We start from the raw sequence: 115,343 nt of genomic DNA on the forward strand, positions 1-115,343 counted from the left end.
ATGAGATTTCCCATAGCATAAGCTAGTAAGACCCCTTGAAGAACACAAGGTTGATAGGTCAGAGGTGTAAGTGTGGTAACATATTTAGCTGACTGATACTAATAGGTCGAGGGCTTGACCAATAAAAATTTGGAAATGTTAAAATTATTCATATGCAATTTTCAGAGAACACTCTGAAAAAACAGATTAGAGATTTTAAATCTCAGGCATCTGGTGATGATGGCGTAGAGGAAACACTCCTTTCCATTCCGAACAGGAAAGTTAAGCTCTACAGCGTCGATGGTACTGCACGGGCGACTGTGTGGGAGAGTAGAACGTTGCCAGGTTTGTGGCTCGATAGCTCAGTCGGTAGAGCAGAGGACTGAAAATCCTCGTGTCCCTGGTTCGATTCCTGGTCGAGCCACCAGGTATGGCGCTATAGCCAAGTGGTAAGGCAGAGGTCTGCAAAACCTTTATTCCCCGGTTCAAATCCGGGTGGCGCCTCCAAAGAAATCCTACAAGATAACTTGTAGGATTTTTTATTTTTCAATTAATATTTTATCTTTAGATAAATATTTAAATACACTACCTATAGGAATAGATATATTAGGGTAATCATGTCCTAATTTAAATCCATATATAATTGGTTGTTTTAAGATAGATAATCTTTCATTAATAACTTCATTAATTGATGGGCTAGACTTTGAACCTACACAATTAGTAAAATCACCCACTATAATAGCTGAAGATTTCTGAAGTTTTCCACAGGATAAAAGTTGAGAAAGCATTCTATCCACAACATAAGGGCTTTCATTCACATCTTCTATAAGAATAATATTATTTTCTAATTTAATTTCATAAGGAGTTCCAATACTAGAGCAAATTATTGAAAGGTTACCACCTACTATTTTCCCAGAGAAGTCTTTATTATTTTTAATTATATAATCGTAAGCACATACATCATTTAAATCGTATGTTAATTTGTTTTTATTTGATAAGAGGACCTTAAGAAAATATTCTCTTGTGTAAATATCTGTAAAATCAGAATTGATCATGGGTCCATGAAAGGTAGGAAAATTACATTTGCTACTAATATAATTTAGAAGTAATGTTATATCGCTATATCCAAAAAACATCTTTGGATTCTTTTTTATTGTCTTTAAATCTAGATAAGGCATTATCCTTATTGATCCATACCCCCCTCTAAAAGACACGATAGCATCAACATCAGTATCAGCAAACATAAAGTTTAGATCTGTAGCTCTGTTTCTATCATCTCCTGCTAAGTATCCAGTATTATCATATAAATATTTACCTTTTTTTATTTTGAAGCCTAGTTTAGAAAATAAATCTATTTTTTCATCTATGAATTCAGGGCTCTCAGGTGAAGCTGGTGCTATGATTCCTATAGTAGACTTATTAGTGATTGGTTTTAATTTATTTTTAGACAAAGATAAATACACCTACTTTTAAATGTTTATATAAATATATTATAAAATTAATATATTTATACTATAGGATAATCTTCTTTAATAAGATAAAATAAAAAACTCACCATATTAAATGATGAGTTATTACAATGAAAGAATTATATTAAATGAAAATGCATAATTATTATGAAAACATATCCTTTTTATATAGTAGATATGCAGCTCCAAAAGTTAGAACTAGAGTTATTACCATAGTAATCTCAAATCCAAACTCATTATTAATAAGAGGCATTCTTATAAAGTTCATACCAAAAATACCACCAATAACTGTTGGGATAGCCATTAGTATAGTAACTGATGCAAGAACCTTCATCACTATATTTAAGTTATTAGAAATAACAGAAGCAAAGAAATCCATTGTACTAGCTAATATATTACTATATATTTCAGTCATCTCAATAGCTTGCTTATTTTCGATAATAACGTCTTCTAATACGTCTTGATCTTCTTCATATTTTTGCATTATATCAAGTTTTAACATTTTTTCTAAGGTTATTTCATTAGCCTTAAGAGATGTAGAGAAGTAAACTAATGATTTCTCTAAAGAGTGTAATTGAATTAATTCACGGTTCTTCATTGATTTATGTAGTCTTTTTTCTATCATTAAGCTTTTCTTATCTATTTGTCTTAAATATACTAAATACGCATTAGAAATCCTACTTAATATTTGAAGAATAAATCTAGACTTCTTAAAAGAATAAAAAGATTTAACTTTTCCGTTTATGAAGTCTGTAGTATTCTGCTATTTTTTAAACATACAGTTATTAATTGTTTTTCAGTATGAATAATAGCAAGTGGATATGTATCATAAGTTAATGAATTATCTTCCATCTCTGTGAAAGGTATATCAACTACAACTAATAAGCAATTGTCTTCAATATCTATACGAGAGGTTTCTTCATCATCTAGTGGTGCCTTTAAAAATGGTAGCGGTACACCTGTCTTTTTTGATATTAATATTAATTCTTCATCAGATGGAGCAACTATGTTTATCCAGCATCCAGGTTCTAAATTATCTAATGTTTTTAGTGAAGGATTACTTTCACTAATACTTTTATATATTTGAATCATTATTAAACCTCCATAAATAGATTATAAAGTTAATTATACTATTTAAATTTGTATTTGTAACATATTTATAGTATTTTCTTTTTCGTATTTTTAAAAATAATTAGCCATAATTTTATTATAAATCTTAAGTAAACTTATACATTGTTATAAATTTTTTTATTTATAAGATAATTGAAGATATTCATAGAAAGAGTGAAAGTGCATGGATTAATTCATGGTAATATGAAATAACACTAAAAATAAAGTTATAATCATCAAAAAACCAATATGGCTAAATATATAAATACTTAGTATAATCTCAATATTGATTATTACAATTCAGTAGTATCATGATGGGGGAAAGTAAAAATGATGCATAGAGAAGTTGTTGCTAAAAAGAGGATACCTGTAATTGCTACAATTTTATTTACAATAACAGTTATTCTATATTTAGCAGAGGCTGTAGAGAGATCTAAATTTAATGAACATATAATAGGATATGCTTTTAATGGGGTACTTGTAATAATTGCTTTACTATTAATAGCTAAAGAGATAAGAAGCTGCTTTGTTTCATATAAATATGCAGTTATAGCAGATAAGATTATAATAAATTCAATAAGTAGTAAAGAAGAGAAGAATTTAGAAAGCATTAAGATGTCTGATGTTCTTTATATAGGCGGTAAGTCTTCACTTCCAAAAAAATATTTATATAGTGTTAAAACTAAAAAATATTTATGTAATAGAATTGGAGCAAAATCATATTATTGCATTTGTAAAAATGGTAATGAGATTGAGAAAATAAAATTTCAACCAAGCGAAAAGTTTATTAATAAGATAATCAGATGTGGCGGATTAAAATGCAATTTAAAATAGTTTCATAAAAAAATAGGCTCTTAAATAGAGCCTATTTTTTATAAAATTCACTTTTGACTTCAGAGAGTAAGTTCTCATTGGAAATAATATCATATCCAGTAAAGGCTAAAGCTAAAGCAGCTTTCATTGCTTCTTTAAAGCCATGTTCAGTAATGGTTGCCTTAGCAAAATCTTTAGTTCCATATTTAGTAGTATCATCTTCTATTATTGAATAGAAGGGCTGAATACTTGGAATAGCTTTACTTACGACACCAAGGCTTAATCCAGAATTTATATCTCTTGGAGCTCCAATATTTATAATTCCTGTTTCTTTTAAATTATGACTAAATAATCTGTTTAAAGCTCTATTACTATGTAATTCTTCATTTTCAGGTTCATATAAAGAGAAAATACTTTGAATTCTTATAAGCTTAGATACATATATACCGATCTCTCTAATTTTTCCTTCAACTATTCGTGCTATATCCATTTCCTTGGCTCTTATATAAAATTTAGCCTCAGCTTCTATAGGTAGTAATAGAGGGGTAGAGCCTCCATTTGATAATATTGAAGTTACTTCAACATCATCAGGAAATCCTTTAGAAACAATATTTAATATATTAAGAGTTAATAGAATTCCATCTAATGAAGTGTAACTATTTTTATTTAAAAAGCTAAGGCCCTTATTACCTATAAATTTTAGACTTAAAGGGACTATAGCAGATGAACTACCACTCTCACATGTTACTACATCAGGATGAGCGAGCATAACTACATCAATGTCTTTAAAGACATCTTGTCTAACCATCACAGATTTAGTTCCTCCTAGATACTCACCTGGGCATCCAATAATAGCTACTGAACCACCTGTCTTGCTAACTATAGCTCCTAATGCTAATGCAGCAGCGATAGAAGTAGAAGTAAGTAAATTATGCCCTGTTATATGTCCTTCATTTTCGATAGCATCATACTCGCATAAAAAACATATCTTTGGATTGGATGTGCCTTTTGAAGCATAGAAGGATGTTTTTAAATCTAAAAAGTCTTTTTTTACTTCAAAGTCATGCTTTTCTAATAAATCAGAAATATATTTATAAGATTTATGTTCTTCATAACTTTTTTCAGGATTTTCGTATAAAAATTTATTTAAATTAATTAAATCTTCTTTATGTTTTTCAATATAGCTAATCATTTCTTGTTTCATAATATTATTCCTCCCAAATTATCTTATCTTTAACTTTCCCTTAAATAGAGATAATTATTTATTAAATATATATGTTTCAATTAATAATTTACATTTTCATAGTTTTGTAAAATCTTTATTACAACTTATATATGATTTTTTAAATAAGTATAAAAAAAATTCACTTAGGCGAGAATTAAAATAAAAAGTGGAGGGTTAGCATGAGTTTTAAAAAGAAAAAAATGAACTTTAAAATAAAAGATATAGATAAAAATACATGTATAGTTTGTAGTAAGGAATTAGTTGATGATATAATTAATGATGGATGCTTATTATGTCAGAAATGTACTAAGGAAACAGTAAGCTTAAATGCAAGTGATAAAAAGTATGAATATTATAAAGAAAAGATAAAAAGATGGCTTATAAGCAATTTTAAAATATAGCATGAGGTAGTAGAAATGAACAAAGGTAAATTTATTGTATTTGAAGGTGGAGACGGTTCAGGAAAAAGCACCGTTTTAGAAATGGTGTATGATTATTTAATTGAAAATGGTATTGATTGTTTAAAGACAAGAGAACCAGGTGGTATAAAAATATCTGAGGACATAAGAGAAGTAATTCTAGACACTAAAAATACATCTATGGACTCTAAAACTGAAGCATTATTATATGCTGCTGCAAGAAGGCAACATTTAGTTGAAAAAGTTATGCCAGAATTAGATAAGGGAAGAATTGTTCTATGTGATAGGTTTATATTTTCATCATTAGCATATCAAGGGTATGCTAGAAATATAGGGGTAGATGAAGTATATAAAATTAATAAATTTGCAGTTGGAGATTATATGCCAGACTTAAATGTTTTCTTTGATGTTTCTCCAGAAGTAGGATTAGATAGAATTAATAGTAATGAAAATAGAGAAGTTAATAGATTGGATTTAGAAAAAGTTAACTTCCATCATAAAGTCAGAGAAGGATATTATACATTAATTGAAAAAAATAAAGATAAATTTGTAGTTATTGATGCAGAAAAGCCATTAAATGAAGTTTTTGAGTCAGTTAAGGCTGTAATAACTAATTTTATTAAATAAATTATAATAGTATATAAACTTTTTAATTAAATTATAAGATTTTTATGATAAAATATTAATAGGGAGAACTAAATTTAAGGGAGGGGTCACTATGAAATTAGTAATAGCTATGGTACAAGATGATGATGCTATGGATTTGGTGGATGCTATAACAGAAGCTGGATTTAGAGTAACTAAACTTGCAACTACTGGAGGGTTCTTAAAATCAGGTAATACAACTTTAATGATAGGAGTAGAAGCTGATAAGGTGCAAAGGGTTATAGATGTTGTAGAAGATATTTGTAAGACTAGAAAGCAAATTATTACTACTCCGACTCCTATAACAGGAAATGTAGATATGTATATGTCATATCCAATTGAAATTGAAGTTGGGGGAGCAACAATTTTTGTAATAGATGTGGATCAATTCATTAAGATATAATTGGAGGAAAAAATGGGAGATTTCATTGGACATAAAATTATAATAGACAACTTTATAAAAAGAGTGGATTCAGGTGAGATTTCCCATGCTCATATTATTGTTGGTGAAGATGGTATTGGTAAGAGTAATTTAGCTAATAAATTAGGTATTAAAATATTAGGTAAATTAGAAGAGAGAGATTATATTGACATTATAAAATATAGATGTAAAAAATCTTCTTTTGGTGTAGATGATGTAAGAGATATAGTAGAAGAAGTATATAAAAAGCCCTATGAAGGCGATAAGAAAGTAATTATAATTTATGATGGCAATAAGTTGACAGTGCAAGCGCAAAATGCTCTTTTAAAAACTATAGAAGAGCCTCCAAAAGGAGTTTATATAATTTTATTATGTGAAAGCTTAGAGCTTATATTAGATACAATTAAGTCTAGGTGTCAAATATATAAATTAACTCCTTTAGGCAAAGAAGAAGTAATGCTTTATTTAGATAAGATTAATAATAATGAGTTTAGTGAAGAAGAAATTAATGCAGCTATTGCTTATAGTGAAGGAGTCCCAGGAAAAGCAGAAGCTTTTTTAAGAGATTCATCATTAAAAGACTTAAGAGATACTGTAATTGATTTATTATTTATATTGACTAAAAATAATCTAAAGGAACTATTAGATTTTGAGTCTAAGATATTAAGTTTTAAGGACAAAAAGGACGAATTATTAAACATTGTAGCCTCATTTATAAGAGATATAATAATCTATAAAGAAGTAAGTGATGGTAAGGGAATAATAAACGGGGATGAAATAGAAAATATAAAAAATTTGGCAGTAGAAATGTCCTATAAGAGGCTTAGCAATATTGTTGATAAAATAGGAGATGCAAGAAAAGCATTACTTAGCAATTCTAATTTTCAATTAACTATTAGAGTTATGCTTATAGGTTTTATGGAGGTTTAATAATGATAAAAGTAATAGGCGTTAGATTTAAAAAGGCTGGTAAAATATATTATTTTGATCCAAATGGTCTTGATATAAACAAGGGTAATTTTGTTGTTGTAGAAACAGCAAGAGGTATAGAATTCGGGGAATGTGTTATCGGAATTAAGGAAATTCCTGAAACTGATATAGTATCTCCATTAAAAAGCGTAATTAGAGTTGCAGAAGAAGAAGATATAGAGAAACATAATTCAAATAAAGTAAAAGAAAAAGATGCTTTAGATATTTGTTTAAAGAAAATTGAAGAGCATAAGTTAAATATGAAGCTTATAGATGTAGAATATACTTTTGATAATAATAAAGTGATATTTTACTTTACAGCAGATGGTAGAGTTGACTTTAGAGAATTAGTTAAAGACCTTGCTACTATTTTTAAAACTAGAATAGAGTTAAGACAAATAGGGGTTAGAGATGAGGCTAAAATGCTTGGAGGTTTAGGACCATGTGGTAGACCTTTATGTTGTTCAACATTCCTTGGAGATTTTGCATCTGTATCTATTAAGATGGCAAAAGAACAAAATCTTTCACTAAATCCAACAAAGATTTCAGGTATATGCGGAAGATTAATGTGCTGTTTAAATTATGAACAAAGCACATATGAGGATATTAGAAAGAGATTACCTAAAGCAGGATCTATAGTTAATATTGGAGATACAAATGCTGAAGTTATTAGCAATAATACTGTTAAAGAAAGCGTTAAGGTTAAATATAGAAGAGGCGATGAAGAAATCGTAGAAGAATTTAAAATAGATGATATCGAATTAGTTGAAGGTGGATATGAAGATTCTGTGGATGAATCAGATATAAAACTAGAAATTGAATCACCAGAAGATAAGAAGCTAATAAAAGATTTAATAAAAGATAATTAAGGAGGGTATTAAATGAAAGCAGTATTAAAGATTTCAAATCTTAATACAAACGAAGATGTTATAAATGTTAGAGAAGTTGTAGGTAATAATGAAGGTGTTATAGCTTGTGAAATTAGCTTAAGTAAAAAAGAAGTTAATATAGTTTATGATGACAAAGTATTAAATATAGATAACATTATTGCTGAAGTTGAAGAGTTAGGATATAGCATTAATTAGAACCTTTAAAAATTTAATTTTTTAGAACACTTTAAAATTTTTTACCCATGTGATAAAATAGATTTTGAAATAAATTCATAATATTAGGAGGTGCTAATTATGGCATTTAAAATTGAAGATAGTTGTATAAACTGTGGTGCATGCGCTGCAGAATGTCCTGTTAATGCTATAAGCCAAGGAGATACTCAATTCGTTATAGATGAGGATACTTGCATAGATTGTGGAAACTGTGCAAATGTTTGTCCAGTAGGAGCTCCAGTACAAGCATAATTTACATAAAGAACCGCTTACTTAGCGGTTCTTTATTATTTCTTCAAGGAAAATTACTGTGGATTTATTATGAAAAGAAAGTTCATTAGTATTAATAGAGGTAGAATTATGTGCTACTACATTTTTTATTGATGATAAGAAACTTAATGGTCCATTTAAATAAAAGTAACTTGAAGAACTTTTAAAACACATAGGAATTATATATTTAGGTTTTAAAGTTAAAGCAAGTTTTGCTGCTGAATAACCATCTAAACAGAAATGACCACCTATAGGTATAAATAAAAAATCTAAATCTGATAATGTTTTTATAGACTCATCTTTCAGAACATGCCCAAGAGAGCCTAAGTGCGCCAGTCTAAATCCATCTATTTCTAAAAGATAAATAATATTTTCACCTCTTTTATAACCATGAAAATTATCTCTATAACTTGGAATACCTTGAATTTTACTAAAGGAGTTTTCAAATTTAGATACAGAATTAATAATTTTACAATTAGAACAAATATAATCATTTATAAATTCTTCATTATGAGTATGACTAAATGTAATTATATCTGGATTCAAATCATATTTTTGTATATAGGGATATAGTTGAATTGGATCTAAAAGAATTTTTTTCCCGAGACAATTCTTAATTAAAAAGCTCGTATTACCAATCCATGTTATTTCCATATCTATCACCTCTTATATAGTTTAAACAAAAGGTTAGGTATAATTCCTCATTGAGAAAATAAAATAGGAAAATGGACATATTAAATTTAATGAGATATAATTAAAGTCAAAGAAGGTCAATTTTAAAAGTAAGTTTAAGAAGGTGAAGATATGGCAAGAATTTCAGATACAATAGAAAATTTTATAAAAGAAATGTTAAATGAAGAAAGAGAAAGACAAGTTTTAATTCAAAGAAATGAATTAGCAGATAAATTTTCCTGTGCTCCTTCTCAAATTAATTATGTATTAACTACTAGGTTTACTTATGAAAAGGGATATATAATTGAGAGTAAAAGAGGTGGCGGAGGTTGTATAGTTATTAGAAAAATAACATACGATGATAAAGATGAGAGACTATCTTTAATATTAAGTTCTATAGGTGAAAGTGTGACTTATGGTAATGCCTTATCTATTTTAGATCATTTGAAGGATACTAAAACTATTACTAATAGTGAATATGAAATAATAAAAATTACTTTGAATGATAGAACTTTAACATCAGTTGAAGATAAAAATAAATTAAGGTCAGATATGCTTAAAGGAATTTTAACAGTAGTATTATCATAAAGTATGTTATATATCTAGAGTTTATCTGTAAGTGTAATTAGCAATAGGGTATGGAGGTATGTATGGTTTTTGGGAAATTTACAGAAAGGGCTCAATTAATGCTTGTTGAAGCACAAAAAGAATCACAATATTTTAAGCACGGATATATAGGAACAGAGCACGTTCTTTTAGGAATATTAAAAGAAGGAGGCTTTGCAAATAGGGTATTATATATTAATGGAGTTACTATTGATAAGGCTAGAAAATTTGTAGAAGAGTATCTTGGCTATGGAGATTTAGAAATTTCAATTGGTGAAATGCTAATAAATCCAAGAACTAAAAGAATATTTGATGATAGCTTTGCTAAAGCAATGATGTATAATCATAGTTTTATTAATCCAGAGCATATTTTGCTTGCATTACTTGATGATGTAGAAGGCGTTGCGTATTCTATAATATCAAGTTTAAAGATAGATACTAAGCTTTTAAGAAATGAGTTAGTAAGTTATCTTAATAAAAGTGATCTAAATGAAAACAGGTATGTTGAAAAGAGGAAAAGTAACAATGTTAAAACTCCTATGCTAAATCAGTATGGAAGAAATTTAACTTTATTAGCTAAAGAAGGAAAGCTTGATCCTGTTATAGGTAGAGAAAATGAAAATAGAAGAATGCTTGAGATTCTGTGTAGAAGAAGCAAAAACAATCCTTGTTTAATAGGGGAACCTGGTGTAGGGAAAACTGCAGTAGTTGAGGGGTTAGCTCAAATGATAGCAGATGATAATGTACCAGAAATATTGAGAGATAAATCAATTATTTCAATAGACTTAACCTCAATGGTAGCAGGAGCTAAATATAGAGGTGAATTTGAAGATAGATTAAAGAAAGTTATGGAAGAGATAATAAATTCTAAGGATATAATAATCTTTATAGATGAAATTCATACTATAGTTGGAGCTGGTGGTGCCGAAGGGGCAATTGATGCGTCTAATATTTTAAAGCCTGCCTTAGCTAGAGGAGAAATTAAGTGTATTGGAGCAACAACGATAGATGAGTATAGAAAATATATAGAGAAAGATTCAGCTCTTGAAAGAAGATTCCAACCAGTTATGGTAGAAGAGCCTTCTAGAGAAGAAACATTTAGAATTCTTAAAGGACTGCGAGAAAAATATGAATTGCATCATATGGTAAAGATAGAAGATGAAGCATTAGAGGCAGCTGTTGAATTATCTGATAGATATATTACTGATAGGTTTATGCCAGATAAGGCTATAGATTTAATTGATGAAGCATCTGCAAAGATTAGAATTGAGAACTTAACTACTCCACCTGAAGTTATTAGACTTAAGGAGGATATTGAGAGACTATCTAATGAAAAAGAAATAGCTATAAAAGGCAAAAGCTTTGAAGAGGCATCTGTTTTAAGAGATAAGGAAGTAATTTTGAAAGATAAATTAAGTTCTATTGAAATAGAAATAAACAATAGTGATTTTAGTAATATAGTAAATAGAGAAGAAGTTGCTAAAGTAGTATCAGTTTGGTCTAAGATACCATTGGAAAAAATCACTGAGTTAGAATCAGATAAGCTATTAAAGTTAGAAGAGACTTTAGAAGAAAGAGTAATAGGACAAAAGGAAGCTGTTATTGCAGTATCTAAAGCAATTAGAAGGGCAAGGGTTGGTCTTAAAGATCCAAATAGACCAATAGGTACTTTTATATTCTGTGGCCCTACAGGAGTAGGTAAGACTGAGTTATCGAATATATTAGCTGAAACATTATTTGGAAATAAAAAAAATTTAATTAGAATAGATATGTCAGAGTATATGGAAAAACATTCTGTAGCAAGACTTATTGGTGCCCCCCCTGGGTATATTGGATATGAAGAAGGAGGGCAATTAACAGAAGCAGTTAGAAGGAATCCTTATTCAGTTATTCTGCTAGATGAAATAGAAAAGGCTCATCCAGATGTTTTTAATATATTACTACAAGTGATGGAAGATGGAAAGCTAACAGATAGTAAAGGAAGAGGAATTAACTTTAAAAATACTATAATAATTATGACATCAAACTTAGGAGCTCATAATATAAAGAAAAAGAATACTATGGGATTTTTAAATGATGAAACCTTAGACCAAGGCGAATATGATAATATGAAAAATAGTATATTAGAAGAGGTTAAAAAAGGATTTAAACCTGAGTTCATAAATAGAGTTGATGAAATAATAGTATTTAGAAAGCTTATAGATAGTGATATATTAAAGATTATTAACTTATTACTTAATAATACTATTAATAAACTTAAAGATAGAAAAATAAGTATTAGTTTAAATGAGGAAAGCAAGAAATTCTTAATTAATAAAGGTGTAGATATTAATTATGGTGCTAGACCTTTAAAAAGAATTATTACTAAGGAGTTAGAAGATAAACTTAGTGAGGAAATGTTAAAAGGATGTATTAAAGGCGGAGATAATTTAGAGGTATATTGTGATGGAAAAGAGCTTTGCTTTAAGCATATATCATAAAAATTAGGGCTTTTTAACATGGATATAAAAAATTAAAATAGCAAATAATATAATAGAAATCATGCATATATTAAAATAATGTGCATGATTTTTTTACAAATGATAAAATATTAATAAAATTTTAGATAATTATTATATGGAAATTATAATCAAAATGTGAAAAATATATATAAAGCTCAAAAAATATGAAAATAATAAAAATTATTAACTAAAAGTGGTTGCATTTTAGATATGAGAAGTATATAATTAAAATAAATAATATACCCCTAGGGGGTAGGAGGATAAAGATGAGCAAGGAAATAAAAGAAAAAGAACTTATAATAATTGGTGGTGGCCCAGCTGGACTAACTGCAGCAATATATGCATCAAGAGCAAAGCTTAATATGCTTTTGTTAGAAGATCAAATTTTAGGTGGCCAAGTTAGAAATAGCTATACAATTGAGAATTATCCTGGCTTCAAAAAAGTATCAGGAACTGAATTAGCAGATTTAATGCAACAACAAGCAGAAGAGCTTGGTGCAGAAATAGATGAATTTGATATGGTAGAAAGAGTTGACTTTAGTGGAGATGTTAAAATAGTCGAAACTAATAACTATATATATAAAACAGACACTGTAATTATTTCAACAGGAGCGACTCCTAGAAAATTACCTATTCCAAATGAGGCAGAATTCTCAGGAAAGGGAATACACTATTGTGCAGTATGTGATGGAGCAATGTACGATGGAAAAATAATTGGGGTAGTAGGTGGAGGAAACTCTGCTCTAGAAGAAGCTTTATTCTTAACTAAGTTTGCAACTAAGGTTTATATGATAAGAAGATATGACTACTTTAAGGGTGAGAAAACAACAATAGAAGAAGTAATGAACCATCCTAAAATAGAAGTATTATTCAATAAAGACTTAGTTAATGTTGAAGGAAGTAACTTCATGGAAAAGGCTATTATTAAAAATACTATAGATGGAACAGTAGAAGAAATGCCTATGGATGCAATATTTGGATTTATAGGAACAGAACCAAAGACAGACCACTTTAAGGGTCAAATTGATTTAACTGATGGAAAGTATATAAAAACAGATGAAAGCATGAGAACTAATGTTAAGGGTGTTTTTGCAGCTGGAGACGTTAGAGAAAAAGAGTTTAGACAAATTACTACAGCAGTAGCTGATGGTACTATTGCAGCTCTACAAGCAGAGAAGGTTATAGTTGAAAGAAAGAAGAACCAAAAGTAATAAACTTTTTAAAATAATAACAAAAAAATAGTAAGGAGAGATAGTATGATTAAAATTTACTCAACATCTTGGTGCCCATCATGCGTTAAGGCAAAGAGATTCTTTGATATGAAAGGTTGGGAATACCAAGAAATAAACGTAGCAGATAAACATGAAGATAGAGAAGAAGTATTTAAGGTATCAGGACAAAGAACTGTACCTGTTATTGATATAGAAGGCGAAATTATTGTTGGTTTTGATAAAAATAAAATAGAATTAGCGAAAAGTAAGTAGGTGTATTGTATGTTTAGTTGTATAAAAGGAAAAGAATTAACGTTTAAAAATTTAGTAAACGGTGAGTGGACATCAAGTGAAAGTGACCAATTTGTAGAAATATACTCTCCAATAGGAAATTGTTTAGTAGGAAAAGTTCCTGCTATGACTAAGGAAGAAGTAGACTTTGCAATAAAGAGTGCAGATGAGGCGCAAAAGTCTTGGAGAAATGTGGCAGTAAACAAAAGAGCGGAAATATTATATAAGGCAGCAGATCTATTAATTGAAAAGGCTGATGAAATGTCTAGTATAATGATGAGAGAAATAGGAAAAGATAAAAAATCATGCGAATCAGAAATATTAAGATCAGCAGATTATATTAGATTTACAGCAGATACAGCAAAGAATTTATCAGGAGAAAGTATCCCAGGAGATAGCTTCCCAGGATTTAAGAAAAATAAGATATCTGTAGTTACTAGAGAACCATTAGGAGTAGTTTTAGCTATTTCACCATTTAACTATCCTGTAAACTTGGCAGCATCAAAGATAGCACCAGCTTTAATTGCAGGTAACTCTGTAGTATTAAAGCCAGCAACTCAAGGAAGTCTTTGTGGTTTATACTTAGCAAAAGTATTTGAGCAAGCAGGAGTTCCAGCAGGAGTATTAAATACTATAACTGGTAGAGGTAGCGTAATCGGTGATTATATAGTTAAGCATCCAGATGTAGACTTTATAAACTTTACTGGAAGTACAGAAATAGGTTCAAGAATTTCTAGCATTACTAGTATGGTACCATTATTAATGGAACTTGGTGGTAAGGATGCTGCAATAGTATTAGAGGATGCAGATTTAGATGTAGCTGCTTCAAATATTGTAGCAGGAGCATATTCATACTCAGGTCAAAGATGTACAGCTGTTAAGAGAATCTTAGTTGTAGATAAGGTTGCAGACAAGCTACTTGAAAAAGTTAAGACTAAGGTTGAAGCATTAAAGGTTGGTAACCCAGTAGATGGAGCAGATGTAGTTCCACTAATAGATATGAAGTCAGCTGACTTTGTTTGGGAACTAATAGAAGATGCAAAGGCTAAAGGAGCTAAATTAATACTAGGTGGAAAGAGAGAAGAAAATCTAATCTACCCAACTTTATTTGATAATGTAACTACTGATATGAGATTAGCATGGGAAGAACCATTCGGACCAGTACTTCCTATAATCAGGGTAAAAGATAAGGATGAAGCAATTGAAATTGCTAATAAGTCTGAATATGGATTACAATCTTCAGTATTTACTGAAAATATTAATGAAGCATTTTATGTTGCTGATAGATTAGAAGTTGGTACTGTTCAAGTTAATAATAAGACTGAAAGAGGACCAGACCACTTCCCATTCTTAGGAGTTAAAGCATCAGGAATAGGTACTCAAGGTATCAGATATTCTATAGAAGCTATGTCTAGACCTAAGGCTACAGTAATTAATCTAAATAGATAGTAAATTAAATAAATTTAATTAAGGAACTTAGTAGAAATACTAGGTTCTTTATTTTTAGCCTAATAATTTAAGTCAAAATTCTAAGATAATGAATCTTGAATAAGTTATATGGAGTAGAAGAGGTATATAAACTATAAATTACATATTAAAAAAGGAGTAGCCTACTAAGCTACTCCTCCATGCCTATGCTCATAAGTTATAAATAAGTTTTATCTATAATTTGTGAGCTTTTTATTATCTTATTAGATATTTAATGCTTTATCTATAGCATTCTTATCAAAACCAACAATTACTGTTCCGTTTATATCTAAAACAGGAACTCCCATTTGTTTTGATTTATTTATCATTTCATCTCTAGCAGCCATGTCTTCTTGTACGTTGAATTCTTCGAATTCTACATTAGATGATTTTAAATAATTTTTTGCTTTAACGCACCATGGGCAAGAATTTGTACTATATACTTTAACCATTGTTAAATCCTCCTTCAAAATTATCAATAGATAATTAATATTACTTAATATAAAGTTTACACTATTTTACTACTTAATTCAACACAATTATTATATTTTATTCAAAATGATAATGTGATATTATATCATTAGAAAATAATAGAATTAGTTATTTTATTAAATTTTGATTTTCTAAATTTGAGTTAAGAACCATATTATCTAAAGAATTAATATTTGTTTCATTAATTTTTTCAGATAAATTATTTTTTTCATTATCTTTAAGAATATTTTTTGATGGAATATTTGAATAATAGTCCTTACTAACCATAAGTTCATCTCCTTTGTTATATATAGGATTATTATTTGCAATTTCCTAATTTATAATACAGAATAAAATAGAAGAAAATTTACAACTGGTCTAGACATCTATAACTACTTTGAATATAATAATTATAGGAGGATTAATTGATGATAGATAAGAATAGTCCGATTCCAATATATTATCAACTAAAGAATGATTTAGTAGCAAAAATTTCTGAGGGAGTATGGAAACCTGGTGAATGTATAGCTAGTGAAAGAGAGCTTTGTGAAGTATATGGTGTTAGTAGAATGACCATAAGACAAGCAATTGGTGAGCTAGTTCAAGAAGGTATATTACTGAGGATTAAAGGGAAAGGCACATTTGTATGCGAACAAACCTTTAAACAAAAGGATATGATGAGTTTTACTGAAATAGTAAGACAAATGGGTGGAAAATTAAAATCAGAAATAATAGACTTTTCTAAGATACAAACTCCAGAGGATTTAGCGGATATATTTTCTTTAGAAGAGTTATATGTGATTACTAGAAAGCGTATAGTTGATGATGAATGTGTAGCCTTAGAAAAGGTATATATTCCAGTAGATTATTGCGGGTATATTGACGAAGAGATGTTAAAAGGATCTTTGTTTACAATATTAGAGGACTTTGGCTATAAAGTAGATTATTCTCAATCCTCAATAGCAGCAGTCATTATGAATGACGAATTGAAAAATACCTTTAATGTAGATACAGAAGTACCTATGTTGAAAATTATAAGTAAAACATATGATCTTAGTAATAAGATGATATTTTTAGAAGAAGCTATATATAGATCTGATAAATTTATTTTAGAAGTAAATATATCAAGAAGAGAGGGGAAATTAAGATGAAAATAATAATTACTAAAAACTATGAAGAATTAAGTAAAGTTGCAGCTAATGAAATGGCAGAAACAATAAAGAGTAATCCAAAGGCTATATTAGGGTTAGCTACAGGTGGATCACCAATAGGTATGTACAAGGAATTAATCAGAATGAATAAAGGAGGAGAAATAGATTTCTCTACTATTACAACTGTTAACCTTGATGAATATGTAGGATTAAGTGGAGAACATACTCAAAGCTATAGATATTTCATGAATGACAATCTATTTAATCACATAAATATAGATAAGAAAAACACATATGTACCAAATGGTTTAGCAGAAAATATAGAAGCAGAATGCAAAAACTATGATGCTAAAATAGCAGAATTAGGTGGTACTGATGTTCAATTACTAGGAATCGGAAATAATGGACATATAGCATTTAATGAGCCAGATCAAGAATTAGTAGCAGGAACTCACTTAACTGGATTAACAGAAGATACTATAAAAGCTAATGCTAGATTCTTCGATTCAATCGATGAAGTTCCAAAGACAGCTTTAACTATGGGACTTGGTGGAATAATGAAGTCTAAGAAGATAATTGTAATAGCAAGTGGTGAAGGAAAAGCTGAAGCAGTAAAAGCTATGGTTAATGGAAAAATTAGCACAAATATGCCTGCTTCAATGTTACAAATGCACAGAGATGTAGTTGTAATAGTAGATGAAGCTGCTGCTAAATTATTATAGAATAAATATTTCAGATATAGAAGGGTGTCAGTTAGACACCCTTTTATTTTTCGTGTAAAATAAGTAAATATGTATAGAGTAGAAAATTTATGTAGAAGAATAATAATTAGAGTATAATGTTTTATGATAATAAAACTATATACACATTTGTTATATTATAGTATTATAGTAATTTAATAGAGATTATATTCATAAAATAAAAAGATTGGTGGTAAAGCTATGGCAAAGATTAAATCCATATTTGTTTGTCAAGAATGTGGATATGAGTCTCCTAAGTGGTTAGGCAAGTGTCCAGATTGCAATAGATGGAATACCTTAGTTGAGGAAGTTAAGGATAATTCCAAGGTTATTAATTCAAAAATTAATAGTATTAAAGTTTTAGATAATATGCCAAAGAGCATAAGAGATATTAAGTCTGGGGAAAAGGAAAGATATGATACAGGATTAAAAGAGCTTAATAGAGTATTAGGGGGAGGCCTTGTAAGAGGGTCATTAACTTTAATATCTGGAGATCCTGGGATTGGAAAATCTACATTACTCCTTCAAACAGCAAATGAGATTTCTAAAAAGTATGGAAAAGTTCTATATGTATCAGGAGAGGAATCTGAAGAACAAATAAAAATTAGAGGCGATAGATTAGGTGTTGATGCAGATGGATTATATATAATATCTGAAACTAACTTAGATCTAGTAGAAGCATATATAAATGAACTAAAGCCGGTGTTTGTAATTATAGATTCTATCCAAACTATATATAAGGAATCTATAACATCAGCACCAGGAAGTGTATCGCAAGTTAAGGAATGTTCCAATGCAATTATGAGAATAGGTAAGAATCAAAATATTCCTTTATTTATAGTAGCACATGTAACTAAGCAAGGTGAGTTAGCTGGACCTAGAGTCTTAGAACATATGGTAGATACTGTTTTATATTTTGAAGGTGAAAGAACAGAAGAGTTTAGAGTTCTTAGAACTATGAAAAATCGTTTTGGAACTACTAGTGAAATTGGTGTTTTTGAAATGGCTGAGGAGGGACTAAAAGAAATTTATGATCCATCGAGAATATTCTTAGAAGATACTAGTTTCAACCAAGAAGGTTCAGCTGTTATAGGAATAATGGAAGGTACTAGGCCTATATTAGTAGAAATGCAAGCTTTAGTTAGTGAAAGTAATACACATTTAGCAAGTAGAACAGCTGTTGGTATAGATAATCAAAGGCTTAGACTTATACTTGCAGTTTTAGAAAAAAAATTAAGAGTACCTTTTTATAAATATGATGTTTACGTCAATGTAGTTGGTGGTCTTACTTTAGATGGAACTACTGGTGATCTAGGTCTAGCATTAGCGTTATTATCTAGTGTAAAAAATGTTGGAATTAAGCTAGAAAGAACTGTTATAATAGGAGAAGTTGGACTTACAGGAGAGATAAGGCCTGTAGCTTCTTGTGAAAGATTGATTAAGGAAGCTGAAAAGATGGGATTTAAATATGCAATTATACCAGAGAGAAACAAAGATAAAGCCAATAGTGATTTAATTAATGTAATAGGAGTTAGTAATTTAAGAGAAGCAATAAATAAGATATTCTAGTAGGTTGGGTGAGTGTATGAGGATAAAGTATGATGAAGAAATAAAAAGTATATTAAAACTTATGAGTCCAGGAACTGCTTTAAGAGAAGGATTAGAAAATATTTTAAGAGCTAAAACAGGTGGACTAATAGTAATAGGCGATGGAGAAGAAGTTATGAAGATAGTTGATGGTGGATTTAACATTAACTCGGAATATTCTCCAGCTTATGTTTATGAATTAGCTAAAATGGATGGCGCTATTGTTTTAAGTAGCGACTTAAAGAGAATAATCTATGCGAATACACAGTTAGTACCAGATCATGCACTTACTACATATGAGACAGGTACTAGGCATAGAACAGCTAATAGAGTTGCAAAACAAACTGGTAATATAGTTATAGCTATTTCTCAAAGAAGAAATATAATTACCATATATAAGGATGATTTAAAGTATGTACTACAAGAGAGTAGTGTGATTTTAGCAAGAGCAAATCAGGCAATTCAAACATTAGAGAAATATGTTAATGTTTTAGATAGAGTGATTAACAATTTAAATTTACTAGAATTTCAAGACTTAACTACTATTTTTGATGTAGTTACAGCGATACAAAGAACTGAAATGGTTATGAGAATAGTAGAAGAAATTAAGAGATACATAGTGGAGCTTGGTAATGAGGGAAGGCTTATTTCTATGCAACTTAGTGAACTTATAAGATATATAGAAAGAGATGGAATACTTTTAATTAGAGATTATTGCAAGGATGATATGGATTATAATGATATCTATAGCGATATTCAAAAACTTACATCAGAAGAATTAGTTGATTTAGACTTAATAGCTAAGTTGCTTGGATATTCAGGACAGCCATTAACAGATACTTTAATCTCTCCAAAAGGATTTAGAATCTTATTTAAAGTTCCTAGAATACCAACAGCAGTAATAGAAAATTTAGTTAAGCATTTTAATGAATTAAAAAATGTGATTAAAGCAGATACTGAAGCTTTAGATAAAGTTGATGGTATAGGAGAGGCTAGAGCTAGAGCTATAAGAAGCGGATTAAAGAGAATAAAAGAACAGATATATTTAAAAAGCGAAATTTAGTAAATTTATGTATAAAACTAAAAAAAGTAGATAATAATAGAAAAGCAGGGATTAACCTGCTTTGACTTTACCTAAGGGTATATTTACCTAAGATATTAATTTTATTTTCTTCTTTTAATAATATATCATATAAATTCAAATCTAAGCTATTACATAAAGAAGTGAGATAAAATATATTATTACCTATTTCATTTTCTATTATTTCACGGCAATTATTACAAAGAGTTCCTTCTAATTGATGTGTTATATGATGTGTTAATTGTTGGCTTAAATTTTCACTGTAAGAATCCTGATTATCTAGGCCAAATTCATCATTACTTTTTTGTGATTTTTTAAGATAACTCAATTCATTAATTTTAGAAGGAATATCTTGTTTTTTTGCATAGATATTTATGCAACCACAATCTGTAACAGCCTTTGCTAGGGCTCTATTTACTCTTGAATTAGATTCAGTTAATTTAGTCATTATATCTAAAATACTTCTATGACGTAGAAGAGATTCATTTACATCGTTTTGAAAATTATCAAATATTATATCCTTCATAGTTCAACTCCTTACAAAATTATGATTGTTTAGAAATAATATATAATAGCAAGGTAATTAATAGATGATAAAATTATAATAAATGAAATGATTAAGTTTTTATAGGGGGTATTTTAAATTAATAAGAATTTAATAATTCAGCATTTTAGTTAATACCTTTATATGGTATAATGAAGTGAATTAAAAATAAGTATTATTTTAAGGAGGTGAAAATATGTTAAAAAAGATTATAAGAGTTATATTTACTGTAATTGGACTAATAAGCGGATATATATTAAGTGGAGTATTGCTTAATATTAAAGCTTTAAGTGGAAGTGATTTTTTATCTAAATCAATTGGAATTATATCTTTTCGTATCTTTATAACTATTATTTTAGGACTTATATTTTATATTATATCGCCACGTATATATGACTCTGTGCTAAGAATTATTGAGTATATAGAAAAAAGTATTCAAAGATTTACAGCAACTGAACTTATTTATGGAGGAATTGGAGCTTTAAGTTCCCTTGTTCTTACATCTTTAGTAGGATTGCCACTTAATAGTATAGATTTATATGGACTTGGACCTATACTTTTTGTTTTACTAAATCTAATATTTGCAATTATATTTGCAAATATATTTATTGAAAAAAAGGATGACATATCAAATGTTTTAGTAAACCTTAAGAAAAACAATCTAAAGGAAAAGAAGTCTAAAGGGAATGTTAAAAATAACCCAAAGGTCCTAGATACATCTGTTATAATAGATGGAAGAATTTTTGATATATGTCAAACTGGTTTTGTAGAAGGTCCTTTAGTAATACCTAATTTCGTATTAGATGAGTTAAGACATATCTCTGATTCAGCTGATTCTTTAAAGAGAAATAGAGGCAGAAGAGGGCTAGATATATTAAATAAAATTCAAAAAGAATTAGATATAGAGACTCAAATTTGGGAAGGGGATTTCCCGGAAATCCAAGAAGTAGATAGTAAATTATTGAAGCTTGCGCAAACTCTTAAAGGAAAAGTTGTTACTAATGACTTTAACTTAAATAAAGTAGCTGAATTCCAAGGAGTACCAGTTTTAAATATAAATGAACTTGCTAATTCTATTAAGCCAGTAGTTCTTCCAGGAGAAGAAATGAAGGTTATAGTAGTTAAGGATGGTAAGGAAGCAACTCAAGGTATTGGTTACTTAGATGATGGGACTATGATAGTTGTTGAAGGTGGAAGAAGATTCATGGGAGAACAAATTGTAGTTATAGTTACATCAGTTTTACAAACAGCAGCAGGAAGAATGATATTTGCTAAACCTAAAGAAGATTAAGTAGGTGTTTTTATGGTTAGTGCTATAATTTTAGCAGGTGGAAAAGGAAAAAGAATGGGTGCTAAAATTAGCAAACAATATATAGAGCTTAATGGAAAGCCTTTATTATATTATACTTTAAAACAGTTTCTATCTTGTGATGAAATTGATAAGATTCTTCTAGTTTTACCTAAGGAAGAAATAGAATATTGCACAAAGGAAGTTTTAGAAAAGTATTCATTAAAGGTAGATTTAATAGTTGAAGGTGGTAAAGAAAGACAAGACTCAGTTTTTAATGCTTTAAGTTCACTAGAAGAAGAAGGAATAGTCTTAATTCATGATGGAGCAAGACCTTTTGTTTCTAAACGAATAATAAGTGATGGAATTAAATATGCTAGTCTGTATGGGGCGGCAGCTCCAGGTGTTACACCAAAAGATACTATTAAAATTAAAAATGAACAAAATTTTTCAAAAGAAACTCCTAAGAGGGAAACATTAGTAGCTATTCAAACTCCACAAGTTTTTGAAACAAGTCTTATTAAAGATTGTCATAGAAGACTTAAAGAAGATAATTTAATAGTTACTGATGATACCATGGTAGTTGAAGCCTATAATAATAACGTTTATTTATATGAAGGTGATTATACTAATATAAAAGTTACTACTCCAGAGGATTTAATATTGGCTGAAAAGCTAATAAATGTAGTATCATAATATATTGACAGAAGATTTACAAGAATATATAATTAATTAAGCTAAAATTAAATAGATTTTAAATCAGTGAAGAAGAATAGTAAAATCCGCTTTTTCAGAGAGAAAATTCATCGGCTGTAAGATTTTCAATAGGGTTTGAACCAGCTTTGGAGTTGTAGGTAAAAACTATCGGTTTAATATCGTTAAAATTATTAGAGTACAAATTTAGGTGGTACCGCGATTAATATTCGCCCTAATTATTTAGGGCGGATTTTTTATTATCTAATAAAATAATATCGTTAGATCATCCATAGATATAGGAGGAAAAGATTATGAAAATGTCTAATATGTTAATATCAACACTTAGAGAAGTTCCAGCAGAAGCTGAAATAGATAGCCATAAACTTATGTTAAGAGCTGGAATGATAAGAAAGATGGCTTCAGGAATATATAATTATATGCCATTAGGATTAAAAGCTTTAAAAAAGGTAGAAGATATAATTAGAGAAGAAATGAATGAGGCAGGAGCACAAGAATTTTTAGCTTCAGCAGTATTACCAGCAGAGCTTTGGCAAGAATCTGGTAGATGGGATGTATATGGTGAAGAAATGTTTAGACTTAAAGATAGAAATAATAGAGATTTCTGTCTAGGACCTACTCACGAGGAAGTATTTACTGATATAGCAAGAAATGAAATTAAGTCATATAAGCAATTACCAGTTAATCTATATCAAATACAAACTAAATATAGAGATGAAAGAAGACCAAGATTTGGAGTTATGAGATCTAGAGAATTTATAATGAAGGATGCTTATAGCTTTGATAAGGATCAAGCTGGATTAGATTTATCATATAACAAGATGAGAGAAGCTTATATTAGAATATTTAATAGATGTGATATAGATGCAAAACCTGTTGAAGCGGATTCAGGAGCAATTGGAGGTTCTGGTTCAGCAGAATTTATGGTTAAATCAGAAGTAGGAGAAGATGATGTAGTATTCTGCAGTGCATGTGATTATGCAGCAAATATAGAAAAGGCTCCTTCTACACCAGAAGTTTCAGAAAAGGAAGAATTAAAAGATTTAGTTAAAACTGAAACTCCAAATATCAGAACTATTGAAGAACTAGTTAAGTTCTTTAATACAACTGAAAAGAAATTTGCAAAGACTCTAATATTTAACGCTGATGGTAAAATAGTTGCTGTTATGGTTAGAGGAGATAGAGAAGTTAATGAAATTAAGATTTCTAATGCTTTAGGTGGAGTAGTTAACTTAAATATGGCTACTGCAGAAGAAGTTTTTGCAGCAACTAATGCACAAGTTGGTTTTGTAGGACCTATAAATATAAAAGTAGATGCTTTATTAGTAGATGAAGAAGTAAGAAATATGTATAATTTCATAGTTGGTGCTAATGAAACTGGATATCATATTGAAAATGTAAACTATGGTAGAGATTTCGAAGGTACAGTAGGAGATTATAGAAATATAACAGAAGGAGAAAAGTGTCCTTCTTGTGGAGCTAAGGTTAATATTTCTAGAGGAACTGAAGTAGGGCATATATTTAAGCTTGGAACTAAGTATTCTGAAGCTATGAAAGCTACTTTTATAGATGAAAATGGTAAAGAAAAGCCATTTATTATGGGTTGCTATGGTATAGGAGTAACTAGAACATTAGCGTCTATAATAGAACAACATAATGATGAGAATGGAATAGTTTGGCCTTTAGCAGTTGCACCATATCATATTAATGTAATTCCTGTTAATATAAAAGATGAAGCACAAATGGAAGTTGCGAGTAAGATATATGAAGAATTAAAATCTATCGGTGTAGAAGTAGTGTTAGATGATAGAAATGAAAGAGCTGGAGTTAAATTTAAGGACTCTGAACTTATGGGTATTCCAATGAGAGTAACTGTAGGTAAGAAAATTTCAGATGGTGAAGTTGAATTTAAACTTAGAACTGCTGAAATGGAAACTATAAAAATTGAAGATGTAGTAAATAGAGTAAAAGAAGAATTTAATAAAAATAAATTATCTATTAGATAGGAGGTAAATCAATGATACTTTATAATAGCTTAACGAGAAAGAAGGAGGAGTTTGTACCACTTACTCCTGGTGAAGTTAAGATGTATGTATGTGGACCAACTGTATATAATTATTTTCATATTGGAAATGGGAGAACTTTTATAGTTTTCGACACAATAAGAAGATACTTTGAGTATAGAGGCTACAAAGTAAATTTTGTTCAAAATTTTACTGATATAGATGATAAAATGATAAAAAAAGCCAATGAAGAAGGGACTACAGTAGCTTGCGTTGGTGATAAGTATATAGATGAATATTATAAAGATGCAGATGGCCTTAATATAAAAAGAGCATCTACTAATCCTAGAGCAACTGAATTTGTTCAGGACATAATTGAATTTGTTTCTGGACTAATAGAAAAGGGTTATGCTTATGAAGTAGATGGAGATGTTTATTTTAGAACTAAAAAGTTTAATGGTTATGGAAAACTTATAAAACAAAGTATAGAAGATCTTCAATCTGGAGCAAGAATTAATATTGATGAAAGAAAAGAAGATCCAATAGACTTTGCTTTATGGAAGGCTCAAAAACCAGGAGAACCTGCTTGGGAAAGCCCATGGGGACTTGGTAGACCTGGTTGGCATATTGAATGTTCATGCATGGCGAAGAAATTACTGGGTGAAACTATAGATATACATGCTGGTGGAATGGACTTAGCTTTCCCTCATCATGAAAATGAAATAGCACAAAGTGAAGCTTTAACAGGGAAGACATTTGCTAACTACTGGATGCATGCAGCATATTTAAATGTTAATAATGAAAAAATGTCTAAGTCATTAAATAACTTCTTAACTGCTAGAGATGCTCTTAAAAATTATGATGCTGATGTAATAAGATTTTTAATGTTATCAGCTCACTATAGAGCACAATTAAACTTTAGTAATGATTTATTAGACTCAGCTAAAGCTTCTGTTGAAAGACTTTATAATGCAGTAGCTAATCTGGAAAGTTTAATTGATGAAGTTAATAAAGATAAAATGGATGATAAAGAAGTAGAATATCTAAAATCATTAGATGTATATAGACAAAAATATATTGATAAGATGGATGACGATTTTAACACAGCAGATGCTATAACAGCAATATTCGATCTTATAAGAGATATTAATTCAAACATCAATATAGAATCATCTAAAGAATTATGTGAAAAAGCTCTAGAGTTAATAAGAGAGCTTGGAGGACCTTTAGGAATGTTACAAAAGTCAACTAAAGGTAGTTTAGAAGAAGAAATAGAAAGATTAATAGAAGAAAGACAGCAAGCGAGAAAAGATAGAAATTTTGCTCTAGCTGATAAGATAAGAGATGATTTAAAAGCTAGAAATATAATTTTAGAAGATACACCACAGGGTGTTAGATGGAAAAAAATAAATTAATGTAAAGGCTGCAACTTTGCAGCCTTTATTTAAAGGAGATAAGAATGTTAGAGGATTTAAGAAGTAGGGAGTTTAGCTGTGATGAAGCCAGAAGACTAAATCCATTGCAATTAGCTTTAGTTGGTGATGCTGTGTTCGAAATATATATAAGAAGCTATATTTTGTCAAACAACACTGAGTTATCTGCTCATAAGATGCATGTAGAAGCTATTAAGTATGTTAAGGCAAAAAGTCAGTCTGCAATTATAAAGGAAATAGAAGAACAATTAGAAGAAGATGAACTTTATATTTATAAAAGAGGAAGAAATACTAAGTCTGCTACTACTCCTAAAAATGCAAATGTGATAGACTATAGGAATGCAACAGGTTTTGAAGCCTTGTTAGGATATTTATATTTGATCGGAAATAAAGAGAGATTGTTTTATATATTAGAAAAATCAACGAAAGCTAAGTTAACATAAGTTAGAAAAAGTTATTGAGGAGTGAATAAAGTGACAAAAGGAAATAGAGAAACTAGAATGAGGGCTAGAGCTGAAAGACAACTGATTGAAAAGTCTACGAATCAAGAAAAGTTTAATAAACAAGGATATAGAGAAGAAAGAAGATCTTTTAATAATAAAAAGAAAATAAATGAAAGTCCTGAAGTTGAAGAAAGAGAAGATATAATAGTAGGTAGAAATGCTGTTATGGAAGTATTAAAAAGCGATAGGACTATAGAAGCATTATATATTGCTAATGGAAATATGGAAGGTTCTATAAAAGCAATAATTAATATAGCTAGAGAAAAGGGATTAGTTATAAAAGAAGTTGACAGAAAAAAACTAGATATTATGAGCAATGGTAATAATCATCAAGGGGTAATAGCTCAGGTTACAGCTTACAAGTATTATGAAATAGCAGATATGATAAATTATGCTAAAAAGAAAAATCAAGATCCATTTATAGTAGTTTTAGATGAAATAGAAGATCCTCATAATTTAGGTTCTATTATAAGAACTGCAGAGTTATGCGGAGTTCATGGAATAGTAATACCAAAGAGAAGAAATGTAGGGGTAACATCTACTGTATATAAATGTTCAGTTGGAGCTATAGAGCATATGAGAATAGCTAAAGTTACAAATATAAATGCTGCTATAGATGAACTTAAAAAAGAAGGACTTTGGATATATGGGGCAGATATAGCTGGTACAGAATATAGTTATGAAGTTGACTTTGGAGGTCCTTGTGCAATAGTAATTGGAAGTGAAGGTAGAGGTATATCTAAGCTTACTTTAAAGAAATGCGACAAACTAGTAAAAATTCCTATGGTAGGAAGAATTAATTCTTTAAATGCTTCAGTTGCAGGTGGTATAATGATGTATGAAATATTAAAAGGAAGGCTATCAAAATAGCTTTTTAGAAGAGGTATGATTTGAAGATAATATTTGTTGATGGGTATAATGTTATAAACAGTTGGCCTAACTTAAAACTTCAAAAAGATTATAGTTTTGATGGAGCTAGGCAGAGCCTTATTGATAGCTTACATAACTATTCAGTTTATGAGGGGTGTAAATTAATAATAGTTTTTGATGCCCATAAAGTAAGTAGAAGCATTGAAAAGAAAGAAGATATTAATAAAAATATTAGTGTTGTATTTACTAAAGATGGTGAAACAGCAGATTCCTATATAGAGAGGGAAGTTCACAACATAGGAAGAAGGTTTGAAGTTTATGTAGTAACATCAGACTGGCTTGAACAGCAAACCATATTTCAAAGAGGTGCGGTAAGGGTATCTTCTATTGAGTTCTATAACGAAGTGCTTGAAACTGAAAATAGAATAAAGAAAAAAACGTTAAAAAATTCTAATTTATCTAAAAATAACTTATTAGATAATGTAGATGAAGAAATATTTAATAAATTAGAGGCTATAAGACGTAGCAAATAAAAAACAAATAGTTTATATATAGCTATTATGATAGGGCTTGAAGGGGTGATATATAGTGGAAGGTAGTAGCAATGGTAATATACATTATAGTGAATTTGAAAATAAGACAGATGAAGAGGTAGTTGATGAGGCTAAGAATGGTAGCACAAGAGCTCAAGAATTCTTAATATCAAAGTATGAGAACTTTGTTAAAGCTAAATCTAAATCATATTTTCTTATTGGTGCAGATAAGGAAGATATTTACCAAGAGGGAATGATAGGATTATATAAAGCTATAAGAGATTTTAAATCTGATAAGCTAACGAGCTTTAAAGCTTTTGCTGAGCTTTGTATTACAAGACAGATAATAACTGCTATTAAGACTGCTACTAGGCAAAAGCATATCCCTTTAAACACATATATATCTTTAAACAAACCAATATATGAAGAGGAATCTGATAGAACTCTAATAGATGTTCTGTCGGAACTTAAGATAACTGATCCAGAAGAATTAATTATAGGAAAAGAGCAATTAAAACATATAGAGGGAGAAATGGCTAAGGTACTTTCTGACTTAGAAATGGAAGTGTTACAATCCTATTTAGATGGGAAGTCATATCAAGAAATAGCATGTGATTTAGATAGGCAAGCTAAGTCTATAGATAACGCTCTTCAAAGGGTTAAGAGAAAGCTTGAAAAATGTCTATATAATGATAAATAAGTCATTAAATTTTTATTGACAAATTTTTTGAACAATAGTAAACTTTATAATTGGTATATTAAACTATAGGCCAATTTAACAAGGAAATGCTCACGTAGCTCAGTAGGCAGAGCGTCGCCTTGGTAAGGCGGAGGTCGTCGGTTCAATCCCGATCGTGAGCTCCAATATAGTTGAGCGCTCACTAGTTGTGATTATCGTAATTATACATTGCTTTGATCTTTGTAGTGTGCTCAATATATTAACCAAAAAAATAGAAAACGCTAGGCAAAGTTTATTACAAAGATTAAAGGAGGATTTTACAATGGCAAAGCAAAAATTCGAAAGAAGCAAACCACACGTAAACATTGGAACAATTGGTCACGTTGACCACGGTAAGACAACTTTAACAGCTGCAATCACAACAGTATTAGCAAACAGAGGTTATGCAGAAGCATTCAACTATGCTGATATAGATAAGGCTCCTGAAGAAAAAGAAAGAGGAATCACAATCAATACATCACACGTTGAATACGAAACTGAAAACAGACACTATGCTCACGTTGACTGTCCAGGACATGCTGACTACGTTAAGAACATGATCACTGGAGCAGCACAAATGGATGGAGCAATCCTAGTTTGTTCAGCAGCAGATGGTCCAATGCCACAAACAAGAGAACACATCCTACTAGCATCAAGAGTTGGAGTTGACTACATAGTAGTATTCTTAAACAAAGCTGATATGGTAGATGATGAAGAATTATTAGAATTAGTTGAAATGGAAGTTAGAGAATTATTATCTGAATACAACTTCCCAGGAGATGATATTCCAGTAATCAAGGGTTCAGCTTTAGTAGCATTAGAAAACCCAACAGATGAAAAATCAATCGCTCCAATCTTAGAGTTAATGGAAGCAGTAGATAGCTACATCCCAACTCCAGAAAGAGCAACAGATAAGCCATTCTTAATGCCAGTAGAAGATGTATTCACAATCACTGGTAGAGGAACAGTTGCAACAGGAAGAGTTGAAAGAGGAGTTCTTCACGTAGGAGACGAAGTAGAAATCGTTGGATTACAAGAAGAAAGCAGAAAAGTAGTAGTAACAGGAATAGAAATGTTCAGAAAGTTACTAGACGAAGCACAAGCTGGAGATAATGTTGGAGTTCTTTTAAGAGGAGTTCAAAGAACTGACATCGAAAGAGGTCAAGTATTATCAAAAGTTGGATCTGTTAAGCCACACCACAAGTTCGTAGGTCAAGTATACGTACTTAAGAAAGAAGAAGGTGGAAGACATACTCCATTCTTCGATGGATACAGACCACAATTCTACTTCAGAACAACAGACGTTACTGGATCAATCAAGTTACCAGAAGGAATGGAAATGGTTATGCCAGGAGACCACATCGACATGAATGTTGAATTAATCACTAGAGTTGCTATGGACGAAGGATTAAGATTCGCGATTAGAGAAGGTGGAAGAACTGTAGGTTCAGGAGTTGTTACTAGTATAATAGAATAGTAACTACAAATATAATAAAAACTTCATAGGACTGGGTGTGATTACCTAGTCCTGTGAAGGTCATATATATTGACATAATACATGTTTTATGATAATGTGTTTAGGTAATTAACGAAAATAAATTAACATAAAGTATAAGGTTTTATATTATTTACGGTAAACTGGAGGTGCAGACTGTGAGAGTAAAGATAACTTTAGCATGCACAGAGTGTAAGCAAAGAAATTACAATTCAATGAAAAATAAGAAGAACAACCCAGACAGATTAGAAATGCATAAATATTGCAAATTCTGTAAGAAACATACACTTCATAAAGAAACTAAGTAGTTAGCTGTATAGTGATGACATATACTCACAATAATTAAGGATGTGAAGTAATGGCTGTTAAAGAAAATTTAAAAGTAGCGAAAAGTCCATCTGAAAAAGGTGGTATATTAAAGTTTTTTAGAGAGGTTAAGGCAGAAGTTAAAAGAATAACTTGGCCATCTAAAAATGAAACTAAAAAAGCGTTAATTGCAGTTGGCGTAGTTGTACTAATATATGTTGTATTAGTAGGTGGGTTTGACTATATTTTTCAAAACCTCTTTGAATTCATTTTAAAATTTAAATAAGGAGGTTTAGGCAACAATTGCCTATAAGAAAATATGAGCGAAAAAGCAAGATGGTATGTAGTACACACATACTCAGGCTACGAAAACAAAGTTAAAGCAAATCTTGAAAAAACCATTGAAAATAGAAATCTTCAAAGCTTACTTCAGGACATACAAGTTCCTATGGAAGAAGTTGTAGAAGAGAAAGATGGGAAACAAAAGATTTCTCTAAAGAAAAAGTTTCCTGGATATGTGTTAGTAAAAATGCTAATGACTGATGAGTCATGGTATGTGGTTAGAAACACTAGGGGTGTAACAGGATTTGTTGGCCCAGCTTCTAAACCAGTTCCCTTAACTGATGAGGAAGTCGAATCTATGGGAGTTCAAGAAGCACCTGTAGAAATAGACTTAGAGGTTGGGGAAAGCGTAAGTGTTATCTCTGGACCACTAAAAGGATTTGTGGCTATAATACAAGAGATAAACTTAGAAAAGCGTAAGCTTAAAGGTTCAATAGACATGTTTGGCAGAGAAACTCTTGCCGAACTAGAATTTACACAAGTTGAAAAATTAGTTTAATATAAGCTAATGTTTTAATAAAGTGGGAGGACTTAAGTCCGTTTACCACAGTATAGGAGGAATAATAACATGGCTAAGAAAGTAACAGGAATGATTAAACTTCAACTTCCTGCAGGTAAGGCAACACCAGCACCACCAGTAGGACCAGCATTAGGTCAACACGGTGTTAATATTATGGGATTCTGTAAGGAGTTTAATGCAAAGACTGCTAACCAAGCTGGATTAATAATCCCAGTTGTAATAACAGTTTACCAAGATAGATCTTTTAGTTTCATACTAAAAACTCCACCAGCAGCAGTTCTTATAAAGAAGGAATTAGGAATCGAAAGTGGTTCAGGAGTTCCAAACAGAACTAAAATTGGTAAGTTAACAAAGGATCAAGTAAGAAAAATTGCTGAGTTAAAGATGCCTGACTTAAATGCAGCTACTATCGAAACTGCTATGAGCATGATCGAAGGTACTGCAAGAAGTATGGGAGTAACTGTTGAAGAGTAATTCGTAAAAAAGTGGGAGGTAAAAACCGCTAATACCACAAAGGAGGCAAATCATGGGAAAGAATTATATTGAAAGTGCAAAATTAATAGATAAGAGTGCATTATACACTCCATCTGAAGCTTTAGATTTAGCTGTTAAAACTGCTAAAGCTAAGTTTGATGAAACTATAGAACTACATGTTAGATTAGGGGTTGACCCAAGACATGCAGATCAACAAGTAAGAGGAGCTGTTGTTCTTCCAAACGGAACAGGTAGAACTGTAAGAGTTTTAGTATTCGCTAAGGGAGAAAAAGCTAAGGAAGCTCAAGAAGCTGGAGCAGATTTCGTTGGAGCTGAAGAATTAGTTCAAAAGATCCAAAGTGAAAACTGGTTCGACTACGATGTAGTTGTAGCTACACCAGATATGATGGGTGTTGTTGGTAGAATCGGTAGAGTTTTAGGACCTAAGGGATTAATGCCAAACCCAAAATCAGGTACAGTAACATTTGATGTTGCTAAAGCAATAGCTGAAATTAAAGCTGGTAAGGTTGAATATAGAGTTGATAAGACTGCTATCGTTCACTGCCCAATCGGAAAGAAGTCATTTGGAGTAGAAAAACTTCAAGCTAACTTCCACACTTTAATGGAAGCATTAATCAAAGCTAAACCAGCTGCTGCTAAGGGACAATACGTTAAATCAGTATCTGTTTCAAGCACAATGGGACCAGGAGCTAAGATTAACCCAACAAAAGTTTTAGATTAGTATTGACAAACAAAAGATTATGTAATAAAATCTTAGATGTTGTTAAAAAGAATACTGATTCCAAAGACAGTAGGTGCCGAAAGGTTTAAATAATTGCCTACCGAGGAATACCAAGGTAAGTAATTATTTGGTCTTCCTATGTCTTATGGGAAGGCCTTTCTTAATATAAATTTGCAGTTAAAAACTGTGAGGAGGTGGACACACAGTAATGAACAAGAATAGACAAATAAAAGAAGCTAAAGTAGCTGAAATTAAAGAAAAGTTAGAAAAAGCTCAAGGCGTTGTTCTAGCTAACTATCAAGGTTTAACAGTTGAAGAAGATACAGCTTTAAGAAAGAATCTAAGAGAAGCAGGCGTTGAATACAAAGTTTACAAAAACAACTTAGTAGTTTTAGCTGCTAATGAATTAGGAATTCAAGGTTTAGATGCTTACTTAGAAGGACCAGTTTCTATAGCATTCGGTTACGAAGATGCTACTGCTCCTGCAAGAGTGTTACACACATTTGCTAAGGATCATAAGAAATTAGAATTAAAAGCTGGACTTGTAGATGGTACTATCTATGACAAGAGTCAAGTTGAAAAACTTGCTACAATACCATCAAAGGAAGTTCTTATCGCAAAACTTCTTGGAAGCTTCAAGGCTCCATTATCAAACCTTGCATACTTATTAAATGCAATTAAAGAGAAAAAAGAATCAGAATCAGCTGAATAATAACTGATAAAAATTTTGGAGGTGCAATTAAAATGACAAGAGAAGATATAATTCAAGCAATAAAAGAAATGACTGTTTTAGAATTAAACGAGCTAGTTACAGCTTGTGAAGAAGAATTTGGTGTTAGCGCTGCTGCTCCAGTAGCTGTTGCAGGAGCTGTTGCAGGTGGTGCTGCAGCTGCAGAAGAAAAGACTGAGTTCGACGTAGTATTAGCAAACGCTGGTGGACAAAAGATCAAGGTTATCAAAGTAGTTAGAGAATTAACTGGATTAGGATTAAAGGAAGCTAAGGAAATAGTTGACGGAGCTCCTAAGACAATTAAAGAAGGCGTTTCTAAAGAAGAAGCTGAAGACATGAAAGCTAAATTAGCTGAAGTTGGAGCTGAAGTAGAAGTTAAGTAATTAACTTTAAATAAAAAAGGTGCTGTAATGGCACCTTTTTAATTGTCTAAATGAAACTATATAAAATATGAGGTGCTGGAATACTTTATATAGTTTTATGAATTGTTAAAAAGAAAAAAATATGAATTAACATAATTTATGCATGAAAAATAATTGACATTGAATGTGTAATATGATAGTATCATTAAATGTACTATTCATTATGGATAGGTATATATTCATATGAAAAATTTGTATAATCACATAAAACATGGTTATACTAATAAGTGATGTTGTCCGAAAGCTAAAGTCCTTAGGGAAGCTATGCTTTTGGTTATTTTAGTTTTATACAAGGGGTGAAAATTCATGGTACATCCTGTCCAAGTCGGAAAAAGAACTAGAATGAGTTTTGGTAAAGTTAAAGATGTAACAGAAATGCCAAATCTTATTGAGGTACAGTTGGATTCATATCAATGGTTTTTAAAGGAAGGTCTTCACGAAGTATTTGATGACATTAATCCTATTACAAATTTCACAGGTAATCTTGTTTTAGAATTTGTAGATTACAAACTAGATATGGATAATATTAAGTATTCAGTGGAAGAGTGTAAGGAAAGAGATTCTACTTATGCTGCACCACTAAAAGTTTCAGTTAGATTACAAAATAATGAAACTGGAGAAATCAAAGAACAAGAAGTATTTATGGGTGACTTCCCATTAATGACAGAGCAAGGAACTTTCATCATCAATGGTGCAGAAAGAGTTATTGTAAGTCAGCTTGTTAGGTCACCAGGAGTATATTACAGTTTTAACGTTGATAAAACTGGTAAGAAATTATACTCATCAACAGTAATTCCAAATAGAGGAGCATGGTTAGAATATGAAACTGATTCTAACGATATTATCTATGTAAGAATAGATAAAACAAGAAAGCTTCCTATATCTATACTAGCTAGAGCTATGGGCTTTGGAAGTGATGCAGAGCTTTTAGAGTATTTTGGAGAAGATGAAAGATTCAAGGCTACTATAGAAAAAGATAATACTAAGACTAAAGAAGAAGCATTATTGGAAATATACAAGAGATTAAGACCAGGTGAACCACCAACAGTGGATAGCGCTGTATCTCTTATAGATTCCCTATTTTTTGATGCGAAAAGATATGATTTATCAAGAGTTGGTAGATATAAGTTTAATAAGAAGTTAGCATTAAATTTAAGATTAGTCAACCAAATTGCTGCTACTGACATAATTAATCCTGAAACTGGAGAAATTATAGTAGAGCAAGGTAAGAAGATTGGCAGAACTACTGCAGAAGAAATTCAAAACTTAGGTATCAATTCAGTTGATATTTTAGTGGAAGATAAAGTAGTTAGGGTAATTGGTAACCATTTTGTTGACATAAAGAAATTCGTATCATTTGATATTGAAGATTTAAATATCAAAGAATATGTTCATTATCCAACATTAAAAGAAATACTAGATAATTACGATGATGAAGAAACAATAAAAGAAGAAATTAAGAAAAATATAACTAGGCTTATACCTAAGCACATAATAAAAGACGATATCTTTGCTACTATAAGCTATGAGTTAGGTTTAGCTTATTCTATCGGTTATGTAGATGATATAGACCATCTAGGTAATAGAAGATTAAGATCAGTTGGAGAGTTATTACAAAATCAATTTAGAATTGGTTTATCAAGAATGGAAAGAGTAGTTAAGGAAAGAATGACTATTCAAGACCAAGAAGCTATAACTCCTCAAATGTTAATAAACATTAGACCAGTTGCAGCTGCTATTAAAGAATTCTTTGGTAGCTCTCAATTATCACAATTCATGGATCAAACAAATCCACTATCAGAATTAACTCATAAGAGAAGATTATCTGCTTTAGGACCAGGAGGTCTTTCAAGAGAAAGAGCTGGTTTCGAAGTTAGAGACGTTCACCATTCACATTATGGTAGAATGTGTCCAATTGAAACACCAGAAGGACCAAACATAGGTCTTATTAACTCTTTAGCTACTTATGCTAAGGTTAATGAGTATGGATTTATTGAGACTCCTTATAGAGTTATTGATAAAGAAAATGGAATAATAACAGATGAAATAAGATATTTTACAGCAGATGAAGAAGACCAATATCTTGTAGCTCAAGCTAAAGAGCCTATTGGTGAAGATAGAAAGTTTGTTGATAGCAGAGTTACTGTTAGAAGTAAACATGATGTCTTAGTAGTTAATGCTGAAGAAGTTGATTTAATAGACGTTTCACCAAGACAAATAGTATCTGTAGCAACAGCTATGATACCTTTCCTTGAAAATGATGATGCTTCAAGAGCTCTTATGGGATCTAACATGCAACGTCAAGCAGTGCCGTTATTAAAGCCACAAGCTCCAGTAGTAGGTACAGGAATAGAGTTCAAAGCTGCTGTAGATTCAGGAGTTTTACCAAAGGCTAAGAATGCAGGGAAGGTAACATATGTTAGTGCTAGTGAAATCAGAGTTAAGAGAGATTCTGATGGAGGAACTGACGTATATAAACTTCTTAAGTTCAAGAGAAGTAACCAAGGTACATGTATAAACCAAAGACCTTTAGTAGATAAGGGTGAAATAGTGTTTAAGAACCAAGTGTTAGCTGATGGACCATCAACTGATTTAGGTGAAATAGCATTAGGTAAGAACATAAGAATGGGCTTCATTACTTGGGAAGGTTATAACTATGAGGATGCTATGCTTATTTCTGAAGAATTAGTTAGAGAAGATGTCTTTACTTCAATTCACATTGAAGAATATGAATGCGAAGCTAGAGATACTAAGCTAGGACCTGAAGAAATAACTAGAGACATTCCTAACGTAAGTGAAGATGCATTAAAAGATATAGATGATAGAGGTATCATCAGAATAGGTGCTGAAGTTAGATCAGGGGATATCCTTGTTGGTAAAGTAACACCTAAGGGAGAAACTGAATTAACAGCTGAAGAAAGACTTTTAAGAGCTATCTTCGGTGAAAAGGCAAGAGAAGTAAGAGATACTTCATTAAGAGTTCCTCACGGGGAAGCAGGTATAATTGTAGATGTAAAAGTCTTTACTAGAGAAAACGGGGATGAATTAAATCCTGGTGTTAATGAATTAGTAAGATGTTATATAGCTCAAAAGAGAAAGATTTCTGTTGGAGATAAGATGGCTGGACGTCACGGTAACAAAGGGGTTATATCAAGAGTTCTTCCAGAAGAAGATATGCCATTCCTACCAGACGGAAGACCACTACAAATCTGTTTAAATCCTCTAGGGGTTCCATCTCGTATGAACATCGGTCAGGTACTAGAAGTTCACTTAGGATGGGCAGCAAGTCAATTAGGATGGCACATAGCTACTCCTGTATTTGATGGAGCAACAGAAGAAGATATAGAAGAATGCTTAGAAAAAGCAGGATACAACGCAAATGGAAAAACTGTACTATATGATGGTAGAACAGGAGAAGCATTTGATAATGAAGTTACTGTTGGAATAATGTATATCTTAAAGCTAGCTCACTTAGTTGACGATAAGATTCACGCAAGATCAACAGGACCTTACTCATTAGTAACTCAACAACCGCTAGGTGGTAAAGCACAATTCGGTGGTCAAAGATTTGGAGAAATGGAAGTTTGGGCATTAGAAGCTTATGGTGCAGCTCACACACTACAAGAAATATTAACTGTTAAGTCAGATGATGTTGTAGGTAGAGTTAAGACATATGAAGCTATAGTTAAGGGAGAAAATATCCCAGAACCAGGAGTTCCAGAATCATTTAAAGTACTTATAAAAGAACTTCAAGCATTATGCTTAGATGTTAAAGTATTAAATGATGAAAACCAAGAAGTAAGACTTAAAGAGTTTACAGATGAAGATATGGAAGATTTAGAAGTTAACATCGAAGGTACAGAAGATGTTGTTGTTGAAGAAGTAAATGTAGATGATAGTTATACATTGTCAGAAGATGAAGTAGAAGAAGAAGTTGAATTTGAAAACTTTTCTTTAGAAGGCTTCCACGAAGAAGACTTAGAACTTGATGACTTTGTAAATGATGAACACTAAATTTGAAGGGAGGATGTACCCTTGTTTGAATTGAATAATTTTGACGCTATACAAATAGGTTTAGCTTCACCAGATCAAATAAGAGAATGGTCAAGAGGTGAAGTAAAGAAACCTGAAACTATAAACTATAGAACCCTAAAACCAGAAAGAGATGGTTTATTCTGTGAAAGAATATTTGGACCTATTAAAGACTGGGAATGTCATTGCGGTAAGTATAAGAGAGTAAGATATAAGGGAATAGTTTGTGATAGATGTGGAGTTGAAGTAACAAAGGCTAAGGTAAGAAGAGAAAGAATGGGGCATATTGAACTTGCTGCCCCAGTCTCTCACATATGGTACTTCAAAGGAATTCCATCAAGAATGGGATTACTTTTAGATATGTCACCAAGAGCTTTAGAAAAGATATTATACTTTGCTTCATATGTAGTAATAGATCCTAAAGAAACACCATTATTAAAGAAGCAACTTCTAAATGAAAAAGAATATAGAGAAGCTGTAGATAAATATGGTGATGAAAGCTTTGAAGCTGGAATGGGAGCTGAAGCTGTTCAACAGTTACTTGGAGAGATTGACTTAGAATCTCAAACAAAGGAACTTAAGGAAGAATTAAAAGTAAGCACTGGTCAAAAGAAAGTTAGAATCATAAGAAGACTAGAAGTAGTTGAATCTTTCAGAAAATCAGGTAACGATCCAAGATGGATGGTAATAAACGTTATTCCTGTAATTCCACCAGATATTAGACCGATGGTACAATTAGATGGAGGAAGATTTGCAACTTCTGATTTAAATGATTTATATAGAAGAGTTATTAATAGAAATAACAGATTAAAGAAGCTTTTAGACCTAGGAGCACCTGATATCATTGTAAGAAATGAAAAGAGAATGCTTCAAGAAGCAGTTGATGCACTTATTGATAATGGTAGAAGAGGAAGACCAGTTACTGGTCCTGGAAACAGACCTCTTAAATCTTTATCAGATATGTTAAAAGGTAAGCAAGGAAGATTCAGACAAAACTTACTTGGAAAAAGAGTTGACTACTCTGGTAGATCAGTTATCGTTGTTGGACCAGAACTTAAGATGTATCAATGTGGTCTTCCAAAAGAAATGGCTTTAGAATTATTTAAACCATTTGTAATGAAGAAGTTAGTTGAAGACGGAGTTGCTCACAATATAAAGAGTGCTAAGAGAATGGTTGAAAGAGTAAATAATCAAGTATGGGATGTACTTGAAGAAGTTATTACTGATCATCCAGTTCTATTAAACCGTGCACCTACTCTACATAGACTTGGAATTCAAGCATTCCAACCAGTTTTAGTAGAAGGTAGAGCTATTAAATTACATCCACTTGTATGTACTGCATATAATGCTGACTTCGATGGAGACCAAATGGCGGTTCACGTACCATTATCAGTTGAGGCTCAAGCAGAAGCAAGATTCTTAATGCTTGCAGCAGGAAATATAATGAAACCATCAGATGGTAAACCAGTTTGTGTACCTACTCAAGATATGGTTCTTGGCTCATACTATTTAACAATGGATAAATCAGGAGCTAAAGGAGAAGGTAAGGCATTTTACTCTAAAGATGAGGCTATAATGGCTTATCAAGTTGGAGAAATTGCAATACATGCTCAAATCAAAGTTAAAATGACTAAAGAGATAAATGGAGAAATTAAATCAGGTATAATTACTACTACAGTAGGTAAATTAATATTTAATGAATCTATTCCTCAAGATTTAGGCTTTGTTAACAGAGATAACAAAGATGAAGAGTTTAACTTAGAAGTTGACTTCTTAATAACTAAGAAGACATTAGGAAAGTTAATTGATAAATGCTATGCTGTTCACGGACCAACTAATACATCAATAATGCTAGATAAGATTAAAGCTCTAGGATATCACTATTCATCTATTGGAGCAGTAACTGTTGCAGCATCTGATATGATAGTACCAGAAGCTAAATACAGACTACTTAAAGAAGCAGATGATACAGTAGAGAAAATCGAAAAGATGTATAAGAGAGGTTTCATTTCTGAAGAAGAAAGATATGAAAGAGTTATAGAAAAATGGACTAAAACAACTGAAGATGTTGCGGATGCACTTATGGATAGCTTGGATAAATTCAATCCAATATTCATGATGGCTGACTCAGGAGCCAGAGGTTCTAAGTCTCAGATCAAGCAATTAGCTGGTATGAGAGGACTTATGGCGAGTCCGACTGGTAAGATCATAGAATTACCAATCAGAGCATCATTTAGAGAAGGTCTTGAAGTTCTAGAATACTTCATATCTACACACGGAGCTAGAAAAGGTAATGCCGATACAGCTCTTAAAACAGCTGACTCAGGATACTTAACAAGAAGACTTGTTGACGTATCACAAGATGTTATCGTAAGAGAAGTAGATTGTGGTACTACAGAAGGTATCTTTGTTTCAGAAATTAAAGAAGGAAATGAAGCTATTGAAGGCTTAGCAGAAAGATTATATGGTAGATATACAGCTGAACCAATAATCCACCCTGAAACTGGTGAAGTAATGGTAGAAGCTGATCAATATATGGAACTAGATGTTGCAGAAAAAGTTGCAGCAGCTGGAGTTAAAAAAGTTAAAATTAGATCTGTATTTACATGTAAATGTAAAGTTGGAGTATGTTCTAAGTGTTATGGAATGAACATGGCAACAGCTCAAAAGATCAATATAGGTGAAGCAGTAGGTATTATTGCAGCTCAATCAATCGGAGAACCAGGAACTCAGCTTACAATGAGAACCTTCCATACAGGGGGAGTAGTTGGAGCCGATATTACACAAGGTCTTCCAAGAGTTGAAGAGTTATTTGAAGCAAGAAAACCTAAAGGTTTAGCTATAGTAAGTGAAATTACAGGTAATGTAAAAGTTGAAGAAACTAAGAAGAAGAGAACTGTAATAGTAATGGCTGAAGATGGAGAAGAACGTAGTTACGAAATTCCATTTGGCTCAAGATTAAAGGTATCAGATGGTGACTTTATCGAAGCTGGGGATGAAATAACTGAAGGTTCAGTAAACCCACATGATATAGCAGCTATAAAAGGTATTGATGGAGCAAGAAAATACTTATTATCTGAAGTACAAAAAGTTTATAGACTTCAAGGTGTTGATATCAATGATAAGCACTTAGAAGTAGTTGTTAGACAAATGACTAGAAAGGTAAAAGTATTAGATTCTGGAGATACTGAATTACTACCAGGAACAATGATCGACGTATTCGACTTTGAAGAAGAAAATGCAAGAGTAAGAGAATTTGGTGGGGAAGAAGCTAAGGGAGAGCAAGCATTATTAGGTATAACTAAAGCAGCTCTTGCAACTGATAGTTTCTTATCAGCAGCATCCTTCCAAGAAACTACTAGAGTTCTTACAGAAGCAGCAATCAAAGGTAAGATAGATCCATTGGTAGGATTAAAAGAAAATGTTATTATTGGTAAGTTAATACCAGCAGGTACTGGAATGATGAGATACAGAAACGTAAAGCTAGATGTAGAGGAACTTCCAGTAGAAAATGAAGTAGTAGAATCTATTGAATAATAGATAGCAATTTTATTGACATGTGTATGCTTAAATGATAAAATACCAATTGTATGATTTTTAAGATACACGCTAATAGAATTGCCTACATGAAGTCATGGAGGCAAAGTCATGAACTGAGCCTCTATGAATTTTTATAAAAGGTTTCTACTTCATGAAAAAATTTTTAATTAAGCTTTTATCTTAAATATTAGATATATAGATAAAAAATTTCAGGAGGTGAAAAAATGCCAACTATTAGCCAATTAGTAAGAAAAGGCAGAAAAACTGTTATCAACAAGTCAACAGCACCAGCACTTAACGAGTGTCCACAAAGAAGAGGGGTTTGTACAGTTGTTAAAACAACTACTCCAAAGAAGCCTAACTCAGCTTTAAGAAAAATCGCGAGAGTAAGACTTACAAATGGATTCGAAGTAACTGCATACATTGGTGGTGTAGGACACAACTTACAAGAACACAGCGTTGTTCTAATAAGAGGTGGTAGAGTTAAAGACCTTCCTGGTGTTAGATACCATATCGTAAGAGGAGCACTTGACTGTGCTGGAGTAGCTAACAGAATGCAAGGAAGATCAAAGTACGGTGCTAAAAAGCCGAAGGCAAAAAAATAGTTTAGTAAATAAACTATAACAGTGCTTGTCTTCAGCATTTACATAGATTTATAAATTAAGTTTATATAGATGAAGAAGTGAGCGCTTTACGGCAATGTATAATTGCAGAGTACCAATGAACTTAAATTTATCATGTTAAGGAGGGAAGAAAAGTGCCAAGAAAAGGACATATCGCAAAAAGAGATGTATTACCAGATCCAATATATAACTCAAAGGTTGTTACTAAGTTAGTAAACAACGTTATGGAAGACGGTAAAAAAGGAGTAGCACAAAGAATATGCTACGAAGCGTTTGAAATAATGGCGCAAAAAACAGGCAAAGATGCTTTAGAAGTATTTGAAGAAGCTATGAACAATGTAATGCCTTTATTAGAAGTTAAAGCTAGAAGAATAGGTGGTGCTAACTACCAAGTTCCTATCGAAGTAAGACCAGAAAGAAGACAGACTTTAGGTCTTAGATGGATTTTAGCAGCAGCTAGAAAAAGAGGCGAAAAGGTAATGGCTCAAAGATTAGCTGGAGAATTAATGGATGCAGCTAACAATACTGGAGCAGCTGTTAAGAAGAGAGAAGATACTCATAAAATGGCTGAAGCAAATAAGGCATTTGCTCATTACAGATACTAATATACAAACTGTTTTGGTGTAGAACCAAAACAGTTTTGTCGAATTTAAAATTACTCGTTGAGAGGAGGACTACAGATGGCAAGAAATTTTCCGTTAGATAAATTCCGTAACTTTGGAATAATGGCTCATATAGATGCTGGTAAGACAACAACTACTGAGCGTATATTATTTTATGCTGGAAAAACTCATAAAATAGGTGAAACACATGAAGGTGCTTCACAAATGGACTGGATGGAACAAGAAAAAGAAAGAGGTATCACAATTACTTCTGCTGCAACTATGTGTTTCTGGAAAGACCATGAATTAAATATAATAGATACTCCAGGTCACGTAGACTTCACAGTTGAAGTTGAAAGATCATTAAGAGTACTTGATGGAGCTGTTACAGTTCTAGATGCAAAGAGTGGGGTTGAACCACAAACTGAAACTGTTTGGAGACAGGCAGATAAATATGGTGTTCCAAGAATGATATATGTTAATAAGATGGATGCTACTGGAGCAGACTTCTTCAGATGTATCAACACTGTAAGAGATAGATTAAAGGCTAATGCTGTTCCAATACAAATTCCAATTGGAGCAGAAGATCAATTCAAGGGAATGGTAGACTTAATAATTAATAAAGCTATTATGTTCTATGATGACCTAGGAAAAGATGTAAGGGAAGAAGAAATCCCTGCAGATTTAGTAGATCAAGCTGAAGAATATAGAATGGCTTTAATCGAAGCTATAGCTGAAACTGATGAAGAGTTAATGGAAAAATACCTAGAAGGTGAAGAATTAACTCAAGAAGAAATAATGGTTGCTTTAAGAAAAGCTACTATAGCTAATGAAATAGTTCCATGTATTTGTGGATCATCATACAAAAACAAAGGTGTTCAACAAATGATTGATGGAGTTGTTGCGTTCTTACCATCACCATTAGATATTCCTGCTGTTAAAGGAACTAACTTAGATGGTGAAGAAGATTCAAGAGAAGCTTCAGATACAGAACCAATGTCAGCTTTAGCATTTAAGATAGCTACTGACCCATTCGTAGGAAAGCTTGCTTTCACAAGAGTTTACTCAGGTGTTATGCAAAGTGGTACTTACGTATTAAACTCAACTAAGGGTAAGAAAGAAAGAATCGGTAGACTTGTTAAAATGCATGCTAACCATAGAGAAGAAGTTGAAGCATTAGAAGCAGGTGAATTAGGAGCAATAATTGGATTAAAGAACACTACAACAGGGGATACTCTTTGTGCAGAAAATAATCCAATAATATTAGAATCAATGGAATTCCCAGAACCAGTTATATCTGTAGCTATAGAGCCAAAGACAAAAGCTGGTCAAGAAAAGATGGGATTAGCGTTAGCTAAATTAGCAGAAGAAGATCCAACATTCAGAACTCATACTGACCAAGAAACAGGTCAAACAATTATCGCAGGTATGGGAGAACTTCACTTAGAAATCATAGTTGATAGATTAACTAGAGAATTCAAGGTTGAATGTAACGTTGGTGCTCCTCAAGTTGCTTACAAAGAAACAATCAGAAAAGCTGTTAAAGCTGAAGCTAAGTATGCTAAGCAATCAGGTGGTAAAGGACAATACGGTCATGCTGTTATTGAAATGGAACCAACTGAAGGAGAATACGTATTTGAAAATGCTATCGTTGGTGGAGCTATTCCAAAGGAATATATACCAGCTATAGACAATGGTATTCAAGAAGCAGCTAAAAACGGGGTTATAGCAGGATATGAAACAATTAACTTCAAAGTTAAGTTAGTTCATGGATCATACCACGAAGTTGACTCATCTGAAATGGCCTTCAAGATCGCAGGATCTATGGCATTTAAGAATGCTATGGCAAAAGCAGACCCAGTATTACTTGAGCCAGTAGAAAAGGTTGAAGTTACAGTTCCAGAAGAATACATGGGAGATGTAATGGGAGATCTTAACTCAAGAAGAGGAAGAATCGAAGGTATGGAAGCTATAAACGGAGCTCAAATAATCAGAGCATTCGTTCCACTTTCAGAAATGTTTGGATATGCAACTACTTTAAGATCAAGAACTCAAGGTAGAGGAACTTACTCAATGGTATTCGATCACTTCGAAGAAGTTCCAAAGAGCATTCAAGAAAAGATTAAAAGCGAAAGAACTAATTAGTTTTAGTTATAAATTTAAGTAATGTTGCTAATAATTATAATATTAGTAACATTACAAATAAATTTAGTATGTAATACTAAATGAAAATTCATATAAGTGTAGAAAAAAAGAACTAAATTAGATATAATATCTAAGAAGGTTCATATTATTTAATTTCCATAAAGGAGGATTTTACAATGGCAAAGCAAAAATTCGAAAGAAGCAAACCACACGTAAACATTGGAACAATTGGTCACGTTGACCACGGTAAGACAACTTTAACAGCTGCAATCACAACAGTATTAGCAAACAGAGGTTATGCAGAAGCATTCAACTATGCTGATATAGATAAGGCTCCTGAAGAAAAAGAAAGAGGAATCACAATCAATACATCACACGTTGAATACGAGACTGAAAACAGACACTATGCTCACGTTGACTGTCCAGGACATGCTGACTACGTTAAGAACATGATCACTGGAGCAGCACAAATGGATGGAGCAATCCTAGTTTGTTCAGCAGCTGATGGTCCAATGCCACAAACAAGAGAACACATCCTACTAGCATCAAGAGTTGGAGTTGACTACATAGTAGTATTCTTAAACAAAGCTGATATGGTGGATGATGAAGAATTATTAGAATTAGTTGAAATGGAAGTTAGAGAATTATTATCTGAATACAACTTCCCAGGAGATGATATTCCAGTAATCAAGGGTTCAGCTTTAGTAGCATTAGAAAACCCAACAGATGAAAAATCAATCGCTCCAATCTTAGAGTTAATGGAAGCAGTAGATAGCTACATCCCAACTCCAGAAAGAGCAACAGATAAGCCATTCTTAATGCCAGTAGAAGATGTATTCACAATCACTGGTAGAGGAACAGTTGCAACAGGAAGAGTTGAAAGAGGAGTTCTTCACGTAGGAGACGAAGTAGAAATCGTTGGATTACAAGAAGAAAGCAGAAAAGTAGTAGTAACAGGAATAGAAATGTTCAGAAAGTTACTAGACGAAGCACAAGCTGGAGATAATGTTGGAGTTCTTTTAAGAGGAGTTCAAAGAACTGACATCGAAAGAGGTCAAGTATTATCAAAAGTTGGATCTGTTAAGCCACACCACAAGTTCGTAGGTCAAGTATACGTACTTAAGAAAGAAGAAGGTGGAAGACATACTCCATTCTTCGATGGATACAGACCACAATTCTACTTCAGAACAACAGACGTTACTGGATCAATCAAGTTACCAGAAGGAATGGAAATGGTTATGCCAGGAGACCACATCGACATGAACGTTGAATTAATCACTAGAGTTGCTATGGACGAAGGATTAAGATTCGCGATCAGAGAAGGTGGAAGAACTGTAGGTTCAGGAGTTGTTACTAGCATAATAGAATAGTAATAAAAACATTTTGTAAAAATATAATGTGATCACATGCGGAGAGTAGAGGGACGCCTTTACTCTCTTTTTTATTTTTTCTAAAAAAATATGTAATTAATGTAAATGATTAATATGTTGAAAATCAGGGATACTATATAATAGACAAATATATTAGGTAGAAATTACATAAAAAAATATATTGATAAAAGATTATAAGCGATATAGAATATATTTGCCGAAGAAATTATATAGTAAAATTTATATAGTGAAGTAAGTCTTAAAATTTATGAAAAAACGATAAAAAAACTCTTGAAAAGGCTATGTAAACATAGTATAATGTAGGAGTTGTATAGCAAACAGTAAGTAATTAAGAGGTTGCCGGACTTCCGGGTTAATTCTTAATGAAGAAGTTAGGATCTAGAATCCAACGCCAGGGGTTCTGTAGTGTCATGTGTTAAAGTATGAAACACGTGGAACAGTTTATAGAACATCCGCTGTTGTGCGTTAGAAGTAAAGCGTACATGAAAAGGAGGGAAACCAAGATGTCAAAACAAAAAATAAGAATCAGATTAAAGGCTTTTGATCACAATATTTTAGATCAATCTGCTGAAAAAATTGTTGAAACAGCTAAATCAACAGGAGCTAAGGTTGCAGGTCCAGTACCACTACCAACTGAAAAAGATGTTGTTACAATATTAAGAGCTGTTCACAAATACAAAGATTCAAGAGAGCAATTCGAAATCAGAACACACAAGAGATTAATCGACATAGTTAATCCATCACCTAAGACAGTTGATGCTTTAATGAGATTAAACTTACCAGCTGGTGTAGATATCGAAATTAAGCTATAGTAAATACTTATCAAATAAACAGTTTGAACGATTATGATTGTTAAACAATCCGCTAATACGTTTAGGAGGTGTAAATACATGAAGAAAGCTATATTAGGAAAGAAAGTTGGAATGACTCAAATCTTCGATGAAAACGGAAAGGTTGTTCCTGTAACTGTAGTAGAAGCTGGTCCATGTGTTGTTGTTCAAAAGAAAACTATCGAAAAGGATGGTTATGAAGCAATACAAGTTGGATTTGGTGACATAAGAGAAAAGTTACTTAACAAACCAAAGAAGGGACACTATGCTAAAGCAGGAGTTTCTATAAAGAGAAGATTAAAAGAATTCAGATTAGAAGATTGTTCAGCTTATGAGGTTGGTCAAGAAATCAAAGCTGACTTATTCCAAGTTGGAGAAAAAATAGACGTATCAGGAGTTTCTAAAGGTAAGGGATTCCAAGGCGTTATCAAGAGATGGAATGCACAAAGAGGACCAATGAGTCACGGTTCTAAGTTCCACAGAGCAGTAGGTTCTATGGGAGCTTCATCAGATCCATCAAGAACTTTCAAAAACAAGAATATGCCAGGGCATATGGGTGCTGTTAACACAACAGTATTAAACTTAGAAGTAGTTAAGGTTATAGCTGAAAAGAACTTAATACTAATCAAGGGTGGTATCCCAGGACCTAACAAAGGTACAGTAGTAATAAGAAATGCAGTTAAAGCTTAATTTCTGTAGAAAGGAGGAAACAGGATGCCTACAGTAGGATTATTTAATCAAGAAGGAAAACAAGTTGGAGATATCCAATTAAACGATAATGTGTTCGGAGTTGAAGTTAACACAGATGCTATGCATCAAGTTGTAGTTGCTTTATTAGCTAACAAGAGACAAGGAACTCAATCAGCTAAGACAAGAGCTGAGGTAAGAGGGGGCGGAATTAAGCCTTGGAGACAAAAGGGAACTGGTAGAGCAAGACAAGGTTCTATTAGAGCACCTCAATGGATTAAAGGTGGTATAGTATTCGCACCAAAGCCAAGAGATTACAGAGTATCAGTGCCAAAGAGCATGAGAAGAGTAGCTATGAAGTCTGCTTTAACTAGCAAGGTTCAAGACGGTCAAATGGTAGTAGTAGAATCATTAGGATTTGAAGCACCAAAGACTAAGAACATGGTTGAAGTATTAAAAGCTTTCGAAGCTAAGAAGACTTTAATAGTAACTGGTGAATCAAACGAAGTATTATACAAATCAGCTAGAAATATTGCTGATGTTCAAATTATGCCAGTTAACAACATCAATGTTTATGATTTATTAAAGTTTGAAAAATTAATCATAACTAAGGATGCTGTATCAAAGATTGAGGAGGTGTACGCATAATGACAAGCTATGATATTATAAGAAAGCCTGTTATCACTGAAAAGAGTATGACTGCTATGGCAGACAAAAAGTACACTTTCATAGTTCAAATTAACGCTAACAAAGTTCAAATTAAAAAAGCTGTAGAAGAAATCTTCGGCGTAAAAGTTGACAAAGTTCAAACATTAAGAACTATGGGAAAAACAAAGAGAATGGGCGTACATGTAGGAAAGAGAGCAGACTTCAAGAAAGCTGTTGTTACTTTAACAGAAGATAGCAAGAGCATCGAATTCTTCGAAGGAATGCAATAACGCGAATAAAGCGAATTATTGGTATATAAATACCAGAGAAGCTTAAAGTAAGGAGGGAATTTACATGGCAGTTAAAAAGTTTAGACCAACTACCCCATCAAGAAGACAAATGACAATGGCTACTTTTGAAGAAATTACAACAAGTACTCCAGAAAAGTCACTTCTTGTTTCATTAAACAAAAGTGGTGGTAGAAATGCACAAGGTAAAATAACTGTTAGACACCACGGTGGTGGAGCTAAGAGAAAATATAGAATAATAGATTTCAAGAGAAATAAGGATGGTATCCCTGCAAAGGTTGCTACTATCGAATACGATCCAAACAGAACAGCATACATAGCATTAGTTGTATATGCTGATGGTGAAAAGAGATATATAATAGCTCCAGTTGGATTAAAAGTTGGAGATGTTGTAGTTTCAGGAGCTGACGCTGATATCAAAATTGGTAACGCTCTTCCATTAAGAAATATACCAGTAGGTACTTTTGTTCACAATGTTGAATTACAAATAGGCAAAGGTGCTCAAATGGTAAGATCAGCTGGTACTTCAGCTCAATTAATGGCTAAAGAAGGTAACTATGCAACATTAAGATTACCTTCAGGTGAAATGAGATATGTTAGAATAGAATGTAGAGCTACAGTAGGAACTGTTTCAAATACTACTAACGATATAATCAATATCGGTAAAGCTGGTAGAAAGAGACATTTAGGATGGAGACCTACAGTTAGAGGTTCTGTAATGAACCCTTGCGATCACCCTCATGGTGGTGGTGAAGGTAGATCACCAATCGGTAGACCAAGTCCAGTTACTCCATGGGGTAAACCAGCACTTGGATACAAGACTAGAAAGAATAAGAAGTATTCTGACAAATTCATAATAAAGAGAAGAAACGATAAGTAGTATGAAGAGAAGTAAGTTCTCTTCATGGCTTGTCAGCCTAGAGATTATGAAGGGAGGCAAATTATAGTGAGTAGATCAACAAAAAAAGGGCCTTTTGTACATGAAGGACTTTTAAAGAGAATTGAAGAAATGAATGCTAGTGGAGATAAGAAGGTTGTTAAGACTTGGTCAAGAAGTTCAACAATATTCCCACAAATGATAGGTCATACAATTGCTGTTCACGATGGAAGAAAGCATGTTCCAGTTTTCATAAGCGAAGACATGGTAGGACACAAGCTTGGTGAGTTCGCATTAACAAGAACTTACAGAGGACACGATTATGACGAAAAAGCAGCAAGAAAAAGAAAGTAATCCCGGAAAGGAGGAACATAAATGGAAGCTAGAGCTATAGCTAAATATGTTAGAATGTCTCCAACTAAAGTAGGAGTAGTTCTTGATTTAATAAGAGGAAAAAATATTCAAGAGGCTTTCGCTATTCTACAATATACTCCAAAAGAAGCAGCTGTTGCTATAAACAAGGTTTTAAAGTCAGCTGTTGCTAATGCGGAAAATAATCACGAAATGGATGTAGAAAGATTATATGTAGCAGAAGCATATGTTGGTGCAGGTCCAACACTTAAGAGATTCAGACCAATGGATCACGGAAAAGCATTTAGAATTAACAAGAGAACAAGTAATATAACACTTGTAGTTAAAGAAAGAGCTTAGAAAGAAGGAGGGAAAACAAGTGGGTCAAAAAGTACATCCTCACGGACTTAGAGTAGGAGTTATCAAGGATTGGGATGCTAAGTGGTATGCTTCAAAGAAGAACTTTGCAGACAATCTAATCGAAGATAACAAAATAAGAGAATTCGTAAAGAAGGAACTTTTCTCAGCTGGTATTTCAAAGATTGAAATTGAAAGAGCTGCTAAGAGAATTAAGTTAAATATATATACTGCTAAACCAGGTGTTATAATCGGAAAAGGTGGAGCAGGAATTGAAGCTTTAAAAGTTAAGTTAGCTAAAATTGTTGAAAACAAGAATTTAATAATCAACATAGTTGAAGTTAAGAGTGCTGAAGCAGATGCTCAATTAATGGCAGAGAATATTGCTGCTCAATTAGAAAAGAGAGTATCATTCAGAAGAGCTATGAAGCAAAGTATCCAAAGAGCTATGAGACTTGGAGCTAAGGGTGTTAAAACTGCATGCTCAGGTAGATTAGGTGGAGCTGAAATAGCTAGAACTGAACAATATCATGAAGGAACAATTCCACTACAAACTTTAAGAGCAGACATCGATTATGGATTTGCTGAAGCTGATACAACTTATGGAAAGATCGGCGTAAAAGTTTGGGTTTATAATGGAGAAGTTCTTCCAACTAAAAAAGTTGAAAAGAAGGAAGAAGCTAACGCATAAGTAAGAAAGGAGGAATTAGTCATGTTAATGCCTAAAAGAGTTAAGCATCGTAAGGTACAACGTGGTAGAATGAAAGGAAAAGCTACAAGAGGTAATTTCCTTGCATATGGAGATTTCGGTATTCAAGCTACAACTTGTGGTTGGATAACTAGCAATCAAATTGAATCTGCCAGAATTGCTATTAATAGATATATCAGAAGAGGAGGAAAACTTTGGATAAAGATTTTCCCAGATAAGCCAGTAACTGAAAAGCCAGCTGAAACAAGAATGGGTTCAGGTAAAGGTTCACCAGAATACTGGGTAGCAGTAGTTAAACCTGGTAGAGTTTTATTCGAATTATCAGGAGTAAATGAAGAAGTTGCAAGAGAAGCTATGAGACTTGCATCACACAAACTTCCTGTAAAGTGTAAGTTCGTTACAAGAAGAGATTTTGAGGAAATGGGTGGTGAAGAATAATGAAGGCTAGAGAACTAAAAGAATTAAGAGCAAATGCTCCTCAAGATTTAAAGGTTAAATTAAATGACCTTAAGGCTGAGTTATTCAACTTAAGATTCCAATTAGCTACAGGTCAATTAGAAAATCCTATGAGAATTAGAGAAGTAAAAAAATCTATAGCCCAAATCAAAACCATCATAAGAGAAGAAGAGATCAGGGCTTTCGAGCAGTAAATCTGAAAGGAGGTAACTCTTAATGGAAAGAGGATTAAGAAAGAAAAGAATAGGTAGAGTTGTTTCAGATAAAATGGATAAAACTATCGTTGTTGCTGTTGAGACTAAGGTTAGACACCCATTATATGGTAAAACAGTTAATAGAACAACAAAGTTTAAAGCTCATGATGAAAACAATGAAGCTAAAATTAATGATAGAGTTTTAATTATGGAAACTAGACCATTATCTAAAGATAAGAGATGGAGACTTGTTGAAATAGTTGAAAAAGCTAAATAGGCTTTAAGTCTGAAAGGAGGGTAATTCAATGATACAACAACAAACCTTACTAAAAGTAGCAGATAACTCAGGTGCAAAGGAAATCATGTGCATAAGAGTTCTAGGCGGATCTAAGAGAAAGTTCGGTAACATTGGAGACGTAATAGTTGCTAGCGTTAAAAGTGCAACACCAGGCGGAGTTGTTAAAAAAGGAGACGTTGTAAAAGCTGTTATAGTTAGATCAGTAAAAGGATTAAGAAGAGCTGATGGTTCATACATTAAGTTTGATGAAAATGCAGCAGTTATTATAAAGGATGATAAGCAACCAAGAGGAACTCGTATCTTCGGACCAGTTGCAAGGGAGCTAAGAGATAACGAATTTAACAAGATTTTATCATTAGCACCTGAAGTTCTATAATGGAGGAGGTGTCTCATTTGAAAGTACATGTTAGAAAAAATGACACAGTTGTAGTTGTTTCCGGTAAAGATAAAGGAAAAACTGGTGAAGTTTTAAAAGTATATCCTAAGACAGGTAAAGTTATTGTTCAAGGAGTTAATATAGTTAAAAAGCACCAAAAGCCAAGTAGAGCTAACGCTCAAGGCGGAATAATAGAAAAAGAAGGAGCTGTATATAGCTCAAAAGTTATGTTATACTGCACAAAGTGCAAAAACGCTACAAGAATTAGTAACAAGATATTAGAAGATGGTACTAAAGTTAGAGCTTGTAAGAAGTGCGGAGAAACATTCTAGGATCTGAAAGGAGGTACTAAATTATGACAACAAGACTTCAAGAAAAGTATCAAAAAGAAGTAATTCCAGCTATGATTGAAAAGTTTGGATATAAAAATATAATGGAAGTTCCAAAGCTTGAAAAGATAGTTATCAACATGGGTGTTGGTGAAGCTAAGGACAATCAAAAAATATTAGAAGCAGCAGTTAATGATTTAAGCATTATTGCAGGTCAAAAGCCAATCTTAACAAGAGCAAAGAAATCAGTTGCTAACTTTAAGATAAGAGAAAACATGGCTTTAGGATGTAAGGTTACATTAAGAAAAGCAAAAATGTATGAATTCGCTGACAAGTTAATGGCAATTGCTCTACCAAGAGTTAGAGACTTCAGAGGAGTTTCAAGCAAATCTTTTGATGGTAGAGGAAACTACTCACTAGGAGTTAAAGAACAATTAATATTCCCAGAAATTGAATACGATAAAATCGATAAGGTTAGAGGAATGGATATTATCTTCGTAACAACAGCTAACACTGACGAAGAAGCAAGAGAATTATTAAGATTCCTTGGTATGCCATTTGCTCAATAATAAGGAGGGGAAACCGTGGCACGTAAGGCTATTATTGAAAAGTGGAAAAGAGAACCAAAATATGCAACAAGAGCTTATACAAGATGCAGACTATGTGGAAGACCACATTCAGTATTAAAGAAATTTGGTATATGCCGTATATGTTTTAGAGAACTTGCTTACAAGGGTCAAATCCCTGGTTGTAAGAAAGCAAGTTGGTAAGAAACTGATTTAGTGAAAGGAGGCACATTAAATGGTTATGACAGATCCTATCGCAGATTTGCTAACTCGTATTAGAAACGCAAATGCTGTAAGACATGAAGTAGTAGAAGTTCCTTCATCAAACGTGAAGAAGGCTATTGCAAATATATTATTACAAGAGGGATATATAAAAGAATTAGAGGAATATAACGATGGCGTTGTTCCAATGTTAAGAATATCTCTTAAGTATGGTGCAGATAAAGAAAGAGTTATAACTGGTATAAAGAGAATATCTAAACCAGGTTTAAGAGTTTACTGTAAGAAAGATGAAATTCCAAAGGTGTTAAGCGGATTAGGAGTTGCAATCATATCAACATCTAATGGTTTATTAGTTGATAGAGAAGCAAGAAAAGCTGGATTAGGCGGAGAAGTAGTTTGCTACGTTTGGTAATTCCAAATTAGAAAGTAACTAGATTAACATATATAAGAACAAGTAAAACAGGAGGTGCGATTATGTCAAGAGTAGGTAGATTACCTATAACTATACCTGCAGGCGTAACTGTAGCTGTTTCAGCAGACAATGTTGTTTCAGTTAAGGGTCCAAAGGGCGAACTTGTTAAAGCTATGAACAAAGACATGAATATAGCAGTTGAAAACAATCAAGTTGTTGTTACTAGACCTAGCGATCAAAAAGAGCACAGAGCTCTTCACGGATTAACTAGAGCATTAATCAATAACATGATAATCGGAGTAGAAAAAGGATTTGAAAAGAGCTTAGAACTAATTGGTGTTGGTTACAGAGCTCAATTACAAGGAAAGAAACTTGTAATGAACTTAGGATATTCACATCCAGTTGAAATAGAACCAATCGAAGGTGTTACTTTCGAAACTCCAGCTGCGACTAAAGTTATTGTTAAAGGAATAGATAAGGAAAAAGTTGGAGCTGCAGCGGCTGATATCAGATCATGGAGAAAGCCTGAACCATATAAGGGTAAAGGAATTAAGTATGATGGCGAAGTAATCAGACGTAAAGAAGGTAAGACTGGTAAGAAATAATAGAAAGGAGTGAAACCTTTATGTTTAATAAGGTAGACAGAAAAGCTAGTAGAGAAAGACGTCACCTAAGAGTACGTAAGAAAATTTCTGGTACTCCTGAAAGACCAAGACTTTCAGTATATAGAAGTGAAAAAAATATATATGCTCAAATTATAGATGATGTTAATTCAGTAACATTAGTTTCAGCTTCAAGCTTAGATAAGGCATTAGATGCTAAAGGCGGAAATAAAGAAGGTGCTAAATTAGTTGGTGAATTAATAGCAAAGAAAGCTTTAGAAAAAGGAATCTCAGAAGTTGTATTCGACAGAGGTGGATACGTATATCACGGAAGAGTTCAAACTTTAGCTGAAGCAGCTAGAGAAGCAGGCTTAAAATTCTAATAAACAAGGAGGGAAATACATGAGAATCGATCCTAGCACACTAGACCTTAAGGAAAAGGTTGTTAACATAAACAGAGTAACTAAGGTTGTTAAGGGTGGTAGAAACTTCAGATTCAGCGCTTTAGTAGTTGTAGGTGACGAAAACGGACACGTAGGCGTTGGAATGGGTAAGTCAATAGAAATCCCAGAAGCAATTAAAAAAGGAATAGAAGATGCTAAGAAACACTTAGTAAGTGTTGCTATAGTTGGAACAACTGTTCCTCATCAAATATATGGAAAATTCGGAACTGGTAAGGTTCTTATAATGCCAGCTAAAGAAGGTACAGGAGTTATCGCTGGAGGTCCAGCAAGATCTGTATTAGAATTAGCAGGATTAAAGGATGTTAGAGCTAAGTCATTAGGTTCAAACAATCCAAAAAACATGGTAAATGCTACTATAAACGGTTTAGCAAACTTAAGAACAGCTGAAGATATAGCTAAATTAAGAGGCAAAACTGTAGAAGAAATTTTAGGTTAGGAGGGAAACGCAAATGGCAAAAATTAAAGTTACTCTTGTTAAGAGTTTAATTGGAAGAAAGAAAGACCATATTGCTACTGCTAATGCCCTTGGACTTAGAAAAATCGGTAAAACAGTAGAACATGAAGAAACTCCTCAAATCAGAGGAATGATTAATAAGGTTGATTATCTACTAAAAGTAGAAGAAGTTTAATAAGAGGAGGTGCATTGAGTAATGAAACTTCATGAATTAAAACCAGCAGCTGGAAGTAAGAAAGCTCCTAAAAGAGTTGGTAGAGGTACTGGTTCAGGTTTAGGTAGAAATGCTGGAAAAGGTGAAAAAGGCCAAAAGGCTAGATCAGGTGGCGGAGTTAGACCAGGATTTGAAGGCGGTCAAATGCCATTATATAGAAGACTTCCTAAGAGAGGATTCACAAATATATTTGCTAAGCAATATGTTAGCATTAACGTTGATAGATTAAATATATTTGAAAATGGAACTGAAATTACACCAGAAGTTTTACTTGAAAGAAGAGTAATCAGCAAAGTAAAAGATGGTGTTAAGATTTTAGGAAATGGTGTACTAGAGAAGAGCCTAACTGTTAAAGGATGTAAGTTCTCAAAATCAGCGGCTGAAAAGATAGAAGCAGCTGGAGGAAAAGTTGAGGTGATTTAGTATGCTATCAACCCTACGTAATGCCTGGAAGGTTCCCGAATTAAAAAAGAGATTTTTATGGACTATATTTTTAGTTGCAATTTTCAGGATAGGAACACATATTCCTGTTCCTGGAATTCGCACAGATGTTTTAAATAGTTTAGCAAGTAGTGGTACAATATTTGGTTTCTATGATTTAATATCAGGGGGAGCATTTAGACAATTTAGTATATTTGCTTTAAGTGTAACACCTTATATTAATGCCTCAATTATAGTTCAATTATTGACTATAGCAATTCCTTCATTAGAACAACTTTCAAAAGAAGGTGAAGAAGGAAGGAAGAAGATTCAAAAGATTACAAGAATATTATCTATAGTTATTGGATTCATTCTTGCTTTTGGAACGTACAGTATGGTAGCAGCAAAAGGTGCTACAGTAGGAATGGCTTGGCCAGAAATCCTAGTTGTTCTAGTAGCTTTAGTTGCAGGTTCAACATTCTGTATGTGGCTTGGAGATCAAATCACAGCTAAAGGATTTGGAAATGGTATATCCATATTAATATTCGTTAATATAGTATCTCAGTTACCTGTAACTTTAATGTCATTATTTACATTAGAGGATCAAGGAAAAATTACTATAATAGGAATTTTATTATTTGTTGCTTTTGCAATTATCTTACTTGGTTTATCAATATTCTTCTCATTAGCAGAAAGAAGAATTCCAGTACAATATGCTGGTAAAGCAGTAGGATCTAAAGTAATGAAGAGTCAAAGTACTCACATTCCTTTAAGTATTATAGGGTCAGCTGTTATAGCAATAATATTTTCTATGTCAGTTATGATGTTCCCTAAAACAATTGCAGAATTTTTCCCAAATACAACTTGGGTTCAAAGTGTTGTTACAAGTAAATATAGTATATTTAATGAAAGTACTTGGATGTATCCAGTATGTTATGCATTATTAACTATATTCTTTACTTGGTTCTACACACAAATTACATTTAAACCTGATGAAATGGCGGAAAACCTACATAAATCAGCAGGTTTTGTACCAGGAATAAGACCGGGAGAGGCAACAGAAAAGCATTTTGAAAAGGTACTTACAAAAGTATCATTAGTTGGAGGAGTATTTGCAGCTTTACTAGCAGTACTACCAATATTAATTGCAAATACTGGTTTACAAGGAATACAATTTGGTGGTACATCATTATTAATTATAGTTGGTGTTGGACTTGATTTTTCAAGACAATTAGATTCACAATTAGTAATGAGACACTATCAAGGATTCTTAAAATAGATTAATAATGGAGATGATGCCCGTGAAGATAGTATTATTAGGTCCTCCTGGAGCAGGTAAGGGAACACAGGCAAAATCAATTAGTAATAGATACTCAATACCACATATTTCTACAGGAGATATATTTAGAAAGAACATTTCTGAAAATACTCCTTTAGGAATAGAAGCTAAGAGGCACATCGATAAAGGTCAACTAGTACCTGATGAAGTTACTATAAATATGGTAAAAGATAGGTTACAACAAGATGACTGTAAGAATGGATACTTATTAGATGGTTTCCCAAGGACAGTTAATCAAGCAGAAGCTCTTCAAGACTTCTTAAATGCAAGAAATGAAGAATTAGATACTGCTTTATTAATAGAAGTACCTACTGGCTTCATTCTAGAAAGAATGACAGGCAGAAGAGTATGTCCATCATGTGGAGCTAGCTATCATATTAAGTTTAACCCACCAACTATACATGGAAAATGTGATGTTTGTGGAAGTGATGTAATCCAAAGAAAAGATGATACAGAAGAAACTGTATCTGAAAGACTTGATGTGTATGAGAGACAAACACAACCACTGATTGATTTTTATAAAGAAAGAAACTTACTTTCAACTGTAGATGGAACACAAGCTATTAACGAAGTATTTGAAAGTATCTGTAACATCTTAGGGAGCGTTAAATAATGATTTTCATTAAAAACGCCAAAGAAATTGCCCTAATGAGGGAAGCAGGTAAGATAGTAGCTGAAACACTACTACTGATTGAGGAAAAAGTAAGGCCAGGAATAACTACTGCTGAATTAGATAGGATAGCAGAAGAATTTATAACTAAGCATGGAGCGAGACCTTCATTTAAAGGTCTGTATGATTTTCCAGCTTCACTATGTATATCTGTTAACGAGCAAGTAGTTCATGGGATCCCAGGAGGTTATGTATTAAAAGATGGCGATATAATTAGTGTGGACTGTGGAGCACATTTAAATGGCTTTCACGGTGATGCTGCAAGAACTTTTGGAGTAGGAAATATCAGCGAAGAAGCTAAAAGGTTAATAGAAGTAACTAAAGAAGGTTTCTTTAAAGGTATTGAATATGCTAAAGTAGATAACAGACTTACTGATATATCACATGGAATACAGAGCTACGTAGAAGCCGAAGGTTTCTCTGTAGTAAGAGATTTCGTAGGACACGGTATAGGTAGAGTAGTACACGAGGATCCAGAAGTACCTAATTTCGGTAAGCCTGGAAGAGGGCCGAAATTAGTAAAAGGAATGGCTTTAGCTATTGAACCTATGGTTAATGCAGGTGATTACAAAGTAAAGACTTTGAGTGATGATTGGACTGTAGTAACTAGAGATGGAAGTCTATCTGCTCACTACGAAAATACAATTGTAATTTTACCAGATGGACCCGAAATATTAACACTGATTAAATAGAGGTGTTGCTTAGTTATAAATTCGCATGATACCAAAAGGTGGCTTGTAGATTTATGACTAAGGTAATCATTGAGGTGAAAAGTTTGCAAAACAATGACTTAATTGGGAAAGTGGTTCTTTCAAAAAGAGGAAGAGATAAAAATCATTTATATGTTGTAATAGGGCATTTAAGTGATAATTATGTAACTCTTAGTAATGGGAGCACTAAAACAGTTCAGATGCCTAAACAGAAGAATTTAAAACATATAAATGTTTTAGAGGATGTAGATGATGAGATTAAAGCATCTATCATATCAAAAGATAGAGGTACTGATTTAAAAATAAAGAGATTTATAAAACTTAAAGGCATTGTTAAGGAGGGTTGATTACCTTATGTCAAAAGATGATGTAATAGAAATGCAAGGTGTTGTACTAGAGTCACTACCAAATGCTATGTTCCAAGTTGAACTAGAGAGTGGTCACAAGATTCTAGCACATATATCAGGAAAATTAAGAATGAACTTCATAAGAATTCTACCTGGAGACAAGGTTACAATAGAACTTTCTCCATATGATTTAACTAGAGGTAGAATTACATGGAGAGCTAAATAAAAAGTGGAAGTAAACACTAAGTATTACAAGGAGGGTTAGCGATGAAAGTAAGACCATCAGTTAAGCCTATTTGCGAAAAGTGCAAGATTATAAGAAGAAAAGGAAAAGTAATGGTTATCTGTGAAAATCCTAAGCACAAGCAAAAGCAAGGCTAATACAATTAAAGTATAGGCAAAAAAGAATAATTTTACTATGTAAATATTATTGACTTTTCAGTTAAAGTCAAATATGATTATATAGGCATTTAAATCAGTAAAAAAATTTTAGGTGCGGCTGACAGTAGAGATTTACTCTACTGACCTATGATTTTATAATATAAATACACACATATAATTAAAGTTGTATGCATTTCAATATCAGGAGGTGTAAGTTTTAATGGCAAGAATTTCAGGAGTAGACCTACCAAGAGAAAAAAGAGTTGAAATAGGTCTAACATATATATACGGAATAGGACTTTCTACTTCTCAAAAGATTTTAGCAGTAACAGGAGTTAATCCTGAAACAAGAGTTAAAGATCTTTCAGAAGAAGAAGTAACAAAGATAAGAGAATATGTAAAAACATTAACAATCGAAGGTGACTTAAGAAGAGAAGTTGCTTTAAATATTAAGAGATTAGTAGAAATTGGATGTTACAGAGGAATCAGACATAGAAAAGGTCTTCCAGTTAGAGGTCAAAAGACTAAGACTAACGCTAGAACTAGAAAAGGTCCAAAGAAAACTATCGCAAATAAGAAGAAGTAGTGAGGAGGGAATTCGATGGCTCAAAAGGTTAAAAAGACTAGAAGAAGAAAAGAAAGAAAGAATATTGAGCATGGTGCTGCACACATCAAATCAACTTTCAATAACTCAATAGTTACTTTGACTGATGCGGCAGGTAATGCTTTATCATGGTCAAGTGCAGGAGCTCTAGGCTTTAGAGGATCAAGAAAAAGTACTCCATTTGCAGCTCAAATGGCAGCAGAAACTGCAGCTAAGGCAGCTATGGAACACGGATTAAAGAGTATAGAAGTATATGTAAAGGGACCTGGTGCTGGAAGAGAAGCAGCAATCAGATCTTTACAAGCAGCAGGATTAGAAGTAACTCTAATTAAAGATGTTACTCCAATCCCACATAACGGATGTAGACCACCAAAGAGAAGAAGAGTCTAGTATTCATATAGGAGGTGTAATTAATGGCAAGATATACTGGAGCTACATGTAGATTATGTAGAAGAGAAGGTATGAAATTATTCCTTAAAGGGGATAGATGTTTCACAGATAAATGTGCTTTTGTTAGAAGAAGTTATGCACCAGGACAACATGGAGCAGCTAAGAAAAAAATATCTAACTATGGCGTACAATTAAGAGAAAAGCAAAAAGCAAGAAGAATATACGGAGTATTAGAAGGCCAATTCAGAACTTATTATGAAAAGGCTGATCATATGAAAGGTATAACAGGTGAAAACTTACTTAAGTTATTAGAAATGAGATTAGATAACGTAGTTTATAGACTAGGTTACGGTGCTTCAAGAGCTGAAGCTAGACAATTAGTTACTCATGGACATTTCTTAGTAAATGGTAAGAAGGTTGATATTCCTTCATACAAAGTATCTGTTAACGATGAAATATTAGTTTCAGAAAAGAGCAGAGGAACTGAAAAATTCAAGACATTTATAGAAAATCCTAAGACATTACCAAAATGGTTAGAAGCAAATGTTGAAAATTATTCAGGAAAAGTTATAGCTGAACCATCAAGAGAAGATATTGACGTACCAGTTAACGAAACTCTTATCGTTGAGTTATACAGCAAGTAATAGTTTAGTATTTGTATTGTTAAGATTTATCTTACAATACAAATATATAAGCAGTTGCCCTCAGAATAATGTTGCCATTTATAATATAAGGAGGGTTTGTGCATGTTAGAAATAGAAAAGCCAATAATTGAATGTATAGAAGCAAACGAAAATGGTACTTATGGTAAATATGTAGTTGAACCATTAGAAAGAGGATATGGTATTACACTTGGAAATGCTCTAAGAAGAATACTTTTATCATCTCTTCCAGGTGCAGCTCCAACATCAGTAAAAATTGATGGAGTACTACACGAGTTTTCTACTGTACAAGGTGTTAAAGAAGATGTTACAGAAATAATATTAAACATAAAAGCTTTAGCATTAATAATGAATGGTGAAGGTCCAAAGACAATATATATAGATGCTCAAGGACCTGGAGTAGTTACAGGTGCAGATATTAAAACTGACGGTGATGTTGAAGTTGTAAGCAAGGATCTTCATATAGCAACATTAGATGATAATGGTAAGCTATATATGGAGATAACAGTTAATAGAGGAAGAGGATATGTTACTCAAAATAAAAATAAGAGTGAAGATCTTCCATTATCAGCTATTGCAGTAGACTCAATATACACACCAGTTAAGAGAGTTAACTTTGCTGTTGAAAATACAAGAGTTGGTCAAATTACTGACTACGATAAGTTAACATTAGAAATCTGGACTAATGGAACTATTAAGATTGATGAAGCTATTAGCTTATCAGCAAAAATACTTATAGAACATTTTAAACTATTTATGTCATTAGGTGATAGTACTAATGATGTAGAAATTATGATAGAAAAAGAAGAAGACAAAAAAGAAAAAGTACTAGAAATGACTGTAGAGGAGTTAGATTTATCAGTTAGATCATATAACTGCTTAAAGAGAGCTGGAATAAATACAGTACAAGAACTTGCTGGAAAGTCTATGGATGACATGATGAAGGTAAGAAATCTAGGAAAGAAATCTTTAGAGGAAGTCGAAAGAAAGCTTAAGGAATTAGGCTTAGGATTAAGACTAAACGATGAGTAAGGAGGTAAATCCATATGGCAGGTTATCGTAAATTAGGTCGTCCTACTGACCAAAGAAGAGCTATGCTAAGAAGCCTTGTTACAAGCTTTTTAAAGCATGGTAAAATAGAAACAACTGAAACAAGAGCTAAGGAAACTAGAAAGTTAGCTGAAAAGATGATCACTTTAGCAAAAAGAGGTGACCTTCACGCTAGAAGACAAGTTTTAGCATTTGTTCAAGAAGAAGAAGTAGTTCAAAACCTATTTGACAATGTTGCTCCAAAGTACGCTGAAAGAAACGGTGGATACACTAGAATGTACAAAAAAGGCCCAAGAAGAGGGGACGGAGCTGAAGTTGTTATACTTGAATTAGTATAATATAAGGGGGATTAAGTATAAAACTTAGTCCCCATTTTTGCATATATAAAATTAAATATTATATAAGAACTTAAAAAATTGATGTAAACTAATTGTAATTAATCAAATGTGTATTATAATATTATTATGTTAGTGTATATACACTGTTTAAGTTTTTTTATAATGCTTAATAATAGAAGGAGGGCTATATTATGAAAGAAGCAATGGTAAAATGCGACAATGTATCTTTTAAATATAGAGCAGTTGAGGGAGAAGAAGAAAGATATGCCGTAAATGGTGTAAGTTTTGAAGTTGAAAAGGGTGAATTCTTAGTAATATTAGGCCATAATGGATCAGGTAAATCAACTATTGCTAAACATATGAATGCTCTTTTAATACCCTCTGAAGGAACTGTTGTAGTAGATGGCTTAGATACTAAAGATCATAATAATTTATGGGAAATAAGATCAAGAGCTGGTATGGTTTTTCAGAATCCAGATAATCAATTAGTAGCAACTATAGTTGAAGAAGATGTTGCATTTGGACCTGAAAATCTTGGGGTAGAGCCAGAAGAAATTAGAAGAAGAGTTGATGAAAGTTTAAAGAAGGTTGGAATGTATGAATATAGAAGACATGCGCCTCATTTACTTTCAGGAGGACAAAAGCAAAGAATAGCAATTGCAGGTATATTAGCAATGAAACCAAAGTGTATAATATTTGATGAACCTACTGCGATGCTTGACCCATCAGGAAGAAAAGAAGTTTTAAATAATATTAAAGAAATAAATGAAAAGTATGGTATTACTATTATACTTATTACTCATTATATGGATGAAGCAGCGCAAGCTGATAGAGTAATAGTAATGGATGGCGGGAAAGCTATATTAGAAGGTAAGCCAAGAGAAGTATTTTCTAACGTAAAGGAAATGAAAGAAATAGGATTAGATGTTCCTCAAGTTACGGAATTATGCTATGAATTAAAAAATAGTGGTATAAATATAGATACGAACATATTAAATGTAGATGAGATGGTGGATGCGTTATGTCAATTAAGATAGAGAATTTAGTACATGTTTATATGCCTAAGTCACCTTTTGAGAAAGTGGCTTTAGATGATGTAAATATTGAAATAAAAGAAGGAGAGTTTGTTGCTCTTATAGGACATACAGGCTCAGGAAAATCAACATTAATTCAACATATGAATGGTCTTTTAAAGCCAAGTTCAGGAAGAATTATAGTTGATGGAGAAGATATAACTAAACAAGGAGTAAAGCTTACAGATATAAGAAAGAAAGTAGGCTTAGTGTTTCAATATCCTGAATATCAATTATTTGAAGAAACTATAGAGAAAGATATAGAATATGGACCAAGAAACTTAGGTTTAGAACAAGAAGAAATAACAAGAAGAGTTAAAAGGTCTATGGAGATGGTAGGTTTAGACTACGAAACATATAGACATAAATCACCTTTTGACTTAAGTGGTGGACAAAAGAGAAGAGTAGCTATAGCAGGGGTAATAGCAATGGAGCCTAAGGTGCTTATATTAGATGAGCCTACAGCAGGATTAGATCCTAAAGGTAGGGATGATATATTAGCTCAAATAAAGACTCTTCATGATAATTATAAAATGACTATAGTTCTAGTAAGTCACAGTATGGAAGATGTAGGTAAGCTTGCAGAAAGAATTATAGTAATGAATAAAGGAAAAGTAGCTTTAGAAGGAACTCCAGCAGAAGTTTTTAAAGAAGTAGATACTTTAGAGGCGATAGGTCTTGCAGTGCCTCAAGTAACTTATTTAATGAGAGCATTAAGGGCAAAAGGTTTTGATGTTTCAGATGAAGTTTACACAATTAGCAAGGGTAAAGAAGAGTTATTAAGAATCTTAAAGGAAGTTAAGAACTAGGGGGATAGAAGATGATAAAAGACATAACTATAGGTCAATATATACCAGGAGAAACATTTGTCCATAAGTTAGATCCTAGGACAAAAATACTATTATCTATCCTATTTATTGTATCTTTATTTATAGTTGATAAATTCGTGGGATATATATTAATAGTTGCATTTTTAGCATTAACAGTATATGTAGCAAAATTACCACCAAGATATCTATATAAGGGTCTTAAGCCTGTATTTTTCCTTATAATATTTACAGCGATATTAAACATATTTATGATTAAGGGAACAGCAGATTCTTTATTATTTGAAATTGGATTTATAAAAGTTTATACTGAGGGCTTAAGAACAGCTGGATTTATGGCCTTAAGATTAATATTTTTAATTATGGGAACATCAGTATTAACATTAACTACTTCACCTATAGAGTTAACAGATGGAATAGAAAGATTACTTAGACCAATAGGAAAAGAAATAGCTCATGAACTTGCAATGATGATGACAATAGCATTAAGATTTATTCCTACATTAATGGATGAAACAGATAAAATAATGATGGCGCAAAAAGCAAGAGGAGCAGATTTTGAAAGTGGTGGATTAATACAAAAAGCTAAAAGTTTAATTCCACTTTTAGTACCTTTATTTATAAGTTCTTTTAGAAGAGCCGATGAATTAGCTATGGCTATGGAATCAAGAGCATATAGAGGTGGGGCAGGTAGAACTAGAATGAAAGAATTAAAGTTTACTAGTAAAGATACAGTAGCATTTGCTCTATTCTCAATATTATTTATAGGAAGTTTAGTAGTAAGATTTGTATTATAAAATATAAAAAAGGTGAAATAAATATGAAAAATATAAAGCTTACTTTAGAATATGATGGAAGTAACTATCAAGGGTGGCAGAAACAAAAGGTCGGAGAGACTGTACAAGGCACTCTAGAGAAGGCGATAGAAGGCCTGACAAAAGAGACTATAGAAGTAATAGGAAGCTCTAGAACGGATTCTGGAGTGCATGCGAAGGGGTTTGTAGCTAACTTTAAGACTGAAAGTAGTATTCCTTCTAATAAATTTAGGGAAGCATTAAATTATAGGTTGCCTGATGATATAGTAATATTGAATTCAGAAGAGGTATCTGATGATTTTCATTCAAGATATAGTGCTAAGGGAAAGACATATTCGTATTCAATTATAAATAGGGATGTGCCTCCAGCTATATCTAGAAATTATTTATATCATGTAAAGAAGAGGTTAGATACTAAAGCTATGGAAGAAGCCTGTAAATATTTTATTGGGACTCATGACTTTAATGCTTTTAAGAGTAGTGGAGGATCAGTAAAAACTACAGTAAGAACTATTACGGATTTACATATAGAAAATAAGGAAGATATAATAAAAATATATGTAACGGGTGATGGTTTTCTGTACAATATGGTAAGAATAATAGTTGGAACATTAATTATTGTTGGAAATAACAAGATAGAACCATGCGAAATTAGAGAAATTATAGATAGTAGAGATAGAAAAAAAGCTGGAATTTGTGTTCCTCCTAATGGATTAATACTAGAGAAAGTCTACTATTAAAAAAATGAAAAAACTATAAAAATAATGAAATAAAAACATTGACACACCCGTATGCGTGTATTATAATTATTAATGTTTGTTAGAATAATTTATGTATATAAGATCCACTAGCCCCGGGTCTTGACATAAAAGCAGTACTTAAGAAGTAAAGCACAAATGTAAGTTCAGGGAGGGAAAAACATGAAATCATACATCGCTAAGGCGCAAGAAGTTGAAAGAAAATGGTATGTTGTTGATGCTGCTGGTAAGCCACTAGGAAGAGTTGCTAGCCAGGTTGCTTCAATTTTAAGAGGAAAAAATAAGCCAACATTTACACCAAATGTTGACTGCGGAGATTTCGTTATCGTAATCAATGCTGAAAAAATTGTTTTAACTGGTAAGAAGTTAGATCAAAAATTAATGAGAAAGCACAGCTTATATCCAGGTGGATTAAAGGAAACTCCATACAGAGAAGTATTAGCTAAGAAGCCTGAATTCGCTTTCGAAGAAGCAGTAAGAAGAATGCTTCCATCAGGTGTTTTAGGAAGAAAAATGCTTAAGAAATTAAAAGTATATAGAGGTACTGAGCACGGACATGATGCTCAAAAACCAGAAGTACTTGAATTAAAGTACTAATACATGCTCGGGAGGAGGAAGAAAAATGGCAAAAGTTCAATACATGGGAACTGGAAGAAGAAAAAAATCAATAGCAAGAGTTAGACTTGTACCTGGAAATGGTAAAGTAGTTATAAATAAGAGAGAAATCGAAAACTATTTCGGATTAGAAACTTTAAGAATGATCGTTAATCAACCATTAGTTTTAACTGGAACTAAAGATAGATTCGACGTTTTAGTTAACGTTCACGGTGGTGGATTCACAGGTCAAGCTGGAGCAATAAGACACGGAATCACTAGAGCTTTAATCAAAGCTGACGAAAACTTAAAGTCAGACTTAAAGAAAGCTGGATTCGTAACTAGAGACCCAAGAATGAAAGAAAGAAAGAAATACGGTCTTAAGAAAGCAAGAAGAGCTCCTCAATTCTCAAAGAGATAATATTTGGAACTTTACAAATCTCACAATCATTATGGTTGTGGGATTTTTTTTATATAAAAATCTATGAAAACCTATATTTTTTTACGGTAACTAACAAGTAACTAACTAATATAATAATAGGAAAAGTCTATTGAAAATTAAACATGTTAATAATTTTAACTATAATTTATATCTTGCAAGAGTTTTCTTAGCGGAATTTTTTTGGCTTGAGGGAAGATATTTTGAAATAATATATCAAGGAATTAATAAACAGAATATCCATATATTTCTTGACTCCATAGACATCTTCCTTTATACTATGAATGAAGAAATATTCAGTCATAGTATAAAGGAGGAGTTATGCCAAAATCACCAGAAAGATGTGAAGAAATAAGAACAGAAATGCGTAATAAAATATTGCATGAATCAATGCTGTATTTTGCTAAAAATGGATTCGCAGGAACAAAAATCAGTGAACTATCTAAATACATTGGAATTGCTCAAGGTACAATTTATGTATATTTTGAATCTAAAGAAAAGTTATTTCAAGAAATTCATAAGATTATAAATAGAGAAAAGGATATAAAACAATTAAAATTATTGGCTAAACTTCCTATATCAGCAAAGCAAAAAATTCATAAATTAACTAAAGAGGTATTGATTAAATTAAAGGAAGATGAGAATTTTGCATCAATGATTGCTTTGAATACACAGATGATTTTAGAAGAGGATAAAGACTATTCTTCTAATGAAACAACATATCAGTCTGAAGTTTATAAATATATGGCCAAGATAATTGAACAAGGGCAAAAGGAAGGTAGCGTTGTTAGTGGTAATAGCTTAAAGCTTGCAGATTACTATTGGGGAGTGGTATATTTATATGCTCTTAAAAGGCTATTCACAACAAAGTATGAAATGATTACTCAGGAGGATTTAGAAAGAATAATTTTAAAATAAGGGGTGTTGAATTAGGGTATGAAAAAGAGGATTGCAATTGTAACAGGGGCTAGTGGAGGAATCGGAAGAGAGTTTACCAAGTTAATGCTACAAGAAGATTTAGATGAAATATGGACTATAGCAAGGAATAAAGAAAAGTTATTAGAACTTAAGAAAGATTTTGGAGAAAAAATAGTCACTATATCTAAAGACTTAACAAAAATAGCTGAATTATATTCAATAGAAGAAATGCTAAAGGAAGAAGAGATAGTAGTAGCTTACCTAGTAAATAATGCAGGTGTTGCTAAGATGGGTTCTTATAAAGAATTTGCACTAAAAGAAATAGAGGATACAGTGAGTATTAACTGCAGTGTAATGCCGATGTTATGTAATCTATGCATTCCATATATGAAAAGTGGAAGTAGAATTATAAATATTTCATCGGCATCATCATTTCAGCCATTACCTTATATTAATTTATATGCGGCAACAAAGGCTTTTGAAAGAAGTTATTCTAGGTCTTTGAATGTAGAATTAAGAGGAAGTGGAATAACATCAATTGCTGTATGTCCAAGTTGGGTTGATACAGAGTTACTAACGAAAGAAATCAATGGCGAAAAGGTTAAATTCCCTGGGATTGTATCAGCAGATAAAGTAGCGATTAAAGCACTTAAAGATGCAAAAAGAGGAAAAGACATGTCAGTTTGCACCTTATACGTTAAATGGATTCATTTATTAGCAAAGATATTTCCACAAAGGATTGTAATTGATACTTGGACTAGAAAAATTAAAAAGTATGTCTAGTAGGGAGATGGAGATGGGGAGATGAAAAATCATATATATTCTGAAAGAGTAGATTTATTTGACCCAAATATATATATTAACCTTGTAGTAGAGATTATTGGAAATCCAAATACTGAAGAGGTAATATCAGCAGTAAAACTCGCTTTTAAATCTAATGAGGCTACAATGTCAAAAATTACTTTAGATAATAATGGTGAAGCATATTACGAGAAGATTTCTGCCAGTGGTTGCAAAGTAGAATGTACTAATGGAGACTGGAGAGCAATTATAAAAGAAAATGAGAAAATTCCTTTTGAAATTGATAAAGGAGAGTTAATAAGAGTATTTTTAATAAACTCATCAGATAAAGTAATTCTATTAGTGATGGCACATCATTTAGTTGGCGATGGAAAAGCAATAACTTATTTTATTGAAGATATTATGAAAGCTTTAAGTGGTGAAAAATTAAATTATAGACCTATTAAATTAATAACAGAAGAATCATTTTCTAATAAGTTTAAAGTACTATTACCTTTTAAACTATATGCAAATTATTTTAATAAGAAATGGAGTAAGACAGGAAGAATTTTTAATTGGGAAGACTATTATAATGTACACAAAGTTTATTGGAATAAGAGGAGTTCTAGAGTCGTATATGAGCACTTCTCAACAGAAGAGTTAAGTAAAATTCATTCTAAGGCAAAAGGCTTAGGAATATCAGTAAATAGTTATATATTAACTGCATTTTTAGAAGCAGACAGGGATAGTAGTGTTATAGGAATGGCTGTAAATATAAGAAAAGACAATAATAAATCAATTTCTAATCAGGTATCTGGTATTAGTATTAATCATAAATTCTCTGATAAGAAAACTTTTGATGAAAATGCCATAATGATTCATAAAAAGGTGTTAAGCAAACTAAAAACACCAGCTAAGAAGTATTTTATTATAAAATTTATGCAACTATTTTCACCTAGTTTACTGGATTCAATAGTGCTATATAAATATGGACTTTATGAGAATGATGTGACAAAAAAGATAGCAAAGGTAATGGGATATGTTGGTGATAAGACAAGAGATCTTGGAATTACTAATTTGACTAAACTTGATATCCCAAATAAGTATGGAAATTATGAAATAAAAAATGTATTGTTTATTCCACCAGTAGTATCATATGCAAAGCATATAATAGGAGTTTCTACTATGAATGATGGCATGAATATATCTTATCATTTTATGAGTAATGAGGATATGGAAAAGGAAATACGTTTTTTTAAAAGGGGTATTAAGAATCTAAGGAATTAAATTTATAAATATAATATTTAACTGATAAAATTATATTAATTAATTAGGTTATTAAAATGTATCTAATTCAAATTTTATTAATAAAATTAAATTAAATAAGCATAAAAGTCTATCATAAAGTAAGTAAGAATTAACAATAATAAGTTAATACTTTATATATAAGACTTTTTTCTTTTGTTAAAATTTACATAGATTATCATATAGAATTATGTAATAAAAAAATACAAGATAAATATTTTTAGTTATGTAAATAAAGAAATATTAATAAAATTATAAAAAATGCATAAAATAATACATTCCTATATTAAAATCATGTTAAAAATATGTTTAATTACTTAACAAATGTTAAAAAATAATGTAAACTTAGTTTGTAAAAATAATGTTGAAAAGGAGAATAACTTTGGAATCATTAATGGTTATTATACAGCTTTTAGGTGGCTTAGGACTATTTATTTATGGAATGAAGATCATGGGGGATGGTCTAGAAAATGCTGCGGGAGATGGACTTAAATCTATCTTAGAAAAAGTAACAAAGAATCCGATTATAGCAGTTATAGTTGGAGCTATAGTTACAGCAGTAATACAAAGTAGTAGTGCAACGACAGTAATGGTAGTAGGCTTTGTTAATGCTGGACTTATGAATCTAGCACAAGCTGCTGGAATTATTATGGGAGCTAATATAGGAACAACAATTACAGCACAATTAGTTGCCTTTAAGTTAGATCAAATAGCGCCTTTATTCGTTTTTGTTGGAGCATTCATAGTAATGTTTGCAAAAAAGAAAAAGAGAAAAGATGTTGGAAGTATTATATTAGGATTCGGTATTTTATTTGTCGGAATGGGACAAATGAGTGCAGCTATGAAGCCTTTAACAGCTTCACCTATATTTAATGATATTTTATCAACTGTAGCTGATAAGTGGTATCTTGGAATATTAGCAGGTGCAGTTATTACAGCAGTGCTTCAAAGTTCATCAGCAACAACAGGTATATTAGTAGCTTTAGCAACAGCAGGAGCTGTAGATATAACACAAGCACTTCCAATAGTATTTGGATGTAATATAGGTACATGTGTTACAGCTATGCTTGCAACGGTAGGAACTAGCAAGACTGCACATAAAGCGGCATTATTACATTTAATATTTAATTTAGGGGGTACATTAATTTTCATACCTATTTTAGTCAGTGGATTATTAGGAGATATAGTTTCTTCAATAAGTCCAGGAGATGTAAGTAGACAAATAGCTAACTCACATACAGTATTTAATGTTGTGAATACGGCAATTATGCTTCCATTAACAGGATTCCTAATTAAGATAGTTAATAGAATTATTCCAGATGATGAGGAAGAGGATAGACCAGGTCCTAAATACATAGATGATAGACTACTTGAAACTCCTGTAATAGCAGCAGGACAAGTAGCTAAAGAGACATTAAGAATGGCTAAAAAAGCTAAAAAAGGTTTAGCATTATCTTTAGAAGCTTTTGAGAATAATGATGAGAAATTAATTCAAAAAGTATATGAGAATGAAACAGTAATTAATACATTAAATGAAGCAATAACTACGTATTTAGTTAAGCTTTCAAAATGTGAATTATCAGATAAAGAATTAAGTATAGTTGCAGCAACTTTCCATGTTATAAATGACATAGAAAGAATTGGAGATCATGCTGAAAATATTGCTGACTTAACTCAACAAAAAATTAATAAGAAATTAGAGTATAGTGAACATGCTATAGATCAAATACATAAAGTGTATGATAAGGCTTTAGAATCATTATCAGTGGCTATAGATAGTTATGCTACTAAAGATGTTAATAAGGCTAAGAGTGTTAATGATCTTGAAGCAGAAGTTGATAGGATGCAAAAGAAATACAGAGATCTTCATATTAAGAGATTATATGATGGAACTTGTAATGCATATGCAGGAGCTATATATCTAGATTTATTAAGCAATTTAGAAAGAGTAAGTGATCACTCAATGAATATAGCAGAAAGTGTTATAGAAAATAGTTAATGATAAGGACTGTCGTAAGACAGTCCTTATTTAATATAAAGAAATAAAGAGCAATAGTTTAAGAAATATAAAAAAATAAAATTTTTAAATAGATATTTATCAAAAAATTATTAGTAAGTAAAACAAAAATGGACATAATAACTTTATAAATTTAAAAGTGGAGGAAAGTTATGAGAAAGTTAAGATTTACATACTTATTAATAATTATATTATCAATGTTTATTACGCCGATTAGTGCAAGAGCTGAAGAAAATAAAAAGATAATATTAATAGATCCTGGACATGGAGGGTTTGATGGAGGAGCTAAATCTAAGGCTGGAACTATAGAGAAAGATATTAATTTACAAATAAGTTTAAAGCTTAAAGAAGATTTAGAAGGACAAGGATATTTAGTATTCCTTACAAGAGAGGCTGATGAGGATTTAGGCAATGGTGGTAAGACTATTAGGGAGAAGAAAAGAGAAGATTTAAAGAAAAGAAGGGATATGAAGGTAGAAACTAAATGTGATATATTTATATCAATTCATCAAAATATGTTTTCAGAAGCTAAGTGTTATGGAGCACAGGTGTGGCATAGCTCCAATGAGGTAAGTAAGAAACTTGCAGATAATGTTCAAGAAGGAATAAAAGATAGTGCTAAGGATGGAAATAAGAGAGTTTCAAAGCCAGCAGGAGATGCTTATTTAATTTTAAGGGATAAATATGAAGGAGCTTCAATATTAGTTGAATGCGGATTCTTATCTAATCCTGATGAAGAAAAGAGATTACAAACTGAAGAACATCAAAATTCAATAGTTAAGGGTATTTCCTGGGGAATAAATAAATATTTTGAGGAAATAAATAAAAATTAGGAAAAAGACTTATCTATTAAAATAGCAAATTATGAATTAAGAATAAATAGTATTACTTTCAAAATATGACCTACAGCTATAAAAAAGTATGATAAAATATTTATAGTTATTTTTATAAAAGGAGTAGGTTTATGAGAGAGATACATATTGAAAAGATTGAAGAAGTTGTAGAAAAGTTATGTATAGAATCAAATTATAATTTATCTAAGGATGTTTTTGATGCCTTAAATAAGGCAAAGGAAGAAGAAACTTGGACACTAGCAGGAGATATTCTTGACAAAATAATTGTAAATGCAGATATTGCTAAAAATGAGAGTATGCCAATATGCCAAGATACAGGAATGACTTGTGTATTTTTAGAAATAGGTCAAGATGTACATGTAGTTGGTGGGAATCTTGAGGATGCAATAAATGAGGGTGTAAGAAGAGGATATGATAAGGGCTACTTAAGAAAATCAGTTGTAAAAGATCCAATAGATAGAGTTAATACAAAGGATAATACACCTGCAATAATACATTATGAAATAGTTCCTGGAGATAAACTGAAAATAACAGTAGCACCAAAGGGATTTGGATCTGAAAATATGAGCCAAATAAAGATGTTAAAGCCTTCAGATGGTCTTAAAGGAGTAAAGGACTTCATTATTAAGGTTGTTAAAGATGCAGGTCCAAATCCATGTCCACCAATGATAGTGGGAGTAGGTATAGGGGGAACTTTTGAAAAATCAGCATATCTTGCAAAGAAAGCTTTAATAAGGCCTATTGATAGTAAAAATGAAAATAAGTTTTATGCTGATTTAGAAGAAGAATTACTCTTAGAATTTAATAAGTTAGGTATAGGACCTCAAGGATTTGGTGGTAAAACAACTGCAATAGGTCTTAATATAGAAACATATCCAACCCATATAGCTGGATTGCCTGTGGCTGTTAATATAAGCTGTCATGCAACTAGGCATAAAGAAGAAATAATATAAGGGGATATTAGTATGGCAATAAAGTTATCTACACCATTAACATATGAAAAGATTAAGGATTTAAAAGCAGGAGATAGTATATTATTATCAGGTACTATTTATTCAGCAAGAGATGCTGCTCATAAAAGATTAATAGAATTATTAGATGAAGGTAAAGAGTTACCTATAGATGTGAAAGATGCAGCTATATATTATGTTGGACCTACTCCAGCAAAAGAAGGACAAGTAATTGGGTCTGCAGGACCTACAACTAGCTATAGAATGGATGACTATTCACCACAACTATTAGACTTAGGACTTAAGGCCATGATAGGAAAAGGTGCTAGAAACGAAGAAGTTGTAAATTCAATAATAAAAAATAAAGCAGTTTACCTAGGGGCAATAGGAGGTGCAGCTGCTTTAATATCAAAATCTATAATAGCTTCAGAAATAATTGCATATGAAGACTTAGGAGCAGAAGCAATTAGAAAAATGGAAGTAAAAGACATGCCGTTAACAGTTATAATAGATGTAGAAGGAAATAACCTATACAAAGTAGGACAAGAAGAATACCTTAGATCAATTAATAATTAACGATTAAAAGTTAACAATTAAGTATGAAACTCAAGCTAATGGCTTGAGTTTCTTTAATATTAAGAGATAGTAAGTTGAGAAAGGAGATATAAAGTAAAAAGCAATATTGAAATTTAGCTATACTGAATTCTCTACTTCGATATGTATAAATTTATGATGAAAAACCATAGACATATTAATGTGAAAGTCAACTTTGAGCTAAAGTATAATTAAAATATAAAAGTTAAAATTAATATTGAAATTCAGCTTGTCTGAATTTCTACCTTCCGTATGTAGTAATCTATAGTTTAAATTTATAATAAAAAAATTATACATACATGAGGTAGGGTGACTTGGAGCTGAAAATTAATTGAGAAATAGAAGTTAAAATTAATACTGAAATTCAGCTTGCCTGAATTTATTCCTTCAGTACGGTTAATGTTTACAATTTAAATTATAATAAAAAACTATATACATATTAATGCGAAAGTCGACTTGGAGCAATGCGACGGAGAACTGAGCATAATATGTATATAGTTTTAGTTATATATTTAAATCTTATAAAAGCCTTTGCCGTTTACTTCAGAAACATCTATTATAGTTATAAAAGCTTTCGGATCTATTCTCATGATTTTATTTTTCAATCTTATCATCTGAGAAGAGGTAACAGCTATGTAAAGCATCTTTTTAAGCTCGTGAGTGTATTCACCTTCTGCAATTAGAGAGGTAACACCTCTGTTCATATCTTTAATAACATATTCAATAATATCGTGCTCTTTTTCAGTTAAAATTAATAAAAGCTTCTTACTATTAAATCCATTAATAACTCTATCTATTACAACACTTTGAACAAACATAGAAATTAAGGTGTATAGAGCCTTTGGTAGTCCAAATATTAAAGCTCCAATAAATACAATAATACAATTTAAAGAAAAACCAAGTGTACCTATTTCTAAATTAGAGTACTTCCTTCTAAGAACCATTGTAATAATATCAGTTCCACCAGTGGAACCATTTCTAGAGAATACTAATCCATAACCTAATCCACATAAAACACCACCATAGATACAATAAAGTAAAACATCATCCACTCTTACTAGCTTTGACAGTGGTTCTGTAATTATTAATGAAAGAGATAGAGATATCATACCAACAGCAGAATATAAGGTGAACTTCTTATTTAACATTTTATAACTAACAAAGAATAAAGGAATGTTAATTATAAATACAGTTATACCTGATGATACATTAAACATGTATTGCAAGATAAGTGCCACACCTGTAGCGCCTCCACTAAGTAATTGAGCATTAACTAGGAATAAATTAACTCCAAGTGAAGCAATTATACATCCTATGAAAATGAAAATAAAATCTAATACCATGTGTTTTTTGATTGCTACTTTTTGAAACATATTAAACTCCTTAAAAAATTAGTAGAACGTACACTCAAGATTATATATCAAACCTCACAATATGTTAACGAAAATTTTATTTACTTAGTATTTTAATAAAAATGTAATTTTTATACTTAGTAAAAATCAGCAATATAAGCTATTATAAATATAAGATAATATAAATCAAGGGGTGTTTTTATATGTTCAATGTTTTAGTGGTAGATGACGAAAAAGAAATCAGAGATGCTATAGATATATATTTAAGAGGGGAAGGAATGAAAGTATTTAAGGCTCAAGATGGAATTGAAGCCTTAGAGGTATTAGATAAAGAAAAGATACATTTAATAGTATTAGATATAATGATGCCAAGAATGGATGGAATAAAGACTTGCTTAAAAATAAGAGAAAAAAAGAATTTGCCTATAATAATGCTTTCAGCAAAAGGTGAAGATAGCGATAAGATTTTAGGACTTAATGTTGGAGCAGATGATTACATAGCAAAACCATTTAATCATTTAGAGTTAGTAGCTAGAGTAAAATCCCAGCTTAGAAGATATCAAAAGCCATTGGAATTAGAAGGTGAAAGTCCTGATATAATTGAAGTAAAAGATCTTGTAATTAATAATAAGGAAAAAACTATATGCTTAAGAGGAGAAGAAATAAAGGCAACTGCTACAGAGTTTAAAATACTTCAGTTACTTGCATCTAATCTAGGAAGAGTTTTTTCTATTAAAGAAATATATGAAAAAGTATGGGAAGAGCCTTTTTATAGAAGTGAAAATACAGTAACAGTTCATATAAGAAGAATAAGAGAAAAGATTGAAATTAATACAAAGGACCCAGAATATATAAAAGTAGTGTGGGGAGTTGGATATAAAATTGAGAGAGAAAATTAAAAACTATGTGACTGGTATATGGGGTGTAGAGATATTAACTCTAGCAATACTAGTAGTAACATTAGTAACAGGTTATTATAACGCATTTAATGATAGTGCAGCTAAAATTGGTGCAGGTACTTTTGATGCCCTTTTTAATAAAGAAAAATATATAGAATCAATGATTTATATTGATAGTAAGAAGATATCAGAGTATATATACAACAATAGTAATAATCTAGAAGATATAAGTGCTATTCAATATGAAAATCAATATCTACAAGAAAATTACTATTACTATGATGAAATATTTTATGTGTTAATAAATAAAGAAACTGGTGAATTTACAACAGATGACCCTAAATTAGCAAATGAACTAGCTCCATATTATGCAAATGTTGCTTTATTAGAAGATAATATTAATTCGTATTTAAAAGAAATTGGTTTATCGTCAGTTAGATTAGATAATAAAGATAAGTATAATTACTATGTAATGACCTCTGAAGACAAGGTAAATATGAAAAATATAGATAAGTATATTGAAATATATTACAAGAATCCAGATGCTTATGATTATTTAATAAAAACAGAATCACTGACTGCAAAAGTTATGATAATTGCAAGCATAGTAGCTATTTTACTTTTAATAAAGATAATTTTTAACTTAATTTTTAATAACAAAAATATTCATTTAGAAATAAAAGTATTAAAGAGGTTGTTTTTTGTGTTAAGATATGGATTTAAATATAAAAATACAAGAAATAAAATAATGATATCCTTTGGAGGAGCAGCAGGAGTAATTATAGTATATCTTTATTTAGTAGCAGGAATAAGAAATCAAAATGTACTGGTGACCTTCCTGACTAGATATCCTTTTAAGGGAACTTTAATATTAATATTGATACCTCTAGTATGCGTATTATACTCATTAAAGAAGAGTTTAGATATATCTATAATAAATGATGGATTAAGGAAGATTAATTCAGGAGATCTTGAATATAATTTAAAAAATTTTGGAGAAAGAGAAGTTAAGGAATTAGTACAAAATATTAATGAAATAAAAGATGGATATAAGATTGCTTTAAATGAGCAAATAAGAAATGAAAAGCTTAAAACAGAATTAATATCCAATGTTTCTCATGACCTAAAAACACCATTAACATCCATAATAAATTATGTAAATATATTAAATGATCCAAATATAACTGAAGATGAAAGAAAAGATTATCTTTTAATATTAGATAGAAACTCAAAGAGGCTAAAAAGTCTTATAGAAGATTTATTTGAAGCATCTAAGTTAAATAGTGGAAAGATGAAAATAGAAAAAGAGCAAATAGATATTGTATCTTTAGTTCATCAAGGTGTAGGCGAATATTCTAATCTATATGAAGAAAAGAATATAGAATTTAAGGTAAGTAGTAATGAAGAAGAAATAATATTAGATTTAGATGGAAAGCTAATGTCTAGAGTCTTTGAAAATCTAATAGTAAATGCATTAAAATACTCATTAAATAATACTAGGGTATTTATAGATATTACTTCAAAGGAAAATTCTGTAGAAATATCCTTTAAAAATATTTCTAACTATGAAATGGGCTTTAATACACAAGATATGTTTGAAAGATTTGCAAGGGCTGATAAGTCTAGAAATTCAGCAGTAGAGGGTTCTGGAATGGGATTAGCAATAACTAAAAGTATTGTAGAACTACATGATGGAAGCATAAAAATTGAAGTTGAAGGTGACATGTTTAAAATATATTTAGATATACCTAAGAAATAATATATAATGGGGCTGTCGTAAAAGCAACTCAAATTAAAAATTAAAAATTAAAAATTAAAAATTAAGAATTAAAAATTAAGAATTAAAAATTAAGAATTATTGATGTAATTCTTATAGAATTGCTAAATTAATTTCTTTTAAAAACTCCTTCGGGAGTTTTTTTATTAATTTTCATTATTAGATTTACCTTGTGTAACGTAAATTTAAGTTTAATTTATAGAAGTATTTAATAAACTTATGAAAGAATTAAAAATGGCATAGTCTTTGAATTTTAAGGTTTTTCTTGTATAATTTTTTGATTTTTAATTTTACAAAATTATTTTTATGTAGATTATTAACTGAAAGAAATATATAATAGAAGTAATTAAATAATAATTATAATTAAGGAGTGATATTATGTCAGTTTTATTTGTGGAATATCCAAGATGCACTACATGTAGAAGAGCAAAGAAGTTCTTGGAAGAAAATAATGTGGAATTTATAGATAGACATATGGTTGAAGAAAATCCAAGTAAAGAAGAACTTAAAACTTGGTTAGATAAAAGTGGATTAAAAATAAATAAATTCTTTAATACATCTGGCGTACTTTATAGAGAAATGCAATTAAAAGATAAAGTAAAGACATTATCAGAAGACGAGCTATTAGATATATTAGCTACAAATGGAATGTTAGTAAAGAGACCTATATTAGTAAAAGGAGATACAGTACTTGTAGGTTTTAAAGAAGAAGAATGGATAGAAAATCTTAAAAAATAATATTAAAAAAGTAATACTTAATAAGTTTATATACTAAGAGATAATAAATATTACTAACGAAATATTCTTTAAGGTGAAAAAAGGAGATATTAAAAGATATCTCCATTTTATTTGAGCATTTTTAATCCTATTGATTAATTCCTCAATTTTACTTTATGTAGAATAGAAATTATAATATCTATATGTTGTGTATATATTTATACTATGTATAAATATATACACTATATATAGTGGAAGGGGAAAGATATGGATTTATTAGATATTTGCAGTAATGCTTTAATTGGGATTAATGAGGATAAGGAAATATATACGGAACAAAGGCTTTTAGAAGCGTTAAATCATATAGTTAGACCTAATATGACAGATGAAGAAATAAGAGATTCTCTTATTCAAGTATCCTTAGAATTAACTACAGATATGGAACCTAAATGGCAGGTAGCAGCTGAAAGATTATATGTATATAAACTTTATGATGAAGTAAGAAAAAATAGGGGATTAACTTCAGATGATAAGTTATATGGTTCTCTTTATGAATTTATAACAGTATTAACTAATAAGGGTCTATATGGTAAATATATTCTTGAAAATTATACTAAAGAAGAAATTCTAGAATTAGAAAAAGAAATAAAACCAGAAAGAGATTTCTTATTTACATACAGTGGAATTAATCTTTTAGCTAAAAGGTATTTAATTCAGGATTACAATAGAAGTAAATTAGAGCTACCACAGCAAATGTTTATGGGAATTGCAATGCACCTAGCTGTACCAGAGAAGAAAGAAAAAAGAGTAGGCTGGGCTAAGAGATTTTATGATGTTTTAAGCTCTCTTAAAGCAACTATGGCAACTCCAACAATGTCTAATGCAAGAAAACCATTTTACCAATTAAGCTCATGCTTTATAGATACTGTTGATGATAGTTTAAAGGGAATATATAAGTCCCTAGATAACTTTGCAGAAGTATCTAAGTTTGGTGGTGGAATGGGAATCTACATAGGTAAGGTAAGAGCCTTAGAATCACCAATAAGAGGATTTAAAGGAGCGTCAGGAGGGGTAATACCTTGGATCAAGCTATTTAATGATACTGCTATTGCTGTAGATCAGCTTGGAGTTAGAAATGGATCAGTAGCAATATGGCTGGATGCTTGGCATAAAGATTTACCGGAATTCCTGCAATTAAAAACTAATAATGGTGATGATAGAAAGAAAGCTCACGATGTTTTCCCAGGAATATGTTACCCGGATTTATTCTGGAAGCTTGCAGAAAATGATATAGATGCAAATTGGTATATGATGTGCCCACATGAAATAAGACTAGTTAAGGGATATTCATTAGAAGATTTCTACGGAGAAGAGTGGGAAAGAAGATATTTAGAATGTGTAAATGATGAGAATATTAGTAAAAGATCAATGCCTGTTAAGGATATAGTAAGACTTATAATAAAGAGTGCTGCAGAAACAGGAACACCTTTTGCTTTTTATAGAGATACGGTAAATAAAATGAACCCAAATAAACATAAGGGTATTATATATTCATCAAATCTATGTACTGAAATAATGCAGAATATGAGTAGCATGGATATTGAAAAGTCAGAGATAGTTGATGAAAATGGAGATAAAGTTATAGTTGAAAAAATCAAAGCTGGAGATTTTGTAGTATGTAATTTATCTTCAGTAGTGTTAGGAAATGTAGAAGTTAAAAATGATGAAGAGCTTGGATATGTAGTAGAAACTCAAATAAGAGCAATGGATAATGTTATAGACTTAAATTACTATTCAGTTCCATTTGCTGAGGTTACAAATAAGAAATATAGAGCAATAGGACTTGGAACTAGTGGATATCATCATATGCTTGCTAATAACTTAATACATTGGACTGATGAAGAACATAAGGCTTTTGCAGACGATGTCTATGAAAGAATAAATTATCATGCTATAAAGGCAAGTATGAATATAGCTAAGGAAAAAGGCAGATATTCATGTTTTGAAGGGTCTGATTGGCAAAATGGTGATTACTTCAATCTTAGAGGATATAACTCAGAGAAGTGGCAAAATTTAAGAGAAGAAGTAAATACTTATGGAATGAGAAATGGATATTTAATGGCTGTAGCTCCTAATGGATCAACAGCAACTATCGCAGGAACTTCAGAAGGAGTAGATCCAGTAATGGCTAGATTCTGGCTTGAAGAAAAGAAGGGAAGTATAATTCCTAAAACTGCACCAAACTTAAATGAAGAAAATTATTGGTATTATAATTCAGCTTATAATATAGATCAAAAGTGGTGTGTACAAATTAATGGGATAAGACAAAGACATATAGATCAAGGGCAATCATTTAATTTATATATAACAACAAACTATACTATGAGACAAATTATGAACTTATATATAGAAGCGTGTAAAGTAGGGGTAAAATCAATTTACTATGTAAGATCAAAATCTTTAACAGTAAGCGATTGTGAAAGCTGTTCAGCATAAAGTAATTCTTAGCTTCAAGTGGAGTTTTCTTAAAAAGTAGAGAATCAAAATCTTGCATTTTATGTGAAATACTTTCACAGAGTGCAGGATGATTACTTCAGTTGAAGCTTAGAATAACTAATGCAGGCTCCTAGAAGTGCTTAGTTCCCACTTATAGAAGGGGGAGTGTTAGCGATGGTAGATGTCGGATAAAATATAGAAACTTTGGAGGGTAACTATGGTTGTAAATAAAAAGCCTCTTTTTAATGAATTTGGGGATACAGAAACATCTAAAAAAAGGATGATAAATGGTAATACTACTAATTTAAATGATTTTAATAATATGAAATATAACTGGGTATCTGATTGGTATAGGCAAGCAATGAATAACTTTTGGATACCAGAAGAAATAAATTTATCTCAAGATTTAAAGGACTATAATAAGTTAACAATTGAAGAAAGAACAGCCTATGATAAGATACTTTCTTTCTTAATATTCTTAGACTCTATACAAACAGCAAACTTATCAAATATAAATAACTATATAACTGCAAGTGAAGTAAACTTATGCTTAACTATTCAAGCATTCCAAGAAGCTGTTCACTCACAAAGTTATAGTTATATGTTAGATACAATCTGCTCTCCAGAAAAGAGAAACGAAATACTGTATCAATGGAAAGATGACAAGAGACTATTAGAAAGAAATAAATTTATAGGAGACCTTTATAATAATTTTATTGAATCTCCAACTAAGGAGAACTTAGTTAAAACAGCTATGGCAAACTACATACTAGAAGGTATATATTTCTATTCAGGATTTATGTTCTTTTATAACTTAGAAAGAAATGGTAAGATGCCAGGCTCAGCTCAAGAAATAAGATATATTAATAGAGATGAAAATACACATCTTTGGTTATTTAGAAATATTTTAAAAGAGTTACAATTAGAAGAGGCTGAATTATTTACAGAGGAATTAAGAACTGAACTAAAAGAAATGATGAAGATAGCCGTAAATCATGAAATAGCTTGGGGACATTATGTAATAGGGGACAATATCCAAGGTATAAATAAGAAGTTAATTGAAGATTATATAAAATATTTAGGAAATATAAGAATGAGAGCTATAGGCTTAGAAGAAATATATGAAGGATATGATAAAAATCCGGCAGCTTGGGTAGATATTTTAGCTGATGCTAACTCAGTTAAAACAGATTTCTTTGAAGCTAAATCAACAGCTTATGCGAAGGCTGGAGCACTTATTGATGATTTATAATAATATTAGAGCTAATGGGGGGTTCAGAGTTACTGAATCTCTTTCTATTTTATTCTAATAAAGTTAAAATTTAAGTTTTAAATAAGTAATTTTATAATATATGTTAAATACTAATTAAGATTATTAAAATTAAAATTATTACTATCTGCAAGTAAGATACATTAAATGTAAATGTTTTTATATATAATTTTATTGAAATATAAATAATTTTCAAAAAAATGAATATGAATAAAATGGATGATAGAAAATAATAAAAATTATGTGTATTTTTATTAACATAAAGAAAAAATATGTTATAATACATTGTAGTTGTAATTTTAAAATAGATAAAGTACGTTCTATTAAATTCATGGTTTGAATTTATAGCTATTTAAGGAGGAATCTCAAGAATGAAAAAAGGTATAGCTGCATCTAAAGGTTATGCAATAGGTAAAGTATTTTTACAAGAACATGAAGAAATAGTGATAACAGATGCAAAGGTTTCTGATATTGCGGCTGAAAAGGAAGTTTTAAATAAAGCGTTAGCTCAATCTAAAATTCAATTAGAAAAAATAAGAGATAAGGCATTAGAAGAAATTGGTGAACATGAAGCGCAAGTATTTGAAGCTCACTTAACTTTATTAGATGATCCAGAGTTTACTGGTGGAATGCTATTAGAAATTGAAACAAATAGCATAAATGCTATGAAGGCTGTTGAAAGCGTTACAAACACATTTGTAATGATATTCGATTCAATGGAAGATGAATATATGAAAGAAAGAGCGGCTGATATAAAGGACGTTTCTAAGAGAATTATATCTAATCTTGCAGGTAAAGGCGGAGATGCTTTTGCAATTACAGAAGCTAATACTGTAGTTGTAGCTCACGACTTAACTCCATCAGATACAGCTCAATTAGATAGAAGTAAAGTAACTGGTTTCTTAACTAACATTGGAGGAAGAACTTCTCACTCTGCTATTATGGCAAGAACTTTAGAAATTCCTGCAATAGTTGGATTAAAGGATATAACTACATCAGTTAAAAACGGAGATATGGTTATAGTTGATGGTATTGAAGGAATATGTATAATAAACCCAGAACAATCAGTTATAGATGAATATACTGCAAAGAGAGAAAAATTCTTAGCAGAACAAGAAGAATTAAAGAAATTAATATCTGTTAAAACAGTTACTAAATCAGGAAGAAGAGTTGAAGTTTGTGGAAATATCGGTTCACCTGCAGATGCTGAAGCAGTAGTTGCAAATGGTGGAGACGGTGTTGGATTATTCAGAACTGAATTCTTATACATGGATAGAGATTCTGCTCCAACTGAAGAAGAGCAATTCGAAGCTTATAAGAAGGTTCTTGAAATAATGGATGGAAAGCAAGTTGTTATAAGAACACTAGATATCGGTGGAGATAAGACACTTCCATACTTACCATTACCACAAGAAATGAACCCATTCTTAGGATATAGAGCAATAAGATTATGTTTAGATAGAAAAGACATATTCAAGGTTCAAATCAGAGCTTTATTAAGAGCTTCTGTATATGGTAACCTAGCTGTTATGTTCCCAATGATTTCAGGCTTAGAAGAATTCCAAGCTGCTAAAGAATTCGTTGAAGAATGTAAGGCTGAATTAAAGGCAGAAGGAAAAGAATACTCAGAAAAAATCCAATGGGGTATAATGGTAGAAATTCCTGCTGCAGCTGTTTATGCTGATGAATTAGCTAAACACGTAGACTTCTTCTCTATAGGAACAAATGACTTAATCCAATATACATTAGCTGCTGACAGAATGAGTGAAAAGGTATCATACCTTTACAACCCAATGCACCCAGCTGTATTAAGATTAATCAAGATGACTATAGATGGAGCTCACAAGCATGGCAAGTGGGTAGGAATGTGTGGAGAAATGGCAGGAGACGAAACTGCTATCCCAACATTAGTTGAATATGGATTAGATGAGTTCTCAATGAGTGCTACATCAATCTTAACTGCTAAGAAGATAATATTAGAACAAGAATAGTATGAAGGACTGCGAAAGCAGTCCTTTTATTTTGCTTCGTAAAATAAATAATTAAAAATGAAGAATTAAAAATTAAGGAAAAAATACTTAGGGATTTTTGAATAAAAAGTATTTTATGATATATTTGAAATGTAAATTTAAAATACAGTATATTAACTTTTGAATAATATAGTATATCTCTTAATTATATATCTAACATATAAATTGGAATTTAGTTTTCCTTTTTATTGCTAATATACGTACATATACATGCAACTCCTACTCCAAGTAATACCCATGGTGAAGCGGCGCCAATAAAATCAAAGATTGGATTAGTAGTGCTAATATCTATTGCTGTTAATATCATTGCAAGTGCTAATGCAACATATCCTATTATCATCAATTTGCGATTACTTTTTACAATACTGGTGTCCTTTTCAATTTTTTCAATCATTTTTTGATCTCCTTTCAATAACTCATCAAGACTTATTTGATAGAGGTCACTTAATTTTATAACGCTTAAAATATCTGGTAATGATTTTCCATTCTCCCAATTAGAAAGTGTTTGCCTAGAAACCATTATTTTTCCAGCGACTTGCTCTTGTGTAAGACTAGACTTCACACGAGCGTTCTTAATTTTTTTCCCAACTTCCATCATTATTTACCTCCATCTATAAGAATCATAACATGTTACCTTATCTCTATCTATCAAAAGGCCTTTACAAAAAGGTAAAAACATGTCAAATGTCTTTTACATCCTTATTTTATAGTTAAAGAAAGTATAATTAAATTTTCACTTAAAAACGAAATGATATTTTTTAATGGTCTTCATATTGAACTTAACAGCAAAGAGAAAAAGCACCCATCCGGCAAAGAATAGTGTGCTTCACTCTTAATTAAATATTTTTTAATTAATTCAATAGCCTTAAAACAAAATAAACGTTATAAGGATTGCTTAGTGTTGACGCACTAAACTTTTCTTATTATATTATATCAAATTTATATAGAACTAAATATATAAATTTTAATATTAACTAGATAACGTATTAAATATAAAAGAGGAAAAATTATAATTTTTTCATTCTTCATTAATAAAATGGCTCGCGTTTTATGACAATGTGTGCAAAAGAATTTTAGCTGTGGTACGATAATTATAAAGTAAAAATAACTTATAAAAGAAGTACTACTAATAGAGGTATATGGATGAAAAATAAAGAAAATAAAACTTATGAAAAGGCATTAAATTTATATAATAATGGATATATAGATAAAGCTATAGATATATGTGAGCAGGGAATAAGTAGGGATTTATCTAATTCAAAGTTATTAAATTTAAAAGGACTACTTTTATATTTAAGGGGAGATTTAGAAGAGGCTGTAGCTCTTTTTAAGACAAATAGACATTTTAATAATGATGATATTTCTTCATCTTATTTAAAAGATATAGAAAAGGATTATGAAAGACTTAATTTATATAATAGAGCAGTTGAATGTATAAATAAGTTTAAGATAGATGAGGCTATAGAATTATTAGATTTATGCAGAGAAAGTGATTTTAATTCAATTAATGTAAATAAGTACTTAGCTATTTGTTATTTAAGAAAGGGTGACTATTTAAAAAGTCATGAGAATCTTAGTAAATTAATAGAAATAGATAAAGTTAATGTAGAGGCTAAAGAAATAAAGAAAGAATTAAATAATGCATTAGAAATAAAAGATAGTAGTTTACTGAAAAAAATTATTCCAGTAGCGTTATTAATTATTATAAGTATATTTATAGCTATTTTTATTAAAGATAAGGTTAGTAATAAATATAATGAAGATAATATAAAAGCTGAAGAGGTACAAAATAATATAGAAGATAATAATTCTCATGATGAAAATAATAGCAATCAAACTAATGAGGAAAATATTAATAATGAGGAAGTCAATAATGAGAATAGAGAAGAAACTTCAGAAAAAGAAGACAAGGGTCAGGAAATAGAAGTTTTAACTGAAGAAGAAATTAAGGAAAGTTATATAAAGGCATCTAGTTATTATGAAGATAATAATATAGAAGAAGCAAAAGTAGTATTAGAAAAAGTATTACCAAGTGCTGAAAAAAGCCACCTAAGAGATGATATCATGTTTTTATTAGCATCTGCTTATGAAAATTTAAATTATGTAGATAAGGCTATTAATTACTATGATGCTTATATAGAAGAATATGAAGGTGGAAGCTACATACAAGAAGCTTATTATAGAGCTGCTTTAATTTATAAAGATAGAAATAATGAAAAAAGTAAAACTTATGCCCTTAAGCTTAAAGACAATTATCCAAATTCTATTTATAATAATAGCAAAATTCAAGAGATTATAAGTTCATAGGAGGCAATAGAGTATGATAAAGGTTATAAAGAAAGTTAAAGTATATGCTCCTGAATATTTAGGAGTTAAAGATGTAGTAATATCATCAAATAAAATTGAAGGAATATATGATGATTTAAATGTACCAGAAAACTTTATTAATATAGAAGTAATAGATGGAAAAGGGAAGTTATTACTCCCAGGATTTATAGACAATCATGTTCATATTAATGGTGCTGGAGGAGAAGGCGGATTTAATATGAGAACTCCAGAAATAAAGTTATCATCATTAACAAAGGCAGGAATTACTACAGTAGTTGGATGTATTGGAACAGATGGAGTTTGTAGAGATATGGCAAGTTTAATTGCTAAGACAAAATCCCTAGAAGCAGAAGGTATAACTGCTTATTGTTATACTGGATCATATGATATTCCTGTAAAGACTCTAACAGGGGAAATTAAGAAGGATATTATGTTAATAGATAACATAATAGGTATAGGTGAACTAGCTATTTCAGATACAAGAAGTTCTCAGGCTACCTATGATCAATTAATTCAAGCTATAGCACAAGCAAGAGTTGGGGGGCTTTTATCTGGAAAGGCAGGTATAGCAAATATACACTTAGGAGATGGTACGAGAAAGCTAGGATATTTATTTAGATTAGCCGATGAAACAGAACTACCAATAACTCAAATTTTACCTACTCATATCAATAGAAATGGTGATTTATTTAAGTCAGGAGAAGAGTATATAAATAAAGGTGGATATATAGACTTTACAACAAGTACTCCAGAAGATCAGTTAGCCCCAGGAGAATTATCAGCAAGTGAAGCTCTAAGTATATTAATAAAGAATAAAGCAAATGTAGCTAATGTAACCTTCTCTTCAGATGGAAATGGAAGTATGCCTATATTTAATGAAAAGGGTAAATTAATTAAAGTAGGAATATGCTCTGTTGCAAGTCTTTATGAAGAAGTTAAAAAATGCATTAAGACATATAATATAGAAATAGAAGAAGCACTTAAAGTAATTACTTCAAATGTAGCTAAGGTATTAAAGCTTAAGAATAAAGGAAGCATAGAAATAGGAAAAGATGCTGATTTAGTATTAGTAAAAGAAGATTCTTTAGAAATAGATACTGTAATAGCTAGGGGTAAATTAATGGTTAAAGAGGGAGAAGCAGTAGTTAAAGGAACCTTTGAAGAATAGAAAAGTACCAATCTACTTATATGTAAGACTAATCTCAGTTACTATGAAATATAAATTTAATAAAAAAGGGCTGTCGCACAAACAGCCCAAATTAAGAATTTAAAATTAAAAATGAAGAATTATTGATGTAATTCTTACAGAATTAGTAAAATTAATTTCTTTTCAAAACTTCTTAGGGAGTTTTTTTTTATTAATTTTTCATTATTCATTGTGCGACAGCACTTATTTTACGTTAGTATGTGTTAAAAAATAAGTGTTGCCCTATGGTTTTACTATTTGTTTTCTGAACATCTTGCATCCATGAACAAGTTGCTATAGAAGGGTTGTAGAAGAACAGAGCCTCATTTGTAGGATCGTTACCTTTTATAGCATCATATACAGCACTATAGCATTCTTCTGTAGGAGTTACATTAATTTCTCCATTAACTACACAAGAAAAAGCATTAGGCTGAAGTATTACCTCCTGTATTGTATTAGGGAAACCAGGGCTAAGTACCCTATTTAAAATAACCGAGGCAACTGCAACCTTACCCTCGTAGGGTTCACCTTTACTTTCAGCATAGACTATTTCTGCCATTAACTTTAAATCTTCTTCAGTTAAATAAACTAAACTATCATTGTGGTTAAAAACTTCTACCACATCATTATCATACATATTTATTAATTCAATATTTATTTTCTCTTTTAATATATTATTTTTCAAGTTTGTTACATTGCTAGATGCATATGTTACAGTATTTGCTGAAAGTAAAAGGGCTATTAATAAAATAAAGCTTTTAAATATTTTCATAAATAACCTCCTTTTGGATAATTAAATAATCCAAAATTATTATTACCAAAAGGGGGAAACTTATACTAATTATTATTTAATTTTTTATTAAAAGCTTCAAAAGCAACTAAAACATTGTCTCTTTTAGACGATGCCTCTTTATATTTTCTACTAATATCTTCTTCCTCATTACCATTAGTTTTATCTAATATGACAGCTTCTTTAATTGCTACTAAATAAGGTTTATAAGAATTTATATATTCTTTTAAAGCTTCATAAGAATCCATATTACCTTCAGGAATTGATATTTTAGATAGAGTATCCTCTAGGTCTTGATATAAAGTTTCTTTTTTATAAATATCATCAATTATAACTACTAAATCTCTATTGTCTTCTTTTACTTTATTTATTGCAGGAGTTAAATCCTCATTTAAATAGTTAAAGTCATTTTTGAATCCATCAATCTTATAGATAAATTCCCTCTCTAGTGAAGTTTTAAATTGGGAATCTCTATTAACCTTAACTAATGTATTTAAATAATTATAATAGTTACTAAAGAAGTTTAATGTAGAGTTGGAAAACCGTACATTTATATTTTTCTTACTTAAAGCTTCATAATTATTAATGCACTCATTTTTTAAATTATCAAAATTCGTTAATACATCATTACTAGTAACTGAATTAGGAGTAGCTAACAAATTTAAGGATGTATCATATAAGTTAATAGTAGAATCTACTGAGGTAGATAAAGCATCTTTAATTTCAGAATTATTAACAGAGGTAGCATCTATATCTATAAGTTTAGAAGATAATTCTCTTAATGAAGTAAGGCCATCTGAAAGATTAGAAGAAGCTTTTGAAGTATCTATGCTTAAGTCATCTATACTATCAGATAGAGATATGTTAATATTGTTTAATTGTTTACTAATCTGCTTTAATTCCCTATTGGCTTTAAAACCTTTAGAATTGAAAATTAATAAAAATAATGAAATTGAAATAATAAATACACAAGTAATAATTGAAATCACGAAAGTCTTATGCTTTTTTAAAATACCTATGAGTAAAACCATATAAATCACCCCTATAAAATTTTCTTTACATAAATTTATATTATAGAAACTCTTAAAATATTATTAAAATTGAAAAAAGTTAAGCTCTTTATACTAAGATTTAAGGAATTGGTGTATAATTATAATATATCAAGGTTAGGGGGGCCCATAGATGCAGGAAGTAAGTACATTTATAATGAACACAATAAAAAACATATCTATATTTGCAATTTTGGACATATTAGTAGTTGCTTATATTTTTTATAAAGGGTATTCCTTAATAAAAGAAACTAGAGCAGAACAGCTTTTAAAAGGTATAATTTTTATGATAATTTTTATACCTATTAGTTATGTTTTAAAGCTTGAAATGCTTAACTTCATTTTAAATAAAACACTAACTATAGGGCTATTATCTGTAGTAATTATTTTTCAACCTGAAATAAGAAGAGCTTTAGAGCATTTAGGTAGAAGTGCCTTTGAAGAACTTCATAGTATTCAGGATGTGGAAAATAGGAATATAACTGTTAGTGAAATAGTAAATGCTGTTGATAACTTAGCTGATTCTAAAACAGGTGCATTAATAGTAATAGAAAAAGTAACCAGACTTGGTGAAATTTTAAATTCAGGAACAGTATTAGATGCAAAAGTATCATCTAATTTAATAGAAAATATTTTCGTTGTTAATACACCACTTCATGATGGTGCAACAATAATTAGAAAGGATAGAATATTGGCTTCAGGCTGTGTTTTGCCTTTAACTAATAATACTTCTATAAATAAAAAACTTGGTACAAGACATAGAGCAGCCATAGGTTTATCTGAAATATCAGATTCAATAATAATAATTGTATCTGAAGAAACAGGTATTGTTTCTCTTGCTATAAATGGTAAATTAACTAGGGGATACGATAAAGAGAGATTAAGAATGGTATTAATTAAATTAATGGAGCATAGTGATAAGAAGAAAGTTAAGTCAGCTGGGGAGAAGGTGAAGTCATGGATAATAAGGAAAAAAACAAATTAATAGTACCGATAATATGTCTTTTATTATCTATAGGCTTATGGGTATATGTTACTAATGTAGAGAATAAAATAAGAACTACAGAAATTAGTAAGATACCAGTTGAACTAGTGAATTTAGATGCTCTAACTAGTTCTAAATTAGCTTTATCACCTAATCAAGAATTTTATGTGACTTTGAAGGTAGAAGGAAATACTAATGATATTAATAAAATAAAAAAGAGTGATTTTAAGCTTCAAGTAGATTTAAGTGAATATGCTTGGAAAAAAGGAACTAATAAAGTACCAGTATCCATTGTGGATTATCCTATATCAATAAGTATAAGAAATACAAATACATTGACTATACAGGTTAATATTGAAGATATGGTGGAGAAGAATCTCCCAGTAACATCTAATATAAAGGTTAAAACTAAGCAAGGATATTTCGCTTCTGAGCCGACTATATCACCAGAAGAGATTAAGATTAGCGGCCCTGAATCATCAGTTAATAGTGTGAGCAAATTAATAATAAATGATAGCAAAGAAGAAGTAAGCGAAGATATAATAGGAAATTATGAAATAATACCTGTTGATGAACATGGAGATGAGGTAGAAGGAATTACTCTTTCACAAGGGACTGCAAAGGTGGAAATAAAGGTTAGTAAGGGGAAATCAGTAAAAATAAATATTTCTACTGTAGGAACATTACCATCTGGAGTTAAACTGAAATCTTTAGAAAGTAGTAGAAAAACTGTTGAAATATTAGGTCCTAAGGAGATCCTTGATACTATAAATGAGGTAACTACAACACCTATAGACCTATCATCCATAACTAACTCACAAGATGTTAATTTAAGTATAAATATACCTGAGGGGGTTAAAGTAGCCCAAGGTGAGGAGCAGTTAAGTGTAAGAGTAAATTTAGTTGGAATTATTAGTAAGGATTTCAGTATTAAATATAGCTTAAGTGGTGCGAATCAAGGATTGAAAATTACTCCATCTAAAGACGTAATTAAGGTTACTATAAAAGGATTTGAAGATGAAATAAGCAGTGTATCTGCCGATAAGATAAAGGCTTCTATAGATTTAAGCAGTTATAAAGAAGAGGGAACTTTTGAAGTAACTCCTAAGGTATCCTTAGATGGTTTAAATACGAATTACTCAGTATCATATGTTGAGCCAATAAGTGTGACAGTTGTAAAAGAAGTTGCTCAAGGAGATAATAACAATAATAGTAATGATAACAATAACAATAATGACTAACACTATAAAATAAGATAAACCCTTTCTTATTTATTTATGAAACTCAGTTATAAAACTGGGTTTCTTTAATTTTAAATTATAAACGTATATTTATTTACTTTTTACTGTATTTAATATAATAATATGATAAAATAAGGTGCAAATAAAATAAAGAATATGTGTAATGTAAATACTAATATAAAGAGAGGCGATTGATATGTCTATTAGAATAAATAATTTATCATTAAGCATAGATGAAGATAAGAATTCTTTGATTAATAAAGTAGCAAAAAAATTAAAAGTTTCAAAGGAAGAAGTTAAGAATATAAAAATAATAAAAGAAAGCTTAGATGCTAGAAAGAAAAACAACATTAAATATATATATTGTGTTGAAATAGAACATAAAAATGAAGAGAAGATAGTAAGTAAGCTAAAAGATAAGGATGTAAAGTTAGAGAAAACTTTATACAATGCAGAGATACCTTTTGGAAATAAGGAATTAAAGAATAGGCCAGTAGTTGTAGGCTTTGGACCAGCTGGAATATTTGCAGCTCTTCTATTAGCTGAGAAAGGTTATAAACCAATAGTAATAGAACGTGGAGAAGATGTGGATAAAAGAACAGAGACTGTTGATAAGTTCTGGGAAACTGGAGAACTTAATACAGAATCTAATGTTCAATTTGGTGAAGGTGGTGCAGGGGCTTTTTCTGATGGAAAGCTAACTACTAGAATAAAAGATACAAGATGCGACTATGTACTACAAGAGCTAGTAAAATCAGGGGCACCAGAAGAAATAAAATATTTAGCTAAGCCTCATGTGGGAACAGATCTTTTAAAAGGTGTAGTAAAGAATATTAGAGAAAAGATAAAAGAGTTAGGTGGAGAAGTTTTATTTTCAACTAAGCTTGAAGAGATAAAAGTTAAAGATGGTAGAGTAAGTAGTATTGTGATAAATGGTAAAGAAAAGCCATGTGATGAGTTAATACTAGCTATCGGACATAGTTCAAGAGATACATATGAAATGTTAAATAAAATAGGTGTAAATATGGAACCTAAGGCTTTTGCAATAGGTGTTAGAATAGAACATCCTCAAGAGGTAATAAATAAAAGTCAATATGGGGAAATGTATAATCATCCAAGACTTAAGGCAGCTGAATATAGATTAACTTATCAAAGTGAAAAGTTAAAAAGAGCAGTATATTCCTTCTGTATGTGCCCTGGTGGAGTAGTGGTTTCAGCAGCTTCAGAAAAAAATAGATTAGTGTCTAATGGAATGAGCTATCATGCTAGAGATTTAGATAATGCTAATTCAGCTTTAGTAGTAACAGTAAGTCCAGATGATTTTGAAGGAACATCCCCTTTAAGAGGTATGGAATTCCAAAGATATTATGAGGAGTTAGCCTTCAAGGTTGGTGGAGGTGGATATAAAGCTCCGGTTCAGCTTCTAGGAGATTTTATGGAAGATAGAGTAAGTAAAGAGCTTGGAAAGGTAAAACCAAGTTATACTGGTGGATATGTATTTGAAGATTTAAGAAAATGCCTTCCACCTTATGTAATAGAAGCCTTAAAAGAAGGAATAGCAGACTTTGGTAAAAAGATCAAAGGATATGATGATTATGACTCAATTTTAACAGGGGTAGAGACAAGGACATCAGCGCCGGTTAGAATGAATAGAGATGAAAAATTACAAAGTATTTCAATTAAAGGACTTTACCCTGCAGGAGAGGGAGCAGGCTTCGCGGGAGGTATAATCTCGGCTGCGGTAGATGGACTAAAGGTTGCAGAGAAAATTATAGAAGAATATAGGCCTATAAAATAAATTTTAAAGAAAATTCTGAAAATTACTACTTTCAGGATTTTTTTTGTTACAATATAATTATGTGGATTATTTAGGCAAATATTTGATATTATTTTAACAATGTAAACATCTCTCAGATGGCTTCATATTATTGTTAAGATAGGGAAGATACAATATATTTGAAAAGAAAATTCTTAATATTTAAAATTTATACTGATATTATTAAAAATAACTTTAGTGTGAGGTGCGAGGAATGAGTAGAAATTTTGATGACTTATTAAAGAAGGTAAATGATTGTTCTAAAAAGAAGGTTGCAGTAGCAGTAGCTCAAGATGAACCTGTTTTAGAGGCTGTAAAGGCTGCTAAGGAAAAAGGAATTGCAGATGCTATATTAGTTGGAGATGAAGCTAAGATTAAAGAAATAGCTGAAAAGATTAATATGGATTTAACTCAATTTGAAGTAGTTAATGTTGAAAATCCAAATAAAGCAGCATTAGAGGCTATAAAATTAGTTTCAAGTGGTAAGGCTGATATGGTTATGAAGGGATTAGTAGATACTGCTACATTTTTAAGATGTGTATTAAATAAGGAAGTTGGTTTAAGAACTGGAAAGCTTATGTCTCACGTTTCTGTTTTTGAGATAGAAGGAATAGATAGACTAATACTATTAACAGATGCAGCATTTAATACATATCCAGATTTAAAAGCAAAAGTTCAAATTTTAAATAACTCAGTAGATGTAGCTCATGCTTGTGGAATAGAACTTCCAAAGGTTGCACCAGTATGTGCAGTTGAAGTTGTAAATCCAGATATGCCTGCAACTGTAGATGCATCATTATTATCTAAGATGAATGATAGAGGACAAATTAAGGGATGTATAGTAGATGGACCTTTAGCTTTAGATAATGCATTATCAGAAGAAGCAGCAAAACATAAAGGGGTAACAGGAGAAGTAGCTGGAAAGGCAGATATAATATTACTTCCAAATATAGAAACAGCAAATGTTATGTATAAGACATTAACTTATACAGCAAAAACAAGAAATGGTGGTTTATTAGTAGGAACATCAGCACCAGTTATTTTAACTTCAAGAGCTGATAGCTTTGAAACAAAGGTACATTCAATTGCATTAGCAGCTTTAGTTGCAGAAGCAAAATAGTTAAATAAATTTATGGAGGTTTTACTATGTCAAATAAGCTATTAATTATTAATCCGGGTTCAACATCTACTAAAATAGGTGTGTATGAAGATACTAAAGAGTTATTTGAAGAAACACTAAGACATTCTTCAGAGGAAATAGGAAAGTATGAAACTATATTTGATCAAATAGATTTTAGAAAAGACATAATAGTAAATATATTAAAGGAAAAGAACTTCGATTTAAATACTTTAGCAGCAGTAGTTGGTAGAGGCGGAATGTTAAAGCCAATGGAAAGTGGTACTTATAAAGTAAATGATGCTATGCTTGAAGATCTAAAGGTTGGAGTACAAGGGCAACATGCTTCAAATTTAGGAGGAATCCTTGCAGATAGGATTGCTAAAGAGCTAAATATACCAGCATTTATTGTAGATCCAGTAGTTGTAGATGAATTAGAAGATGTAGCAAGAGTTTCAGGAGTTCCTGAATTACCTAGAGTAAGTAAGTTCCATGCTTTAAATCAAAAAGCAGTTGCTAAGAGATATGCAAAAGAAAATAATATAAACTATTCAGACTTAAACTTAATAGTTGTACATATGGGTGGAGGAGTATCTGTTGGAGCTCATAAAAAAGGTAGAGTAGTAGATGTAAATAATGCCTTAGATGGAGAAGGTCCATTTTCACCAGAAAGAGCAGGAACAGTTCCAGTTGGAGAATTAATAAAATTATGCTATAGCAATAAGTACACTGAAAAAGAAATTTATAGCAAGATAGTAGGAAAAGGTGGTTATGTAGCATATTTAAATACAAATGATGCTAGAGATGTATTAAAGCTTGTATCTGAAGGTGATAAGAATGCAGAATTATACTTTAATGCATTTATATATCAAGTATCAAAGTGTATAGGAGAAATGGCTACTGTATTAGAAGGAAAAGTAGATAGAATTATCTTAACAGGTGGAATAGCTTATTCAGATGTAGTAGTAGAAGCATTAAAGAATAAAATTGGTTGGATATCAAATGTAACAGTATATCCTGGAGAAGATGAATTATTAGCTTTAGCAGAAGGTGCTTTAAGAGTACTTAATGGAGAAGAAGAAGCAAGAGTTTACTAAGATAATAACTAATAAAGCTTCCAATAATATAAGTCTGGCCGACCTCACAAGTTCCAAGTCGGCATACTTATATTATTTGGAAGCTATTATTATAGCTATAATATCTTTTTACTTTAGTGAACTAAAGGAAGAAATTCAGGCGAACTGAGTTTCTTGAAATTAAGAATTGAGAATTAAGAACTCAGCTTTTGTTGAGTTCTTTTAGTTTTATAGATGCTTTATAGTGTGAATATAATTTAATAAGAATAAGAAAATGAAAAATAATATGTAACTTACTATTTTTACCTTTATGTATTATGGTAAAATTATTGGTGGAGGGGATGGATTTGATAACTTCACAGAATATAAAGAATAGATTAACCATGGTATCTGAGATGAAGAATGAAAGCGTATTCCAAATATTAGAATACGATGATTTGCAAGGAGCTAGAGATTTAAATACATCAATGCAATTAAATTTAATGAAATCATCTGCTATTAGATTAAAACAATCTAGAATAATTTTAGATGATAGTGCTATAAAAATAGAAGCTGGGGCTTTAAGCTATATGAAGGGGAATATAGAGATAGTAACAAAGTCAGGGGGCTTAATTGGAATGGGTAAAAAACTATTTTCAAATAAGGTCACTGGAGAATCTATGTTTAAGCCTATACTTAGAGGAACAGGTGAAGTGTTTTTAGAACCTAGTTTTGGACATTTTACATTAATAGAGTTAGAGGATGAGGAAATAATAATAGATGATGAAATGTTTTTGGCTTGTGAAGAGAGCATAGAAATAGAGCCAATTATGCAAAAAAGTATTTCATCATTAATTTTTGGAAAAGAAGGTATATTCCAAAGTAGGTTATCTGGAAGTGGAATAGTACTTTTAGAAGTTCCAGTACCAGAAAAAGAAATATTGAGATGTAAGTTATATAGGGATGTTCTAAAGGTAGATGGAAGTTTTGCTATTTTAAGAAGTGGCAATATAGAGTTTACTGTTGAAAAATCAGGTACAACATTAGTAGGTTCAGCTATGAATGGAGAGGGTTTACTTAATGTTTATAGAGGCACGGGAGAAGTGTGGTTAGTACCAACTAAAAGTATATATGAAGAGCTAAAAGATAATGGATTAAATGAATTTAATAAAGATATAAATTATGAGCCAGAAGAGTAACCACTTTATCCTAATATAGTTGTAAAATAACAAAGTGAAAGTTATAATTTTAGTTGTAGCATATAAGCTGCAATAAAGTTTCTACATTTTATTAAATTATATTTCATATTTTAATTTTTTAATTTAGTTAAGTATAGAGTTAACTTCTATAAAAATTAAAGAAGATATATGCTTTCGATTGGTGCAATTTACTTAAAAATGTTTTTGTACTTATAATTTTATAACACTTAAAATGTAGATTATAGATTGAAACATAGAGTTATTCAAAAGAGAATGAGAAAGGTTAGGAGTGGACGTTAATCATGGCTGAAAGTAAGCTTAAAAATCCAGAGTTAGATTTATTTTTTGAGGCAGTGTTAAAGCTTCAGACTATAGATGAATGTTATAGTTTTTTTGAGGATGTTGCGACTATAAATGAGCTGAAAGCTTTAGCTCAAAGAATACAGGTTGCAAAGCTATTAAATGAGAAAAAGGTTTATACAGAAATAGCTGAAGAAACAAGAGCTAGCACAGCTACTATTAGTAGAGTAAATAAATGCTTAAACTATGGAACTGGTGGATACAATCTAATATTAGAAAGACTTGAAAAAAATTAAGAAATAATTAGGTTTTATTGTATAGACTAATAATATATAATATTAATATGTAAATTAACGTATAACGATAGAAAAAAGCGAGGTAAAAAATATGAGTAGAATGTTTGGTACAGATGGAGTTAGAGGAATTGCTAATACTGAATTAACATCTGAAATAGCTTATAGTTTAGGTAGAGCAGGTGCATATGTATTAACAGAAGGGACTCATAAACCAAAGATATTAGTTGCAAAAGATACAAGAATATCAGGAGATATGCTTGAAGCTGCTTTGGTATCTGGAATATTATCAGTAGGAGCAGAAGCAGTAATATTAGGTGTTGTACCTACTCCAGCAGTAGCTCATTTAATAAGAGAATACAATGCTGATGCAGGAATTATGATTTCAGCATCACATAACCCAGTAGAATACAATGGAATTAAGTTCTTTGATAATAAGGGATATAAGTTACCAGATGATTTAGAAGATGAAATACAAAGAGTAATTGAAAGTGGCTTTGAGGGAGTACCAAGTCCAACAGGACATCAGCTAGGAAGATCACATATAGAAGTTGGAGCTCTTGATGAATATACAGATTATGCTTTATCAACAATACCAGTAGATTTAAAAGGTTTAAAGGTTGCTTTAGATTGTGCAAATGGTGCTTGCTATAAAGCTGCTGTAAATGCTTTTAGAGAATTAGGCGCTGAAGTTTATGTAATAAACGATAATCCAGATGGAACCAATATAAATGAAAAGTGTGGTTCAACTCACCCAGAAGAGTTACAAGATTATGTTGTAAGAAAGAACTGTGACTTAGGTTTTGCTTTTGATGGAGATGCAGATAGATGTTTAGCTGTAGATGAAAAAGGAAACTTAATTAATGGGGACTTTATACTAATGTTATGTGCAAAATATTTAAAGGATTTAGGAAAGCTTAAAGATGATACTTTAGTAGTAACAGTAATGAGCAACCTAGGTTTAGATATTGCGTGTAAAAAAGAAGGAATAAAGACTATCAAGACTAAGGTTGGAGATAGATATGTATTAGAAGAAATGGTTAAGGATAAATTTGTTCTAGGTGGAGAACAATCAGGACATATTATTTTCTTAAACTACAATACAACTGGGGATGGATTAGTTACAGCTCTTCAAGTAGCTGCAATAAGAAAGAAAAGTGGAAAGACTTTAAGCGAACTTGCAGGAATAATGAAGGAACTTCCACAAGTTTTAGTTAATGCTAAGGTTCCAAATGATAAAAAGAATATATACTTAGAAGATGAAGAAATAGTAAATGAAATCAAAAAGATTGAAGAAAAACTTCATGGAGCTGGAAGAGTATTAATAAGACCTTCAGGTACAGAACCACTAGTAAGAGTTATGCTAGAAGGAGAAAACCAAGAAGAAATAGATAAGATGGCTCATGGATTAGTAGATTTAATACTAAGCAAAATATAGGCAATTAACAATGTGAATATAAAGACAAATGAAAATAGAATATGCTCCATAATCTAATGGCTGCAAAAAGAAGTTCTAGGCTTGCAAAAGCTACTAGACCAAGAGTTTTGGTAAAACTCGCATACGCTTAGACAAACCAACAACTCTAAGGTCTATTAGCTTTTGCTTCACCAAGTACTTCTAATTTTTCACCATATGATTATTTCACATATTCTATTTTCATTTGCTAGTATATAACAATTTTAAATAATGAATAGATAAATTAAGGAGACTTATGTGCTGAATAAATAGTACGGGGGTCTTTTTTAGTATAGTATGATTATATTTAGTAATAATTAATGAAGAGGATCAATTATAAAAAGATTTGTCGATTAGTTTCATTTTTAAAAGATTTTATTAGCGCCTGTAATATTGGGAATAATCTTTTGGTAATTATTAAAATGTTATTTGATACATCAATTTGAAAAATAATAAAAATTTGACAGTATGTAGAGTTAGGGATAATATGTGTATAATAGATAAAGATTTATGAGGTGATGGAAATGAATAAAAAGATGCCAGTTTTATTTTTATCTCATGGTAGTCCTATGAATGTAGTTTTAGATAATGAATATACAAGGTCATTAATAAAACTTGGACAAGAGTTAGAAATACCAAAGGCGATTATTATAATTTCAGCTCATTTTAAAACTAAAGGAACATATTTGACATACAGTGAAAAACCAAAACAAATTTATGATTTTTATGGATTTCCAGAAGAAATATATAATATAAAATATGAACCATATGGTGGGAAAGAATATGCTGAAAAGATTTATAATGAACTTAAAGAAGAGGGGGTAGAGCTTACAGATGAGTGGGGGCTAGACCATGCTTCTTGGGGAGTTTTAAAATATTTATACCCAAATGCAAATATACCTACTATGGAGCTAAGCTTAAATGCTGAATTAACAGAAGAGGAACATTATAAGATAGGGAAAAAGTTAACTAAATTTAGAGAAGAAGGAATATTAATAATAGGAAGTGGAGATATAGTTCATAATTTAGGAGTTGCAAGTTCTGATGTCTATGGAAAGCCTCATGAATGGGCTGAAGCTTTTGATAATTATATTATAGATTCAGTAAAGTCATATAATCATAAGGCAATACTAAACTATAAAGTATTAGGGGATATCTCCAAGCTTGCAGTACCAACAGATGAACATTTTTTACCATTAATATATGTAATAGGTGCTCAAGAAAAAGATGATAAAGTAGAAGTTATTCATAAGAGTATTCAAAACTCATCTGTTTCTATGAGTTGTATTAAGATAGGGTAAGGATAGTTAACAATTAATAGTTAATAATTTGCAGTTTAGAAGGAAGTTCAGAAGTTTCTGAACTTCTTTTAAATAAGAAGGGTTATATTAAAAATAGAAATTTTGCTAGTGAGAATTTTATAGATTTAAAGGGATTATTATGTAGTATAAAGGATAATATTAATAGAAGACTCATGGAAACCCAAGTTTTTCATAGAAAACATATAAGTACATAATATATAAAGTTTTACATAATTTGAAATAAAGGGTTATAATTAAGTTACTATTAAAAAATGTAAATTATGGGGGTAATTATGAGAAGTATACTAAAAAAGTTAATATCTATTGTATCTGTATTAGTACTAAGTGTTAGTACTCTTGTAGGATGTGGAGCATCCGAAGATAAAGAATTTCTAAAAATGCCTAATGATAAGCCAGGCTTATTATATAAGGTAAAAGATACAGAAGTATATTTGTTTGGAACTCAGCATGAAGCTAATAAAAGTTCTTTTCCACTTAATGAAAGTATTGAAACTTCACTAAAATCTTCAGATATATTTGCTAGTGAACAAGGTAGTGATTTGGGTAATTTCCATTTGGACTTTAATATGTATAAGTATGAAGAAGGAGATAATATATATAATCACGTATCAGAAGATGGCAAAGAAATAATTAAGAACACTATAGATAATTTGAAAGTAGATGAAGTTTATTTAGAATATACTCCTTTTATTTTTAATGCAATTGCAATAGAGAATTATAAGAAGGAAAAAAAGATAAAGAACACAACTTCATTAGATCAATATTTAACAGAGATGGCTAAAGAAAATAACAAAGAGATAATTTCTTTAGAAGGAGGAGAATTTCAAGCAGATTTAATGAAAAAATTTTCTGATTTTGATTTAGAAATTTTGATGATTGATGATTTGAAAAATCTAGATTTATCATATGATAGTTTGAATGAAGGGATAAAAGCACTTGGAGAAGGAAATGAAAAGTTTTTTGAGGAGTATAGAAAAGATGCTAAAAACTTATTGTCAGAAGATGGCTATAATATGTTTTTATTCAATAGAGATAAAAATATGACTGAAAAAATAGAAGACTATATAAAAAATAAAGATAAGGTCTTTGTAGCAGTTGGAGCAGTTCATTTAGTTGGAGAGGATAGTGTAGTTGGTCAACTAAGAAGTAAAGGCTATGAAGTTGAAAAAGTAACTAATTAATAGTAGAAGAAAGCAGTAGATTTATGATAATAAATCTACTGCTTTTTGTCATTTAAGACGTATTTATTTGTATAAGAAATAGTGTGGATACATAGAATCAGTTAATAATAAGACTCCTTTAATAATATTTATGTAAATATATTTAAATACTTTAAATATAGTTGCATAACTTAAAGATATGTTAAATAGACATATAAATGAAGGAGGGGGATTATGAGATTTAAAAAAGCAATAGCTTTTACTGTATCAGCCCTATTAACATTTATGAATATGTCTAATATAGTAATGGCGGAAGAACAACAACCAATAACTGATGGCGTACAAAAGATTAACGCCAATAACCTGGGATGGACTCCTGTGTCAAGAACAAATCAATTAGGTGGAGCAGATGACTTTAGTGGGATATTCTTTAATGAACTAAAAGACTTTAATGAAACTGGAGGACCAATAGCAGCTGGATCACTTAATAATGTTAAGATTGTTACATTTGATGCTGGATACAGCGGAGGTATTAATCAATTTGATGATATTGTAATTCCAAAATTTAATGTTGGAGTTATGGCACAAAAAAATGTTAATATTGGAGGAAAAACTCTTATAAGTAATGGTGATGCAGTAATTGGAGATTCTGTAGATCCTCAAAAACTTGACCCTAAAGTAGGGAATATTTATAAGCGGCAAAATAAAATAGACAAGTTCTTAGGGGATGCTAAAGCAGATCTTGTAAAGCTAAATAAAGATTTATGGAATACAGAAGAAACGGCAAAAGCAATATATGATAGTAATACAGTAATTTTAAATTGTGTTAAAGGAATTAATATTTTTGAAGTTGACTTAACATCAGGAAGAAAAAGCATTATATTTAACTATGCAGAAGATGCTAAAGATAGCACCATTATAATTAAATATAAGGGGAATGTTATAAACTATGCTGAAACCTTTATTGGGTCAACAATGCTGGATAAGTTAAATGTAGATGAGATTTCAAATAGAGTTATATGGACATTTGATCCGTCTTTAAAAGAAGTGAAAATAGATAGAACTATAGTATTTGGAAGTATATTAGCTCCAAATGCTGATATTACTTTTTCATCAGCAGGCTATAGTGCGATTAATGGTACTGTTATTGCAAATGGATTAGATGGTTCAGGAAGCTCTTCAGAATTACATTGGGTTGGACCTTTCAAGGGAGATATAATTACACCAATTGAGAAGACAGGGTCTTTTGAATTTAACAAGAAAGATAACCATGGAAATGCAATAAGTGGAGCAACTTTTGGGTTATTTCAAGGAGATGATGCCAAATATACTGCAACTTCTACTAATAAGGTATCTTTTAATGGTATAGAACCAGGAGATTATATATTAAAAGAAATAAGTCCACCTAATGGATATGAAATTTCTAAGTTAGAAGTAGACGTAATAGTATCAAATAATGGAACAGTTACCTTCAAGGAAAATGGAGTAATAAAGACAGAAGGAGATCTAGATTTACTTTATGTAAATAATATTAGTAAAGTTAGTTTTAATTTCAATAAAGTATTAGCAGGAACAGATATGAGAATTCCAAATGTAGAATTCAAGTTAATGCAAGAAGATAAAGAAATTGCTAAAGCTAAATCTAATGCAAGTGGTGTTGTAACATTCAATGAGATTGAGTTAGGAACTTACACATTAGTAGAAATAACTCCAACTGGATACAAAGCAGCAGGTCCATGGGTTATAGAAGTTACTGAAAATGGAGCAATTATTGATGGAGAGATTATTACAAAAATCGATAATGTTGAAAATACAGGATATTTTGAGTTTGATAAATTAGATAACCATGATAAAGCTGTTAATGGTGCAGAATTTGCTTTATATCAAGAGGAAGAAGTTAAATATATAGCAACTTCTACAGAAGATGGATTAGTATCTTTCAATGATATAAAGCAAGGAACTTATATAATGAAAGAAACAAGTTCACCTGATGGATATGAAATATCAAATGCTGTAGTAGAAGTAAAAGTAAGTAGTGATGGAACAGTTACCTTCAAGGTAAATGGTGAAGATAAAGAATTAGCAGACTTAGACAAACTATATGTTAATAATGTTAGTACTGTAGACTTTAGTTTTAATAAAGTTATAGCTAAAACAGATACAGGAATTCCAAGTGTAGAATTCAAGTTAATGCAAGGAGATAAAGAAATTGCTACAGAAGTATCTGATGAAAAGGGTGTTGTAACATTCAATGAGATTGAATTAGGAACCTACACATTAGTAGAAACAAGACCATTCGGATATGAATCAGCAGGACCATGGACAGTAAGTATTACAAAGGAAGGCGCATTTATTGGTGAGAATAAACTTGATAAAATTGAGAATGTTGAAGTTATGGCTGGATTTGAGTTTAATAAGTTAGACAATCATGAAAAAGCTGTTAATGGAGCAACATTTGCCCTATATCAAGATGGGGTAGAAAAATACACAGTAACTTCTACAGAATCTGGATTAGTATCTTTTAGTGATATAAAAGAAGGAACTTACACATTAAAGGAAACAAGCGCTCCAGATGGATATGAAATATCTAATGCAACAGTGGAAGTGACAGTTGATAGCAATGGATATCTTACCTTCAAGGTAGATGAGGAAGATAAGGAATTAGGAGATTTGGATAAGCTATACGTTAATAATATTACTACAGTTGAATTTGACTTTAATAAGGTTATATCTGGAACCAAAACAGGTATCCCAGAGGTAGAGTTCAAGCTTATGCAAGGTGATAATGTAGTTGCAACGGAAGTATCTGATGAGAATGGAACTGTAAGTTTTAGTAATATTGAGGTAGGTAGCTATAGGTTAGTAGAGACAACTCCAGATGGATATAAGGCAGCAGGGCCATGGGATATAGAAGTTACTAAAAATGGTGCAACCATTGATGGAAAGGCCCTTACAGAAATTGAGAATGTTCAGGTTATAGGATCATTCAAATTTAATAAATTAGATAACCACAACAAACTGGTTAAGGGAGCAGAATTTGCATTATATCAAGATGGCGAAGTGAAATATACTTCAACTTCTACAGGAAATCTATCATTAGAAAGTATCCTTTTATCATATCAGCTTATCTTAAGAAGTAGTGATGAAATATCCATAGGAGAAGTATCCTTTAGTGGTATAAAACAAGGAACCTATATATTAAAGGAAACAAAGGCGCCTGATGGATATGAAATATCCGATGCAATAGTGGAAGTAACTGTTTATAAAGACGGAAGTGTAACATTTAAAGTAGATGGTAAAGATCAAGCTTTAGAAGACTTAAATGGAATCTTTATAAACAATGTTAGTACAGTAGACTTTAGCTTTAATAAAGTTATAGCTAAAGCAGATACAGGAATTCCAGATGTAGAATTTAAATTACTACAAGGAGATAAAGAAATTGCTACAGCTATTTCTGATAAAAATGGTGTTGTAAGTTTCGAAAATATTGAGTTAGGAACCTACACATTAGTAGAAACAAGACCGTTCGGATATGAAGTAGCAGGACCATGGACAGTAAATGTTACAAAGGAAGGCGCATTTATTGGTGAGACTAAACTTGATAAAATTGAGAATATCGAAGTAATAGGTAATTTTCAATTTAATAAGTTAGACAACCATGAAAAAGCTGTTAATGGAGCAACTTTTGGTCTGTATCAAGATGGAGTAGAGAAATATACTTCAACTTCTACAGATGCAGGATTAGTATCTTTTAGTGATATAAAAGAAGGAACTTACACATTGAAGGAAACAAGCGCACCGGATGGATATGAAATATCCGATACAATAGTGGAAGTAATAGTTGATAGCGACGGAACTATCACCTTTAAGGTAGATGGAGAAAACAAGGAATTAGCAGACTTAGATGTACTATATGTTAACAATGTTAGTACTGTAGACTTTAGCTTTAATAAAGTTATAGCTAAAACAGATACAGGAATTCCAGGTGTAGAATTCAAGTTAATGCAAGGAGATAAAGAAATTGCTACAGCTAATTCTGATAAAAATGGTGTTGTAAGTTTCGAAAACGTTGAGTTAGGAACCTACACATTAGTAGAAACAAGACCATTCGGATATGAATCAGCAGGACCATGGACAGTAAATGTTACAAAAGAAGGTGCATTTATTGGTGAGACTAAACTTGTTCAAATTGAGAATATCGAAGTAATAGGTAATTTCCAATTTAATAAGTTAGATAACCATGAAAAAGTTGTTAATGGAGCAATCTTTGGACTGTATCAAGATGGAGTGGAAAAATATACTTCAACTTCTACAGATAAAGGATTAGTATCTTTTAGTGATGTAAAAGAAGGAACTTACACATTAAAGGAAACAAGTGCACCGAATGGATATGAAATATCCGATGCTGTAGTAGAAGTAACAGTAAGTAGTGATGGATATGTTAGCTTTAAGGTAAATGGTGAAGATAAAGAATTAGCAGACTTAGACAAACTATATGTTAATAATGTTAGCACAGTAGAATTTAGCTTTAATAAAGTTATAGCTAAAACAGATACAGGAATTCCAGGTGTAGAATTCAAGTTAATGCAAGGAGATAAAGAAATTGCTACAGCTAATTCTGATAAAAATGGTGTTGTAAGTTTCGAAAATATTGAGTTAGGAACCTACACATTAGTAGAAACAAGGCCGTTCGGATATGAAGTAGCAGGACCATGGACAGTAAATGTTACAAAGGAAGGTGCATTTATTGAAGATGAAAAACTTGATAAAATTGAGAATATCGAAGTTATGGCTGGATTTGAGTTTAATAAGTTAGACAACCATGAAAAAGCTGTTAATGGAGCTGAGTTTGCCCTATATCAAGATGGAGTAGAGAAATATACTTCAACTTCTACTGATAAAGGATTAGTATCTTTCAATGATGTAAAAGAAGGAACTTACACATTAAAGGAAACAAAGGCGCCTGATGGATATGAAATATCTAATGTTGAAGTAGAAGTAATAGTAAATAGTGATGGAACAGTTACTTTTAAAGTAAATGGTGAAGATAAAGAATTAGCAGACTTAGATGTACTATATGTTAATAATATTAGTACTGTAGATTTTAGCTTTAATAAAGTTATAGCCGAAACTGATACTGGAATTCCAGGTGTAGAATTTAAATTACTACAAGGAGATAAAGAAATTGCTACAGAAGTATCTAATGAAAATGGTGTTGTAAGTTTTGAAAATATTGAGTTAGGAACCTACACATTAGTAGAAACAAGACCGTTCGGATATGAAGTAGCAGGGCCATGGACAGTAAATGTTACAAAGGAAGGTGCATTTATTGAAGATGAAAAACTTGTTCAAATTGAAAATGTTGAAGTTATGGCTGGATTTGAGTTTAATAAGTTAGACAACCATGAAAAAGCTGTTAATGGAGCAATCTTTGGACTGTATCAAGATGGAGTGGAAAAATATACTTCAACTTCTACAGATGCAGGATTAGTATATTTCAATGATATAAAAGAAGGAACCTATATCTTGAAGGAAACAAGCGCACCAGATGGATATGAAATATCCGATGATGAAGTAATAGTAACAGTAGATAAAGATGGGAAAGTTACATTCAGTTTAGAGGGTGAGGAAGAAACTTTAACTGATCTAAATGGAATCTTTGTTAATAATATTAGCAAAACCGAATTTAGTTTCAATAAAGTAGTATCTGGAACTAAAACTGGTATTCCTAATGTAGAATTCAAATTACTACAAGGAGATAAGGAAATTGCTACAGCTACTTCTGATGAAAATGGTGTTGTATCTTTCGAAAATATTGAATTAGGAAGTTATACATTAGTAGAAACAACTCCAGCTGGCTATAAAGCTGCTGGACCATGGAATATAGAAGTTAAAAAAGAAGGAGCTACTATTGATGGAGTTATTCTTACTGAAATTGAAAATGAGAAGATTATTGAAAAAACAGGATCATTCCAATTTAATAAGAAAGACAATTATGGAAATGCAGTTAATGGAGCAACTTTTGCACTATACCAAGATGGTGAATTAAAATATGCTGTGAATTCTACAGATACAGGAGTAGTATCTTTCAATGATTTAAAAGAAGGGACTTATACATTGAAAGAAATAAGTGCCCCTGCTGGATATGAAATATCTAAGGCGATAGTAGAAGTAATAGTAAATAATGAAGGAACAGTTACTTTCAGGGAAAGTGGTGTAGTAAAGACAGTAGCAGATTTAGAGTCGCTTTATATAAATAAAATGATTCTAGGTAGCATTAGCTTTACTAAGTATATTAATGACAAGAAGGGCATTCTTGCTGGTGCAGAGTTCGAATTATTAATTAATGGTGAGAGATTTGGATCAACAGTATTCTCAGATTCAAATGGTTTAGTAACATTCTTAGATGTTAAGCCAGGTGAATATAAGATTAGAGAAGTAAGCTCTCATAGTAATTATTTTAAAACTTCTGATAAAACTGTAGATGTTATAATTGATGGCAATGGAGTAAGTTCTCTTATTGGTCAAGCTAAGACTGAAGCAGAGACTATATTTATAAATAAAGTAGAAAATTCTATTGAGTTTATTAAATATAGTGATGATAAATCTGTTTTAAGCGATGCAATTTTTGAACTTCTTAAGGGGACGGAGGTTATAGCAACGTCAATATCTGATAAAAATGGGGTTGTAAGATTTGAAAATATACTCCCAGGAGAATATATAGTACGTGAAAAATCAGCACCAAAGGGATATATAAAATCAGATGCTACCAGAAAGTTAGTAGTTAAAGATAATGGGGAAATTTCAATAACAGCTTCTGAGATAAAAGATTGGGAAGAAGCATTTAAGAATAAAAAAGTTGTAGAGCCAAAAGAAGAAAATACAGATAAAAAAGAAGAAAGTACAATTCCACAAACTTCTGATGATGAAAACATTCTATTCCCGTTATTGACAGCTATGATAAGCTTAGCAGGTATAGTATTAATTAAAAAAATAAAACACTAGTAAATAGAAAAAGGATTGTCGCATAAGAAGATTAAAATCTTCTAGCGACAATCCTTTTCTTAAGCTTCATCTACTTTTATGCTTATATCTAATTCTCCATTTTCCTTTATATCATTAATGGAAATTCTAATTGGATAAGGAACTTGCTTTGTTGTAAAAGAGTTAGTTACTTTTTCCTTAATTACATAAGTGAAAGTATTTCCATCAACCTTATGATGCATTAGGATGTCAGTTGGGGTATTTAAGTAAATAGTTGAAATCCCTGTTTGCTTGTCTTGTCTAGGTCTTATGGAAGAGATAGTAGTATCTCTCATTTTACTTCCTTCATAATTAAATGAAATATCTTTAATTTTCTTATCTGTGTTATTGAAAACTCTTATTACTAATAAATCAGATGGAGGATATCCATACATTTTAATCATCCTTTCAAAGTAAAGTTTATTCTATTGAATATGTAATATAAATATATATTTAATCTTATAAATTCAATGATATTCTTAAAAATATTAATTACAACAGAAGTAAATATTAAATAAAAGATATAATACTTTTCTTGAATAATACAGGTGAAAGTATTATATCTTTTTATTTTATTCTGCTAATTTTGTAGTTATTTCTAATTCTCCATTATCATCAACATTGTTGATAGAAATATTTGTAGGCGCACAATATTGTTTAGCTAGTTCGGAGTTAATGGAATTATCCTTAATGATGTAAGAATAAGTTTTTCCATCTACTTCATTATACATTTTTATTTTACTATCTTTCTTGATATTAATTGTTGAAATACCTATTTGTTTATTTTGATTAGGCTTTAAAGTAGATATAACTATATCCTTCATATTACTTTCGACATAATTGAAATAAATATTCTTGATAGTTTTATCTGTATTATTAGTAACTCTTAAAACTAAAACATTTGCAGGGATAGTTATAGGCATATAAAATCCCCCATTCTAATATATTTAAGTTTACTTTACTCTTCTATTGTTACAGCTAATTCTAGCTCGCCATTTTCATTTACATTATTAATTCTTACATGGAGTACTCCAGAATATTTAACAGCTTTACCTGGGTTAATTGCATCAGGTTTTAATACATAGGAGAATTTTTTTCCATCAACCTTGTTGTACATCATAATATTACTATGATCTTGTAGATGAATAGTAGAAATTCCTGTTTGCTTATTACTATGAGCTTTAAGTGTAGGCATAACTACATCTTCAGCCATGCTGCCTTCATAGTTAAATGAAATGTCATTAACAGTTTTATCAGTATTGTTTGAGACGCTTACTACAGTTAGTTGTAGTGGTGGAAATCCATACATAAAAATCATCCTTTCTAAATTAAAATATTTTATAATAAGGCAAAAATAATAATAAAACTTTATGTTTAAAAGAAACAGTAAAACTAATAGTTATTCTTGCTAAATATTATCAATAAACTCTTCGGATATTAAATAATGCACTAAAGAGATTTTATAAAATATATAAAGAGATATTTAAAACCCTATACCAAAACTATACTACTACTACATAAAAATGTAAATAAGATAATTAATAAAATAAAAAAACAAATATAAACCTCTGAATTAAATTGATAAAAAATATATTATTTTAATAATATAAATTTATAACAATAAAAATTTTGTTAATAATTTAATAAAATAATGAGCATTACAATATCAAAGTGTTAATATAGTATATCTGAAAAAGTATTCAAAAAGTGATTTGACAAAGTTTTCAAAAAATTCTTGACAGTTATATAAATGGGTAGTAAAATTTTAGCAATAACAAAATTAAATATGACCTTACGATTAGTAAATGCAAAGATGGAGACCTTTATTTAGGAATAAAGTTTCAGAGAGTCCATGGTTGGTGAAAATGGATACTTTACTAAGTAATAATCACTCCGGAGCAGTATCCAGAAAGTACACAATATTGTATGAGTAAGCGATAACCGGTAAGCACCGTTAAAGGCAAGGGTTTGTTAGAACCTAGTGATTGTATAAATTAAGGCGGAAGTTTATTACCACCATAATGAGTCCATCATTAAGGGTGGTTTTTTTACACAATTTTTTAAAAGGGGGCTAAGAGTTTGGAAAGGCATGTATTATCTGTATTAGTTAGAAATTCATCAGGGGTATTAACTAGAGTTTCAGGATTATTTGCAAGACGTGGATTCAATATTGATAGTTTAACTGTTGGTAGAACAGAGAATCCAGAAATATCTAGAATGACAATCGTTTTAATGGGAAATGATGATGTGGTGGAGCAATTTACTAAACAATTAAATAAGCTTGAAGATGTACTAAGAGTTCACGAATTAAAATCAGAATATTCTGTATATAGGGAACTTGTTTTAATAAAAGTACAAGCATCTGCAGAAAAAAGAGGTGCTATTAACGAAGTAGTTAAGATATTTAGAAGCAAGATAATAGATGTTGCTCACAATACAGTAACTATCGAATTAACAGGGGACGATAGCAAGATAAATGCTCTAATAGAGCTGATGGAAGAGTATGGCATAGTAGAAATAGTTAGAACAGGAATAGCAGCATTAGAAAGAGGAGATAAGGATATTACAAATTACGGAGAATACTTCAATTAATTAAGAATTGATAATGCATAATTGATAATTAATAATGAAAAATTAAGAGTGAAGAATTGGGGAAGGTGCTGTCGCAGAAACAGCTCCAGAAAATGAAATTTTAATAATTCAGATCTGTTGAATTATATCCAGAATTATATCCAGAATTATTAATTGTCAACTGTTAATTGTTAATTGAAAAAGAGGGGGTTAAGCAATGGGCGATAGAATCATTGAAATCTTTGATTCTACTTTAAGGGATGGGGCACAAGGAGAGGATATTTCTTTTTCTCTTGAAGATAAAATTAAGGTTGCTATGGCTTTAGATAAGATGGGTGTTGCATATATAGAAGCGGGGAACCCTGGATCTAATCCTAAGGATATGGAGTTCTTTAAGAAAATGAAGGAAATTAAACTTAAGAACTCAAAGCTAGCAGCATTTGGATCTACCAGAAGATTTAAAACTAAGGTAGAAGAAGATAATAATATAAAAAGCTTATTGGCAGCAGAAACAGATGTAATAGTAATATTCGGTAAGGCTTGGGATTTTCAAGTTAAGGAAGTTCTAAAAACTACTTTAGAAGAAAATTTAAGTATGATAAAAGATTCAATAAGCTATATTAAGAGTAAAAATAAAGAAGTTATATTTGATGCAGAACACTTCTTTGATGGATATAAAGAAAATAGTGATTATGCATTAAAGGTTTTAGTAACCGCAAAGGAAGCAGGAGCGGATGTAATAGTATTATGTGATACTAATGGTGGAACTTTACCATCAGAAGTAAGCAAAATAACAGAGGAAGCAGTTAATACTGTTGGTGGAAGGATAGGGATACATTGTCATAACGATATTGGAATGGCAGTTGCTAATTCAATAACAGCAGTGGAAGCTGGTGCTTGCCATATTCAAGGAACATTTATTGGAGTAGGAGAAAGATGTGGTAATGCAAATTTAACAGTAATTATTCCTACATTGCAATTAAAGATGGGTTATGAAGCCTTACCTAAAGAAAAAATAGTAGAGCTTACTAAAACAGCTAAATATATAGCAGAAATTTCAAATATTAAGCTTTTAGATAATATGCCATATGTTGGAGCTTCAGCATTTGCACATAAAGGTGGAATGCATATAGATGCTATATGTAAACAATCAAAATCTTATGAGCATATTAAACCTGAAGAAGTTGGAAATGACAGAAGATTCTTAATATCTGAAGTAAGTGGCAAAAGTACAATATTAAAAGAGATTCAAAAAGTATTCCCAAACATCACTAGAGATAGTGAAGAGGTTGGGAAAATTACAAATAGATTAAAGGAATTAGAGTATGAAGGCTATAAGTTTGAAGGGGCAGAAGGAACTGTTGAACTTCTAATTAGAAAAACAATTGGAAAGTATAAGCCTTTCTTTGAACTAAAACATTTCAAGACAATTGGAGAGCAGCCTTGGAATACTAAGGAATTTACTTCTACAGCATTAATTAATGTGATTGTAGATGGTAAAAACAAAATGACAGCAGCAGAAGGGGATGGACCAGTAAATGCCTTGGATAAAGCATTGAGAGAAGCTCTTGAATGTTTCTATCCACAACTTAGAGAAGTTAGACTTGTAGACTATAAAGTAAGAGTCCTAGATTCTGAAAGTGCTACAGGAGCAAAGGTTAGAGTTCTTATAGAATCGACAGATGGAATTGAAAACTGGAGTACCGTTGGGGTATCTAGAGATGTCGTACAAGCTAGTTTGATAGCCTTAGTTGATTCAATTGAATATAAATTATTAAAAGATATAGAAAGAAAATTAAAAACTTATTTTTAAAAAGGGGGACTAAACTCATGGGAATGACTATGACTCAAAAAATTCTTGCAGCTCATGCAGGATTAGAAAGTGTAAAGGCAGGGCAATTAATAGATGCAAATTTAGATTTAGTGCTAGGAAATGATATTACATCACCAGTGGCAGTAAATGAATTTTATAAATTAAAACTGGAAAAGGTTTTTGATAAGGATAAGATAGCAATAGTACCAGATCACTTTACACCAAATAAAGATATAAAAGCAGCAGAACAAAATAAAATGATTAGAGAATTTGTTAAGGAAAAAGATATTTCAAATTACTATGATGTTGGAGAAATGGGAATTGAACATTGCTTAATACCTGAAAAAGGATTAGTAGTTGCAGGAGATGTTGCTATTGGAGCTGACTCGCATACTTGTACCTATGGGGCACTTGGAGCATTCTCAACAGGAATTGGTTCAACAGATATGGCAGCAGGTATGGCTATAGGTAAATGTTGGTTTAAAGTTCCTTCAGCAATAAAATTCGTTTTAAAGAATAAGCCAGCACCTTGGATAAGTGGTAAAGATATAATCCTTCACATCATCGGTATGATAGGTGTTGATGGTGCATTATACAGATCAATGGAATTCGTTGGAGATGGAATTAAATATCTTTCAATAGATGATAGATTTACAATGGCTAATATGGCTATTGAAGCTGGTGGTAAGAATGGAATATTCCCAGTAGACGACATAACAGTGGAATACTTAAAGGAACATTCAACTAGAGAATGGAAGGTTTATGAAGCAGATGAAGATGCTGAGTATGATGAAGTTTATGAAATAGACTTAAGTACTTTAAGACCTACAGTAGCATTCCCACACTTACCAGATAATACAAGAACTATTGATGAAGTTGGGGAAATAGAATTAGATCAAGTAGTTATTGGTTCTTGTACAAATGGTAGAATTTCTGACTTAAGAATAGCTAGAGATATAATAAAAGGAAAGAAGATAAAGAAGGGTGTAAGATGTATTGTATTCCCAGGAACTCAAAAAATATATCTTCAAGCATTAGAAGAAGGAATTATAAAAGATTTAGTAGAAGCGGGAGCAATATTCTCAACTTCAACTTGTGGACCATGTTTAGGTGGACATATGGGAATCCTTGCAAAGGGTGAAAGAGCAGTTTCAACTACAAACAGAAACTTCGTTGGAAGAATGGGGCACGTTGAATCAGAGGTTTACCTAGCAAGTCCAGCAGTAGCAGCTGCATCAGCATTAACAGGAAAGATTACTAATCCAGAAACTGTAGTAGAAGTAATGCAGAATGCATAGTAGAAAATGAAAAATTGAGAATGAATAATGAATAATGAATGATATAACTCAGGATAGCTGAGTTATGGAAAATATATAAGTTTTAATAATTCAGCTAGGCTGAATTATATCCACAATTGTCAATTGTTAATTGCTAATTGTTAATTATAAAAAGGGGGTTTTCAAGGAAATGGAAGCAAAAGGTAGAGTTTTTAAATATGGTGACAATGTAGATACAGATGTAATAATTCCTGCAAGATACTTAAATACATCAGATGCTAAGGAATTAGCAACACACTGTATGGAGGATATAGATAAAGAATTTGCAAAGAATGTAAAGCAAGGGGATATAATCGTTGCAAATAAAAACTTTGGATGTGGCTCTTCAAGAGAACATGCTCCAATAGCAATAAAAGAAAGTGGAGTAAGCTGTGTAATAGCATCAACCTTCGCAAGAATAT

The 115,343-nt window shown here is 31.1% G+C and carries 120 protein-coding genes, 3 tRNA genes, 2 rRNA genes, 1 pseudogene and 2 other annotated features (1 of these 128 running past the window's edge); of the genes and pseudogenes, 112 read left to right on the plus strand and 14 right to left on the minus strand.

From position 1 onward, the window contains the following. From GPX08_RS06690 to GPX08_RS06705, 4 genes are all read left to right on the plus strand, one after another. Positions 1–125 (plus strand): 23S ribosomal RNA (locus tag GPX08_RS06690); the annotation flags it as partial. An 84-nt stretch (positions 126–209) separates the two neighbouring features. Then, positions 210–326 (plus strand): 5S ribosomal RNA (gene rrf / locus GPX08_RS06695). Between the two features lie 4 nt (positions 327–330). Then, a tRNA-Phe gene (locus tag GPX08_RS06700) sits at positions 331–406 on the plus strand. 5 nt (positions 407–411) lie between these two features. Then, a tRNA-Cys gene (locus GPX08_RS06705) sits at positions 412–486 on the plus strand. Between the two features lie 32 nt (positions 487–518). Here GPX08_RS06705 and GPX08_RS06710 read toward each other — a convergent pair. Both GPX08_RS06710 and GPX08_RS06715 read right to left on the minus strand, forming a co-directional pair. Next, positions 519–1,430, minus strand: a complete 912-nt coding sequence (locus tag GPX08_RS06710) for an LD-carboxypeptidase (RefSeq protein WP_156626064.1) — start codon at positions 1,428–1,430, stop codon at positions 519–521. Between the two features lie 163 nt (positions 1,431–1,593). After that, a pseudogene (locus GPX08_RS06715) lies at positions 1,594–2,540 on the minus strand (magnesium transporter CorA family protein). Positions 2,541–2,888: 348 nt separating this feature from the next. Between GPX08_RS06715 and GPX08_RS06720 the strand changes: the two are divergent. Next, positions 2,889–3,392: a hypothetical protein gene (locus tag GPX08_RS06720; protein ID WP_156626065.1), complete on the plus strand. Its 504-nt coding sequence runs from the start codon at positions 2,889–2,891 to the stop codon at positions 3,390–3,392. 31 nt (positions 3,393–3,423) lie between these two features. On the opposite strand, the gene GPX08_RS06725 is transcribed toward GPX08_RS06720, so the two are convergent. Beyond that, positions 3,424–4,575, minus strand: coding sequence for a M20 family peptidase (locus tag GPX08_RS06725; protein WP_156626066.1), 1,152 nt, complete (start codon positions 4,573–4,575; stop codon positions 3,424–3,426). 200 nt (positions 4,576–4,775) lie between these two features. Here GPX08_RS06725 and GPX08_RS06730 point away from each other — a divergent pair, with 200 nt between their 5' ends. From GPX08_RS06730 to GPX08_RS06760, 7 genes are all read left to right on the plus strand, one after another. Beyond that, positions 4,776–4,997, plus strand: a complete 222-nt coding sequence (locus GPX08_RS06730; RefSeq protein WP_156626067.1) for a hypothetical protein — start codon at positions 4,776–4,778, stop codon at positions 4,995–4,997. A gap of 15 nt (positions 4,998–5,012) precedes the next feature. Beyond that, on the plus strand, positions 5,013–5,642 hold the full coding sequence (locus GPX08_RS06735; protein WP_156626068.1) for a dTMP kinase: 630 nt from the start codon (positions 5,013–5,015) through the stop codon (positions 5,640–5,642). A gap of 91 nt (positions 5,643–5,733) precedes the next feature. Beyond that, the gene (locus tag GPX08_RS06740; protein WP_156626069.1) at positions 5,734–6,063 is read left to right on the plus strand and encodes a hypothetical protein; all 330 of its coding nucleotides are present in this window, start codon (positions 5,734–5,736) and stop codon (positions 6,061–6,063) included. Between the two features lie 12 nt (positions 6,064–6,075). Continuing rightward, complete coding sequence (locus GPX08_RS06745; RefSeq protein ID WP_156626070.1) at positions 6,076–7,011, plus strand: DNA polymerase III subunit delta'; 936 nt, start codon at positions 6,076–6,078, stop codon at positions 7,009–7,011. Between the two features lie 2 nt (positions 7,012–7,013). Further along, complete coding sequence (locus GPX08_RS06750) at positions 7,014–7,919, plus strand: stage 0 sporulation protein (RefSeq protein ID WP_156626071.1); 906 nt, start codon at positions 7,014–7,016, stop codon at positions 7,917–7,919. Between the two features lie 12 nt (positions 7,920–7,931). Further along, positions 7,932–8,135 carry a ferredoxin gene (locus GPX08_RS06755; protein ID WP_156626072.1) on the plus strand — a complete coding sequence of 68 codons (204 nt, stop codon included), beginning with the start codon at positions 7,932–7,934 and terminating at the stop codon, positions 8,133–8,135. Between the two features lie 99 nt (positions 8,136–8,234). Further along, entirely contained in the window at positions 8,235–8,405 is a 171-nt protein-coding gene (locus tag GPX08_RS06760; protein WP_066889771.1) for a 4Fe-4S dicluster domain-containing protein, read from the plus strand. A 21-nt stretch (positions 8,406–8,426) separates the two neighbouring features. Here GPX08_RS06760 and GPX08_RS06765 read toward each other — a convergent pair whose 3' ends face one another. Then, complete coding sequence (locus GPX08_RS06765; protein WP_156626073.1) at positions 8,427–9,077, minus strand: hypothetical protein; 651 nt, start codon at positions 9,075–9,077, stop codon at positions 8,427–8,429. A 150-nt stretch (positions 9,078–9,227) separates the two neighbouring features. Here GPX08_RS06765 and GPX08_RS06770 point away from each other — a divergent pair, with 150 nt between their 5' ends. The 5 genes from GPX08_RS06770 to GPX08_RS06790 all read left to right on the plus strand — a co-directional run bounded on the left by GPX08_RS06770 (position 9,228) and on the right by GPX08_RS06790 (position 15,153). Beyond that, entirely contained in the window at positions 9,228–9,683 is a 456-nt protein-coding gene (locus GPX08_RS06770; RefSeq protein ID WP_156626074.1) for a CtsR family transcriptional regulator, read from the plus strand. Between the two features lie 62 nt (positions 9,684–9,745). Then, positions 9,746–12,181 carry an AAA domain-containing protein gene (locus tag GPX08_RS06775; protein ID WP_156626075.1) on the plus strand — a complete coding sequence of 812 codons (2,436 nt, stop codon included), beginning with the start codon at positions 9,746–9,748 and terminating at the stop codon, positions 12,179–12,181. A gap of 287 nt (positions 12,182–12,468) precedes the next feature. Then, positions 12,469–13,413: a thioredoxin-disulfide reductase gene (gene trxB / locus GPX08_RS06780; RefSeq protein WP_156626076.1), complete on the plus strand. Its 945-nt coding sequence runs from the start codon at positions 12,469–12,471 to the stop codon at positions 13,411–13,413. A 45-nt stretch (positions 13,414–13,458) separates the two neighbouring features. Next, entirely contained in the window at positions 13,459–13,686 is a 228-nt protein-coding gene (locus GPX08_RS06785; RefSeq protein ID WP_136008288.1) for an NrdH-redoxin, read from the plus strand. 9 nt (positions 13,687–13,695) lie between these two features. Next, a complete protein-coding gene (locus GPX08_RS06790; protein WP_156626077.1) occupies positions 13,696–15,153 on the plus strand; it encodes an aldehyde dehydrogenase family protein in 1,458 nt (485 codons plus the stop codon). Positions 15,154–15,395: 242 nt separating this feature from the next. Here the strand turns inward: GPX08_RS06790 and GPX08_RS06795 are convergent, their stop codons facing one another. Both GPX08_RS06795 and GPX08_RS06800 read right to left on the minus strand, forming a co-directional pair. Beyond that, positions 15,396–15,623, minus strand: coding sequence for an NrdH-redoxin (locus tag GPX08_RS06795; protein ID WP_156626078.1), 228 nt, complete (start codon positions 15,621–15,623; stop codon positions 15,396–15,398). 148 nt (positions 15,624–15,771) lie between these two features. After that, the gene (locus tag GPX08_RS06800; protein WP_156626079.1) at positions 15,772–15,930 is read right to left on the minus strand and encodes a hypothetical protein; all 159 of its coding nucleotides are present in this window, start codon (positions 15,928–15,930) and stop codon (positions 15,772–15,774) included. Between the two features lie 140 nt (positions 15,931–16,070). On the opposite strand from GPX08_RS06800, the gene GPX08_RS06805 reads away from it, so the two are divergent. The 4 genes from GPX08_RS06805 to disA all read left to right on the plus strand — a co-directional run bounded on the left by GPX08_RS06805 (position 16,071) and on the right by disA (position 20,183). Further along, the gene (locus GPX08_RS06805; protein WP_156626080.1) at positions 16,071–16,793 is read left to right on the plus strand and encodes a UTRA domain-containing protein; all 723 of its coding nucleotides are present in this window, start codon (positions 16,071–16,073) and stop codon (positions 16,791–16,793) included. Beyond that, complete coding sequence (gene nagB, locus GPX08_RS06810; protein ID WP_156626081.1) at positions 16,790–17,515, plus strand: glucosamine-6-phosphate deaminase; 726 nt, start codon at positions 16,790–16,792, stop codon at positions 17,513–17,515. The genes GPX08_RS06805 and nagB overlap by 4 nt, the downstream gene beginning before the upstream one ends. Positions 17,516–17,734: 219 nt before the next feature. Next, positions 17,735–19,102 carry a DNA repair protein RadA gene (gene radA / locus GPX08_RS06815; RefSeq protein ID WP_156626082.1) on the plus strand — a complete coding sequence of 456 codons (1,368 nt, stop codon included), beginning with the start codon at positions 17,735–17,737 and terminating at the stop codon, positions 19,100–19,102. A gap of 16 nt (positions 19,103–19,118) precedes the next feature. Beyond that, complete coding sequence (gene disA, locus GPX08_RS06820; RefSeq protein ID WP_156626083.1) at positions 19,119–20,183, plus strand: DNA integrity scanning protein DisA; 1,065 nt, start codon at positions 19,119–19,121, stop codon at positions 20,181–20,183. A gap of 67 nt (positions 20,184–20,250) precedes the next feature. Here disA and GPX08_RS06825 read toward each other — a convergent pair whose 3' ends face one another. Then, the gene (locus tag GPX08_RS06825; protein ID WP_156626084.1) at positions 20,251–20,727 is read right to left on the minus strand and encodes a DUF1573 domain-containing protein; all 477 of its coding nucleotides are present in this window, start codon (positions 20,725–20,727) and stop codon (positions 20,251–20,253) included. A gap of 214 nt (positions 20,728–20,941) precedes the next feature. Here GPX08_RS06825 and GPX08_RS06830 point away from each other — a divergent pair, with 214 nt between their 5' ends. From GPX08_RS06830 to GPX08_RS07165, 68 genes are all read left to right on the plus strand, one after another. After that, positions 20,942–22,036, plus strand: coding sequence for a TRAM domain-containing protein (locus tag GPX08_RS06830; protein ID WP_156626085.1), 1,095 nt, complete (start codon positions 20,942–20,944; stop codon positions 22,034–22,036). 12 nt (positions 22,037–22,048) lie between these two features. After that, positions 22,049–22,729 (plus strand): 2-C-methyl-D-erythritol 4-phosphate cytidylyltransferase, encoded by a 681-nt coding sequence (gene ispD, locus GPX08_RS06835; protein WP_156626086.1) that lies wholly within the window; start codon positions 22,049–22,051, stop codon positions 22,727–22,729. A gap of 57 nt (positions 22,730–22,786) precedes the next feature. After that, positions 22,787–22,967, plus strand: a binding site (T-box leader). Between the two features lie 73 nt (positions 22,968–23,040). Next, the gene (locus tag GPX08_RS06840; protein WP_156626087.1) at positions 23,041–24,753 is read left to right on the plus strand and encodes a proline--tRNA ligase; all 1,713 of its coding nucleotides are present in this window, start codon (positions 23,041–23,043) and stop codon (positions 24,751–24,753) included. A gap of 11 nt (positions 24,754–24,764) precedes the next feature. Then, a complete protein-coding gene (locus GPX08_RS06845; RefSeq protein ID WP_156626088.1) occupies positions 24,765–26,165 on the plus strand; it encodes a cysteine--tRNA ligase in 1,401 nt (466 codons plus the stop codon). A 44-nt stretch (positions 26,166–26,209) separates the two neighbouring features. Further along, on the plus strand, positions 26,210–26,626 hold the full coding sequence (locus GPX08_RS06850; RefSeq protein WP_156626089.1) for a Mini-ribonuclease 3: 417 nt from the start codon (positions 26,210–26,212) through the stop codon (positions 26,624–26,626). Between the two features lie 57 nt (positions 26,627–26,683). Continuing rightward, positions 26,684–27,556 carry a 23S rRNA (guanosine(2251)-2'-O)-methyltransferase RlmB gene (rlmB, locus tag GPX08_RS06855; RefSeq protein WP_156626169.1) on the plus strand — a complete coding sequence of 291 codons (873 nt, stop codon included), beginning with the start codon at positions 26,684–26,686 and terminating at the stop codon, positions 27,554–27,556. A gap of 20 nt (positions 27,557–27,576) precedes the next feature. Then, positions 27,577–28,089 carry an NYN domain-containing protein gene (locus GPX08_RS06860; protein ID WP_156626090.1) on the plus strand — a complete coding sequence of 171 codons (513 nt, stop codon included), beginning with the start codon at positions 27,577–27,579 and terminating at the stop codon, positions 28,087–28,089. Between the two features lie 55 nt (positions 28,090–28,144). Beyond that, a complete protein-coding gene (gene sigH, locus GPX08_RS06865) occupies positions 28,145–28,789 on the plus strand; it encodes an RNA polymerase sporulation sigma factor SigH (RefSeq protein ID WP_156626091.1) in 645 nt (214 codons plus the stop codon). Between the two features lie 88 nt (positions 28,790–28,877). After that, positions 28,878–28,953 (plus strand) — tRNA-Thr (locus GPX08_RS06870). A gap of 137 nt (positions 28,954–29,090) precedes the next feature. Then, entirely contained in the window at positions 29,091–30,284 is a 1,194-nt protein-coding gene (gene tuf, locus GPX08_RS06875) for an elongation factor Tu (RefSeq protein WP_156626092.1), read from the plus strand. A 176-nt stretch (positions 30,285–30,460) separates the two neighbouring features. Further along, entirely contained in the window at positions 30,461–30,610 is a 150-nt protein-coding gene (gene rpmG, locus GPX08_RS06880) for a 50S ribosomal protein L33 (protein WP_008681213.1), read from the plus strand. 50 nt (positions 30,611–30,660) lie between these two features. Beyond that, the gene (secE, locus tag GPX08_RS06885) at positions 30,661–30,894 is read left to right on the plus strand and encodes a preprotein translocase subunit SecE (protein ID WP_156626093.1); all 234 of its coding nucleotides are present in this window, start codon (positions 30,661–30,663) and stop codon (positions 30,892–30,894) included. A 33-nt stretch (positions 30,895–30,927) separates the two neighbouring features. After that, complete coding sequence (gene nusG, locus GPX08_RS06890; protein WP_136006820.1) at positions 30,928–31,449, plus strand: transcription termination/antitermination protein NusG; 522 nt, start codon at positions 30,928–30,930, stop codon at positions 31,447–31,449. 69 nt (positions 31,450–31,518) lie between these two features. Then, positions 31,519–31,944: a 50S ribosomal protein L11 gene (rplK, locus tag GPX08_RS06895; protein WP_136006822.1), complete on the plus strand. Its 426-nt coding sequence runs from the start codon at positions 31,519–31,521 to the stop codon at positions 31,942–31,944. Between the two features lie 52 nt (positions 31,945–31,996). Then, on the plus strand, positions 31,997–32,686 hold the full coding sequence (rplA, locus tag GPX08_RS06900) for a 50S ribosomal protein L1 (protein WP_156626094.1): 690 nt from the start codon (positions 31,997–31,999) through the stop codon (positions 32,684–32,686). Between the two features lie 42 nt (positions 32,687–32,728). Next, positions 32,729–32,857, plus strand: a sequence feature (ribosomal protein L10 leader region). Positions 32,858–32,894: 37 nt separating this feature from the next. Next, complete coding sequence (locus tag GPX08_RS06905) at positions 32,895–33,398, plus strand: 50S ribosomal protein L10 (RefSeq protein WP_156626095.1); 504 nt, start codon at positions 32,895–32,897, stop codon at positions 33,396–33,398. Positions 33,399–33,430: 32 nt separating this feature from the next. Next, the gene (gene rplL, locus GPX08_RS06910; protein WP_136006827.1) at positions 33,431–33,799 is read left to right on the plus strand and encodes a 50S ribosomal protein L7/L12; all 369 of its coding nucleotides are present in this window, start codon (positions 33,431–33,433) and stop codon (positions 33,797–33,799) included. Positions 33,800–34,144: 345 nt separating this feature from the next. Further along, positions 34,145–37,852 carry a DNA-directed RNA polymerase subunit beta gene (gene rpoB / locus GPX08_RS06915; RefSeq protein WP_156626096.1) on the plus strand — a complete coding sequence of 1,236 codons (3,708 nt, stop codon included), beginning with the start codon at positions 34,145–34,147 and terminating at the stop codon, positions 37,850–37,852. A 21-nt stretch (positions 37,853–37,873) separates the two neighbouring features. Beyond that, positions 37,874–41,407, plus strand: coding sequence for a DNA-directed RNA polymerase subunit beta' (rpoC, locus tag GPX08_RS06920; protein ID WP_156626097.1), 3,534 nt, complete (start codon positions 37,874–37,876; stop codon positions 41,405–41,407). 227 nt (positions 41,408–41,634) lie between these two features. After that, positions 41,635–42,015: a 30S ribosomal protein S12 gene (locus GPX08_RS06925; RefSeq protein ID WP_008681201.1), complete on the plus strand. Its 381-nt coding sequence runs from the start codon at positions 41,635–41,637 to the stop codon at positions 42,013–42,015. A 152-nt stretch (positions 42,016–42,167) separates the two neighbouring features. Further along, positions 42,168–42,638, plus strand: a complete 471-nt coding sequence (rpsG, locus tag GPX08_RS06930; protein WP_156626098.1) for a 30S ribosomal protein S7 — start codon at positions 42,168–42,170, stop codon at positions 42,636–42,638. Between the two features lie 75 nt (positions 42,639–42,713). Beyond that, on the plus strand, positions 42,714–44,780 hold the full coding sequence (fusA, locus tag GPX08_RS06935; RefSeq protein WP_156626099.1) for an elongation factor G: 2,067 nt from the start codon (positions 42,714–42,716) through the stop codon (positions 44,778–44,780). Positions 44,781–44,956: 176 nt separating this feature from the next. Beyond that, positions 44,957–46,150, plus strand: coding sequence for an elongation factor Tu (gene tuf, locus GPX08_RS06940; protein WP_156626092.1), 1,194 nt, complete (start codon positions 44,957–44,959; stop codon positions 46,148–46,150). Positions 46,151–46,674: 524 nt separating this feature from the next. Further along, positions 46,675–46,983, plus strand: coding sequence for a 30S ribosomal protein S10 (gene rpsJ, locus GPX08_RS06945; RefSeq protein WP_008681195.1), 309 nt, complete (start codon positions 46,675–46,677; stop codon positions 46,981–46,983). A 78-nt stretch (positions 46,984–47,061) separates the two neighbouring features. Continuing rightward, positions 47,062–47,691 carry a 50S ribosomal protein L3 gene (rplC, locus tag GPX08_RS06950; RefSeq protein WP_156626100.1) on the plus strand — a complete coding sequence of 210 codons (630 nt, stop codon included), beginning with the start codon at positions 47,062–47,064 and terminating at the stop codon, positions 47,689–47,691. 24 nt (positions 47,692–47,715) lie between these two features. Then, the gene (gene rplD, locus GPX08_RS06955; RefSeq protein ID WP_156626101.1) at positions 47,716–48,336 is read left to right on the plus strand and encodes a 50S ribosomal protein L4; all 621 of its coding nucleotides are present in this window, start codon (positions 47,716–47,718) and stop codon (positions 48,334–48,336) included. After that, positions 48,336–48,626 carry a 50S ribosomal protein L23 gene (rplW, locus tag GPX08_RS06960; RefSeq protein ID WP_136006843.1) on the plus strand — a complete coding sequence of 97 codons (291 nt, stop codon included), beginning with the start codon at positions 48,336–48,338 and terminating at the stop codon, positions 48,624–48,626. Before rplD ends, rplW begins: the two co-directional genes overlap by 1 nt. A 64-nt stretch (positions 48,627–48,690) precedes the next feature. Further along, positions 48,691–49,524 (plus strand): 50S ribosomal protein L2, encoded by an 834-nt coding sequence (rplB, locus tag GPX08_RS06965; RefSeq protein WP_156626102.1) that lies wholly within the window; start codon positions 48,691–48,693, stop codon positions 49,522–49,524. A gap of 66 nt (positions 49,525–49,590) precedes the next feature. Beyond that, positions 49,591–49,875, plus strand: a complete 285-nt coding sequence (gene rpsS, locus GPX08_RS06970; protein ID WP_156626103.1) for a 30S ribosomal protein S19 — start codon at positions 49,591–49,593, stop codon at positions 49,873–49,875. A 21-nt stretch (positions 49,876–49,896) separates the two neighbouring features. Then, on the plus strand, positions 49,897–50,232 hold the full coding sequence (gene rplV / locus GPX08_RS06975) for a 50S ribosomal protein L22 (RefSeq protein ID WP_136006847.1): 336 nt from the start codon (positions 49,897–49,899) through the stop codon (positions 50,230–50,232). Between the two features lie 19 nt (positions 50,233–50,251). Further along, complete coding sequence (rpsC, locus tag GPX08_RS06980) at positions 50,252–50,920, plus strand: 30S ribosomal protein S3 (RefSeq protein WP_156626104.1); 669 nt, start codon at positions 50,252–50,254, stop codon at positions 50,918–50,920. A 21-nt stretch (positions 50,921–50,941) separates the two neighbouring features. Continuing rightward, positions 50,942–51,376 (plus strand): 50S ribosomal protein L16, encoded by a 435-nt coding sequence (rplP, locus tag GPX08_RS06985; protein ID WP_008681186.1) that lies wholly within the window; start codon positions 50,942–50,944, stop codon positions 51,374–51,376. Then, the gene (rpmC, locus tag GPX08_RS06990) at positions 51,376–51,588 is read left to right on the plus strand and encodes a 50S ribosomal protein L29 (RefSeq protein WP_156626105.1); all 213 of its coding nucleotides are present in this window, start codon (positions 51,376–51,378) and stop codon (positions 51,586–51,588) included. Before rplP ends, rpmC begins: the two co-directional genes overlap by 1 nt. Before the next feature lie 22 nt (positions 51,589–51,610). Then, positions 51,611–51,865 (plus strand): 30S ribosomal protein S17, encoded by a 255-nt coding sequence (gene rpsQ, locus GPX08_RS06995; RefSeq protein WP_066889849.1) that lies wholly within the window; start codon positions 51,611–51,613, stop codon positions 51,863–51,865. Between the two features lie 28 nt (positions 51,866–51,893). After that, on the plus strand, positions 51,894–52,262 hold the full coding sequence (gene rplN / locus GPX08_RS07000) for a 50S ribosomal protein L14 (protein ID WP_136006854.1): 369 nt from the start codon (positions 51,894–51,896) through the stop codon (positions 52,260–52,262). 17 nt (positions 52,263–52,279) lie between these two features. After that, positions 52,280–52,594: a 50S ribosomal protein L24 gene (locus GPX08_RS07005; protein ID WP_156626106.1), complete on the plus strand. Its 315-nt coding sequence runs from the start codon at positions 52,280–52,282 to the stop codon at positions 52,592–52,594. 23 nt (positions 52,595–52,617) lie between these two features. Next, positions 52,618–53,160, plus strand: coding sequence for a 50S ribosomal protein L5 (rplE, locus tag GPX08_RS07010; RefSeq protein ID WP_156626107.1), 543 nt, complete (start codon positions 52,618–52,620; stop codon positions 53,158–53,160). A gap of 15 nt (positions 53,161–53,175) precedes the next feature. Further along, complete coding sequence (locus GPX08_RS07015; RefSeq protein WP_156626108.1) at positions 53,176–53,361, plus strand: type Z 30S ribosomal protein S14; 186 nt, start codon at positions 53,176–53,178, stop codon at positions 53,359–53,361. Positions 53,362–53,392: 31 nt separating this feature from the next. Then, the gene (gene rpsH, locus GPX08_RS07020) at positions 53,393–53,791 is read left to right on the plus strand and encodes a 30S ribosomal protein S8 (RefSeq protein WP_156626109.1); all 399 of its coding nucleotides are present in this window, start codon (positions 53,393–53,395) and stop codon (positions 53,789–53,791) included. Between the two features lie 62 nt (positions 53,792–53,853). Then, entirely contained in the window at positions 53,854–54,396 is a 543-nt protein-coding gene (gene rplF, locus GPX08_RS07025; RefSeq protein WP_156626110.1) for a 50S ribosomal protein L6, read from the plus strand. A 20-nt stretch (positions 54,397–54,416) separates the two neighbouring features. After that, positions 54,417–54,776: a 50S ribosomal protein L18 gene (rplR, locus tag GPX08_RS07030; protein WP_156626111.1), complete on the plus strand. Its 360-nt coding sequence runs from the start codon at positions 54,417–54,419 to the stop codon at positions 54,774–54,776. A gap of 19 nt (positions 54,777–54,795) precedes the next feature. Next, entirely contained in the window at positions 54,796–55,293 is a 498-nt protein-coding gene (rpsE, locus tag GPX08_RS07035) for a 30S ribosomal protein S5 (RefSeq protein WP_156626112.1), read from the plus strand. 13 nt (positions 55,294–55,306) lie between these two features. Further along, positions 55,307–55,486: a 50S ribosomal protein L30 gene (rpmD, locus tag GPX08_RS07040; RefSeq protein ID WP_156626113.1), complete on the plus strand. Its 180-nt coding sequence runs from the start codon at positions 55,307–55,309 to the stop codon at positions 55,484–55,486. A gap of 21 nt (positions 55,487–55,507) precedes the next feature. Further along, entirely contained in the window at positions 55,508–55,948 is a 441-nt protein-coding gene (rplO, locus tag GPX08_RS07045) for a 50S ribosomal protein L15 (protein ID WP_156626114.1), read from the plus strand. 1 nt (position 55,949) lies between these two features. Then, a complete protein-coding gene (gene secY / locus GPX08_RS07050) occupies positions 55,950–57,224 on the plus strand; it encodes a preprotein translocase subunit SecY (protein ID WP_156626115.1) in 1,275 nt (424 codons plus the stop codon). Between the two features lie 22 nt (positions 57,225–57,246). Beyond that, positions 57,247–57,897, plus strand: a complete 651-nt coding sequence (locus GPX08_RS07055) for an adenylate kinase (RefSeq protein ID WP_156626116.1) — start codon at positions 57,247–57,249, stop codon at positions 57,895–57,897. After that, on the plus strand, positions 57,897–58,646 hold the full coding sequence (gene map / locus GPX08_RS07060) for a type I methionyl aminopeptidase (RefSeq protein ID WP_156626117.1): 750 nt from the start codon (positions 57,897–57,899) through the stop codon (positions 58,644–58,646). Before GPX08_RS07055 ends, map begins: the two co-directional genes overlap by 1 nt. 53 nt (positions 58,647–58,699) lie before the next feature. Then, the gene (locus tag GPX08_RS07065; RefSeq protein WP_156626118.1) at positions 58,700–59,011 is read left to right on the plus strand and encodes a hypothetical protein; all 312 of its coding nucleotides are present in this window, start codon (positions 58,700–58,702) and stop codon (positions 59,009–59,011) included. Positions 59,012–59,018: 7 nt separating this feature from the next. Further along, positions 59,019–59,237, plus strand: a complete 219-nt coding sequence (infA, locus tag GPX08_RS07070; protein WP_136006884.1) for a translation initiation factor IF-1 — start codon at positions 59,019–59,021, stop codon at positions 59,235–59,237. A gap of 41 nt (positions 59,238–59,278) precedes the next feature. Next, the gene (gene rpmJ / locus GPX08_RS07075) at positions 59,279–59,392 is read left to right on the plus strand and encodes a 50S ribosomal protein L36 (protein WP_016205879.1); all 114 of its coding nucleotides are present in this window, start codon (positions 59,279–59,281) and stop codon (positions 59,390–59,392) included. Between the two features lie 220 nt (positions 59,393–59,612). Next, positions 59,613–59,978 (plus strand): 30S ribosomal protein S13, encoded by a 366-nt coding sequence (gene rpsM / locus GPX08_RS07080; RefSeq protein ID WP_156626119.1) that lies wholly within the window; start codon positions 59,613–59,615, stop codon positions 59,976–59,978. Positions 59,979–59,993: 15 nt separating this feature from the next. After that, positions 59,994–60,386 carry a 30S ribosomal protein S11 gene (gene rpsK, locus GPX08_RS07085; RefSeq protein WP_136006888.1) on the plus strand — a complete coding sequence of 131 codons (393 nt, stop codon included), beginning with the start codon at positions 59,994–59,996 and terminating at the stop codon, positions 60,384–60,386. Between the two features lie 23 nt (positions 60,387–60,409). Next, on the plus strand, positions 60,410–61,030 hold the full coding sequence (gene rpsD / locus GPX08_RS07090; protein WP_156626120.1) for a 30S ribosomal protein S4: 621 nt from the start codon (positions 60,410–60,412) through the stop codon (positions 61,028–61,030). Between the two features lie 102 nt (positions 61,031–61,132). Further along, complete coding sequence (locus tag GPX08_RS07095; RefSeq protein ID WP_156626121.1) at positions 61,133–62,080, plus strand: DNA-directed RNA polymerase subunit alpha; 948 nt, start codon at positions 61,133–61,135, stop codon at positions 62,078–62,080. Between the two features lie 14 nt (positions 62,081–62,094). Further along, the gene (gene rplQ, locus GPX08_RS07100) at positions 62,095–62,436 is read left to right on the plus strand and encodes a 50S ribosomal protein L17 (RefSeq protein ID WP_156626122.1); all 342 of its coding nucleotides are present in this window, start codon (positions 62,095–62,097) and stop codon (positions 62,434–62,436) included. A gap of 191 nt (positions 62,437–62,627) precedes the next feature. Continuing rightward, entirely contained in the window at positions 62,628–63,473 is an 846-nt protein-coding gene (locus tag GPX08_RS07105) for an energy-coupling factor transporter ATPase (RefSeq protein WP_156626123.1), read from the plus strand. Beyond that, the gene (locus GPX08_RS07110) at positions 63,458–64,318 is read left to right on the plus strand and encodes an energy-coupling factor transporter ATPase (protein ID WP_156626124.1); all 861 of its coding nucleotides are present in this window, start codon (positions 63,458–63,460) and stop codon (positions 64,316–64,318) included. The genes GPX08_RS07105 and GPX08_RS07110 overlap by 16 nt, the downstream gene beginning before the upstream one ends. 11 nt (positions 64,319–64,329) lie before the next feature. Beyond that, positions 64,330–65,133, plus strand: a complete 804-nt coding sequence (locus tag GPX08_RS07115) for an energy-coupling factor transporter transmembrane protein EcfT (RefSeq protein WP_156626125.1) — start codon at positions 64,330–64,332, stop codon at positions 65,131–65,133. Positions 65,134–65,156: 23 nt separating this feature from the next. Beyond that, positions 65,157–65,891 (plus strand): tRNA pseudouridine(38-40) synthase TruA, encoded by a 735-nt coding sequence (gene truA / locus GPX08_RS07120; protein WP_156626126.1) that lies wholly within the window; start codon positions 65,157–65,159, stop codon positions 65,889–65,891. A gap of 180 nt (positions 65,892–66,071) precedes the next feature. After that, entirely contained in the window at positions 66,072–66,506 is a 435-nt protein-coding gene (gene rplM / locus GPX08_RS07125) for a 50S ribosomal protein L13 (RefSeq protein ID WP_156626127.1), read from the plus strand. Positions 66,507–66,531: 25 nt separating this feature from the next. Further along, on the plus strand, positions 66,532–66,924 hold the full coding sequence (rpsI, locus tag GPX08_RS07130; RefSeq protein ID WP_156626128.1) for a 30S ribosomal protein S9: 393 nt from the start codon (positions 66,532–66,534) through the stop codon (positions 66,922–66,924). 339 nt (positions 66,925–67,263) lie between these two features. Next, the gene (locus GPX08_RS07135; RefSeq protein WP_156626129.1) at positions 67,264–67,860 is read left to right on the plus strand and encodes a TetR family transcriptional regulator; all 597 of its coding nucleotides are present in this window, start codon (positions 67,264–67,266) and stop codon (positions 67,858–67,860) included. Between the two features lie 18 nt (positions 67,861–67,878). After that, positions 67,879–68,643 carry an SDR family NAD(P)-dependent oxidoreductase gene (locus tag GPX08_RS07140; protein WP_156626130.1) on the plus strand — a complete coding sequence of 255 codons (765 nt, stop codon included), beginning with the start codon at positions 67,879–67,881 and terminating at the stop codon, positions 68,641–68,643. A gap of 21 nt (positions 68,644–68,664) precedes the next feature. After that, positions 68,665–69,927 carry a hypothetical protein gene (locus tag GPX08_RS07145; RefSeq protein ID WP_156626131.1) on the plus strand — a complete coding sequence of 421 codons (1,263 nt, stop codon included), beginning with the start codon at positions 68,665–68,667 and terminating at the stop codon, positions 69,925–69,927. Positions 69,928–70,327: 400 nt separating this feature from the next. Further along, positions 70,328–71,944, plus strand: a complete 1,617-nt coding sequence (locus GPX08_RS07150; protein ID WP_156626132.1) for a sodium-dependent phosphate transporter — start codon at positions 70,328–70,330, stop codon at positions 71,942–71,944. A 170-nt stretch (positions 71,945–72,114) separates the two neighbouring features. Then, positions 72,115–72,795, plus strand: a complete 681-nt coding sequence (gene cwlD, locus GPX08_RS07155; RefSeq protein ID WP_156626133.1) for an N-acetylmuramoyl-L-alanine amidase CwlD — start codon at positions 72,115–72,117, stop codon at positions 72,793–72,795. Between the two features lie 131 nt (positions 72,796–72,926). Continuing rightward, on the plus strand, positions 72,927–73,769 hold the full coding sequence (locus GPX08_RS07160) for a fumarate hydratase (protein WP_156626134.1): 843 nt from the start codon (positions 72,927–72,929) through the stop codon (positions 73,767–73,769). 12 nt (positions 73,770–73,781) lie between these two features. Beyond that, positions 73,782–74,342: a Fe-S-containing hydro-lyase gene (locus GPX08_RS07165; protein WP_156626135.1), complete on the plus strand. Its 561-nt coding sequence runs from the start codon at positions 73,782–73,784 to the stop codon at positions 74,340–74,342. Between the two features lie 530 nt (positions 74,343–74,872). Here GPX08_RS07165 and GPX08_RS07170 read toward each other — a convergent pair. Beyond that, positions 74,873–75,733: a DUF2179 domain-containing protein gene (locus GPX08_RS07170; protein ID WP_156626136.1), complete on the minus strand. Its 861-nt coding sequence runs from the start codon at positions 75,731–75,733 to the stop codon at positions 74,873–74,875. A gap of 182 nt (positions 75,734–75,915) precedes the next feature. On the opposite strand from GPX08_RS07170, the gene GPX08_RS07175 reads away from it, so the two are divergent. From GPX08_RS07175 to ptsP, 6 genes are all read left to right on the plus strand, one after another. Further along, positions 75,916–76,611, plus strand: a complete 696-nt coding sequence (locus GPX08_RS07175; RefSeq protein ID WP_156626137.1) for a response regulator — start codon at positions 75,916–75,918, stop codon at positions 76,609–76,611. Next, on the plus strand, positions 76,595–78,370 hold the full coding sequence (locus GPX08_RS07180) for a GHKL domain-containing protein (RefSeq protein WP_156626138.1): 1,776 nt from the start codon (positions 76,595–76,597) through the stop codon (positions 78,368–78,370). Before GPX08_RS07175 ends, GPX08_RS07180 begins: the two co-directional genes overlap by 17 nt. 396 nt (positions 78,371–78,766) lie before the next feature. Further along, positions 78,767–79,126 (plus strand): Spx/MgsR family RNA polymerase-binding regulatory protein, encoded by a 360-nt coding sequence (locus tag GPX08_RS07185; RefSeq protein ID WP_156626139.1) that lies wholly within the window; start codon positions 78,767–78,769, stop codon positions 79,124–79,126. Between the two features lie 246 nt (positions 79,127–79,372). Beyond that, positions 79,373–81,601, plus strand: a complete 2,229-nt coding sequence (locus tag GPX08_RS07190; RefSeq protein ID WP_156626140.1) for a ribonucleoside-diphosphate reductase subunit alpha — start codon at positions 79,373–79,375, stop codon at positions 81,599–81,601. Positions 81,602–81,818: 217 nt separating this feature from the next. Next, a complete protein-coding gene (locus tag GPX08_RS07195; protein ID WP_156626141.1) occupies positions 81,819–82,853 on the plus strand; it encodes a ribonucleotide-diphosphate reductase subunit beta in 1,035 nt (344 codons plus the stop codon). A gap of 389 nt (positions 82,854–83,242) precedes the next feature. Next, entirely contained in the window at positions 83,243–84,862 is a 1,620-nt protein-coding gene (ptsP, locus tag GPX08_RS07200; RefSeq protein ID WP_156626142.1) for a phosphoenolpyruvate--protein phosphotransferase, read from the plus strand. 211 nt (positions 84,863–85,073) lie between these two features. Here the strand turns inward: ptsP and GPX08_RS07205 are convergent, their stop codons facing one another. Beyond that, positions 85,074–85,496 carry a helix-turn-helix domain-containing protein gene (locus GPX08_RS07205; protein WP_156626170.1) on the minus strand — a complete coding sequence of 141 codons (423 nt, stop codon included), beginning with the start codon at positions 85,494–85,496 and terminating at the stop codon, positions 85,074–85,076. Positions 85,497–86,044: 548 nt separating this feature from the next. Here GPX08_RS07205 and GPX08_RS07210 point away from each other — a divergent pair. After that, the gene (locus GPX08_RS07210; RefSeq protein ID WP_156626143.1) at positions 86,045–87,208 is read left to right on the plus strand and encodes a tetratricopeptide repeat protein; all 1,164 of its coding nucleotides are present in this window, start codon (positions 86,045–86,047) and stop codon (positions 87,206–87,208) included. Between the two features lie 13 nt (positions 87,209–87,221). Next, entirely contained in the window at positions 87,222–88,397 is a 1,176-nt protein-coding gene (iadA, locus tag GPX08_RS07215) for a beta-aspartyl-peptidase (RefSeq protein ID WP_156626144.1), read from the plus strand. Between the two features lie 232 nt (positions 88,398–88,629). On the opposite strand, the gene GPX08_RS07220 is transcribed toward iadA, so the two are convergent. Together GPX08_RS07220 and GPX08_RS07225 are read right to left on the minus strand one after the other, a co-directional pair. After that, positions 88,630–89,187 carry a cell wall hydrolase gene (locus GPX08_RS07220; RefSeq protein WP_156626145.1) on the minus strand — a complete coding sequence of 186 codons (558 nt, stop codon included), beginning with the start codon at positions 89,185–89,187 and terminating at the stop codon, positions 88,630–88,632. Between the two features lie 65 nt (positions 89,188–89,252). Then, on the minus strand, positions 89,253–90,236 hold the full coding sequence (locus GPX08_RS07225) for a hypothetical protein (RefSeq protein WP_156626146.1): 984 nt from the start codon (positions 90,234–90,236) through the stop codon (positions 89,253–89,255). Positions 90,237–90,387: 151 nt separating this feature from the next. Here GPX08_RS07225 and GPX08_RS07230 point away from each other — a divergent pair, with 151 nt between their 5' ends. The 11 genes from GPX08_RS07230 to GPX08_RS07280 all read left to right on the plus strand — a co-directional run bounded on the left by GPX08_RS07230 (position 90,388) and on the right by GPX08_RS07280 (position 109,203). Next, positions 90,388–91,239, plus strand: a complete 852-nt coding sequence (locus GPX08_RS07230) for a TIGR00159 family protein (protein ID WP_156626147.1) — start codon at positions 90,388–90,390, stop codon at positions 91,237–91,239. After that, entirely contained in the window at positions 91,212–92,480 is a 1,269-nt protein-coding gene (locus GPX08_RS07235; protein ID WP_156626148.1) for a hypothetical protein, read from the plus strand. The genes GPX08_RS07230 and GPX08_RS07235 overlap by 28 nt, the downstream gene beginning before the upstream one ends. 196 nt (positions 92,481–92,676) lie before the next feature. After that, positions 92,677–94,278 carry a hypothetical protein gene (locus GPX08_RS07240; RefSeq protein ID WP_156626149.1) on the plus strand — a complete coding sequence of 534 codons (1,602 nt, stop codon included), beginning with the start codon at positions 92,677–92,679 and terminating at the stop codon, positions 94,276–94,278. A gap of 232 nt (positions 94,279–94,510) precedes the next feature. After that, positions 94,511–95,416 carry a phosphate butyryltransferase gene (gene ptb, locus GPX08_RS07245; RefSeq protein WP_156626150.1) on the plus strand — a complete coding sequence of 302 codons (906 nt, stop codon included), beginning with the start codon at positions 94,511–94,513 and terminating at the stop codon, positions 95,414–95,416. A 26-nt stretch (positions 95,417–95,442) separates the two neighbouring features. Further along, on the plus strand, positions 95,443–96,510 hold the full coding sequence (gene buk / locus GPX08_RS07250; protein ID WP_156626151.1) for a butyrate kinase: 1,068 nt from the start codon (positions 95,443–95,445) through the stop codon (positions 96,508–96,510). 326 nt (positions 96,511–96,836) lie between these two features. Further along, positions 96,837–97,667, plus strand: coding sequence for an AIM24 family protein (locus tag GPX08_RS07255; protein WP_156626152.1), 831 nt, complete (start codon positions 96,837–96,839; stop codon positions 97,665–97,667). A gap of 302 nt (positions 97,668–97,969) precedes the next feature. Further along, on the plus strand, positions 97,970–98,263 hold the full coding sequence (locus GPX08_RS07260; protein WP_156626153.1) for a TrpR-like protein YerC/YecD: 294 nt from the start codon (positions 97,970–97,972) through the stop codon (positions 98,261–98,263). 91 nt (positions 98,264–98,354) lie between these two features. Continuing rightward, positions 98,355–99,698 carry a phosphoglucosamine mutase gene (locus GPX08_RS07265; protein WP_156626154.1) on the plus strand — a complete coding sequence of 448 codons (1,344 nt, stop codon included), beginning with the start codon at positions 98,355–98,357 and terminating at the stop codon, positions 99,696–99,698. Between the two features lie 542 nt (positions 99,699–100,240). Then, the gene (gene ygiD, locus GPX08_RS07270) at positions 100,241–101,017 is read left to right on the plus strand and encodes a 4,5-DOPA dioxygenase extradiol (protein ID WP_156626155.1); all 777 of its coding nucleotides are present in this window, start codon (positions 100,241–100,243) and stop codon (positions 101,015–101,017) included. A 281-nt stretch (positions 101,018–101,298) separates the two neighbouring features. Then, positions 101,299–102,219 (plus strand): hypothetical protein, encoded by a 921-nt coding sequence (locus GPX08_RS07275; RefSeq protein WP_156626156.1) that lies wholly within the window; start codon positions 101,299–101,301, stop codon positions 102,217–102,219. Positions 102,220–102,432: 213 nt separating this feature from the next. Then, entirely contained in the window at positions 102,433–109,203 is a 6,771-nt protein-coding gene (locus tag GPX08_RS07280; RefSeq protein WP_156626157.1) for a hypothetical protein, read from the plus strand. Between the two features lie 59 nt (positions 109,204–109,262). Here the strand turns inward: GPX08_RS07280 and GPX08_RS07285 are convergent, their stop codons facing one another. From GPX08_RS07285 to GPX08_RS07295, 3 genes are all read right to left on the minus strand, one after another. Beyond that, positions 109,263–109,616: a hypothetical protein gene (locus tag GPX08_RS07285; RefSeq protein WP_156626158.1), complete on the minus strand. Its 354-nt coding sequence runs from the start codon at positions 109,614–109,616 to the stop codon at positions 109,263–109,265. 177 nt (positions 109,617–109,793) lie between these two features. Next, the gene (locus GPX08_RS07290) at positions 109,794–110,144 is read right to left on the minus strand and encodes a hypothetical protein (RefSeq protein WP_156626159.1); all 351 of its coding nucleotides are present in this window, start codon (positions 110,142–110,144) and stop codon (positions 109,794–109,796) included. A 35-nt stretch (positions 110,145–110,179) separates the two neighbouring features. Next, positions 110,180–110,530: a hypothetical protein gene (locus tag GPX08_RS07295; protein WP_156626160.1), complete on the minus strand. Its 351-nt coding sequence runs from the start codon at positions 110,528–110,530 to the stop codon at positions 110,180–110,182. Between the two features lie 770 nt (positions 110,531–111,300). On the opposite strand from GPX08_RS07295, the gene ilvN reads away from it, so the two are divergent. The 4 genes from ilvN to leuD form a co-directional block, all read left to right on the plus strand. After that, positions 111,301–111,813 carry an acetolactate synthase small subunit gene (gene ilvN / locus GPX08_RS07300; protein WP_156626161.1) on the plus strand — a complete coding sequence of 171 codons (513 nt, stop codon included), beginning with the start codon at positions 111,301–111,303 and terminating at the stop codon, positions 111,811–111,813. A 196-nt stretch (positions 111,814–112,009) separates the two neighbouring features. Further along, complete coding sequence (locus GPX08_RS07305; RefSeq protein WP_156626162.1) at positions 112,010–113,605, plus strand: citramalate synthase; 1,596 nt, start codon at positions 112,010–112,012, stop codon at positions 113,603–113,605. A 17-nt stretch (positions 113,606–113,622) separates the two neighbouring features. Next, the gene (gene leuC / locus GPX08_RS07310) at positions 113,623–114,903 is read left to right on the plus strand and encodes a 3-isopropylmalate dehydratase large subunit (protein ID WP_156626163.1); all 1,281 of its coding nucleotides are present in this window, start codon (positions 113,623–113,625) and stop codon (positions 114,901–114,903) included. A gap of 169 nt (positions 114,904–115,072) precedes the next feature. Continuing rightward, positions 115,073–115,343 carry the 5' portion of a 3-isopropylmalate dehydratase small subunit gene (gene leuD / locus GPX08_RS07315; protein ID WP_156626164.1) on the plus strand. The gene runs 224 nt beyond the window's last position, so only the first 271 of its 495 coding nucleotides appear in the window; the start codon lies at positions 115,073–115,075; the stop codon falls past the right edge of the window.

This window comes from Clostridium tertium, from assembly GCF_902652255.1.
Classification (GTDB): domain Bacteria; phylum Bacillota; class Clostridia; order Clostridiales; family Clostridiaceae; genus Clostridium; species Clostridium tertium_A.

Bases quoted from the DNA above. Each gene is read 5' to 3' on its own strand.
- rplP (WP_008681186.1), top strand. From the start codon at position 50,942: ATGTTAATGCCTAAAAGAGTTAAGCATCGTAAGGTACAACGTGGTAGA.
- rpsH (WP_156626109.1), top strand. From the start codon at position 53,393: ATGGTTATGACAGATCCTATCGCAGATTTGCTAACTCGTATTAGAAAC.
- GPX08_RS06825 (WP_156626084.1), bottom strand. From the start codon at position 20,727: ATGAAGGATATAATATTTGATAATTTTCAAAACGATGTAAATGAATCT.
- ispD (WP_156626086.1), top strand. From the start codon at position 22,049: ATGGTTAGTGCTATAATTTTAGCAGGTGGAAAAGGAAAAAGAATGGGT.
- rpmJ (WP_016205879.1), top strand. From the start codon at position 59,279: ATGAAAGTAAGACCATCAGTTAAGCCTATTTGCGAAAAGTGCAAGATT.
- GPX08_RS07280 (WP_156626157.1), top strand. From the start codon at position 102,433: ATGAGATTTAAAAAAGCAATAGCTTTTACTGTATCAGCCCTATTAACA.
- GPX08_RS06775 (WP_156626075.1), top strand. From the start codon at position 9,746: ATGGTTTTTGGGAAATTTACAGAAAGGGCTCAATTAATGCTTGTTGAA.
- rplC (WP_156626100.1), top strand. From the start codon at position 47,062: ATGAAGAAAGCTATATTAGGAAAGAAAGTTGGAATGACTCAAATCTTC.
- GPX08_RS07220 (WP_156626145.1), bottom strand. From the start codon at position 89,187: ATGAAAATATTTAAAAGCTTTATTTTATTAATAGCCCTTTTACTTTCA.
- rpsI (WP_156626128.1), top strand. From the start codon at position 66,532: ATGGCAAAAGTTCAATACATGGGAACTGGAAGAAGAAAAAAATCAATA.
- rpmC (WP_156626105.1), top strand. From the start codon at position 51,376: ATGAAGGCTAGAGAACTAAAAGAATTAAGAGCAAATGCTCCTCAAGAT.
- GPX08_RS06755 (WP_156626072.1), top strand. From the start codon at position 7,932: ATGAAAGCAGTATTAAAGATTTCAAATCTTAATACAAACGAAGATGTT.
- GPX08_RS06805 (WP_156626080.1), top strand. From the start codon at position 16,071: ATGATAGATAAGAATAGTCCGATTCCAATATATTATCAACTAAAGAAT.
- GPX08_RS06720 (WP_156626065.1), top strand. From the start codon at position 2,889: ATGATGCATAGAGAAGTTGTTGCTAAAAAGAGGATACCTGTAATTGCT.
- GPX08_RS06725 (WP_156626066.1), bottom strand. From the start codon at position 4,575: ATGAAACAAGAAATGATTAGCTATATTGAAAAACATAAAGAAGATTTA.
- GPX08_RS07295 (WP_156626160.1), bottom strand. From the start codon at position 110,530: ATGTATGGATTTCCACCACTACAACTAACTGTAGTAAGCGTCTCAAAC.
- nagB (WP_156626081.1), top strand. From the start codon at position 16,790: ATGAAAATAATAATTACTAAAAACTATGAAGAATTAAGTAAAGTTGCA.
- GPX08_RS07210 (WP_156626143.1), top strand. From the start codon at position 86,045: ATGAAAAATAAAGAAAATAAAACTTATGAAAAGGCATTAAATTTATAT.
- rplN (WP_136006854.1), top strand. From the start codon at position 51,894: ATGATACAACAACAAACCTTACTAAAAGTAGCAGATAACTCAGGTGCA.
- GPX08_RS06845 (WP_156626088.1), top strand. From the start codon at position 24,765: ATGATACTTTATAATAGCTTAACGAGAAAGAAGGAGGAGTTTGTACCA.
- GPX08_RS07160 (WP_156626134.1), top strand. From the start codon at position 72,927: ATGAGAGAGATACATATTGAAAAGATTGAAGAAGTTGTAGAAAAGTTA.
- rplQ (WP_156626122.1), top strand. From the start codon at position 62,095: ATGGCAGGTTATCGTAAATTAGGTCGTCCTACTGACCAAAGAAGAGCT.
- rplB (WP_156626102.1), top strand. From the start codon at position 48,691: ATGGCAGTTAAAAAGTTTAGACCAACTACCCCATCAAGAAGACAAATG.
- GPX08_RS07195 (WP_156626141.1), top strand. From the start codon at position 81,819: ATGGTTGTAAATAAAAAGCCTCTTTTTAATGAATTTGGGGATACAGAA.
- GPX08_RS07140 (WP_156626130.1), top strand. From the start codon at position 67,879: ATGAAAAAGAGGATTGCAATTGTAACAGGGGCTAGTGGAGGAATCGGA.
- rpsJ (WP_008681195.1), top strand. From the start codon at position 46,675: ATGTCAAAACAAAAAATAAGAATCAGATTAAAGGCTTTTGATCACAAT.
- GPX08_RS07265 (WP_156626154.1), top strand. From the start codon at position 98,355: ATGAGTAGAATGTTTGGTACAGATGGAGTTAGAGGAATTGCTAATACT.
- GPX08_RS06830 (WP_156626085.1), top strand. From the start codon at position 20,942: ATGTTAAAAAAGATTATAAGAGTTATATTTACTGTAATTGGACTAATA.
- nusG (WP_136006820.1), top strand. From the start codon at position 30,928: ATGAGCGAAAAAGCAAGATGGTATGTAGTACACACATACTCAGGCTAC.
- GPX08_RS06745 (WP_156626070.1), top strand. From the start codon at position 6,076: ATGGGAGATTTCATTGGACATAAAATTATAATAGACAACTTTATAAAA.
- rplA (WP_156626094.1), top strand. From the start codon at position 31,997: ATGGGAAAGAATTATATTGAAAGTGCAAAATTAATAGATAAGAGTGCA.
- rplR (WP_156626111.1), top strand. From the start codon at position 54,417: ATGTTTAATAAGGTAGACAGAAAAGCTAGTAGAGAAAGACGTCACCTA.
- rplW (WP_136006843.1), top strand. From the start codon at position 48,336: ATGACAAGCTATGATATTATAAGAAAGCCTGTTATCACTGAAAAGAGT.
- GPX08_RS07225 (WP_156626146.1), bottom strand. From the start codon at position 90,236: ATGGTTTTACTCATAGGTATTTTAAAAAAGCATAAGACTTTCGTGATT.
- rplK (WP_136006822.1), top strand. From the start codon at position 31,519: ATGGCTAAGAAAGTAACAGGAATGATTAAACTTCAACTTCCTGCAGGT.
- rpsK (WP_136006888.1), top strand. From the start codon at position 59,994: ATGGCTCAAAAGGTTAAAAAGACTAGAAGAAGAAAAGAAAGAAAGAAT.
- rplM (WP_156626127.1), top strand. From the start codon at position 66,072: ATGAAATCATACATCGCTAAGGCGCAAGAAGTTGAAAGAAAATGGTAT.
- GPX08_RS07205 (WP_156626170.1), bottom strand. From the start codon at position 85,496: ATGGAAGTTGGGAAAAAAATTAAGAACGCTCGTGTGAAGTCTAGTCTT.
- rpmD (WP_156626113.1), top strand. From the start codon at position 55,307: ATGGCAAAAATTAAAGTTACTCTTGTTAAGAGTTTAATTGGAAGAAAG.
- GPX08_RS07175 (WP_156626137.1), top strand. From the start codon at position 75,916: ATGTTCAATGTTTTAGTGGTAGATGACGAAAAAGAAATCAGAGATGCT.
- GPX08_RS07235 (WP_156626148.1), top strand. From the start codon at position 91,212: ATGGATAATAAGGAAAAAAACAAATTAATAGTACCGATAATATGTCTT.
- GPX08_RS06800 (WP_156626079.1), bottom strand. From the start codon at position 15,930: ATGGTTAGTAAGGACTATTATTCAAATATTCCATCAAAAAATATTCTT.
- buk (WP_156626151.1), top strand. From the start codon at position 95,443: ATGTCAAATAAGCTATTAATTATTAATCCGGGTTCAACATCTACTAAA.
- GPX08_RS07240 (WP_156626149.1), top strand. From the start codon at position 92,677: ATGTCTATTAGAATAAATAATTTATCATTAAGCATAGATGAAGATAAG.
- rpsM (WP_156626119.1), top strand. From the start codon at position 59,613: ATGGCAAGAATTTCAGGAGTAGACCTACCAAGAGAAAAAAGAGTTGAA.
- infA (WP_136006884.1), top strand. From the start codon at position 59,019: ATGTCAAAAGATGATGTAATAGAAATGCAAGGTGTTGTACTAGAGTCA.
- rplO (WP_156626114.1), top strand. From the start codon at position 55,508: ATGAAACTTCATGAATTAAAACCAGCAGCTGGAAGTAAGAAAGCTCCT.
- leuC (WP_156626163.1), top strand. From the start codon at position 113,623: ATGGGAATGACTATGACTCAAAAAATTCTTGCAGCTCATGCAGGATTA.
- GPX08_RS07065 (WP_156626118.1), top strand. From the start codon at position 58,700: ATGACTAAGGTAATCATTGAGGTGAAAAGTTTGCAAAACAATGACTTA.
- GPX08_RS07110 (WP_156626124.1), top strand. From the start codon at position 63,458: ATGTCAATTAAGATAGAGAATTTAGTACATGTTTATATGCCTAAGTCA.
- rpsD (WP_156626120.1), top strand. From the start codon at position 60,410: ATGGCAAGATATACTGGAGCTACATGTAGATTATGTAGAAGAGAAGGT.
- GPX08_RS07285 (WP_156626158.1), bottom strand. From the start codon at position 109,616: ATGTATGGATATCCTCCATCTGATTTATTAGTAATAAGAGTTTTCAAT.
- secY (WP_156626115.1), top strand. From the start codon at position 55,950: ATGCTATCAACCCTACGTAATGCCTGGAAGGTTCCCGAATTAAAAAAG.
- GPX08_RS07115 (WP_156626125.1), top strand. From the start codon at position 64,330: ATGATAAAAGACATAACTATAGGTCAATATATACCAGGAGAAACATTT.
- secE (WP_156626093.1), top strand. From the start codon at position 30,661: ATGGCTGTTAAAGAAAATTTAAAAGTAGCGAAAAGTCCATCTGAAAAA.
- GPX08_RS06765 (WP_156626073.1), bottom strand. From the start codon at position 9,077: ATGGAAATAACATGGATTGGTAATACGAGCTTTTTAATTAAGAATTGT.
- rplF (WP_156626110.1), top strand. From the start codon at position 53,854: ATGTCAAGAGTAGGTAGATTACCTATAACTATACCTGCAGGCGTAACT.
- truA (WP_156626126.1), top strand. From the start codon at position 65,157: ATGAAAAATATAAAGCTTACTTTAGAATATGATGGAAGTAACTATCAA.
- disA (WP_156626083.1), top strand. From the start codon at position 19,119: ATGAGGATAAAGTATGATGAAGAAATAAAAAGTATATTAAAACTTATG.
- GPX08_RS06750 (WP_156626071.1), top strand. From the start codon at position 7,014: ATGATAAAAGTAATAGGCGTTAGATTTAAAAAGGCTGGTAAAATATAT.
- map (WP_156626117.1), top strand. From the start codon at position 57,897: ATGATTTTCATTAAAAACGCCAAAGAAATTGCCCTAATGAGGGAAGCA.
- rplE (WP_156626107.1), top strand. From the start codon at position 52,618: ATGACAACAAGACTTCAAGAAAAGTATCAAAAAGAAGTAATTCCAGCT.
- GPX08_RS07260 (WP_156626153.1), top strand. From the start codon at position 97,970: ATGGCTGAAAGTAAGCTTAAAAATCCAGAGTTAGATTTATTTTTTGAG.
- GPX08_RS07145 (WP_156626131.1), top strand. From the start codon at position 68,665: ATGAAAAATCATATATATTCTGAAAGAGTAGATTTATTTGACCCAAAT.
- GPX08_RS06790 (WP_156626077.1), top strand. From the start codon at position 13,696: ATGTTTAGTTGTATAAAAGGAAAAGAATTAACGTTTAAAAATTTAGTA.
- GPX08_RS06795 (WP_156626078.1), bottom strand. From the start codon at position 15,623: ATGGTTAAAGTATATAGTACAAATTCTTGCCCATGGTGCGTTAAAGCA.
- tuf (WP_156626092.1), top strand. From the start codon at position 44,957: ATGGCAAAGCAAAAATTCGAAAGAAGCAAACCACACGTAAACATTGGA.
- rlmB (WP_156626169.1), top strand. From the start codon at position 26,684: ATGAGGGCTAGAGCTGAAAGACAACTGATTGAAAAGTCTACGAATCAA.
- cwlD (WP_156626133.1), top strand. From the start codon at position 72,115: ATGAGAAAGTTAAGATTTACATACTTATTAATAATTATATTATCAATG.
- GPX08_RS07105 (WP_156626123.1), top strand. From the start codon at position 62,628: ATGAAAGAAGCAATGGTAAAATGCGACAATGTATCTTTTAAATATAGA.
- GPX08_RS07275 (WP_156626156.1), top strand. From the start codon at position 101,299: ATGGGGGTAATTATGAGAAGTATACTAAAAAAGTTAATATCTATTGTA.
- GPX08_RS06840 (WP_156626087.1), top strand. From the start codon at position 23,041: ATGAAAATGTCTAATATGTTAATATCAACACTTAGAGAAGTTCCAGCA.
- GPX08_RS07135 (WP_156626129.1), top strand. From the start codon at position 67,264: ATGCCAAAATCACCAGAAAGATGTGAAGAAATAAGAACAGAAATGCGT.
- rpsQ (WP_066889849.1), top strand. From the start codon at position 51,611: ATGGAAAGAGGATTAAGAAAGAAAAGAATAGGTAGAGTTGTTTCAGAT.
- ptb (WP_156626150.1), top strand. From the start codon at position 94,511: ATGAGTAGAAATTTTGATGACTTATTAAAGAAGGTAAATGATTGTTCT.
- GPX08_RS06925 (WP_008681201.1), top strand. From the start codon at position 41,635: ATGCCAACTATTAGCCAATTAGTAAGAAAAGGCAGAAAAACTGTTATC.
- tuf (WP_156626092.1), top strand. From the start codon at position 29,091: ATGGCAAAGCAAAAATTCGAAAGAAGCAAACCACACGTAAACATTGGA.
- rplL (WP_136006827.1), top strand. From the start codon at position 33,431: ATGACAAGAGAAGATATAATTCAAGCAATAAAAGAAATGACTGTTTTA.
- GPX08_RS06735 (WP_156626068.1), top strand. From the start codon at position 5,013: ATGAACAAAGGTAAATTTATTGTATTTGAAGGTGGAGACGGTTCAGGA.
- GPX08_RS06785 (WP_136008288.1), top strand. From the start codon at position 13,459: ATGATTAAAATTTACTCAACATCTTGGTGCCCATCATGCGTTAAGGCA.
- rpoB (WP_156626096.1), top strand. From the start codon at position 34,145: ATGGTACATCCTGTCCAAGTCGGAAAAAGAACTAGAATGAGTTTTGGT.
- rplV (WP_136006847.1), top strand. From the start codon at position 49,897: ATGGAAGCTAGAGCTATAGCTAAATATGTTAGAATGTCTCCAACTAAA.
- GPX08_RS07095 (WP_156626121.1), top strand. From the start codon at position 61,133: ATGTTAGAAATAGAAAAGCCAATAATTGAATGTATAGAAGCAAACGAA.
- GPX08_RS07305 (WP_156626162.1), top strand. From the start codon at position 112,010: ATGGGCGATAGAATCATTGAAATCTTTGATTCTACTTTAAGGGATGGG.
- GPX08_RS06740 (WP_156626069.1), top strand. From the start codon at position 5,734: ATGAAATTAGTAATAGCTATGGTACAAGATGATGATGCTATGGATTTG.
- GPX08_RS07290 (WP_156626159.1), bottom strand. From the start codon at position 110,144: ATGCCTATAACTATCCCTGCAAATGTTTTAGTTTTAAGAGTTACTAAT.
- GPX08_RS07170 (WP_156626136.1), bottom strand. From the start codon at position 75,733: ATGTTTCAAAAAGTAGCAATCAAAAAACACATGGTATTAGATTTTATT.
- GPX08_RS06730 (WP_156626067.1), top strand. From the start codon at position 4,776: ATGAGTTTTAAAAAGAAAAAAATGAACTTTAAAATAAAAGATATAGAT.
- GPX08_RS07185 (WP_156626139.1), top strand. From the start codon at position 78,767: ATGTCAGTTTTATTTGTGGAATATCCAAGATGCACTACATGTAGAAGA.
- GPX08_RS07190 (WP_156626140.1), top strand. From the start codon at position 79,373: ATGGATTTATTAGATATTTGCAGTAATGCTTTAATTGGGATTAATGAG.
- GPX08_RS07230 (WP_156626147.1), top strand. From the start codon at position 90,388: ATGCAGGAAGTAAGTACATTTATAATGAACACAATAAAAAACATATCT.
- GPX08_RS06760 (WP_066889771.1), top strand. From the start codon at position 8,235: ATGGCATTTAAAATTGAAGATAGTTGTATAAACTGTGGTGCATGCGCT.
- ptsP (WP_156626142.1), top strand. From the start codon at position 83,243: ATGAAAAAAGGTATAGCTGCATCTAAAGGTTATGCAATAGGTAAAGTA.
- GPX08_RS06905 (WP_156626095.1), top strand. From the start codon at position 32,895: ATGAACAAGAATAGACAAATAAAAGAAGCTAAAGTAGCTGAAATTAAA.
- iadA (WP_156626144.1), top strand. From the start codon at position 87,222: ATGATAAAGGTTATAAAGAAAGTTAAAGTATATGCTCCTGAATATTTA.
- trxB (WP_156626076.1), top strand. From the start codon at position 12,469: ATGAGCAAGGAAATAAAAGAAAAAGAACTTATAATAATTGGTGGTGGC.
- GPX08_RS06850 (WP_156626089.1), top strand. From the start codon at position 26,210: ATGTTAGAGGATTTAAGAAGTAGGGAGTTTAGCTGTGATGAAGCCAGA.
- fusA (WP_156626099.1), top strand. From the start codon at position 42,714: ATGGCAAGAAATTTTCCGTTAGATAAATTCCGTAACTTTGGAATAATG.
- ygiD (WP_156626155.1), top strand. From the start codon at position 100,241: ATGAATAAAAAGATGCCAGTTTTATTTTTATCTCATGGTAGTCCTATG.
- radA (WP_156626082.1), top strand. From the start codon at position 17,735: ATGGCAAAGATTAAATCCATATTTGTTTGTCAAGAATGTGGATATGAG.
- GPX08_RS06770 (WP_156626074.1), top strand. From the start codon at position 9,228: ATGGCAAGAATTTCAGATACAATAGAAAATTTTATAAAAGAAATGTTA.
- rpsE (WP_156626112.1), top strand. From the start codon at position 54,796: ATGAGAATCGATCCTAGCACACTAGACCTTAAGGAAAAGGTTGTTAAC.
- rplD (WP_156626101.1), top strand. From the start codon at position 47,716: ATGCCTACAGTAGGATTATTTAATCAAGAAGGAAAACAAGTTGGAGAT.
- GPX08_RS07165 (WP_156626135.1), top strand. From the start codon at position 73,782: ATGGCAATAAAGTTATCTACACCATTAACATATGAAAAGATTAAGGAT.